Genomic DNA, 105,294 nt, shown 5'->3' with positions numbered 1-105,294 from the left:
AGCTTCGTCGTAAATTTAAGTAGACAATAAAAATCCTAGCCTCATACCATTTACCCATGTGTCTAATGGAAGGTTATTGTTGGGAATGGTTCTAAACTATTCCGCCCGACTAACGTTACAATCTTTATGAACTTTTAAATAAACTATAATTTACTTATCTAAATAAGAGGGTGTGTTTTTGATAAAAACACACCCTCTTTGTGTTATTTACCCTGTGATTTCGATTGCGATTTTAAGTGCTATTTTACAATTCGCACTCCAAAAGTAAAACTGTTAATAATTATGTTGCTATTTTAGGTTTACAATATAAAACTAAAATGATAGAATAAAACTGTATTAGGTGTACTATATATAATAATACAGTTAATACAAAGGAGGGTGAATATGTTTGAACTAGATTTAAGAAGTAGGCTTCCTATTTACGAGCAATTGGTAGATAAGTTTAAGGAACTTATAATAAGTGAAGTTTTAAAAGCTGACGAACAACTTCCATCAGTTAGAACCTTAGCGCAAGAGTTAACTATAAACCCAAATACTATTCAAAAGGCTTATAGAGAACTAGAAAGACAGGGATATATATACTCATTAAAAGGAAAAGGAAACTTTGTGAATAGGTCCATACAAAATGTTAACTCAGAAAAGTTAAATAAGTTAAAAGAAGAACTAAAAAAGATACTATCAGAAGCAATTTATCTTGGTATGAAAAAAGAAGAAATAGCAGACATAGTTTGCGAAGTAGACAAAATGGTAAAAGGGGGGGAAATCCATGATTTTGATGAAGAATGTAAGTAAAGCTTATGAAAATGTATATGCTTTAAATGATGTTAATTTAAGTATAGATAAAGGGTCAATTTATGGTCTTATAGGATCAAATGGAGCAGGGAAGACTACTCTTTTAAAAATTATGAGTGGTATTTATAAGCAAGATAGGGGAAGTGCATTAGTAGAGAGTGAACCTGTGTTTGAAAATGTAGATATAAAGTCAAAACTTATATTTATTCCAGATAATCCTTATTTTTTTCCACAATATACAATAGATGATATGGCAAAGTTTTATATGAACGTTTATGAAAGCTTTAGCAGTGAAAGATATAAAAAGCTAAAAGATGTTTTTAAAATTGGAACTAATAAAAAAATATCGAGCTTATCTAAGGGGATGAAAAGACAGGTTGCATTTTGGCTAGCTTTATCTATAATGCCAGAGATTTTAGTTTTGGATGAACCTCTTGATGGACTTGATCCAGTTATGAGACAAAAGGTTAAAAATCTAGTTATTCAAGATGTAGCAGATAGAGAAATGACTGTAGTAATATCTTCCCATAACTTAAGAGAGCTCGAGGATATGTGTGATCACATAGGTATATTACATAAAGGTAATGTTATAGTTGAAAAAGATATAGATGATTTAAAATCTGATGTTCACAAAATACAGGTTGCATTTAAAGAAGATATACCAGATGAGTTTTATAATAATTTAAATATTGTTTATAAAGAAGAAAGATCAAGTGTAAGAATTTTTGTTGTTAAGGGATATAAGGATGAGATAATAAAACATTTTAAACAATATAATCCTTTAGTTTTAGATATATTGCCTTTGACTTTAGAGGAAATATTTATATATGAAATGGGGGATGTGGGATATGAAGCCAAAAACATCATTTTTTAGTAAAGGGATATTTATCAACTCTATAAAGCGATTTTCTTGGATAGGAATAGTATACTTTATAGCTTTGTTTTTAGCAGTTCCTATGAAGATTTTAATGCGATACGATAAGGATTTTAAGCATATTGATAGATCTATTAATAATATTTTTAGCTTCAATCCAGAAATACAGGCATTGTTAATATTAACTGTACCAGTTTTAATGGCTATAGCATTATTTACATATCTTCATAGTAAAAAGTTGGGAGATTTAATTCATTCTCTTCCTATAAAAAGGGAAAAAATTTATGATAATTATATAGCTATAGGGATAATGTTTTTAATAATTCCTTTAATTATTAATGGGATAATTAGCATAATACTGAATTTAAGCTTGAACTTAGATAAGTACTATACTATAAACGATGTACTAGTATGGATTTTAATAGCAGGTATTATTAATATCACAGTTTTTTTAGTAAGTGTTTTTGTAGCTATGATTACAGGCACTTCAATAGCACAAGGAATATTAACCTGTATAATTTTATTTTTACCTTTTGGCTTAACTGCGCTTTTAGTTTACAACATACAATGGTTTTTATATGGATTTAGTTTAGATTATTATTTACAACCAAAGGCAGAACTACTATCCCCTATAATAAGGTCATTTGCACTTTGGCATCAAAAGTATCCAATGACATTTACAGAAGGATTTATATATATATCAATATGTATAGTATTATACTTTTTATCTAAGTATTTATATAAAATTAGAAAAGTAGAAGTTTATTCTAATGTCATTTCATTTCCAGCACTAAAACCTATGTTTAAGTATGGAATAACATTTTGTACTATGCTATTGGGTGGAGCTTATTTTGGTCAAACTCAAGATAGTATAAAGTGGGCATTGTTTGGATATTTTATAGGTTCGTTAATAGGATATTTTGTTTCACAGATAATAATTAAAAAGTCTTTATATGTTTTTAAGGATATAAAAGGATATATTATATATTCTTTTGTAATAATCTTAGTGTTGATCGGCTCTAAAATAGATATAATTGGATATGAAAAATACGTTCCAGCACTTAATGATGTAAAAAATGTGTATTTTAGCGAGTATGGATATCAATATGATGAAAATAATAAAGTAAAATTCTACTCAGATAGAAAAAATATCGAAAATATAAAAGTATTACACAATAAAATTATTAAAAACAAAAACAAAAGCAACAATGAAATAGATAATAAAAGAGATGTTAGGTACATGACATTTGTATATGAGTTAAAAAGTGGAAAAAGGGTAGCTAGAAGTTATGAAATTCCATATAAAAACTATTTTAGTTATCTTAAGCCTATTTATGAATCTAGAGAGTACAAAAAAATTAATTATGAAATTTTAGAAATAGACGGCAAGGATATAGATAAGATTGTAATCAATTCAAATGTAGATCCATCTAAAAATATGAATTTAGTTGATCCTGATGAAATAAAAGATGCTATTGAAAACTTAAAGGCAGACATAAATAATGCAACCTATGAACAAATGGTAGATAATCAAGAGCCTGATGCTCATATTAGTGTTTTATTATCAAATGGAAAAGAAATTTATTTTTCATGGCATAGGAGCTATGAGAAGTTTGAGAATTGGCTAGATAAAAAAGGATATATAGAAAATGTAAAAGTTATGCCAAAGGATATCAGCCACGTTATTGTAGAAAAAAGAAGCAGTGAAGATGTTTATGGTATAGAGGAAAACAAGAGTAGTGATAGTCTAAAAATAACTGATAAGAGTCAAATTGACACTTGTTTAAAAAGCTATACTCAAAGAATCGATGAAGAAACTGAGTATATTATAGGTTTTTATTTAGATAATGGAGGCAGTATTTCAGCTACATTTGATAATAACAATATACCTGATTTCGTTAAACATTATTTTAATAAATAATATATAAAAGGTTCTACTATAGGGGTGGTAGTAGATTAATATATTAATAGATTTTATAAGGGGTGTGAGTTTTGGTTGTTATTTTTTATCATGTACTAATTTTTATTTTAGCTATATGCACTATTTCTGCAGTAATACTAGGGAAATCAACATTTATACTTATAGGGGTTTCAGGAATAGCATTTTGTATAGCTGGTATATTAAAAAGAAATTTAAAAAGAAGTTATAAAATAGTGGATTTTTTATTTGTTATATCATCTTTAGGAATTACATTACCGTTTATATATAGATTTATAAGATAGAATAAGTAAGTGGCCTACTAGAGGTCACTTACTTTTTATGGAAATAGAGGTGTAAGGGAAAACATATACAATATATTAAGTATTCATATTGTATTAAAATAAATAGATTTAAATGCGTTATACATAATATTAGATTTAGTATATAATCAAACTATAATTTACTATTAAAGGCTATAAGAAACTTAGTAATATTCTAATTGTACAACACAGAGTGTTAAGGAGTGAAAGGGGTATTGTATGAAGAAAAATTATATTATTGTGGTTTGTGCATTATTAATATTAGGAAGTATAGCATTATTGGGATTTAATAAGGCAAGTACGCTTAAAGAAGATGTTTCTTTAAGAAATTCAATAGTTGAGGTAGTACAAAAGTCAAATGAAATTGATTTTTCTCAAATTACTAATTTCGAGTGGAATACTATGTATATATTTACATCATATTCAAGTCCTAAAGGTATATTAAAGGAAGATGGAATTACTACTAAAAATAGTAGATTTCGCATTGAACACCTTGATGATATAACTATGATTGGATTTATAGAATCAAATAAATTAGTCGCATTTGTAGAACTTCCAAGAAACTATGGCGAGGTTGATTTAAGCACATATGTTAAGTTTTCTAAAAAAGAAGCCAAATTCAATATACTACAAGATAAAAAAACTATTGTTTTTAAGAGGATTTAGGAATATCTATATATTAAACATTTATATATAAATATTCAAAAGAGGGATGTTTTATGGATATAATATTGATAATGTGCGTAATGATACATTCCTGTAATTTTTATAAATTAGTTACAATAATATAATTCTTTACAAACACTATATATGGTATAATGTATTGTACAAAAAACTATATATAGTGTTTTATTATATTTAAATATGAAATGTACGGTTTGGACTGTTTGATATGAATTATAAAATAATTAGTCTGAGGACTTGTAAAAAATAAATTTTGACAAAATATAATAAATTTATTGACTATAAAAATAATGCTACTATAATAATAGTATCAATAATTATTAGCACTCTCAAACAGTGACTGCTGACAATGAAATTAAGAAAGGGGGTATTATTTATGAATAGAAAACAAACTGGAAATAGTATTTCAACAAAAGCATCAAAGGTGTTAACAAGTAACCAATCATCAGCAATTCAAAAGAAACTTGCTGGTTCAGCGCTATCTCAAAGCAGCACCAAGAAACAAACAAGTAAAGAAATGGAAACAGTAGCATCAAAAGTATTGCAAAGTAACAAATATAATGCAGATACAAAAGCATTAGCTGGAAGTGTTTTATCACAATCAAATAAGAAAAGATAACAGGGGGACAATGAATGACTTTACAACAACAATTTGAAAAATTTAATAAAAATATTAAAATGGACTATGATGAAAATAGTGAATTAGCTTCAAAAAGGGATATATTAGTTAATAAATTAAGGGAAGATGAGAATTTACCAAGTTTTACGGTAATTAATCAAGGTAGTTATGCAATGTATACAGGTGTAGAGCCTTTAGATAATAAAGATTATGACATAGATGTTGGATTAAGATTTAATGTAAATAAAGGTGACTATAAACCATTAGAACTAAAGGAAAAGGTTCATGAAATTCTTAAAGACCATACTGACTATGGAGCAGAAATTAAACAACCTTGTGTTACAGTAACGTATAAGAAGAACGGAGATGCTGGTTATCATGTAGATTTAGTAATATATTCTTATGAAGACAAGAATGATACTAATAGCCAAATATATCTTGCGAGAGGTAAGAGTGGTTCAAGGACAGAAAATAAGAAATGGGAAGAAGCAGACCCAATGGGATTGAAAGATGAAATTATTGGTAAGATTGACAACGAAGATGAAAGAGCTCAGTATAGAAGAATTATTAGATATCTTAAAAGATGGAAAAATATTGAGTTTAATTCTAATGGTAATAGTGAACCCCCGGGAATTGGTATAACCTTATTGGCTTATAAGAAGTTTGAGTCTAAGTATGAAACAGACTTTGTTACCTTATCAAGAACTTATAATGATTTAGAAGCTTTAATTTCATTAGTTAAAGGGATTAAGGGAATGTTTTCATATAAAACATATGAAAATGGAAGGTTATTATATAGGATTAAATTGAATTTACCAGTAACACCAGAAACAGATGTATTCTTTAAGATGACTGATATACAAATGACAGACTTTAAAGATAAAATTGAAGAATTATTAAGCAATTTAGAGGAAGTAAAAAATGAGGCTGAAGTTGTGGATCAATGTGAAAAGTTAAAGGTTATATTTGGAGATGACTTTGAAGTTCCAGAAAAAAAAGCTACTGCTAAAAAACAAGCATATATGTTTGCCCCTAACAGTTCCTCAGGAGGAAGGTAGTTTTATTATGGTTGAAAGAGCGGTAGAAGTATTAAGGACAATAAGTTCAGTTACTGATATAGAAGAAACTAGTGGGGTAAGTGAATTTAGGAACAGGTTATACGAAGGCATAATTAAATTCATCATACAAATAGAAAAACAAAAGGTAGGTATAGTTATGGCTATACCTTCTGATTGGGAAAGAAGTTTAGTTGATATATTTATAGAAAATTATATAAACTTTGAGTTTATACCCCATATGTATAAAGAAGGTCAGATTTGTTTATTTGATTTAGAAGGTATACTAATTAATGCTAACTATGATGGACTTATAATAGAAAGTGTAAATAGGTTAGAAAAAATATTGCTTGAAGGTATTAAAGGAACTAATAAATTTGAATTTATTACAGAGTTTGATGCTTATTGGAACCAACAATCTAACATAGGGATAATTAATTCTTCTGTATTATTGGAAGATAAAATAAAAAAAATAAAATATATTTACAAACATAAATTAAGTGATAAAACGTTTAGCCTATCAATAGCAGATAAAGAAGAAGAATTAGAAAAGTTAGGTAAATATAGCACAATAAAGAATGCTGTCTATGTAAATATAAACGCTAATGATTTTATATATCCTCCAGACTGGAGAAAAAAATTAGATATAACATATATTAATCAATTATTGAATATAGGTCAAATAGAATATCAAAAGGTTAGATCTGTAATTAGAAACATTAGTAATGAGCTGCTATTATTTATTAATATAAATCAACCGAATGGATTTAGTACACCAATAGCTATACTTGTAAAAGATTATAATGAAAATTTAATTAAACATAACAAATACTTTCAATTAAATATAGGATGTAAATGTACACCACTTGGGGTTTGTAGGAATGATTCCGAGTATCTTGTAAGGCGAGGAGGGATATTTACAGATATAAAAGATAAGAAGGTGTTAGTAGTAGGTTGTGGTTCTATTGGAGGATATTTAGTTAGCGAATTAGTTAAAGCAGGGGTCACAAATCTATGCTTAGTAGATAGAGATATTCTATCAGCAGACAATATTTATAGACATTTATTAGGTTTAGAATTTGTAGGTCAATATAAAACAAAAGCTATTATAAAATACTTGGAAAATAATATACCTCATATAAAAATGAAAAGTTTTGAGGAAAATATAGAAAATTTAATTGAAGATTATAAATTAGATTTTGAGGAATTTGACTTAATAATATCAGCTACAGGAAATCATAATGTAAATAGATGGGTTAATAATTATGTTATTTCTAATAATGTAAGCGCTCCTGTAATATATTTATGGAATGAAGTATTGGGAATAGGAAATCATGCTTTATACATAGACCTTAAAAATAAAGGGTGCTTTGAATGTCTAATAGGACAAGATGAGTATGGGCTTTATGATAAAACATCTTATTGCAAGAGAGGGCAGATTTTCACTAAAAAATATAATGGATGCCATTCAACATTTCTACCATTTGGGTCTATACATTCGCTAAAGACTGTAGGTATGGGTGTAGAACTAGCTTTAAAGTATTTTAATGAAGAAATAAAAGAAAATTATCTAATATCTCAAAAAGGAGATGATACTTACATGAAAAAGGAAGGACTATTAACTTCAGATAGGTATAAGTATCAAGAAAAAGATACTTGGAAGTTAAGTGGAACAGCATTTGAAAATAGAGAATGTAGTAGCTGCTGTAAAGAGGAATAATTATGAGTGTAATGATATCAAATGTGGGATATAAAATTAAAATTAAAGATGAGGTTATTGAAATATTGAAATCCTATAGGCAACTTAATATAGATGATTGTGAATCAGGCGGTATGCTTATAGGATATGAAGTCTTAAATGGGGATATTATCATTGAATATGCCACTAAACCCTTTAAAAGAGATAGGAGAAAAAGATTTTCATTTGACAGAGTAGATAAAAAACATAATAAAATACTAAAGTCAATTTGGGAAACTCAAGGGAACATACATGTATATATGGGTGAATGGCATACTCACCCAGAAAATTACCCTAATTATTCTTTCAAGGATAAGGAAAACTGGGTTAAAATTGGAGAAAAAATGAATAAAGAAAAGTTTATTCATTTAATTGTAGGGAATAAATCTATTGGCATATGGGAATATAATCCCTATAATAAAAAAACAATAGCAATAGGAGAAGTAAAATATGCAAAAAATTCAAAGGACTTGGAATAAAATAGCTAAAATAATTGTTAGTATACCTATTAAATCTATAATTATAGCAATGACACTAAGTGGAGTAAGCGCTTTAATGTGTTATATTCCACAAATTGCAGGACACCTAAAAGATACTTCAAATAAATTAGAAAATGATTATATAAGGGGAATAATTACTTTTTTTATAGATATTAATACTTTAACTAATGAGGCTAAAGTACATATAAAAATCATTGAAAATCTAATTTTTTATTTAATGTTATCGATATTTATACTGTGTATAATAATAATTATAATAAAATGTATATATGCTAACAAAGAACTAGTTGATAAATTAATAATTGGTCATTCCAGCATGTCACAATCACAATTTAGTGTAGAAACTGATGGTGAATATAAAGTTGAGTACATAGATTTAATTGATGATATGAAAGATACAACAAGTGGCTATGATAAAATAAAATATGCAGTAAATAAGCAAGATAAATTTGTGGACGCATTTAAACGTAATATAGATGATAAACATGAATATGGGTATATGGGTATAGCTCATACTCCACTGATACTTAGGATGGGAAACCAGATAGGTGATGAAGTTGCAATGAATTTATTTCATAAAAGTAGAACAGAAGGTATTGGTGTATTTGAAGAATTAAATAAAAATGACAATTTCAAGGACTTAACAATTTCAACTGAAGTTTTGGATAAAAATAGCGATGAATTAATAGTTGGGCTATCAACAACATTCACTATCAAATATGATGAACTCAATGTATTTGAGCCAGATGATAAAAATATACTTATATTTAGCAGTGAAGAACTAGGTTATGATGTGATTGAAAGTATAGTACAAGTAAAACATTATGTTAAATATATAATGGATAATGTAAGAAGAGCTGTAAAAGATAAAAACATTACTAAGATTCATATGATCTTATCAACATCATCTGTAATGACATTTGCTTTAGGTCAAGCTATAAGCTTAAATAATGACCCTAATGTTACTATTTATCATTATGATATAAACAATCCAAGAAAATATACTTGGGGAATAGATTTATCTAAAGGTTGCGATGACTGTTTAGTTGTAACTAATAATTTATCTCAAGTTAATGATTAATATAAAAAGATATAAGAATAATAGTTTAATTAACCTATTTTCCTATATCTTTTTTTGATTATAGTTTTAGTTTGCAGAGGCTACTTAATTAATAAATATAAGTTTTTGGCTGTGTTTTAGCATAGTATTGAATTTAATTGTATAGTAAAAGGAGAAGAACTTATTTAAATAGTGTATTAAAATGATTTTGACAGGCTTTTAATCATAAAATAAGTGTATGTATGCTAATCTTTGAAAGCAATATTTATTACTTCACTGTTTGTTTTGTTTTTGTTGAAAGAAGAGGAGGTTTTTTCAAGTTCTCTCAATCTTTTTTGAGCCTCCTCTTTTTGACTTCTCAATAATTCCGTATTAGTTTGTGAGTTAGATAATAATTCTCTTAGTTTTTGATTTTCTTGGATTAATATCTGAGATTCAAAATCCCTAATTTGTAATTTTTCTATTATTGTGTTTAAACTAGCTACTTTTTTCTGCAAGTCCTCTATAATCTTTTCGTTTGGGTTAGCAACAAAGATATCATCAGAAGCTGTTTCGATATAATTCTTTAAGATTTCATTATTGTAGAGTGTTTGCCTTGAAATCTTAGCACCATTTGACACAGATAAAAGATTAGGCTTATTTTTTGTTAAATCTCTAAGTTCGGTTTCAAGATTATTCTTCCTAATTTCTATATCTGTAATAAAAAATTCAATTTTATCTAGATACTTTTTTATTGTAGGTTTTAATTCGTCATAGTTTACATTAATCTTATATAATCTATATTTTATTTTTTCATCTAATTTGCCCATAAATTAGCCTCCTTATAAATCGAATCATAATTGTCTATAACAGATATTATGTTTGGGTGTTCGTTTCTAATTGCTTCTAAACCTTTAGTCTCTAATTGTTCTTTCAATTGTTTAAGTTCTGGAAGGAGTCTATCTTTAACAATAAAGGACAATTTTCTTTTTTCGTGTTCAGCCTGTCTTTTAAAGCCATTAGTTTCATTATGTTTCATTGTTATTAACAAGTTCTGAAATTCTTTATATGTTATATCAATCATCCAGTATAAATGAAAATGATTAGGACAAATGCCGGACGCACAATAAAATTCATCTGTATTGCTGTCTTTACTACAAGGGCGTTTAGGTCCAGATTTTATACAAAGACCACTAGCCTTTAGCTTTATTGGTATCCTTCTTTTTAAAGAGGAAACTATCGAAGCAACATCTTTATCTACGTTATAGTTATTCTTTTCAATAAACTCTTCTATTTTACTCATAAGCTGATTTGTTCCATCGCCTAATGGTTTTACTCCATCTTTTATAATATCTGTTAAGAGTGCAGTAGAGAGTTTATCTTCTTCTTCAGTACGTTCTGGTCTCCTAATGTAGTAATCCGTCACATCTTCTGTTAAGTGACACATATAGTATTGTATTACATCTATAGGTACGTTTTTATAATATAATTCGGTGCATACATGCACCCTAAATTGATGAGGAGTGATGTAGGAAAAATAGTCACTATCTTTTAATTTACTCAATTTAGATTTTTTAGGTATGTTATTCTTTTTATATACACCAATATTAACGCTTTTAAGTTCTGGATAGTCATTTTTTTTGTTAATACAATTAATTTCATTCCTATATTCTAATAGAAAATATTTAAGTCTTTTTTCTACTTGTCTAGTAGACAGAGGAAATTTATTAACTAAATCAGGACAAATTAGCCAATCAATACCCAATTTCTGTCTCTTTTCAGAATATAAATTTGCTAATGTAATAAAGGCATTATGAGTTAAGTCATTAACATAGGTTTTTCCCTCTGAGTAGGAGTTATTTTCTCCTCTTTGGCCAGATTTAGGAGAAATATAGGTCATAAAATAACAAGTTTTAGATCCATCCAATATCTTGATTTCTTGCAGAAAGCTAGTCTTTAATAACACTATTTCAGAGGATCTTAACCCTGTTTGGGAAAGTAGTACTATCATGCAAGCAATAGCTTTATCGTCAGCATTTACCTGATTGTTATTCATAACTCTAATTGCTGTTGACAAAATTTGATTAAAAAGTATTTTAGGAATATCTGGCGTTTTTGAGCCTTCTTTTTCAATTATCATAAGCTCATTATCTACCTTGGTACGGGTAAGTTTTTTTAGTATAGAAGAATAATCTAATTCTTCTATTTTTCTGGAATAAAAAGAGAGAAATTCGAATATCACGTCTTTTTTCGCTTCTACAGTATTTTTCTTTAAAGTTCCTTTCTTCGAAAACTCACCAGATTCTAAAGCTGATACATAATCGTCAATTATTTCAGTTGACAGTGTAGAAAATGAAATAATTAAGTTGCCATACAAGAAAGAACAGAACTGACGCAAGTGCGCTAGATTACCATTACAGGTTTTAATACTTTTATAACCACTTGTAGCTATATCATACATAAAAAACTTTATGACATCTTTAAAATCATCTGGTATTTCAGTGAAATTTAAAATATATTCTCCTCTATTTGATGCATTTACATTAGAGTCGATAAGGGGGGAAAAATCCCACGTATCTGATGAAAAATATATTTCTAAATCAGTGAAAGGCAATCTGTCCATTTCTTTAATTTTATTAAATATATCACTAAGGGTATTTGAAGGGTTATAAATATGTGTATTGTATTCTTGACTATTTAACAACACCGCCTCAGTAGCTAAAAGATTATTAATCATTTTTAAAATTCTCCTTTAATGTATATAATCTTGCAAGATACGCACTAAATAATCTTTTTAATGTGTAAAGGTGCTCTTTTTCATGCTGTATACTTTCTTTAGAAATTTTGCCATCTAATTCCTCAATTTTACTCTCAAAAAAAGGTATTCTATCTAAAGTTACAACAATCCCATCACATAAGAGGCAATTTAACAATGGATGTAGGGCTATACACGTATCTTCTTTACAAAAACCACATCTGTCTTCAACTTCAGAACTCTGATCGAAGGTTGTATTAATTTGATTTAGGATATTCCCTTTAATGTCAACATCTCCGATTATAACACCATGAGTTGCTTCAATAAAAGTTCTAATATCTTTGTCAATATAGTGTTTATTGGTAGTATCTATATTAGCGTGACCTGTTAGAATAGACTCTTGAACACGACTTAGATTATTTTTCTTAACAAATTCTCTAGCTTTTGTCATATGAGTATCTCTTAAATTTCCTGACGAAAAATTTTGAAATCCAAGTTCAGCACACTGCCTTTTAAGAAACCTATTAAAAGCGTTTATGGTTATTATATGAATTTGATTTTTATATTTTCTTCTAGATTGAGTTAGAAAGATACAATCTTTTAACAGTGGGTCGGTGCATTCCGTTCTTAAATTTTCTGTATGTGATATGGCCTTATCTAAAAGTCTTTTAGCATAAGGACTTATATGGTCTTGTTCTATTTCTCCATTACTAAGTTTAGTGTTAGTACAAATCATAAATTGCCCTTCCTTCATTCCTTCTTCTATCTCTGATATTTTTAAGTTTAGTAGTTGGCTAACTCTAATATTAGTTTCAACCAATAAATGAAGCAACACAAAATAAAGGAAATTTTCGAATGATTCATCTACTATATCTAACATCTTAGATTGTAGTGAGAACAAGGCTTTATCTGGAATGCTTTCTCCACCATCATATCTTCTTGGGTTTTTTGTTTTCAAATATTCAAAGCAAAGATTTTGAACTGATAAATAAGATTTATCTTTGCCTAAGGTTAGAAAACCCTTCAAAACAGAATAGTGTTCAGAAAGTGTTTTTGGGGATTTACAATTCAAAAGCAAATTACTTCTCCATGTATAGACATCTGCTGCGACAATTTGATTATACATAACTTCATCTTGAGGATTTTTTATATATATTTTTTTAAAATTACTTATAAAGTTTAATGTTCTTGTCAAATGTGAAGAAACTTGAGAAACGGCTGTTGCTAAATTAGAGTCATGTACCCAAAGATATTCCTTAGCTATTTGGCGATAAAATGCATTTTCAATTCTACTAAAATCTATAGCAAAATATTTGTTTGGTCTCATACGCGTGGATTTATATTCATGACCGTTAGGGCAAATAACCCATTTATCGATAGTGGGACTAGCCTCCATTTTGTTGTATAAAACTAATGTGTGTCCACTAGAATAAAGCTCTGCAAAATCTGTTCTTTGTAACATATTTTTATCAATAGGATCACCTATTTTGAAAATATTTTCGCCATCTGGATAGGTAAGTAGATGTAAATAAAATGTACTTACATACCTTCTACAATATTTACTAATAGGGGAAAAAAATTCAAATTGCTTTTTAAAAATAGAGTAATTAAAATCTGTTATTGAAGTAAAACCTTCAATTTCTTTACAGCTATCAATGAAATGTGTGAAAAATCTTTCGTCGTAAGACTCATTAAAACTATTATTTTCGCAAAACTCACTTAATAGTTTGATAATAAGTTTATTAGAAGTATTTAAAGCTATAAGTTGCCAAACTGTTGAAGGTCCTTGGTCATAGCTATGTATTAAGAAGAGTTGGGATTCCGTAATAAATGTAAGGAAATCAATTACTTTTTCTTGCTTTATAGATTGCTTATTCAATAAAGCATCTATAAATTTAAAATACATCTTACTTAATTTATTACGTACTTCTATATTTTCATAGCTAGTTTTATTGCTAGTAGAATATCTTTTAAACTTAACTAAATAAGCAAAGAACATTCTTAGAGCCTTAATACAACAGTAGTCCTTGCGAGATTTTAACTCAATTCTACATAGCTCTAAGAATTTTTGTGGAGTTAGCTCCAACATAGATAAATTCCTTAAAACTATTAAAAATTTAGGTAAAGAAGTGGAGTTAATCGACAAATTGTTTTGCTCAGCATACTCTAAAAAATCTCTAACTACCATTTGTAATTCTAAGTCTTTAAATTTATTGAGTGAATTTAATATAGGGTCAACTTCTTGGGTAAATGGTTTGGAATTATTAACAGCATCGAAAAAATCAGCCACTTGCTTATAAGGTATAAACTTTTGAAATAGAAGAACATCAAGAAATTCCTCATATTCTTTACGTGAAAATACTTTTTTTATATCTTCTGAATATTCGATAGGATATTTATTAAATTTAACTAAGTAACAAAAAAATAATCTTAGGGCTCTAGCATAAGAACGGCTAGGCGAAGAATTGATTTCTGCTAAACAGAATTCATGAAACTTAGTTAAGTTAAGTTCATTAAATTTAACATACCTTACGTGAACTAAAAATTTCCTTGCACTGGATTTTCCACATGCTAAGGTCTTTTCACTATCAAGATATACCAAAAACTCTTTTGATATTTCTTGCATTATTGGGTCTTCTATTGAATTTAAATAGGTATTGCATAAAGAATCAGTTGTTAAGTTACTCATACATTCTCCCTTCTATTAATCTTGGCAACAAATCAACTAAAGTTTCAGAGAATTTGTTGTGGATTTCAGCAATATCTTCATCAGTAGGATTATAATATATCATTGCAGAAGCAAGTGATGCGTGTCTTAATGCTTTCTCCAATTGTAATGGCTGTATGTTGTGATATTGAACCAAATACATTGCAAATCCATGTCTAAATCTATGATTTAAATTGTTCTTTTTAATATAGGTATCTACAACTATACCAGCTTTTTCAAATATATCCCTGATAATTTTATTCCAAGTAGATATATTTAAAGGCTTTCCTAAACTGTTGATGAAAATATAGTAATTTTCTTTAAAAGGTTCACCATTATTATCAATGAATTTTTCAGGATCGACAATATCGGTAATAGTATATTTTTCATAATTTTTTTCAAATAAACTTTTTGATTTATCAGCTACTTTGTAATAGCTATCATGACTATCGTTGATATACTCATCGATTAAATCAATGAGATTAGTACTTACGAAAGCTTTTTGTACATCTGTTTTATATGCACTTGTTTGATAGGTTCGTCTATTGGTTACTTTAATACGCCTTTTAGCATGTTGATACTTTTTATCAGTAAATCTGTTTCTAATGTAAATGACACCACTATCAAACTCTGCACCGGTTCGTTCATTAATGAGGTGCTCATTCTTAACATCCTCAGCGGTTAATCCTAAAACCTCTCCAATTCTTAAACCACCCTCAAACATCAATCTAACTATACATTCTTCTCTAATGCCATAGTCCCTACGAACAACGTCCATAATCTTATTAAAATCTCTCACGGAAATATAAACTGGCACTTTAGCCTTTTTACGTGTTGGTTCATTCTCCTCATAAGATTTATGAGTTACGGTAGCTCCACTTTGTGCTATGGTTATCTCTGAAACATTTACCGGTGATACATTGAATAGGGGCGAATCATCTATGTTAAGATATTGCATATATTTTCTATATATACTAAGATATAGATTAATAGTTTCTGCTGTTCTATTAGTAGATAACTCAAAAGAAATCATAGCACCTTTAGGAGAAATACCTTTAAGAAATTCTTTAAAACGTCTTATATCAAATTTAGTTAAACTATCTATTTGCAAATCAAACATTTCTAGATAACTATATAAGAGTTTTAAAGCCGATAAGGTTTGAATTATAGTGTTTACTGACTTTGTGAGCAACTCTTCATTTATAAAGCCAAAAGCAGGTGAGATAGGTTGTAATTCACTATCATATAAAAGATAATAATCTCTATTCCTAATCTTTTTGCTAATAGATGTTATACAAATCTCTTTAAGCAAAGAACTTTCACCAGTTTCGTTGTTAACTAAAAAAACTGAATAAGCATTGTTTGCCGAAGAATTTTTCGTAGATTCTTTTATTAGTAACACATTGTCCCTCCTAAATAAAATAAGCTTATATAAGCTTATCATATTGTTTGAATTTAGACAAGTTCTAAAGTAATCATAATGGTTTATATTGAGAAAATTTAATAATAGAACAAAATTTAGGATGTATAATATTGTCTAAATTGGATTAAGATGTAAAAAGGTAGGCGAACGTTGATATATCAATAGGTCAAGATGATTTTAGACAATTACTATATTAATCATAATGGTAGATGAAGCTCATAACCTAGTGGATAGAGCAAGGGAAATGTATTCTTCTACTATAATTCAAGAAAAGTTAATTAAAGTAAAAAAGTTAATAGGCAAAAAAGACAAAAGGTTTACTAGAGCTATTAATGAAGTTAATTCATATTTCAAAGAAAAATTAAAAACACTAAATACATTAGGTGAAAGTCATTTAATAGAAGAGGAACCCCCAAATGATTTATATAATTCCTTAAGTGCCTTTATAAAAACTGCAGATGAATATTTAAGTGATAGTAATGATGATAATGAGGAATTAATGGATTTATATTTTGATATTCATGGATTTTTATCAATATCAGAACTTTACGATGAAAATTACGCAACTGTTTATCAAGATAACTTTGGTACATTGAGCATAAAGCTATATTGTGTAAATCCATCTAAGGTAATAATAGATAAAATGAAAAAAGCAAAATCTACTATAATATTTTCAGCAACTCTTATTCCAATGGATTATTTCAAGGATATGTATGGCTCGGAGGATACCGATTATATTATTAATTTAAGAAGTCCTTTTGATAATAAAAATAGATTACTAATGATAGGAGATAATATAGCTACAACTTATTCAAAGAGAAATGAAACTAGTGATGAAATAGTAGAGTATATAGCAAATTGCATAAAATCTAAAAAAGGAAATTACATGGTTTTCTTCCCATCATATAAGTACATGGAACTTGTATTTGAAAAAATGAGAGAAAACTATCCACATATAAATTCCGTAATACAGGAAAGTAATATGAGTGAAGAAGCTAAGGAAGAGTTTTTATCAATGTTTGATGAAGAAAACAAAGAAACTCATGTAGGATTTTGTGTACTTGGAGGGCATTTTTCAGAAGGAATAGATTTGACAAATGATAAGCTTATAGGGGTTATCATTGTCGGGGTAGGTATGCCACAAATAGGTATAGATAGGGATATAATAAAAGATTATTTAGATAAAGAAAATAAAGGATTTGATTATGCTTATGTTTATCCCGGAATGATAAAAGTACTTCAAGCAGCAGGACGATGTATAAGAAGTGAAGAAGACAAAGGAATAATATTATTGTTGGATAGTAGATATTCTCAAAGAAGATATCAAAGCTTATTCCCTTATGAATGGTTTCCAAATATTAGAGTGAGAAAAAGTGAAGATATTAAAGAAGAATGCGACAAATTCTGGAATAGATAAAAGTAAAGTATAAGCGCATAAAATAAATATATAGACAAATAATAGAGAAAATTAATAAAAATTGAAAACAAAGGGGTGAAAATATGAGTTCTTTTAAAGGATTATATAGTTTATGTAATGTATCGAGTATGTACGATATAGATTTAGATGTTTTAAGGGAAGGTTTAGGAAATAAATTTACTAATAACATAGATGTAAAGAAGTTTGGTGATACTTGGCTTATAACAGAAGAAGCTTTATTAAGAGAATTTGGATTTATACCTTTATTTGATCATGATACACACGAAGGTAGAGGTTTTTTATAAAAATTAAGTAATATAAAAAGAACTAGAGATTTCTCTAGTTCTTTTTTAAATATTTGTATAAAACTCAAATGAACCTCCAGGAACTTGTTTTGAAGCATACATAGCTTTATCGGCAAAATGCAGAAGGGTTTGTATATCAGTTGAATCATCTGGATAAATAGATACTCCTATACTTAAATTTATATTTATTTCTATATCACCTAATTTTAATGGTGATTTAAGATTTTCCATAATTCTTTTTATAAGGACTGTGCAATTTTCGGGGCTATTTATATAAGGTTGAACAATTACAAATTCATCACCACCAAGCCTTGCAATGAAATCTGCCTGCCTAATAGTGTTTTCAATGATATGAGCGGTTTGTTTAAGAGCGAAGTCTCCAACACTATGCCCATATGTATCATTAATTTTCTTAAAGTTATCTATATCAAATAGCATTACTGCAAACTTGAAATTTCTTCTATCTGCATGTTTTAACGTCAAATTAAGATGATTCATAAGATGATTTCTATTTGGTATATCGGTAAGTGAATCGTAGTTTGCAAGGTATATTATTTTTTCTTCTTCTATTTTTCTTTCAGATATATCTCTGACAATATGAATTCTTAATATGTTTTCATCTATTAATACACTTTTTACACTGATTTCAACTGGAAAACTAGTTCCATCTTTTTTTACATGAATGCATTCAAATGTAATTCCATTTTTATCAGCCTTATTCATTTGACCCTCAAACAAGTCGCTAGTTGAAGGATGCATTAAATCTTGTATATTTAATTTAGTTAGTTCACTTAAACAATACTCATATTTTAATACAGCACTCATATTTGCTTCCATTATATTGCCATCAACATCTGCATAAAAAATAACATCTTGTGCATTATCAAATAAAAGTTGATGTTTCTTTGTTATTTCATTTGCTTTTCTTAAATCGGTAATATCTGTAAAGAAAACAATTGCCTTATCCTTTACTAGACTAGAAACACAAATACTAAAGTACTTATCTGAAAGCTCATTATAAAGCTTAAATTCACAAGGTATTCCTAATTCTGAAATGATTTTATAAATATCAATCCAAAACTTGTGTGATTTAGGATTAAAATCTGAAACTGTTTTTCCTATAATATCTTCTCTATTAAATTCTGCCATATCTATGAACGTATTGTTAATTTCTAAAAATTTATAATCAATAATATTACCATCTTTATCGTAGATTAATTCATTAAAGGCAACCCCTTCACATATTGAATTAAAGAAAGACTCTAGGTAGTTATTACAGTTATTTCCGTAAATGAAATCTTTCCACATAATGATAATGTCTCCTCTTAAAAAATATTATATATAATCTTATGACATTAATGTATACCTAATATTATAGTATATTAATCAAATACCATAAATATTCGGTATAGCAATGTGTTTTCAGTAAACAATATTTCATTATACAAAATGAGGACAGTAATGGATATGATAATTGACAACAAATAAAAGATATATTATAATAAATTTACTAAATTAGTAAATTACTAAATTGTTAAAAAAGAAATTAGTTCATAAAATTTGATTATATCTCAGAAGGAGGGAATATAATGGATAAACAAAGACGTAAGGAGTTACTAGAGCAATTTAAGCAGATAAAAACATATATGGGTGTAATCCAGATAAAAAACAATGCAAATGGTAAAATTTATATAGCTGCATTTTCAAATCTTAAAAATAGATGGTTTACAATAAAAGGGCAGCTAGAAATGGGTAGATTTGCAAATTTACAACTACAAAAGGATTGGAAAGAGTTTGGACCTGATTCCTTTACCTACGAGATCTTAGAAGAAAAGGAAACAGATGAAGTTACTGATATGAAATGGGAACTTAAAAAAATGGAAAAACCATGGTTAGAGAAATTACAGCCATATGGAGATAGGGGTTACAATAAGATTCCAAAGGATTAGTATGAAAAAACAAATAGAACTATAAGATATATTTAAGAAGAAAAATATTATTTTATAGTTCTAATTGCCATAAATATACAAAATAGTAAGTTGTTTTCAGTTGATAATCATTCTGAAATACTGTAATATATACAGTATAGACGATGCACATTAAAAACTTAATTATAATATGGGAGCGTAAAGGTTTCGACGGGGAGTTGTACCTTATAGCTGCGAGTCGTGTTACTCTGGGTCACGTAAAAACTGGGGAACAAAAACAAACGCAAACGATAATTTAGCAATAGCAGCCTAATAATGCTGCTCGTTCTACCTATCCAGCCCGTGGGATAGAATAGGGCGTCGACTAAACGGGAAACTATCTTGAGGATGCCTTGACTCAAAGATAGAATAATTAAGGCTAGCATAATATAAAGCTTGCTACTAGGCGTTATATTATGTGAAATTCAAATTAGTAGATACACTCGTAGATGTTATTTGGGAAAGCTTTTCGGACAGGGGTTCGACTCCCCTCGTTTCCACCAATACCAAAAAGGTTGTATCCAAACGGATACAACTTTTTTTATTTATATAGAGAAAAAAGATCCCCTTTTATATAGGAAATACATGGATATGATATAATAAGTTTAACATATAAATTATAGAATAGATTAATGTAAAAGGTTTAAAAGTATATTAATAGCTTGCTTATTAACTAGGGGGGAAATAACTTGAAAGAAAAAATTGAAGAGTTTATTATTAATTATGTATTAGACCATAATAAAGATGATTTTTTTAGAGAACCTTTGATAGGCTTTAGCAGTGCAAAAGATGAAAGATATGAAAATATTAAAGAAATTATTGGCCCTCATCACTTATATCCAATTGAGGTATTACCTTCTTGCAAAACAGTAGTTGCTTTTTTTATCCCTTTTACAAAGAAGGTAGTAGAAAGTAATATTTTAAAAGATAACAAAGAAGTTTCTTACATATGGGCAAAAACCTATTATGAATGTAATAAATTGATAGATAATTTAACTAGAGAGTTAATTGAATATTTAAAGGAGTTTAATGTTAAAGGAGCTACAATACAAGCTACTCAAGGTTTCGATAAAAAATTACTGAAAGCTCCATGGTCTCATAAATCAGCAGCGTATATAGCTGGTCTTGGGGAGTTTGGAGTTAGCTCTTTATTAATTACAGATAAAGGGTGTGCAGGAAGAACTGGGACTGTATTTTTAGATATAGATATAGAACCAAGTAATAAGTTGGCTTTGGATAAATCACGTTGTTTATATTATCTAAATGGCTCTTGTCTAGAGTGTGTAGGTAATTGTCCTACAAATGCTTTATCAATTGATAAGCTAAATAGGTCGGTTTGTTATCAAAAATGTTTGCATACCGATAGTCTTTATACTGATTTAGGAACTTGTGATGCATGTGGAAAATGTTCTTTAGGTCCATGTGCTTACTTTGAATAGTATAACTCTTTATTAAATCTTGGGTATGGTTCTTGCAATTCGTTTCCACTAATACCAAGGGGGTTGTATCCAAAAGGATACAACCTTTTTTAATTACTAAGAAAGTACAATTTTCAACTGCTAGACTTGAGCAATAGACCTGTTTTTCAATGCCGCTTAAGACATGAGCGTAGCGAATTTTTATTTATATTATTAAGATATATTCTAAATTGGCGATAGTAATTTAAGAGAGAGGAAGAATAATAGTTCAAGAATATAGTTTGTTAAAAAAGAAAAAAATATATATATATGAAAAGATTAGTAAGTAAGATAACAGTAATAATATTGTATCAAAGGAAAAGGTATGCTAAAATTTAAATATTACGACAAATTAGAGATCATATCGACAAATATGTGAAAAATTCGATAATATAATACCTAAAATAGATACGTATTTATTCTTATTGCTCCAGGAGGATTTAATATATGTTGAGTCAAGATAATCATAAAGAACCACGGTACATTATTGATTCTAAAAAAAGATGTATTGAATTAGGTATGAAACCAGACGAACCTCGTTTACCTAAAAATGTTATGTCAGAGTTTAAACTGACAGAAAAGAAAGAAGCTTATAAAGAAATTTTAGACGTAGTAAAATTTTTTAGTGAGAAAATAATAAAATCACTAGAAGGTACTCCTATTTTAATAGTTATTTCAGATGAAAAGGGATATCTACTAGATACTCTCGGAGATGAAACTATAAGAACGACAATGGCTCAACTTGGAATAAAACCGGGTATTCAATTTAGTGAAGATGATATGGGTACAAATGTTGTTAGTTTAACACTAAAACAAAACCACCCAGTGCAGTTAATAGGAGGCAATCATTATCATGAGTTTTTACATGATAGTGCTTGTTATGGAGTACCATTTCATTATTCAGATGATAACAATCTATTAGGCAGTATATGTATTATGACTGCTGTTATACTTCATAATCCATTTTTCTTAATGACATTAACTACTGTAGTTGATGCAATTGAACGGGAATTATTGTTAAGAAAACAAAATCGTAAACTAAATATAATGAATCAAATAATGTTAACTAAAACTAGAAATGCAATTATTGTAACCGATGAATACGGAGGAGTAGTAGAGTATAACGAATTTGCTGAAAAAATATCAGGATTTAAGGCGGAAGAAATTAAAGGAAGAAGCATTTATGACTCTCCAATAACAGGTAAGTTTTTTAAGGATGTCTTAATCAACCAAAAATTCTATGAAAACGTTGAGATGAAATTTAAAAACAATAATGGTGAAGATTATGTTTGCCTTGTCGACATGCAGTCTATTCACGATGAAAACTTAAATATGATAGGTGCTTTTGGGCAGTTTAGAGATATTACAGAAAGGTATTTAGCAGAGGAAAAATATAACTATCTGGCATATCACGATGAGTTAACAGGACTTCCAAATAGAAGATATTTTACAGAAGTCCTAAATAGATACATTAACTCTTATTGTAGTGAATCAGCACATATGGCTCTTATATTTTTAGATTTAGATAAGTTAAAGATGATTAATGATACATTTGGTCACTCAAAGGGTGATTTATTAATAAAAGAATCTGCCAAAATAATAAAAGAATGCTTAAATGAAAATGATTATGCATTTAGAATGGGTGGAGATGAATTTGTACTATTGTGCTTTGATATAAGAACTAAAGCACAAGCAGGTGAGTTTGCAAAGAAGATAATAAATGCTTTTAATAAAACAATAGAAATTGACAGTCAACAATTTCATGTAACAACTAGTATGGGCGTTTTATTATATCATGAAAATCCAGTAGATTTTGAAACTTGCTTAATTTACGCTGATAATGCTATGTATAAAGCAAAAGCTAATGGAAGAAATTGCTATGTTATTTATGATCCAATTCTAGAAGAGTTTTATAAAGATAAGATAATTCTAAAAATGGATATTGAAAAAGCATTAGAAAATAACGAGTTTATTTTGTATTACCAACCACAGGTTGACATAAAAAATGGCAATATAGTTGGCGTTGAGGCGCTAATTAGATGGATACATGAAGAAAAAGGAATGATTTCTCCTGATAAATTTATACCTATAGCTGAGGAAACAGGGCTAATTTCTAGAATAGGGGAGTGGGTATTAAGAGAAGCTTGTTCCCAAATGAAGAAATGGCAAAGTATGGATTTACCTCCACTAAAAGTAAGTGTTAACTTATCAGCACAACAGTTTTTGAAAAGGGATTTAACTGAAGTGATAAATAATACTTTAGGTGAAACTGGACTAAATCCAAAATACCTAGAATTAGAGATTACTGAAAGTATGACAATGGATGTGGATTATGCAATAAAAATATTAAAAGAGTTAAATGACCTAGGGGTTAAAATAAGCATTGATGATTTTGGAACCGGGTATAGTTCACTAAATTATTTGAAAAAATTCTCTATTAATTATCTAAAAATAGACAAATCATTTATTAACGATATTACAGATGATGAAAGTGATGCAAATATAGTTGAAACAATTATTTCTATGGCTCATAATCTTGGCTTAAAGGTTGTGGCTGAAGGCGTTGAAGACAAAAAACAATTAAGATTTTTACAAATACGTAATTGTGATCTTGTCCAAGGCTATTATTTTAGTAAGCCAGTGCCACCAAGATTATTTGAAAAGGAATTTTATAATTTACAAAATGCATTTAAAGACAAATATTAACAACATAAGGGGAGAATAAAATTGAAAAGTATAGCATCTATTTTAGTATCTAATTTTAAGAGGTGGGACATTAACCATGTTTTTGGCATACCTGGAAAGCCAATTGTACCATTACTTTTGGAATTAGATAAACAAGGGGTTAATTTCATTCTAAATAAACATGAAGGCGGCAGTGGGTATTGTGCTGCTGGATATGCAATGATGAATAAAAAATTAGGTGTGGCTGTTGCAACTGCAGGTCCTGGTGGAACAAACTTGTTAACTGCCGCCGGACAAGCAAAGGCTTCTCATCTTCCAGTACTATTTATTACTGGTCAACAGCCTATACAGGATACTGGGAAGGCTTTGGGCCAAGATTCTACAATCTTTGGAACTGATTTAGTTAAAATATTTGAACCAGTAACTAAGTTTAGTGCTAGAGTTGAAAGAAGTGATCAATTTAAGAAGTATTTACAACATGCATTGGAAAAGGCGCATAGTGGGGTTAAGGGTCCAGTTCATTTATCAATACCATTTGATATACTTACTGAGGAAATTGAGGAATTTGAACTTGATTTACCAAGTAATATGTGTGGGTTGGTTTCTTCTAGAATAGACGAGTTTATAGAAAAGCTTAATAGTACTAAAAAAGCAGTAATTTTATTAGGCAAAGGTGTTCATTCAAGTGGAGCTTATGAAGAAGTAAAAAAATTAGCTGAGTTGTGGAATATACCAGTAATGACTACTCCAGGAGGAAAAGGGACATTTATAGAAAATCACCCATTATCCCTTGGTGCCTTAGGTTTAGGTGGTACTGAAACTGCAAGTGAATATATTGAAAAAGATGTAGATTTGATGATTGTAATTGGAAGTAAATTATCAGATATGTCTTTGGTTGGTATATCACAGGAAAACTATCCTAAAGAAGTTATTCACTTAGATTATGATCCAACTTTTATAGGAAAATCACTTTTAGTTCCAACACTACCTATTATAGGTGATATTAAAATGAATCTTCAGTTATTACTTGATAAAGTTTCAAATAAATCAAAAAATGAATTTGAATTATTACAAGAAACATATGAGATTACAGCTGATAATAATCCATATATATCAGCTGCAAAAGCAATAGAAATTGCAAGACAAGAACTTCCAGATGATTCAATTATATTTGGCGATGATGGAAGTCATACATTTTATGCAGTAAGATATTTCAATATTAGAAAACCTGGGACATTCTTCTTTGACGATGTATTTGGAGCAATGGGACATGGAATAGGTTACTCTATTGGGGCGCAATTAGCTAGTGATAATTCAAGAATTATTTGTTTAACAGGTGATGGATGTACCTTTATGCAAGGTACTGAAATATCTACAGCAGCAAATTATAATATTCCGGTTACATTTATAATATTTAATAATGGAAGATTAGATATGGTTGATAAAGGAATGTATTACAATGTAGGAAAGTCTGTAGGTTCAAAATATAGTGTACCATTAGATATTGAAAAGTTCGGACAATCTATGGGAGTAAAATCATTAAAATGTAATGATGAGTTTGAGTTAAAAAAGGCTTTAGAAATTTCAAAATCACATAATGAACCAATTATTATAGAGGTTATGGTTGACCCATTAGAAATACCACCAACAATGAAGAGAGGGTAATAATATGAATAAAGATTATGAAAAGGGAATTGAAGTACTAAAATTAATGACAGATGAAAATGGAATGAAGACAATAAAATATTTAGAAGGTATTTTTCCAGACTTTGCAGAGAAAATGGTTGATTTTGGATTTGGACAAATATATTCAAGACCAAATCTGGACCTAAAATTAAGAGAAATTGTAACTATAACTGCACTTATAACACAAGGTGCATTTGAACAACTAGATTTTCATTTAAAAGCAGCACTAAATCTGGGCCTAAAGGAAGAAGAAATATTAGAAATTATTCTTCAGTGTGCAGCATATGTAGGATTTCCAAAAGCATGTAGTGCTTTAGTTGTTGCAGGTGAAATTTTTAAAAATAATACAAAATAGATAAATCCCCCTACTAAGTAGTAGGGGGATTTTTTTATTTCTGTAGAGATTAAATTTGAACTTTAACAGTAGTTTGACCAACTACAAGGAAGCCGTTGATGTAACAGCGGAATTCAACTACTACTTGAGGAGCAGTCCAATTAAAATCAGAGCGTTCAAACTTAAATTGACCAATTTTTGCTTGGTTATAATATCCGTTGTTGCTAGTAAGGGCATTAACACCATTAATATTTGCTGTGTTAAGATCTAAATCAGTAGTATTATATCCTAAAGGAAGATTAACACGAACAGTGAATACACCATTATTTCCTTTAATAACCTTAGATGTTACCTCAATGTTAGCTGGTATATAAACGGTAAATTGTTTTTGGATTGTAGTACTATTACCAGCTGAATCAGTTACGGTGATAACTACGGTATATACACCAGGTTTATCAAGGTTGATGTTTGTACCATTAGAAATTACTTTTCCTATAGTTTCATTTGGTTCGAAAACAACCATATTTTCAATAGAAATACCAGAAAGTCCGTCATTTGCTAAGTAGTTTAATTGTAGCATAGTACCAAGCTTAAATTCATTGAATAACTCCATTGTTATGGTTGGTGCAGTCTTATCTATCTTTACATAAACCGTATTAGCAGATTCAATATTTCCAACAGAATCAATTGAGTAAAATGATACCTTGTGAATTCCTTCATCTTGTATTGTGAAAGAACTACCTTCTAAATAATTAGAGCCATCAATTGAATAGAAGGTTTTAACAACACCAGTTATATCATCTGTTGAAGTTAGATTTATAGTTGCATCATTATTTGTCCAGTTTGTTGGTGCATTTGCACTTGTAACTGGGGGTTTAGTGTCAACAATAAGTTTTGCAATAACAGTATTAGATGGATCAGATTCACCAAATGAATTACTGAATGAAGTAACATAATATTGGTGATTAGCATACGAAAGATCAGTAATTGTGTAAGACAAGTTATTTAGGTTATTTACAAGTAAAACAGGTTTATTGTCTATAATCTCGTATACGTTATAGCCGTTAGCATAAGTGATAAAATCCCAAGTAATTTGTGCACTTGTTTTGTCTATAAGTTTTAAGTTAGCTACTGGAGATTGCATAACTGGATATATAATATTTTCAGATAATTCTTTAGATAAAGCTGATTCTCCGAAGCGATTACTATATGCAGTTATTTGATAACTATGTGTACCTTCTGATAGATTGAAAACTTTATAGCTTAGGGCTGATCCCTTATATATTAACTGTTTTGTGCCATCTATTATTTCGTAAACACGGTACTCGTTTGCCCAATTAACTGACTGCCAAGATAGTGTAATATTATTAACGTTGGAAACAGTTATACTTAAAGTAGGAGGCTGTACTACTGGCCAAGTTAATTTAAGGCTTACTGTGTTTCCTTCATTGGATTCACCAAATCGACTACTATATGAGTGAATTTCATAAATATAATCTCCCTCAGGCATATTGGCGAAGGTTACGCTAGTGCCAGTAACGGTTTGTTTTAGTATCTTTTCTCCGTCTACAATTTGATAAATTTTGTAATTTGTTGCGTATGGTACAACTGCCCATCTTAAGTTTATGTCATTACCATTTAAAGTACTATTAGTTAAATTAGCTGGTGACTGCATAGTTGGGTAAAACAAAGAAAGGTTTGTATTACTTCCGACTTGTGATTCACCAAAACGATTACTGTAAGAGTAAATCTCGTAAGCGTAGTCCCCCTCGGCCATATTTGCGAAGGTTATGCTAGTACCAGTTACAGTTTGTTTTAAGATTTTTTCTCCGTTTATAATTTGATAAATTTTATAAGATGTTGCATAACTAACTGAATTCCACTTCAAGGTAATATCATTTCCATTAGCAATACTATACGTAGAGTTACTTGGTTCAACCATTGTCGGAAAAATAAGTGAAAATGACACTTGGCTTCCATCATACGATTCACCAAAGCGAGTACTTACAGATTTAATAATATAGTCATGGTCACCCTCTAAAACGTTGCTTAGTGTCGTAGATGTTGAAGTTACAGTAGTTTTTAGAACTAATTGCCCGTCGACAATTTCGTATATTTTGTAACTGTTAGCATATGGTACTGCTGACCATATTAATTGGACATCATTACCATTTTGAATTTTATATACTAGGTTACTAGGAGCTTCCATCGTTGGATGAATTAATGAAAAAGTAGTTTCTGCTCCAATTGGAGATTCTCCTAAAAGGTTGGATACTGAGTTAACAATATAGTTATAATCGCCAGCAACCATATTAGAGAACGTTACGCTAGTACCATATACAGTTTGTTTTAAAACTTGTTGGCCATCAATTACATGATAGATTTTATAGCTTGTTGCATATGGAACGGCTGTCCATCTTAAAGTGATGTCGTTACCATTTGAAATACTATAAGTTAGATTTGTTGGCGCCTGCATTGTTTGACCATTTAAGTTAACTGTAATACTACTTCCATTTGCTGATTCACCAAAGCGAGTAGAATAAGAGTAAACTTCAAAAGCGTATTCACCAGGTGACATATTTGTATATGAAACAGTTGTACCAGTTACTGTATTCTTTAGGACTTTTTGTCCATTAACTATTTGATAAATCTTATAACTTGTAGCGTATGGAGATGCATTCCAATTTAAAGTAAAATCAGTAGCATTTTTAATTGTCTGCATTAAATTTGTTGGGGATTGCATAACTGGATGAATTACTGAGAATGAAATAATACTTCCATCATTAGATTCGCCAAAGCGGTCACTGTAAGAATTGATTTCATAAACATAATCACCACTAGGCATATTTGCCAATGTTGTAGATGTCCCAGGTAATGTGCTTTTTAAAACTTTCTGACCATCAATAATCTGATATACTTTATAAGCTGTCGCGTAAGGAACAGCATTCCACTTTAGAGTAATGTCATTTCCATTTGTAATAGTATATGTTAAATTATCTGGCGATTGTATTGTTGGTAGTATTAGAGTCAAGGAAGTTTGGCTTCCATCTTGTGATTCACCAAAGCGATCACTATAGGAATGAACCTCATATATATAATCACCAGCTTGTTTATTAGTATACGTAACAGATGTTCCAGTTAGTGTACTTTTTAAGACTTTTTGACCATCAATGATCTGATATACTTTGTAAGATGTTGCGTAAGGAACAGTATTCCATTTTAAGGTGATGTCGTTTCCATTGGTAATAGTATATGTTAAATTACCTGGTGATTGCATTGTCGGCATAACTAGAGTAAATTTGGTTTGACTTCCATCTAATGATTCACCAAAACGACTACTATAGGAATGAACCTCATAGATATAATCACCAGCCTGTCTATTAGTATAAGTAACTGATGTTCCAGTTAATGTGCTTGCAAGAACTTTTTGACCATCAATAACCTTATATATTTTGTATGATGTTGCATAAGGAACAGCATTCCATTTTAAGGTTATATCATTACCATTGGATAATGAGTATGTGAGGTTACTTGGAGCAGTCATAGTTGGTAAAATCACTTGAACCTGTGTAGAATTTGACACTGAAGATTCACCATAAAGGGAATTTTCCGCAGAAACCGCATAGGTATAATTTCCAGCATCTACATTAGTAAATGTGTAAGTGGGCGCTTTTACCGAGGAAATCAATGTTTTTTGTCCATCTTCATTAATTTGATAGAGGTTGTAGTTTTCAGCATACTGAGATACTGGCCAACTTAGGACGATATCATTGCCATTTTGTATCTTATTGGTTATGGCTATTGGTGCTACCATAGTTGGATAGTCAATATCAACTGAAACAGGAGCACATGGACCTGATTCTCCGTCAGCACTTAATGTTGACACAACATATCTATACGAGCCTTCTGGTAGACTATTAAATGTATAAGATGTTGATGTTGTTGTTCCAAGTAGTTTAAGCTGACTGTCAATAATTCCATACACATTATAACCATTAGCTCCATAAACAGAGTTCCATGAAAGCTTTACATTACTCGGTGTAATGAGTTGTGATGATAGGTTGCTTGGCGGCAGTACGTCATTGTTGGTAGTTAATGCATATGCATTAACCAAAGGAAATCCTAGTTGAAACGCCAATAGTACTACTAAAATTAGAAAACTTCGAAGAAAATTTTTCTTCATGGCATGACCCTACCTTTCTTCGCGAAAAAGGGGAATAGGGAAAAAGATAAACCTTAAATAAGGCTTATAGATAAGAAAACTATATTCCCTGTGGCAACCGGCTACCATCCACGTAAATAAAGGTCGTGGTTCAGGCCCTTGGCTTTGCGTCTCATAGTTTCCTATGATTTGCCTTTTTCACTTATAATATATTTATTTTAGGTATATGAATTTAAAAACTTACTAATTAAAACTAGGAAATCTCTATACTTTTAAAGAATCAAAAAGTGACTACCTAATTATATTGATTAAGTTATTGACCCATATATCTTGTACATAATTTTACTATATTTACCATTAAGAAACAATATAAATCAAAATATATTATTTCTAAGCATATTCTTACGTAATATTTAAATCAATTTATTTTTGCTATATTAAACAAGTTGAGGAATTAAAACAACCTTTAAGATTTTAAGTATAATGACATAAATATATATAATTTAATAAAATTTTAAGTAAAAACATATTATTCTTAAAAAATTATTGATGTATCTTAATTTTGTTTACTAATTTTAGGATTATTTATATAATAAATTAAATTGATTAAGAGGAGATGGCTGAGATATGGATATTATTGATGCAAAGATTCTTGAGTCTATGAAAGAAAACGGCAGAGCCACTGCTTCTGAAATTAGCAAGAAAGTGAATTTATCAATACCTGCCGTTTCAGAAAGAATTAGAAAATTAGAAGAATCAAATATTATTGAACAATATACGATTAAGGTTAACCGCGAGAAAATGGGATATAAACTTTTAGCAATTATATTTGTAAATATTGATGAAACAGCAAATATCCAAAATTTTAGAGAAACAATTGTTCAATTTTCTGAAGTAATCGAATGCCATCATATGGCGGGAGAATATGATTATATGCTAAAGGTTCTTATGAATGATACAGGAGAGTTAGAGGATTTTTTGAGTAATAAAATGAAGTCTATTAAAGGTGTTAGAAAATCTAATACATTGATTGTTTTATCAACATTAAAAGAAGTTGCTAATAGGTAGGAGGCTACTGTATGATTATAAAAGGATTTAGGTTTGGAATATTATTACAGTTAGCAGTAGGACCTATATGTTTATTTATTTTTCAGACTGCGGCTTCATCTGGATTTTTTGCAGCAGAGACTGGGGTATTAGGGGTAACAATTATTGATTGTTTATATATAATTGCCGCAATACTTGGTATGGGAACTGTACTAAATAAATATGAAAAAGGACAAAGGTTAATAAAATATTTTGGGGCTATTGTACTTATTGTTTTTGGATTAAGTAATATTGTAGGATCTTTTGGAATTAAAATCCTACCCAGTTTGAATTTTGCATCAAATCAAAGTGGAGAAAATGTATTTTTAAAAACAATGCTATTAACTATATCAAATCCATTGACAATACTGTTTTGGGCAGGGGTTTTTTCTACGAAGATCTCCCAAGAAAATATGGATAAAAAGAATATGTATTTATTTGGACTTGGAGCAGTGTTGTCAACTGTATTATTCTTAACACTTATTTCAATTTTGGGAAGCTTTATTAATAATTTTTTAGATTCAATATTCATTAATATATTAAATATAATTGTTGGATTGGTATTAGTTGCTTTTGGAATCAATAACGTTTATAATGGATAAAATAGACTATATTAACATATTCTTAAGGAGATTTCAATGATAAAAAGAGAATTTGATGTAAATGATACTGCTTATTTAGCAAAAAGTAGAAGACTTAAAGCCCATATAGATGGTAGTGATACTAACACAAAAACTATATCTTTAAGAGCAGGAGATTCTGTAAAGATATTAGATTATTATGAAATTGATAAATACGGATATTCTTATGAAGCTGAATATAAAAAAGATGGAACTTCATACATTATAAAAAAACACTTAAGTCAGTCAGACTTAAGACCAAAAAAGAATTATTAATTAATAAAGGTTGTATCAAATTTTGATACAACCTTTATTATTAATAATAAAAATATCTAAAATCCTTAATATTTGAATAAAATTCAAAAGTACTTCCAGACGTTTGCTTTGCAATATACATAGCTTTATCAGAATAAGTAATAAGTGTTTCAATATCACATGAATCATTTGGATAAATAGATATACCTATACTTAAAGCTATAGTTAACTCGGCCTCGTCTACCTTTAATGGGGTCTTAAGCTTTTCTATAATCTTTTGAGCAAGAATAGAAGAATCTTCATAATCTTCAATATAAGGTTGAATTATTACAAATTCATCTCCACCAAGCCTTGCAACAAAATCCACTTCGCTAATGGTGCTTTGAACAACTTGGGCAATTTCTTTAAGAACTATATCTCCAACAGCATGGCCATATACGTCGTTTATTCTTTTGAACTTATCCATATCAAATAACATTAACGCAAATTTGAAGTTTCCTCTACGAGCATTTTCTAATATTAAATTTAGATGTTTCATAAGATAACTTCTATTTGGTATTCCAGTAAGTGAGTCATAATTTGCAAGATAAAGTATTTTTTCTTCAGCAGTTTTTCTTTCAGATATATCCCTTACAATGTGAATTCTCAATCTTTTATCATCAACTAGTACACTTTTAACGCTAACTTCAACAGGAAAGCTGCTTCCATCTTTCTTTACATGTGTACCTTCAAATGTAAGGCCGTTTTTATCAGCTTCTTTCATTTGTTGTTGAAATAGGTTAGTAGTTGAATTGTGTCTTAAATCTAGAACATTTAGCTTAGTTAATTCACTTAAAGAATAACCGTATTTTAATATTGCACTCATATTAGCATCTATTATGTTGCCATTAGTGTCTGCATAAAAAATAATATCTTGTGCATTATCAAATAAAAGTTGGTGTTTTTTCATAAGTTCGTTAGTTTTCTTTAAATCAGTTATATCAGCAAATAAAGCTGTAAAATTATCATTTGTTGAACCAAATGTGTAAACTCTAAAATGCTTATCCAATTCTTCGTTATAAATTTCGAAACTAACAGATATTCCTGATAATAAGATTTTTTCATAAGTATTAATTAAAAATGGATTTAAATCAGGTGTAAAATCTGACACCATTTTTCCAATAATATCTTCTCGAGTCAATCCAGTGATGTCTGTAAAAGCATTGTTTGTTGCTAAAAATTTATAGTCGATAGGGTGGCCATTCTCATTATAAACTATTTTATGAAAGGCAACCCCTTCACTTATTGAATTAAAGAAAGACTCGAGATAGGAATTACAATCCTTACCACAAATACATTCTTTCCACATATAACATTCTCTCCTTAATCAACTATTAAATTTTATTAATATATAATATGAAATTTAAACTAATTAGTGTATTTAAATATAAATTTGCTATTAATTAATATGTGTGTTAGTATATTACTTAGGGAAAGAAACAAAACAATATCGCGGAGTGGAGCAGTTGGCAGCTCGTCGGGCTCATAACCCGAAGGTCGTAGGTTCGAGTCCTGCCTCCGCAACCAATAAAGTATAAAACCAAACTCTTATATCTTTTGATATGAGAGTTTTTTAATTTCCAACTGCTAAACTTGAGCTACGGACCTGTTTTTCAAGGTCGTTGGCGACATGAGCGTAGCGAATTTTTTATTAGATAGTGTTTAATAAAAATAAGAATATAGCAAACTAAAATAAAACATATTTTTAATGGAGGTAATTATGACTATAAAGAAAAAGGTAATTGATAATTTTAACTATAACAACATAAAAAAGACGAATAAGAATTTTATGTATAAAGATTTAAGAAGAAGTAATTGTTACAATTGTGATTTTTCAAGTTCAAACTTTAATTTTGCAAGCTTAAGAGGCGCTCAATTTAAATCATGTGATTTTCATGAATGTACATTTGACTCTGCTGAGTTTGTCGCGACAAATTTGAAAAGAAGTAAATTTAGAAATGCTAAATTTGAAAATGTAGTATTTGACAGTGCAAATTTAGAAGGGGTAGATTTTAGAGGAGCAGAATTCAAAAATGTCATATTTGTATCTACAGATACATCTAAAGCAGTTAACTTAGACTTATCAAATGCAGATGTAAAAATATTTGAGGAAATGCCAAAATTAGAAGTTAGTGAAGAACTTGAAAATGCTGCTAAAGCTGCAATGACTAATGAATATGTAAAAGCAGCAAGGGTATTAGATACAAAGAGCGGGGAAGTTAGCCCTATAAGTATGATGATATTACTAGAAAATTTCAATGAGAAAACTTTAATAAGAGGATTAAATCTTGTTAAGGAAAATGTAGATAAAGATTTCTGTACATTAAGTTATATTATTAAACTTATAAATAAGTATCAATCAGAAGGTCTTTTATAAAAGAATCCCCGACAGAAATGTCGGGGATTTTATTGTAGTATTATATTTTTTCTTACTCTTCAGTCATGCTCATAGCAGCAGTACCAGTTTTACCTATTTCAGCTAAATCATCTAAAGCATATTCAACTAATGCTTTGAAGTTTTCAACAGAGTGAGTAGCACCAGTTACAACATCGACATCACCTATAAGTTGTTTTTCTACTAATTGTTTTTCTAATTCAGCAGTATATTTTTCTGGATAAGTTTTTGCAACTGCTTCCATCTTAGTTTTATATTCTGCATCTTCAGATTTTAATTTACCATCTTTATTTATGTAATCAAAATTTGCAACTGCTATTTTATGATCTTTTATTTCAAGTTCTACAAAAGGCTTCCAACCTTTATCATCGAAATCATCTGCTTCAACTTTATATGTTCCATCTTCATAAAGAGGTACTATTGCCGCTGTAGTATCTCCAGTTTTCGCTTTCTCTATTGCAGCTGCTGCTAGTTCATTAAAGTTTCTAGATGAATGTGTAGCTCCAGTTACAACATCAACTTTTGCTGCATCTTGAGTTTTAATTAAGTTAGCTCCTAATTTATCAAAACCTTCTCTTGGTGTAAAACCATTAGCTCCTTTAAAGCCATCAATGTACCCTTGAGATTCTGTTCTCATTTCTTTTTTCTCATTTGTATAATCGTAGTATGCTTCTGTTATTTTACCATCTTTAACAGTAACATCAACAAATGCTATCCAGCTTCTAACGTCTTTTCTATCATACTCTGCATGATATTTACCGTCTTTTAATTCAACTACTGGTGCTGCTGTTTCTGTTTCTGTTGTTTCCTGAGTTGATGTACATCCACTAAGTAATGTTACAGCCATTAAACTCGTTAAACCTAATGATAATAATTTTTTCATTTGTATTTCCCCCTTAAAACTGTTTATTAATAACTTAATTACATTATATGGTATGGCAATACCTGTGTCAACGAAAATGTCTAATAAATAACAAAAAATGTAAAAAATTAGTAATAAATTTTAATTATTAAAGTATTTAATAAAAATATTGCAGTAATATACAGGATTCAATGTGGTTGCATGTGATAAAAAATAAGCATAATTATATAAAAATATAGTAAAATTATTAATATAAACAAAATAATAAGGAGAAAAGTGAATGTACAGACCAATTTAATACAAAACAAATTTACAAAGTATTAAAAAATAACCTTTAGGAAGGTTTTTTTGTCATGTAATTTTGGGGGTGTATTAAAAGTGAATAAAAAGGTCAACGTTTACTTAATGTATATTATTGTATTTCTACAGGGGTTTGTTTTTTATGGACCTATAGCTACGTTGTACAGGCAAAATAGAAACTTATCTTTGTCTGATATGTTTTTAATAGAATCTATATCATGGATATTATTGATTATTTTTGAAATACCATGGGGATGGTTTGCAGATAAGTTTGGATATAAGAAAACACTTATTATTTCTAATTTTATATTGTTCATCTCAAAAATAATTTTTTATAAAGCGAATTCTTTTGAAATGTTCTTTTTAGAAAGAGTACTACTATCATTATCTTTAGCAGGAATTTCAGGGTGTGATATTGCTTTAATATATTCATCAATAAAGAAAGAGGAAAGTGAAAAAATATTTGGTGCATATAGTGCATTTTCAACTGGAGGTTATCTAATTGCTTCAGTTATGTATGGGATAATTGTTAAGAATTCAATGGATAGCACTGCATTCTATACAATTATACCTTATGCATTGGCAGCTATATTAACTTTATTTATTAAAGATGTGAATGTACAACAAGAAGAAAGACCTAAATTTAAGCAAAGTTTGCTAACTGCTCTTAAAAACAAAAGTATTATAGTATTGGTAATTTCTTTTGCTTTAATAAATGAAGTAGTTCAAGTAGTAGGAGTATTTTTAAATCAATTACAGTATTTAAGAAGTGGAATTGATATTAAATACTTTGGAATATTAAATGTTGTTATGCAAGTAGTTAGATTAATGTCTATTAAAGCTTATAAAATAAGCTCTAAATTAGGCCATAACAGAAGTATTGAAACTTTATATATTGTCATTGCTATATGTTGCACAGTATTGGTTTTTACATCTACTGCTACATTGACTATACTTTCAATAATAATTATCTTTGGCAGTGCAGCTATAATTGCACCTATAGTTTTAAACATAGAAAATAAAAGTATAACTACTTATGATAGGGCCACCCTTTTATCAATATTTTCTATGTTTGGAAGCTTAGCTGGGGCAGGGTCAAATATTATAATTGGAAAGACAGCAGATATTTCTATATCATCAGCATTTATTACTTGTGTGGTTATGTGTGTTTGTGCATATATATTGTTGTTATTATATAAAAGAAGAAGTTGTAGATAGCCAAAAAGGTTGTATCTTTTTAGATACAACCTTTTTGTAATTTCTTGACCAAAACCTAAATTGTTACTTTTCTATCATAAGGATAGTCTATAGTTGGATGACTGTTAATAGGAAATATCAATTATACGGCCATAATCAATAATGATATAATTAATTCGAGGAATATCGACTAAATATTTTGAAAACTGACGATTTCCTAAGTTTGTAAATATAAATTAAAAATTTAACATATAAGTAGAAATACAAGATAATATTGAATGATTTAGTTATTATGTAGGAGGGATAAGCATGGGTAAAATCATTGACTTTAATTGTACATACGATAATTCGGCAGGAATTAATAAAGAAATAACACAAAATATCGATTTGCAATTTCCTAAAGCTTATAAACACTGGGATAGTATGGCTTTGCTTGCTCAAGAATTAAAAAAATACGATAACGCAACTTTCTGTGAATTACCATTTTGCCATACTGTTGAAGGAGAAGCAATGGGTGGAATTATTAACTTTGGAGATGAGAACATAGGCCCAAGAGCAAAGGATTATATTTGTACATCTGCCCAAGAAATACTAAACTTACCTCAAATAGATTATTCAAGTGGACGTATATCAGAAGTTTTAAAAGCATGTAAGCATCTACGTGAAAATGGAGAAGACGTTGTTTTATATATTTCAGGACCTTTTACAATTATGAATGTTTTAATTGATCCACGCCATATATTTAAAACATTTAGAAAAAATCCAGATATTATGAAAGATATTTTTGATAAATTTCAAAATGAAATACTACGTTTTATTGAAGAAGCTCAAAAGGCAGGAGTTAATATGATTAGCTATGGAGATTCTTCTGGAGGATTAAATATATTAGGACCTAAATTTTCAGAACAAGTTGTAGAAATGTTTACTTATCCATTATTAAAAAGAGTAGAAGAAATTTTAAGTGATGAAACAATTGTGTTACTTTGTCCAAAAACTACATTTGCACTGTTGGGAACAGATAAAGGTGAATGGAGAGACATTAACCTAGGAGAATCTATGAAATATTCAAAAGCCTGTGCAAAGATAATTGGACAAGCGAAATTTGTTGGACAAATGTGCGTCAAAAATAAAGATTTTGAGCTAAAAGATAAAGTAATAAAAACAATTAACTTATTTTAATTATTAAAATTATCATATATGGAGGGAATTATATGCACAAACACGATAAGATGACACCAAATGAAAGACTTGGTGCATTTATGACAGGACAACCAATGGACAGAATGTTAGCTATACCAGTAACTTGCTCTATGTCTGGCCAAGCACTTGGAATAACTCACAAAGAAAAAAGAAGTAGCGCTTTAAATGAAGCAAATGCACAAATTGCTTGTTATGAAAGATTTGGTAATGACTTATTGATTGTTGAATATGGACTACATGGGGTAGGGGCAGCTCTTGGAAGTGAAATGAGTGATCCAGAGGACCAAACACCAGCAATTAATAAACATGTTTTAGATGATATAAATGATGTAGATAAATTAGATGCATCAAAACTTACAATAGAAAATGACAAAGAATTTAAAATGCATGTTGATGCTGCAAAGATATTAGTTGAAAAATTAGGACATGAGGTTCCAACAGGAGTTTTAATAACTGGACCTTTCACTGCTGCTTCAAGTATTTATCCAACGGAAAATTTATTAAGAGCAACTAGAAAGAACCCTGAAAAAGTGCATGAATTAATGAGATTCTGTACTGATGCATTAAAAACGATATATAGAGAGTTTATAAAAGCAGGTTGTCTTATACTTTTCTGTGACCCAATTGCATCAGGAACAATTCTTCATAGAAAACAATATTTAGAGTTTGTTTTACCATACACTAAAGAATTAATGGCAGATATTCACGATGCAAAAGGAATGGTTTGCTATCACATTTGTGGAGATACAACTTCAATTGTAGGAGATATGGTGACATCAGGGTGTGATATGCTTAGCGTAGATAATAGAGTTGACTTAGTACATACAAAAAATGTAGCAGGAAATAAGGTTCCAATTCTTGGAAATGTAGATCCAGTAGAGGTGTTAATTTTAGGAAATACCGATGACGTAGATTTAGCTGTAAAAACTTGTATTCAAAAGGCTTATGACAGTCCTTGTGGATACATTTTAGCATCAGGTTGTGATCTTTCAGGAAGTGTTCCTTTAGAAAATATTGATCAATTTATGGCATCTGCTAGAAAATATGGACAATGGCCATTAGATCCGAAAAACTTCTTATAAAATATAGTTAATTAAAAATGGAGGTAACCAAAATGTCAATTTCAAAAGAAGAACTATTAAAAAAGTTATCAGATAGTGTTGTAGAAATGGAAGAAGAAGATGTAATTGAAACTAGTAATGAATATATAGAAGCGGGATATCCAGCATTTGATGGTATAATGGAAGGCCTTGTAGATGGTATGAACCGTGCAAGTGAGTTATATGAGGAAGAAGAATATATTGTTACAGATGTATTATTATGTTCAGATGCAATGTATGAAGGTTTAAATGTTTTAAGACCTCATCTGTCTTCAGAGGAAGCAAATGCAGCAAAACCAAAGGCTGTAATTGGTGTTGTAGAAGGAGATACTCATGATATAGGAAAGAACTTAGTTAAAATTATGTTAGAAACAGCTGGATTTGAAATGTTTGACTTAGGAAGAGATGTTCCATTACAAAATTTCGTTGATAAGGCTAAAGAGGTTAATGCTTCTCTTATATGTTTGTCAACATTAATGACAACAACAATGGGTGGAATGGGAACAGTTGTAGATTTATTAAAAGAAGCTGGTATAAGAGAACAAGTTAAAGTTATTGTAGGTGGAGGACCAATATCAAAGAAATTTGCTGATAAGATTTATGCAGATGGTTATGCTCCAAATGCAGTTGAGGCAGTTAAATTAGCAAAGAAGTTACTTAATATAGATATAGAAAAAGAAGATGAAGTTAGTGCCTAAGATTTCTATTAAGGATCAAAATAAAATCTTTGAATATGAACCTAACAAAAACTTACTGCAACTTTTATTAGAAAATGACTGCTTTGTTGATAATCCCTGTAATGGAAGGGGATCTTGTGGGAAATGTAAAATTAGACTATTAGAAGGAAAATTACCACCTATATCAGAAACGGAAGAAAAACTTTTAAAAAAAGAAGAAATTAACAGTGGTATAAGGTTATCTTGTTTAGTAGTACCTGGGGAGGATATTGTAATAGAAATACTTCAAAAAGAAAGAAAACATGAGGTACTTACAACGGGATATATTCCACACTTTGAATATAAACCTGCAATTAATAAAAAGGTTTTTGAAATAGAAAAGCCTACATTAGAAAATCAAATTTCACTTGAATATTCTATATGTAATACATTTGGAATTGAAAAGTTTGATTGGAAATTATTACAAAATGCAATTAAAGATGAAAAAGTAACTGGCGTTTTTAACGGTGAAGAGTTAATAGGTATTGAATGTGGAGATACTACTGATCTTCTTTATGGAGTTGCTATTGATATTGGAACTACAACAGTTGTAACTGCATTAATTGATATGAAAACTGGGAATGAAATATCTAAGGCATCAATGATTAATGCTCAAAAGAATTTTGGCCTTGATGTTTTAACTAGAATAACTTATCAATTAGAAAATCCAAATGATTCTAGAGAAAATCTTCAACATGCAATTGTAAACTCTATAAATGAAATGATTGAAGAAATGTGCAATAAATCAAAAATAGATAAGAAAAATATTTATGAGATTTCTGTTGCAGCAAACTGTACAATGATGCATTTTCTTTTAGGAATTGATGCAACATCTATAGGAAAGTCTCCATATGCACCAGTATTTGTGAAAGCAAAAAACATATTAGCTAAAGATATTGGGTTAGAGGCAGCACCTTTTGCAAGACTATATTGTCTTCCATCGGTATCTTCATATATAGGTGCTGATATTGTAGCAGGTGCATATGTTTGCGAATTACATAAGGCTAATGAAAATGTTTTATTTATAGATATTGGAACAAATGGAGAAATCGTTTTATCCAATCATGGCAAGCTATTATCTTGTTCATGTGCTGCAGGACCAGCTTTAGAAGGTATGAATATTAGTTCTGGAATGAGGGCAGCAGATGGAGCAATTGAAGATATAATAATATCTGAAAACGGAATTGAAGTTAAGGTTATTGGAGATGAATCACCTATAGGGCTATGTGGAAGTGGTATATTAGCTGGTGTTAAGGAGTTAATTAGGATAGGACTTGTCAAAAAAGATGGAGGATTCATAAAAAAGGAAAAACTAGATGAATCTGATTATAGATATGACATGATAAGATTAGATGGTAAAAAGAGAGAGTTTGTTTTGCAAAGTAGCCCAGAAGAACTGCTAATTACACAAGCGGATGTTCGTCAGGTACAATTAGCAAAAGGCGCTATTCTTTCTGGTTTTTATGCTTTACTAAAAGAAGCAAATATTGATATGAACCATCTTGATAAGGTAATGATAGCTGGACAATTTGGAGCTCATTTGCCTGCTGATAGTTTGGTAGGAACGGGTATCTTACCAGAAGATATAAAGAATAAGCTAGTATATGTAGGTAATTCTTCTAAAACAGGAGCATATATGGCTCTTATGTCTGTTGATGCAAAAGAACAAATGGAAGAACTAGCACATAAAATGGACTATATGGAACTAGGAGCATCAGAAGGATACGAAAGACTTTTTGCTCAGTGCCTTATGTTTTCAAAATAGAATATAATTATTTATTCCCTCAGAATAATTTCTGGGGGAATTTTTGTTGTATATTAATTTAATAAACGGAGAAACTAATTATGCTAAAAATATAAATAAAAAATAAAAGGAGATAATAAAATGGATAATAATGAAGTAGTATGTAATTGTTTTAGTGTTACTGTACAAGATATAAAAAACGCAATTGAAAATGGAGCAAAGTCATTTGAAGAAGTACAAGATGCTACTAATGTTGGAAATGGCTGCGGTCAATGTATAGAAAGTAATGAAGAATTAGTTGCTAAATTATTAAAAAAATAACATTTATCTCAAATATATAAATAACCTTATAAATTGTAAAACTGTACTCATAAATTTAAAAAGAGTACAGTTTTTTTATATACAATGATAAATAATCCTGATATTGGTGTAATATAATAAGTAACTTACTATTATTAAGTAAGCATGATATAATAGCAATAGGTGGTGATTGGATATGGAAAAATATAATATATGTCCAAAGGTTGAAAATGCTTTTGAACTATTAGGTAAGAGATGGACTGGATTAATTATAAGAACATTATTAAGTGGAGAGAAGCGATTTTCTAATATAGCAGAGGCAATTCCAAATATGAGTGCTCGTATGCTTACAGAAAGATTTAAGGAACTGGAGAAGGAAGGGATTGTTAGTAGAAAGGTTTATCCAGAAATCCCTGTCCGTATAGAGTATGAACTTACAGAAAAAGGACATGGATTACAAGCTGTTATGGATGAAATACAAAAATGGGCAGAAAAGTGGGGCTAAATAAGATAATATAAAGAACTTCCTATTAATATTAGGGAGTTCTTTTTATTTTTATTAAAAAAACTATTGACTAATTTTAATCCACGTGTAATAATTAATTTAAAGTTAGTTACTAAAAGTAACAAGATATAATAAATAATCTAAGTATATATTTGTAATATAATTAAATAACTTCCATATCAAATTAATTAATATTAAAAGTTAAAATTGTAAAGTTAGTTAAAAAGGAGAGGTGTAAAATGTTAAAAAAGATAGATAGCAAAAACATGGGTAGTAGTGATCTTGGATGGTTAAAGAGCAAATTTCACTTTTCTTTTGCTGAATATTACAATCCAGATAATATGAACTTTGGAGTTTTAAGAGTTATAAATGATGATTTAATTGAAGCTGGTACTGGATTCGACACTCACCCTCATAGAGATATGGAGATAATATCCTATGTAGTTAATGGCGAACTTACACATGGAGACAGCATGGGTAATAAAAATACTATAACTCGTGGTCATGTTCAGTACATGAGTGCTGGAACAGGAGTGTATCATAGTGAGCATAACTTTGGAAAAGATATGGTAAGGCTTTTACAAATATGGATCATGCCTAATAAAAAAGGATATGACCCTAACTATGGTGACTATAGATTAAATTGGGATGATAGAAATAATAAATGGCTTCATATGGTTTCAAGTAAAGATGGTAATGCACAAATAAAGATAAATCAGGATATGAATATTTATTCATTAGAACTTGAAAAAGGAAAAGAGATTGATTTTCCAGTTAAGGAAGGAAGACAGGCATATTTAGTTCAAATAGAGGGAAATTCTTTAATTAATGATATTGAGTTAGCTGACAGAGATGGAATGGAAATAGTAGAAGCAGATATTTTAATCAAAGCAAAAGAAACTTCACATGTCTTAATTTTAGAAATGAATAAACAAGATTAACAGTATTAACAATATATAAAAAATAATGGAGGAGATAAAAATGATAAAATCAATAATTTCAAAGCTATTTAAAGGTACAGTTGAAAATAAAGGAGATATTAATAAAGTAGTATGTGGATGTTTTAATGTAACTGAAGAAGATATAAAAAATTCTATCAAAAATGGAGCAAATTCATTTGAAGAAGTGCAAGCTGCTACTAAGGTTGGTACTGGTTGTGGTAAGTGTGTAGGAAGCAATGAAGCTTTAGTAAATGAATTGTTATTAACAAAAAAGATCGATGAGAATCAAGTAGTATGTGGATGTTTTAAAGTTACTGTACAAGATTTAGCAAATGCTATCAAAAATGGAGCAAAGTCATTTGAAGAAGTACAAGCTGCTACTAAAGTTGGAACTGGTTGTGGTGGTTGTGTAGAAGGTAATAAAAAATTAGTTGCTCAATTATTAGCAAGATAATAATTATAAGAAATACTTAACATATAATATAAAACCATCTATTTAGAGGTATAAATTTACCTTTAGGTAGATGGTTTTATTTATTTTTTCAGAATAATAGGTTGAGGAATTTATATTAATTGATTAGTGTAGAATAATAGAAAACAGGTCATATTAAAATCAATACTATCTTTATCAATATATAACTTAAGGGGATGATTAAAATAGACATAAAAAGACCTTTTAAAAAAGTAGGTACTCATAACGGTAGATTCCATGCTGACGAGGTAATGGCAACGGCAATTCTTAATAAACTATTTGAAGTTGAAGTAGTTAGAACTAGAGATACAAAAATACTAGAACAATTAGATATTGTATATGACGTTGGTGGAGGTGAGTTTGACCACCATGGAGTTGAAAAAGAATATAGAGAAAATGGGACGCCTTTTGCAGCTTGCGGCCTAATTTGGGAAAGATACGGTAGAGATATAATATATAGGGAAGATCCATCCTTAACTAAGGATGATATAGAATCTGTTTTTGATTATGTAGATAGATTCTTAATTGAAGGAATTGATGCTCAAGATAATGGCATGAGAACAGGGGAAGAAACTATTCCTACAACGGATATATCAGACATCATAGCAGGATATAATCCACCATGGTATGCAGAAGAGAATGAGGAAGAACTATTTCATGAAGCTGTAAGGGTGTGTGAACCTATTTTAAAAAATACAATCACACGTAAGTTATCAGTAATAAAGGCAAAAGATATAGTTATATCAGCATATAATAACAGGAAAAGATCAGAATTTTTGGTGCTAGATAAATATTGTCCATGGCAAGAAACAATTCAAGATATAGATGAACAAGGAAAAGTTTTGTTTGTAATTTATCCGAACAAAGACAACTATGCAATTCAGACTATTAGAGATAAAGACGGTGAAACTAGAAAATATCTTCCTAAATCTTGGGCAGGTAAAGAAAATGAAGAACTTTCAACTATAACAGGAGTGAAAGATTCTGTATTTTGTCATACTGGAAGGTTCATTGCAGTGGCAGGGAGTCTTGAAGGAATAATGAAAATGGCACAAATTGCAATGGATGGTAATGAAGACTAAGATTTAAACAATTAAAAAAGTATGTATATTGAACTCCTTATAAATAGCAATTGAGGAGTACAATATACATACAATAAATACAATATCCTATTTTTTTATTTTAGATCATAAAGTAATTATTTATTAAGAAACCTATGAAATTCTTTGTCTAAGATATCAACAGCAGAGCGATTTATTGAGTATTCACCACCACTAGTTATAACTAGACGAGCTGATTTTAATATTGATAGGTGATGATGAACTGAAGTTTTGGCTATGTTTAGTTGTACTGAAATCTCCTGTAATGACATCTCTTTTTCATGTAGTAATTTAATTATCTTTAGTCTAGTTTCATCCCCTAATGCCTTAAACTTCAGTATCAAAAATTGATCTGGTATTAATTTATCCTCAGGAGATAAGCTTTCGTTTGAAATAGGATAAAAAAATACTTTTGTCCCCTCAAAATCTGCTTCAACAGTCCATGGTCGGTATATGAAATGAGGTATTAGTAAAACATTAGTCACAGAAGGCTCAGGTGCATATCTTCTGCCTCCAGTAGCCCATTCTACAAAGGCCTCTGAGTCAAGTTGAGAAAGCATTTTATTTTTTGATAAAATATCTCTTTTAAGCAATTTATCATATCTATCACTTTCATTTACAATAATTTCATTATGCCATTTAGTTAATACTGATATTAAATGTTCCTTAAGAAAGGATGGATTTACTTCTACAACATATCTAATATATGTAGAGAAAAATTCATTATCGCTTACATGTTCTAGTATCTTTTCTAGAGCATCAGTATCTCCTTTTGATGCACTTAAACGTAACTGTTGCATTTCTGTACCTAAATATGGAATACAATAAAACTTTAAATTTTCTTCACTAAGACTATTAACGAAGGACTCAAATGAACATAAATCATGATGATCATAATAATAAAGAAGCTGTAAAAGAGATTTCCACGTATTATTTTTAGTAACATAATCTAATTCCTTCTCCAATTCTTTCGAAATTGGGTCAAAATTCTTTTCTGAGAATGGAGACATAAACTCTAAGGTGTGCTTTAGTTTTTCGTTTGTAATTGCTGCAATACCGAGTGCGCTTTCCCATAATAATGAGTATTTCATTTTAATCTCATAAGTTTCTCTTCTTCCCTTTGATAAGTCAATAATTTTCATACTTTTCCCCCTAATAAAATTCTTAATTTAATTCTAATATATTCGAATTTATAATTCAATATAATTTGAATTATAATAAAATAAATCTTATTTACTTGACATATATTCTATAAGATGATACGGTTTTCGTATGACGACAGTGTCGTCGGATTTAATTATAAACGTTCGTTTATGGGAGGAAGTAATTATGAAAATTACATTTTTAACCTTAGGCAGCAGGGGTGATGTTCAGCCATATGTTGCACTTGCCAAAGAACTTATAAAAAGTGGTAATGAGGCAATAGTATGCACAGGGGCATCTTTTAAAAAATTTATAGAAGAAAATGGTGTAGAATTTCATGAAGCAACTGCAGATTTAATGGCTATTTTAGATAGTGAAGAAGGAAAAAAAGTTTTCAATGGTGGGAATTACAATATTTTTAAAATATTGAAGTTTTCTAAGCAAGTAATAACTCCAGCATATAGAAAAAGTATGGATGACTTTTTTGATGCTTCAAAAGAATCAGACCTTATAATATATCACCCAAAGGCACTTGGGGCTGTAGATATTGCAGAGTACTTAAATATACCTTGTATTTGTATGCCTCCAGTTCCAATAATTTATCCAATTACTGAATTCCCTAATTTTGCAATATCTCCAGATAAAAATTTTGGTTCATTTTTAAATAAGCTAACTTATAAAGCTACTTCACTTGGTGAATCATCATATATAAAACACATAAATGATTTTAGAAGTAAGTCACTAAAACTTCCAAATAGAAAAGCAGGAAAGCTAATGTTTAAAGTAAATAGTGAAGAGATTCCAATAATATATCCAATTAGCCCATTTCTTTTTAAGGAAGTTGAAAGTTGGAAAGATAAAGTTTTTCTTTCTGGATTTTTCTTTTTAGATATAGGTGAAGATAAACTAGATGAAGAATTAGAAAATTTTATAGAGAGTGGCAAAAAACCAATAGTTGTATCTTTTAGCAGTATGCCACTTAAGAACCCAACAGAGTTTAAAGAAAAGCTAATCAAAGCGTTAAAAGAAACTGACAATAGAGCTATTATATTAACTGGAACAAGCGGTATGACTTTCGAAAATGAAGATAACATATATGCAGTGCAAAAAGCACCTCATAGATTAGTATTTAAAAAAGCAAAAGGTATAGTTCATCACGGCGGAGTTGGAACAATGTCTGAAGCACTTCTAAGTGGTGTTCCTCAACTTATAATGCCATTTACAGTAGATCAGCCATTTTGGGCACATAGACTTTTCAATCAAGGATATTCTATAAGCCCACTTAGAGAAAAAAATCTACTAACATCTGATTTAGTTAATGCATTTAATGAAATGGAAAATGAAAAATATATTAAAAATGCCAAAGAAATTAAAGAAATTATTGAGTCTGAAAATGGTCTTGAAAATACTGTTAAATATATAGAAAAATTGTATAGGAGTTGATTTTTTGCCAAAACAAACATTTTTCAATTTACCAAAGGAAAAGCAAGATCAAATTATTAGTGCGGCAATAAGTGAATTCTCTGAGTCTTCTTTTAAAGAAGTTAAAATTTCAGATATTATATCTAAAGCAAAAATCCCAAGAACGAGTTTTTATGATTACTTTGAAGATAAAAAGGATTTATATAAGCACATAATTCTTATTATAAAAGAAGAAAAAATTAAGTTTATGACTCCGATTTTAAAAAAACAACAAGATAATTTTTTTGAAAGACTAAGAGAACTTTTTAAAGCTGGGGCAAAATTTGCATGTACAAGACCTGAATATGAAAAGCTTAGCAGTAGAATGTATGAAGATATAGATCTTATAAAGGAGATTTTAGGTGTAGATGACGTTAATGTTTCAAGTTTTTATGAGTCTATGATATTAGAAGGCATAAAATCTGGAGATGTAAGAAGTGATATTGATGTTAAGTTTGTAGCAAGATCAATATATATTTTATCCTCTAATATTATGACTGAAGGCTTTGAAGAAAGAAAAGGAAACCTAAATGAATTTATTGAAGATATCTCTGATAAAATTATAGATTTTATAAAACATGGAATGTACAAATAATTATAGATGGGAGATATGCCAATTGGTATATCTCCCATTAATAATATAAAGATATTATAATATCCAACCTATAAACTTGAGCAACGGAATTTTTATATTAACTAAAATATATAAGTCTTATTACATCTTTTGGACGTCTATTATTCCAAAGAAGATCTAAATCAATTTCTCGGCGCTCGCCATAGGTTGATACTGAAATATAGTGTTTGTTATCATTAGGGTTTACATATAAGCGAGTTATAGTCATCCAATGCCAAGTATAATCATTTAATTCCTTTATAGGATGTTTAAGAATTAAAATGGCAACAGGTAACCTTTGGGATAAAGCTTGAGAAATAAAGTTTATGGCTTCACTCATAGTAACTTTTTCATCTAGGATATTAGGTACTAATGATACTCCCTTGGTTTTAGAAAAAGATAACACATTGTTTGAAAACTGGTCAACTGAGGTAAGACCAAACATTCCAGGTTTTACGTATTTACGAATTTCAACCATATGTTCTATAAAGTCGCTCTTATTTATATTTCCCTTGTGAGGATATAATTTATAAAATTTATCCGGAAAGTTTTGGGATAAATATGCAGTTATTGTAGCTGCAGCAATAGGGCCACATCCACTAAGCTGGTGAAGCTTACTTGGGAACCAGCGCTGATCTCCTCCATAATATATAACTTCAGAGTCATGTATTGAAAGACTAATTTCCTCCAAATTTATCACTTCCTTATATGATTTTCCAATAGTTCTAGATTAATTTTAATTGTCACTATAATATACCATATTTTTATTTGCTAGAACTAGTAGTTTAGAAGAAGTTTTATATATTACGAAAAGATAGGCAGCCCATTATAGAGATAATTCTTCTTCGTGACTGTATAGGATGTTGTGAATATCATAAGCATTATATTGTCCGTTAGTAGATTTTAGAAAATTTTTATATCTTTTTTATTCGAAATTTATAAAATTATTATAAAATAAGAGTATAGAAAGTACTAATAAAAACACTTCAAATAAAAGTAAAACAATTAAGTACGGATTAATAAAAGAATGAGGTGATATAATACAACTGTAGCTAAATTAAGAATACAAATATTGGATATACTATGTAAAGAATTAGGAATACATAGAAATATAATAAGGTTTGGTGGTAAATATGTCCTTTAAAAAAAGATTGATATTGTCTTATATTATAATGTTTATAGCCCCTATAGTACTTACTGCAATAGCTTCTTTTATAATAATAGATATTAATGCTAGATCTGTAGTTGGATCTCATGGCTTTAATAATGGCAACATCCCGCCAATTTTTCAAAATCCACAAAGGTTTAGGTTATATATGGGAATTGCAGTTTTGTTAATTTTAGTATCTACAAATGGTATACTTACATATTTTGTATCTAAAAGTGTATTAAGACCTATACAAACTTTAAAAGATGCTGCAAATCATATAAAAGAAGGAAATTTAGAGTTTGAAGTTAAATCTACTTCAAATGATGAAATAGGAGAGTTGTGTATTGCTTTTGAAAAAATGAGAGAAAAATTAAAAGAATCTATTGATGTTCAGATACAGTATGAAAACAATAGAAAAGAACTTATTTCAAATATTTCACATGACCTAAAAACCCCAGTAACTGCTATTAAGGGGTATGTGGAAGGAATTATAGATGGAGTAGCAGATAGTCCAGAAAAAATGGATAGATATATAAAAACAATATATACAAAAGCATCTGACCTAGATAAGCTAATAGACGAATTATTTTTGTTTTCTAAACTAGATTTAAATAAATTGCCTTTTGATTTTCAAGAGATAAATATAAAAACATACCTAGAAGATTGTGTAGAAGAGCTTAGTTTAGATTTAGAAGAAAACAATATATCCTTAAGCTTAAAAACAGAAGTTATTAATAACCCAATAGTGCTTGTAGATATAGAAAAACTAAAAAGAGTTATTATAAATATTGTACAAAATTCATCAAAATATATGGACAAAGAAAAAGGAAAAATAGATATAATCCTTTATGAAGAAGAAAGTGAAGTAATAATAGAAATAAAAGATAACGGACAAGGAATCTCTGGCAAAGATATTCCTTATATCTTTGATAGATTTTATAGAACAGATATTTCAAGAAATAGCTCTACAGGTGGTAGTGGGTTAGGGCTTGCAATTGTAAAAAGAATAATAGAAGGACATGAAGGTAGAATTTGGGCAAAAAGTAAAGAAGGTATAGGTACTAGTATAATTTTTACCTTAAAAAGAATAAGAAGGCAGGTATAAAATGAAAAAAATACTTATTATAGAAGATGAAAACAGTATTGCAGAACTTGAAAGAGATTACCTTGAAATAAATTCATTTTCAGTAGATGTTGAAAACAGTGGTGACACTGGGTTGAGAAAGGCAAAAAGTGAAGATTATGATTTAATAATACTAGATTTAATGCTTCCTAAAGTTGATGGTTTTGAAATATGCAAACAGATTAGAAAAGAAAGTAATGTTCCAATTATTATGGTTTCTGCAAAAAAAGAAGATATAGATAAAATTAGAGGCCTTGGTCTTGGTGCTGATGACTATATTACAAAACCATTTAGTCCAAGTGAACTTGTAGCAAGGGTAAAAGCCCATCTTGCAAGGTATGAGAGATTAATAGGAAGTAAAGAACCAAAAAATGATGAAATAAACATAAGAGGTCTACGTATTGATAAGATGTCAAGAAGAGTGTTTGTAAATGATAAAGAGGTTATATTTACTACAAAAGAGTTTGATTTACTTTCATTCTTAGCAGAGAATCCTAACAGAGTTTTTAGTAAAGATGATCTATTTGAAAGAATTTGGGGTATAGACTCTTTTGGAGATATAGCCACTGTTACAGTTCATATAGGAAAGCTTCGTGAGAAAATAGAAGCAAATCCTTCAAAGCCTCAGTATATAGAAACTGTTTGGGGTGCTGGATATAGATTTAAAGTATAGAAAGGAGAATTAAACTGTAATCTATATAAAGGACAATACAAAAAAAGACAGCTTAAGCTGTCTCTTTTAATATAAATCCGAATTTTTTATAAATAAAGTTTAAAACAAAATAATCAACAGTTGTTAATAAAACACCAACCATTAAAATCGCTGGTCCTACTATAAATATATTAAGATTTTTAAATACATATAATACGTTAAATCCCATAGTTAATTCTAATATTATATTTAATATTGTAAAGGATATTATAAAACTAATAGTTCCAATTGATAAAACATTTAAAAATCTCTTTTTGTTTTTTATCCCATATCCTATTACAACTCCTGGTATTATCCCAGCCATTAAAATAATTAAAGCAAATTTTAAAAAACCACTCATAGTTATGATTAAAAATGTTGTTATAGCTGATAATCCCCCATATTTAAGTCCACATCTTATAGTGATTAAAGAAAAGAAAAAAGGTACTATAACTGGGGTTATAAAATCTATAAGATTTATATAAGCTATGAATGTTAATATAAAAGCAGATATAGTTGTTAAAATAGAAGCTTCTGCTAATAATTTTGTTTTACTCATAAAAACCCCCCAATTTTCAAATATATTACATTATGCTCCATAAATACTCACTTCTTTAATTATTTGTTGTATTTTTCTTTTTCCAAGGTTTTAATATAGATATTATAATTAAAAATATTGATAATACAATTTGTAAAATTACAACATATTGCCGTATAGTATGATTTTGTATAAAAATAGGATTACTTAGAGCTAGAGCTTTTTGTGATTCAAGAATGGCCATATTTGCAACCATAAATTTATCAACAACAAATATCCCAATAAACGTTTGTGCAATCCATACAACCCATTTTACAGCTATCCACCTATGTTTAAAGAATCCCCAATTTGTAAACACACCATATATTATGCCTATTAACAAAGTTCCTTGGGCTCCATATTTTATTACATTATCACTTATAATTATTGAACTTTTATAGGTTGCGTATGCCTTTTCATATGTGGATATATCAAGAGCAGCGTTTATAGCTACAGTACTAATTATTCCCCCTAGAAATAATATTATTAAAAGTATATGTGCTATTTTCAGCCACTTCAAACCTTTTGAACCAATTTTTTTCATATAAATCCTCCTTAGTTATACATTAATATTTAACAGCATCAATCATATGATTGAACAATAAAATTGGATGTTTCAATATCATTTTTAATCCAGTAATTTTCATTACAAATCGAATTTTATTACGCATTTGGCTTTCGTAACAATGAATTGTACATTTAGCGCATACGGGCTTATTTGCCCCAAATTTACAACTATGGAGTCTATTAGTTGCATATGATATTAATTGTGCACATTCATTACAGGGAATATTTCCATCATGTTTAGAATTTTTACAATATAGTTTAATCATACTCATCAAGGTTTCTTCTTCTCTTTTTAATCTTTGTTTCATATGTTAAATACTCCTCTCTTGCACCCTGGGTCTTAGAGTCTGAAATATACTCATTTTACAAATTAAACTTTGTGACACAGTATAGTAAGTAATAAGATAGTATCCATTGACTTGCAAAAACCAATGGATACTATCTTATTAACTAATTGTATAGTATTACCTTTGAGTAAGAATAGCTCTTTTATGCATATAATCTTCATCTGATATCTCACCATTTACATATTTCTCATCTAACATTTTTAAGGCGTTACTTCTTCCACCTCCATGCTTTTTATATTGTTTTATAAAGAAAGTAACAATTGCTACAAATATCAATATTCTTATAGTTGCTATAGCAGCAACACCTGCTAAACCTAAAAAATTAAACATAAAATCATCTCCTTAAATTTATTTTGTCTTGGCTATGTGATTATTATAAATAAGAACAATAAAATATCTTTAAAGTAAATCTAAAAATTTTATAAAATTGTATAAAAACTTTATTTTGAATTTACAGTATTAATTTCAATAAATAAACAAAATTATAAGATAGGACTATTTGTAACATTCAGTGCAAATTCAACGTCATTATAATTGTAATATCTTGCTAGGAAAGGAGAAATTTGACATGATAGAAGACGAAAAAAGCATAGAACAATTATGCAGTGCTACTTGGGAAACTATATACAAATATGTTTATTTCAAAGTTCAAAACAAAGAAGAAGCTGAAGATATAACTCAAGAAACATATATCAAGGCTATTTCATATATACAAAAGAATGATGTAAAAATAAATAAATTTGTAAGTTTTTTAAAAACTGTTTCATCAAACGTTATAAAAGATAGGTGGAGAAAAGATAAAAAACAGGGACCTGTTGTTAATATTGATGATATAAACCCAAAAGTAATATCAATAGAAGATCACACACAAACTATGGCTCAACGTGAAATTATACAAAATGCACTAGAACTATTAAATGAAGAACAACGTAAAGTTATAGATTTAAGAATATTAAAGGGGTATTCAGTAGCTGATACTGCCAAACAAATGGATAAAAGTGAAGGAAATGTTAGAGTTTTGCAACATAGAGCATTGCAAAACCTTACAAAAATACTCAAAGGTGATATATAAATAGTGGAGGGATATATATGAGCGATAAGGAGAAGAAAATATCAGACTACATTGATACTTTAAATGAAGAAAAGAAACCTATTGAGCACGGTAGTGAAATAGAGACACAAGAAATGGAAGAAATTTTTGAAACTATAAGAATGGTAAAAAGTCTAAAAGAACCAAGTCTTCCAGATGGAGGTTATGATAAAAAACTAGCTGATAGTATTAAGAGTGAGTTAAATTACAAGCGTTCAAATAAATCAAGGAAAAAATGGTTCCTAGGAGGAGCTTCTATTGCAGCAGCTGCTGCAATAATAATTACATTAAATATAATGCAGCCCTTTGGTAGAAATAATGTAGTATATGCTATGGAAGAGGCTTTTAAAGATGTAAAAGCATATCATGGAGTTCTTGAAATTGCAGAAAAAAATGCTGAGGGGAAATCTACACTCCAATCAAAAGTAGAGGTATGGGCAGATAAAGAAGGTCGTTATTATGTTAAGGGGATAGAAGGATCTCAAAAGGATTTAATTACTGCAAATAATGGCAAAAAGAAATGGCAAGTTCAACCTAATGAAAAAGAAGTAGATGTGTTTTCAGCTTTTCCAGACCCTTATAGCTTTACATTTGAAATTGGAAAGGAAATACAGGATGTAAAATCTGCACTTAAAACTGAGGTTGTAGGTGCTGGTACAGTTGCAGGAAGAGCTGCCACAGTAGTAAAAGTAACTCCAAAAGGAGGAACCCCTTATAAAATATGGATAGATAAAGAAACTAATATGCCACTACAAAGGCAATCTTCTATGGACTACTCAATTCAGTATACTGTAAGATATGATAGTATTGATTTTATAGAAGCTGTTCCAAAAGATCTTTTAGTATATAGTCTACCAAAAGGATACAAGGAAGTTAATACAAATCCAGAACAAGTTGTAAATAATATAGAAGAAGCTGAAGGAATTGTAGGATTTACACCAAAGGTACCTCAAAGTATGTCGCCATCATTTACTGTGGAAAATATAATGGTTGAAAATAAAAATAAGGTTGCTAAAATTAACTATGTTTCTAATGATAACAAAAAGAAGGTTTCAGTTATTCAGAAAAAAGCCTTAAATAAGTTTAATCCAGAATCTACAGCAGTTTTAGGAAAGATAAATGATAATATAGCTGAAATTAAAGAAGGCGTAGACGTAAACTCTGTTAGGTGGCAACAAGATGGATTTGAATATACTGTAGTTGGAAATACTACATTAGAAGAATTAAGCTTATTTATAAAAGACTTAGGCAATGGAACCTTATATTTATCAGAAGAATCTTTTGACAAGCCACAAGTTGAGGTTATAGTTGACTTAAAAGCAGAAGAAGGAGATCAAAAAAGTGTTGATGCAGGACATTCACCGTGGAAACTAGATCCAGCATTTGTAGCCCAAGTTTTTGTAAGTCTAAAGATATCTCCTGAAGGCATAGTTGGAGATTATCCAATTGATTATGAAGAGTTTAAAATAGTTCAAAACAACGGAAAAGAAGCAGTTGTAGAAGTAAATTCAGATAAGTCACCTGTAAGTAAGGTATATTTAAAAAGACTTATAAGACAAGACAATACAGGAATATGGACTGTAGTTGGATACGATAAAAAATAATAAAATTATGTAACCTAGCTAGGATGAAAATTTATCCTAGCTTTTTTGAGCAAGGTCCCTGATTTTTATGACTATTTTGTAATAAAACTAATTAATATATTTTATATACCGATAGTTAGTCTATAATATAAATAAAGTAAAAAAGGAGATAAATATGACAAAAGTACTTATAGTAGAAGATGATAGCACAATAGCATTTGGAGTAAAATACGCCCTAGAACAAGAGGGGCTTAATGTTGATATAGCAAAAGACTTAGAAACTTCAAGGGATAAACTAAGTAATAATGATTATAATTTAATTTTATTAGATGTATCTCTCCCTGATGGAAATGGATATGAACTATGTAGGGAAATTAGAAGTTCATCAGATATTCCTATAATATTTTTAACAGCTTGCGATGAAGAAGTAAATGTCGTTATGGGGCTAGATATTGGTGGAGATGATTATATAACTAAGCCATTTAGGGTTAGAGAGCTTATTTCTAGAATAAAAGCTGTTCTAAGAAGAAAAAGCGGTATAGAAGATAATAAAAAAATATTAAGATTTGGCGATTTGAGTGTACATACTCTCGAAGCAAGTGTCTACAAAGGAGGTAAAGAAGTATTTTTAACTTCAGTTGAATATAAGCTTCTGTTAATACTTATACAAAATAAAAATATAGCACTTAGTAGAAATCAAATATTAGAAAAACTTTGGGATGTTGCCTATGAATTCGTCAACGATAATACTCTTACTGTTTATATAAAGCGATTAAGGGAAAAAATTGAGGATGACTCATCTAATCCTAAGCTTATAACAACTATTAGGGGTATTGGATATAAGTGGACAGGATGTGATGAAAATGTACATATCTAATCCAGAGGTTAAAAGTTTTTTAAGAAAGTACTCGGCCTTTTTTATTTTATCTATAGTAATAAGCATTATATCTAGCTTGCTAACTTTAAATATAATTAAGGATAAAGTTGTAGAAAACAACCAAGCTATAATAGGAAAAATAGTAATAGATAATCCAGAACTAGAAAGAACTATAGTTGATGTAATAACACAAGGGGATTCTAGTAATATAGAAACTGGTGAGAAAATTTTAAGTAAATACAACTACGACAAAGGTATAAGATTAGATACAGAGCCTATAATTAATGAAAGCTTAACTAATATAATAGGTCTAAACATACTAATACTTATTACTTTATTTTCTATTATATTATTTTTGATTTTAACTTATTTTAGAAGGATTTATAACGACATAAATGAGATGAAAGACTATGTATATCATAGTTCAGAAGGTAGAAATTTTAATATGAGAAATACAAACGAAGAAGGCCAAATTGGGCTTTTAAAAGTAGAACTTATAAAGATGACAAATATACTAAAGGAAAAAGTAGAGCTTTTAAATAAAGAAAAGATATTTTTAAATGATACAATTTCTGATATATCACATCAACTGAAAACCCCAATGACATCTCTTATTATATTAAATGATTTAATGTATGGGGATATAGACAAAGAAGTTAAAATTGACTTTTTAGATAAAATTAAAACTCAGTTAAATAGAATGGATTGGCTGATAAAAAGTATGTTAAAGCTATCTAAGGTAGAAGCAAAAGTAATAAATTTCAAGAAAGAAAAAATAAAAATAAAAGAACTTATTCATAAATCTATTCAGCCCATATTAATACCTATGGAAATAAAAAATATAGTATTAGAAATAGAGGAAGATACAGAAGCTTCATATATTGGAGATATTGATTGGTCAACTGAAGCATTGGTGAATATAATAAAAAACTGTGTAGAGCACACAGATGAAGGCGGCAAACTAAGTATAAGTTATAAAGAAAATCCATTATTTTCAGAAATAGTAATAAAAGACAGTGGAGAAGGAATTGACAAAGTTGATATTCCAAATATATTTAAAAGGTTTTATAGAGGTAAAAGCTCTTCAAAAGAAAATAGTGTAGGCATAGGCCTTGCCATGGCAAAGTCAATAATAGAAAGCCAGAATGGAGATATATTCGTTAGAAGTGAAAAAAACAAAGGAACAGAGTTTCACATAACCTTCCATAAAAACTATAGTGACTAATCTGTCACTTTAAAATTCACTTTATAGTAATGTGTACATTGTAGAATACAATTATAAAGTTAATAAAATATGGAGGTTATTATGGAGATTCTAAAAGTAGAAAATTTAACTAAAAGCTATGGAAAAGGCGAAACAAAAGTAGATGCACTAAAAGAAATAAATTTATCTATAAATAAAGGGGAGTTTGTTGCAATAGTAGGGCCTAGTGGAAGCGGAAAAAGTACTTTACTTCATTTATTAGGTGGAGTTGATAAACCAACAAGTGGAAAGGTTCATATAAATAATGTAGATATTTATAACTTAAAAACTAAGGATTTAGCAATATTTAGAAGAAGGAATATAGGAATTGTATATCAATTCTATAATTTAATACCTATATTAAGTGCAAAGGAAAACATACTTTTACCATCAGAATTAGATAATCGAAAAATAGATGATAACTATTTAAACGATTTATTAAATACACTTGGACTAAAGGAAAGAGAAAATCATCTGCCAAATGAATTATCAGGCGGACAACAACAAAGAACATCAATAGGACGAGCATTAATAAATAGACCAGCTATAGTTCTTGCAGATGAACCTACTGGAAATTTAGATACTAAAAATTCAAAGGAAATAATAGAACTACTAAAATTATCAGTTAAAAAATATAATCAAACTTTGATAATGATAACACATGATAACAATATAGCTCTTCAAGCAGATAGAGTTATAACAATAGAAGACGGAATCATAAAAAGTGACGAGGTGATATAAATGAATTTATATACATCCTTAACTTTGAGATATTTAATTCAAAATAAAAAAAGAACTATAGTTACTATAATAGGTATTATATTATCCACTGCATTAATATGCGGTATAGGAAATATATACGAAAGTTATATGGACTATCAAATAAGAGAGACGATAAAAGGTAGAGGAAGTTTTCATGCGACTTTTTATGACGTTAATAAAGAAAATTTAGATTATATAACTAAATCTTCAGAAGTGGTGTCAGCAGGACTTAGTGATAATTTGGGTCATGCAAAATTAAGTGATAAAAACTTAAATTTATTACAATTAAAAGAGTATGATAGTAATGCATTTGAAGGTTATAAAATCTCATTAATAAAAGGAAAACTTCCTAAAAGTAACAATGAAATAGTAATTAGTGAAGAATCACTTTCATTTATGGATAAAGATTATAAAATAGGTGATGAAATAACCTTAAATATAGGAGAGAGGGTTAATCCAAATGGAGATAAACCAAGTGATTATAGTGTGTCTGATAAGGAATATATAAAAGACCCTATAGGAAAAACATTTAAACTTGTAGGTATAATTGATAAACCTGGATTTGAATTTGGAAATTCAGTTACAACAGGAATAACATATCTTGATGTTTCTAAAGTAACAAGTGATAAAAATATTAATGTATCAATTAGTGTAAAAGATATTAAAGATATATACAATACTGTACCTAAAATAGCACAAAATTCAAATATTAAGCTAGAAAATATACAATATAATGAAAGTTTGCTAAGACTTCAAGGGGCAAGTAAACACGAAAATATAAATAACACTATGACAAGGATAATAATACTTGTTACATCTTTAGTTATAGTATGTACAATAGCTACAGTATACAACGCATTTAGTATATCAATAAGCGAGCGTAAAAAGCAATTTGGAATACTTAATTCAATAGGGGCAACTAGTAGCCAGGTTATCAAACTAGTATTTATAGAAGGATTCATAGTAAGTATAATAGGAATACCTTTAGGATTACTATCTGGAACATTTGCTATAGCTATGGTATTTAAATTAATACAACGTTTATTTAGTAAATCATTTATAGGAGATATGGATTTAAGGGTGGTATACAGTCCAGAAATTATATTAATTAGTTCTATTATAGTAATAATAACTATATTTATATCTGTAATTTTACCTGCAATTACTGCAGCTAAAGTATCACCATTAGATGCAATAAGAAATACTGGAGATTATAAAATAGGAAAAGTTAAAGATTCAAAATTAGTTAGGACAATTTTTAAAACTGAAGGAGTAATTGCTTATAAAAACTTAAGAAGGAATAAAAAGAAATTTAGAATAACATTATTTTCATTAATAATAAGTGTAGTAATATTTATATCTTTTTCTGGTTTTATGAAAATGATGTTAAAGGCGGAAACTATAAGAAGTGGGCAAATAACAAATGATATTAGTATTTACAATCAAAACCAAGTAAACGGTGAAATAGGAAAAAAGGTAGTAGATGAAATAAAAAATATTCCTGGGATAAATAATTTTAATGCCGTAAATTACAATGATTTAAATATATCTATCAAAATTTATGAAAGCAAAATAAATAAAGATAATAAAGAAGTAATAGAAAAGTATTATGAAAAAGAAAAAGTAGGTAATGAGCATTTATATGAATTTATAAATAATTCAATAAAATTCCCGGGAGATGTGGCAATAAGCAAATTAAAGTTAAAAGAAGGAAGTTTTGGTAAAGAAAAAGCAATAGATGAAGTTGGAGTAATATTTGTAGATAGAAGTTATTATGAAGAAGATGGGAAAAAAGCTGAGTTAACTTTAGCTAAATACAAGGTTGGAGATACAATAGATGCAAATTTAATTGACTATGACGAAGAAACAAGTGAAGAAATTGTAAAGCCTATAAAATTTAAAATAATGGCTATTACAGATGATTTACTTCCAGGAGACTATGGTTATAGAACAATGGGACTAGAGTTTATAACTTATGATGAAGTAGGAGAGAATTTAGGATATGAAATAGAAAAAGGACAGATATATATAGATTCTGATAAAAAAGAAACTACTAAAGAAGCAATAAAAAAAGTTGCAGATAAGTATAATTATAACTTTGTAGATGAAACTGAAGAATCATTAAAACTTAGACAAAGTTATATGGCAATGGAGATATTTGTATATGGGTTTGTTGCTGTTATATCACTAGTAAGTATAACTAATATAGTTAATACAATAAGCACAAATATAAATCTAAGAAAAAGAGAACTTGCTATAATTAGGTCAATAGGTGTTACTCCTAGTGGATTTAACCAAATGATATATCTAGAAAGTTTCTTATATGGATTATTATCATTAATTTACGGAGTACCTATAGGAATTGGACTTAATTTATTAATGAATAAAATTCTTATGGATGTAATAGAGTTTGAATCTGTTTTACCATGGGAAGCTATTGCTATATCAGTAGTAGGAATATTTGTTATAACATTTGTATCTTCATATATACCTATAAGAAAACTAAATAAAGAAAATATAATAGACAACATACGTCAAGAGAGTATATAATGTATTCTAATAAGGTAAATGCAAATAATAAGGTTGTATCCAAAGGATACAACCTTATTATTTATTAACATAAAACTTACATAAATTTTACCAGATAAATTGTATTATAGAAATTTAAAAAACCTTGGGAATGCTTTGGAGGAATAATTATGAAAATCGTTATTATTGGTAGCGGAAAAGTTGGAAGTACTATGATAGAACACCTAGAAAATGAAGGGCACAATATTGTAGTTATAGATAAGAATTTAGAAAAAGTCGAAGAAGTAGTTAATAATTATGATGTCATGGGGATTTGCGGCAATGGTGCACTTTATGATATTCAAATGGAAGCAGGAGTTAATAAATGTGATTTATTTATTGCAGTAACATCATCTGATGAAGTTAATTTAATTTGTTGTATGGTAGCCAAAAAAATAGGAGCAAAGCATACTATAGCTCGTGTAAGAGATACAGAGTATTCATCTCAGCTAGAATTTATGAAAGAAAGTATGGGCCTGAGTATGATGATCAATCCAGAAAGATCATCTGCAAACGAAATTGCTCGTATACTAAGATTCCCATCAGCACTAAAAGTTGAAACATTTGCAAAGGGCCGGGTAGACTTAGCAGAGGTAAAGGTAAGGCCAAAAAGCAAATTAATAGGTGTATCAATAAGTAATTTGAGCAAAAAATTTAAAGCTCAGGTATTAATTTGTGCACTTCAAAGAGGAGATGAAGTATATATTCCTAATGGTGATTTTATTTTAGAAGAAGGAGATAAAATACACATTACAGCTTCTCATAGAAACTTAGAAAGATTTATGATATCCGCAGGAATTTTTGAAAGAAAAATTAAATCTGTAATGATTATAGGTGGAAGTAGAATTGCTTACTATCTATCTAAACAATTAACTGAGCTAGGTATAGAAGTTAAGATTATAGATCATGATATGGAAACTTGTCGTTATTTAAGTCAATACTTACCAAGTGCTGAAATTATACACGCAGATGGTACGGAACAATCAATATTATTAGAAGAAGGAATAGAAGATGTTGATGCATGTATCTCTATGACAGGGATAGATGAAGAAAATGTTATAATTTCAATGTATGCATTGTCTTGCGGTGTATCTAAGGTAATAACTAAGGTAAATCGCCCATCTATTATGAATATGTTAGAATCTATAGGTTTAGATACTTTTATTTCACCTAAGGATATAACTGCAAATAAAATAGTTAGATATGTTCGTGCTAAGGGAAATAAAGTTGAAGCTGGGGTTGAAACACTTTATAAAATTATTGACAGACAGGTTGAAGCATTAGAGTTTATTGCTAGTAAAAATACAAGTTTTATTGGAGTACCATTAAAAAAACTTGAAACAAAACCAAACTTATTAATTGCAGGAATAATGCGTAAAAATAAATTAATTGTTCCTAATGGAGATGACTTCATTGAGGCTAAGGATATTGTAATTGTTGTAACTACAAATCAAAGTTTAACAAATTTAGAAGATATACTAGTATAGGAGGAATTTTTTATGAATACTAGAATGGTATTAAGAACAACTGGTAAAATCCTTCTATTTGAAGCTATCATGATGGTATTGCCATTAATAACATCGTTAATATACAAAGAAAGTACATGGACTTTCTTTCTGGTATCAATTGCCATTATTCTTACAGTTGGAGGCATTATGGCAAAAACCCCAATTAAAGATACTAGAATTTATGCAAAGGAAGGTTTTATTATTGTTGCTATGGCTTGGATTTTAGTTTCATTCTTTGGTGCATTGCCTTTTTACATAAGTGGAGAAATTCCAAGCTTAGTTGATGCATTTTTTGAAACTGTTTCAGGTTTCACAACTACAGGAGCTACAATTTTATCAGATATTGAAGCTTTAAGTAATGGAATGCTTTTTTGGCGTAGTTTTACTCACTGGATTGGTGGTATGGGAGTTCTTGTATTTGTTTTAGCCTTTTTACCTAAATCAGAGGGGCAACATATGTATCTAATGCGTGCTGAAGTTCCAGGTCCGGTAGTAGGAAAGTTAGTTTCAACAGTTAGAAAAACGGCTAGAATACTTTATGGAATTTATGCATTATTAACTTTAATTGAAGTTATTCTATTATTATTAGGTGGAATGCCTTTCTTCGATAGTTTACTTAATAGTTTTTCAACTGCTGGTACTGGAGGATTTGGAATCAAAAATACAAGTATAGCTTATTATGATAGTGCATACGCTGATACTGTTATTACTATTTTTATGATAATTTTTGGAATTAACTTTAACATATTTTATTTAATCGTTTTAGGAAACGTAAAAGAGGCATTGAAAAGTGAAGAATTAAGATGGTATCTTGGAATTATTGCAGCTTTTATTATTGTAATTACAATTAATATAATGCCTAGTTATAAAAATATGTTAGAAGCTTTTAGATATGCATCATTCCAGGTAGGTTCAATTATAACTACAACAGGATTTATAACAGCTGACTTTTCGTTATGGCCAGTTTTATCTCAAGTTCTACTTGTACTGTTAATGCTTATAGGAGCTAGTGCAGGGTCCACAGGTGGAGGAATAAAAGTAGGACGTATAATAATATTATTTAAAAGTTCTTTAAGAGATTTAAAACAATTAATTCATCATCGTTCTGTTTATACAGTAAAACTTGATGGAAAAAATATGGAAGAACAAACTATTAAAGCAGCACATTCATACTTCTTACTTTATATGATTATTTTAACAATTTCAGTAATTATTTTATGTTTTGACTCCTTAGATATAGTTTCAATAGTAACGGCTGTTATTACATGTTTAGGGAATGTAGGGCCAGGGCTTGGGGCTATTGTTGGACCTGTTGGAAACTTTTCATCATTATCAGATTTATCCAAGCTTGTTTTAAGTTTTGATATGTTGGCAGGGCGTCTAGAAATATTCCCATTGATTATGATATTCGGTTACTTTAAAATAAAGAGAAAGGTTAAATTCAAAGAATATTAAATCACTTGGGGGATTTATGATGAATAATAAGTATATTTTAGAGGAAATGCTAGCATAGGGGGCGCTTATGAATACTAGAATGGTATTAAGAACAACTGGTAGAATTCTTCTATTTGAAGCAATTATGCTTGTATTACCTCTAATAACCTCTTTAATTTACAAGGAAAATACATGGAATTATTTTTTTGCATCAATTTTAGTTATTCTTGTATTTGGAGGTTTTATGGCGACAACGCCAATAAAAGATAAAAAAATTTATGCGAAAGAAGCTTTTGCTATTGTTGCTTTAGGCTGGATTCTCGTTTCATTTTTTGGAGCTATGCCATTTTATTTTAGCGGAGAAATTCCAAATTTTGTGGATGCATTTTTTGAATCAGTTTCAGGGTTTACAACAACTGGAGGAACTATTTTAGTAGATATTGAAAAATTAAGTAATGGGATGCAATTTTGGCGCCATTTTAGTCACTGGATTGGTGGTATGGGGGTTCTTGTACTTTTCTTAGCCTTCTTACCTAAATCAGAGGGGCAAAATATGTATTTGATGCGTGCAGAGATTCCAGGTCCTGTAGTAGGGAAATTAGTTTCAAAAATTGGAAGTACAGCTAGAATTCTTTATGGAATTTACGCTTTATTAACTTTTATTGTAGTTATTTTATTATTAGTAGGTGGAATGCCATTATTTGATAGTTTAGTGACTAGTTTTTCAACTACTGGTACTGGCGGATTTGCAATGAAAAATGCAAGTATAGGACATTATAATAGTTTATATATTGATATTGTTATTACGATATTTATGATAATTTGTGGAATTAACTTCAACTTATTTTATTTAATTGTTCTAGGCGATGTAAAAGAGGCTTTTAAAAGTGAAGAGTTAAAATGGTATATTGTAGTTATTGTAGTTTTTACTATTCTAATCACAATTAATACAACTCCTATATATTCAAATATATGGGAAGCACTTAGATATTCATCATTTCAAGTAGGATCAATAATAACAACAACCGGGTTTGCGACGGCTGATTATACATTATGGCCAATTTTGTCTCAAATTCTTATTATGTTATTAATGTTTATAGGAGCTTGTTCAGGGTCTACAGGTGGAGGAATGAAAATAGGTAGACTTATTATTTTGGTTAAAAGCTCTTTAAGAGATATAAAACAATTAATTCATCATCGATCTGTGTATACAGTTAAACTTAATGGAAAAAATCTTGAACAACAAACTATCAATGCAGCACATTCATATTTCTTTCTTTATATGCTTATTTTAGCAATTTCGATAATTATTTTGTGCTTTGACTCTTTGGATATAGTTACACTAGTAACAGCTGCTATGGCATGTTTAAGTAATGTAGGTCCAGGACTGGGTGCAGTTGGACCTATAGGAAATTTCTCAGAGCTATCCGATTTATCAAAGCTTGTATTGAGTTTTAATATGTTGGCAGGTCGTTTGGAATTATTTCCTATGATTATGATTTTTGGATATTTTAAAATAAAGAAAAAGGTTAGATACAATAAGGATTATTAAATAAAAGCTGCACCTAATGCTAAGTGCAGCTTTTTACTATTCTTAATATTTTGCAAAATATTTATTTACCTTTATGTACTTTTTGTTCTATAGGTTTAAATGTCCATTCATAAGCTCCCTGTGCAGTCATAGTTAATACAATAGCATTAACAACAGTGAGGAATAATTTAGATACATCAAATGTATTTGACATAATTTGATAACTTAGAATAGTTAATAGGGAATATAAGAATACTATATATTTTGTAGGCAAACCTTTAGTATATCTTCCAATTAAATCTTTTGTAAACTCGGTAATGAGCACAACTACAGTAACCATACCTCCAAATGTCGAAAGAAAATCTAGCGTAATAAAATTATCCATAATAACCCTCCTTATTAATTCTACTTAAGTATATTAATTTTACCTAGGCTTTATAACCTTTAATATATATTGAAAATATATAAACGTGAACAAAACGAATTTTTTGTAAAAAAGAGTTTGAATTAATAGGATATATATAATAATATTGTTGTATAGAAAATTGACTTAAAAATAAAAAGATAAGGGTGTTTAAATGGAAGAGTTAAAAAAAGCAATTGATGAAATAACAGAACAAGACATTGTAAAAGTAGTTATTAGCAACAAAATGAACAAAGATGTTGAATATAATAAGATAACATTTGTATTAAAAGAAAAGAACAAAAAAGAATATTATCAAATAGAAAAATTCACTGATAAGCAAGTATTTCATGAAAATATTGATATAGATAGTCTAGGAGAAAAAATTCTAGAATATGTATCATCTAGCTATAAGCAAGTTGCAGCTTGGTCAACTACAACTACATTTGATCTGAAAATATCTAAAAAAGGAAAGATTTTTTTAGGTAAGAAAAAAACTGACAATACAATTCAAGTTAATAAAAGCCACAACAAAGAAAAAAACTACATTCTTAAAGAAGGAATGATAATTGAACCTCTAATAGATTTAGGTGTTTTTACAAAAGAGGGCAAAGTAGTTAACTCAAAGTACGACAAATATAAGCAAATAAATAGATTTGTAGAAATTATTGATGATGAAATTAAGAAAAATGATTTTGAAGAACTTACAATATTGGATTTCGGATGCGGAAAATCTTATTTAACATTTGTATTATATTACTATTTTGTAGAAATTAAAAAAATAAATGTAAAAATGATAGGGTTAGACCTTAAAGAAGATGTTATAAAAAAATGTAATGATATAGCTAAAAGATATAACTATGATAATCTGCATTTTGAGCTTGGAGATATAAATGGATTCAAATACAACAATAAAGTTGATATGGTAATTACGCTGCATGCATGTGATACAGCTACTGATTATGCTTTATATAATGCAATAAAATGGAATAGCAAAATGATTTTCTCTGTTCCTTGTTGCCAACATGAATTTAACCATCAAATGAAGGCAGAATCTCTATCTATATTAACAAAGTACGGAATAATACAGGAGAGAGTTGCAGCACTTATGACAGATAGTGTTAGAGCCAACTTATTAGAATGTGTAGGATATAAAACGCAACTTTTAGAATTTATAGACATAGCACATTCTCCAAAAAACTTATTAATTAGGGCATCAAAGGCAAATATATCTAATGATAAAAAAGAAAAGTCTTTAGAAGAAGTTAAAGACTTAATGGATCAATTTAACTTTAATCCAACATTATATAATTTATTAAAAGATGATAATTTAATATAAAATAAATAAATGCTGTACTACTTAAGTACAGCATTTATTTATTCCCTTTTCTTAGTTTGATTTTGGTTCTGAATCTTTTTCTCTACAGGCCTAAATGCACATTCATATCCACCCATTGCTGTCATAGTCAACATCATTGCATTGATAATAGTTACGAATATTTTAGATATATCGAATGTACCAGCAGTAATTTCATAACCTACAATAGTTATTAGAGAATATATAAAAACTACATACTTTGTAGGCAATCCTTTAGTGAATTTGTCAACTAACTCTTTCGTAAATTGGGTAATGAGTACTATTATAGTAACCATACCTCCAAATGTTGAAAGATAATCTAAAGTAATGAAACTATCCGAAATCGCACTTTCCATAATAACCCTCCATGGTGATTATAAATTTTTATGACATAGTTATTTTTATATATTATGCAAGTATATATGGAATTGTTTCTAATTTATAAGCATTATTGATACATTTTGATCTATTGAATCAACCTGCCACTGCATATTTTAGAACCAATTTGATAATAAGTACATATTATATATAGATTATAAAATCAAGGAGGGATAATTTTGATTGATTATAATCTATATATCAACGATTTAGATACAATGGAAAGACAATCACTTCCAAATCAAATAGCACTAAGAGCAAATAATGGACAATTTGTAGTAGCAGAAGGTGGAGGAGGAGGTCTTGTTAATGCAAACAGAAATCAAATAGGACCTTGGGAAACATTTAGAGTAGTAAATAGAGGAAGAAATCAAATAGCACTAAGAGCAGATAATGGACAATATTTATCAGCAGAAGGTGGAGGGGGAAGAGAGGTAGTAGCAAATAGAAACCAAATAGGGCCTTGGGAAACTTTCACCGTAGTAGACAGAGGAAGAAATCAAATAGCACTAAGAGCAAATAATGGACAATTTGTAGTAGCAGAAGGTGGAGGCGGAGGTCCTGTTAATGCAAACAGAAATCAAATAGGACCATGGGAAACTTTCACAGTAGTAGATAGAACCCAGTCACAACCACAACCTCCAAGTCAAGGAAGAAATATTGCACTAAGAGCTAACAATGAAAGATTTGTATCAGCAGAAGGTGGAGGAGGAAGAGAGCTAGTAGCAAATAGAAGAGAAAGAGGACCGTGGGAAACTTTTAGATTAATAGATAGAGGAAGAAATCAAGTTGCATTACAAGCAAATAATGGTCAATTTGTATCCGCAGAAGGTGGAGGAGGAAGACCATTAGTAGCAAATAGAACCCAAATAGGACCATGGGAAACTTTTACACTAGTAAACTTTCCAGGAGGAGTAATAGCATTAAGGGCAAATAATGGACAATATGTAAGGGTAAGACGTAATGATAATGTGTTAGTAGCTGACTTTACAGCTCAACCTCCAAATGTTTCTACAAGTATATTCTTTGAAATAGTAAATGTAAGATAATAGTGTTATAACAAAAAAAACTAATATAGAGACTTATAATATGTATAATAATAAAAACTCCAATAACTTAATTTATTGGAGTTTTTATTATTAACGTACTTTTTCACCACTCCTTTTAATTATTTAAAAATTAATAGTGATTGTCCATTAATTAAGAATAACCTTGTAACTTACAGTATAGTAAGTACAAAGTTATTTTTTAAGAAAATTGTTTGAATTGACTTAGAAAGTATATTAATATAATAAGAAATAACCACATCTAAAAACAAGCGAAAGAAAGGGATGTTATGAAAGAGTCAAAACTTATTGAAATGATAAAGAATAATCCTAATATTATAGCAACTATAGATAATCCTACAGATGAGATGAAGTTATTGGCTATTAAGAAAAATGGGCTTTTATTAGAGTATATAGACAATCCAACTAAAGAGATGCAAGAATTAGCCATAGAAAATAATCCTAGGGCAATTAAGTTTATAAATAGCCCTACAGAAGATATGATGATAAAAGCTGTAAATAATGGATGGATTAATCTAGAATATATTAAAAGTCCAACTAATAACGTAATTAAATTAGCCATAAATCAATCTGGATGGGCTATTAAATATATTAAAAATCCAAATGAGGAATTACAGCTATTAGCGGTAAGAAAAAATTATGATTCGATAAGGTATATAAAAGAGCCTTATGAAAGTGTGCAAGAAGAAGCCGTAAAAATAAGTTATGATGCATTAAGATATATAAATTCACCTACATATAACACAGAACTTATAGCTATAAAAAACAATGAATCCGCTATTAATTTTATAAATGGTTTAGATAAGAATAAAATGTTAGAGTTTTTAAAGGTAAATATTTTGGTAATTAAATATATTATGAGAGAAATATCTAAAGATGAACTAGAAGAAGTATTAAAACAAGTATTATCAAAAGAAGATGTTGAAGAAAAATACATTAGGGATTTCTTAAATTGTAGTACTATAGATAGAAATAGTGATATTATGCCAATTGACAAAATAATGTTTACTTATAAATATGGAAGTAAAAAGGCAAAAAAAATAGTTGTAGACGAAAAGTTAAAGATGATATAGGAGATGACAAAATGAATTTTATAGATACATTAAAAAGTGTTGACTTAGTATTATCTACTGGGGAAGTACCTTTAGTAGTTGGTGAAAGTGGAATAGGAAAAACAGCTTTAGCAAAACAACTTTCTAAAGAAAATAATTGGAGCTTAATTGTTATTGATGGAAATCTCCTAAAAGAAGGTGAAATAGGTGGTCTTCCAACAATAGAAAATAGAACTACAATATATGCAGTTCATAACAAGTTAAGGCAAATTGATGAAGAAATATCTAAAGGAAAAACAGTTCTTTTATTTATAGATGAGATGAATCGTTGTGAGCATACAGTACAACAGGAACTTATGAATTTAATATTAAATAGGGAAATAAATGGATATAAGCTACATAATGGTGTAAAAATCTTAGCAGCAATGAATCCTTCAAGTAAATACGGTTCGGATTTTGATTATCAGGTTGTAGATATGGATGCTGCCCAAGAAAACAGATTTGTATGGTTAAATATGGAGCCTGATTATATACAGTGGTTAAATTGGGCAATAGATGAAGGAATTGAACAAAAGGTTATAGATTTTATATCCACCTTCCCAGAATATTTACATAAAATAAACGAAGATGATATAAGGGCAACTCCAAGAAGTTATGAAAGAGTTTCTAAGATTTATAAAAATTATAAAGAGAAAAAAGACTCAATACCTAAATCAGTACTTTTAAATGTTATAAAAGGAAACGTAGGAAATGTTATTGCACAAGAGTTTATGAGCTTTGTTGAATCTGATTATAGTCCGTTAATATCTTATGAAGATATTTTTTTAGGCAATACCCTTTCTGAATCTGTTATAGAAAAAGTAAAAAATGAAAGTCATACAAGACTTTATTTATCAGCAATGAACATTCTAAAAACCTTAGAATCAAATATAAAAAATGATGATTTTAACTCAAGTTATTATATTAATAGATTTGTTGAATTTATGAGAATATATCCAATTGATCTAATGGTGGGGATTATGAAGGATATAAAAAATAGTTATACCAAAGTTTACAAAGAAGCAATAGACAATGAAAATTTTGTTGAGTCTTACTTTGAATCGTATAGTTTAATAAGAGGGTAGTTATGGAAACTTATTTTGATAAACAAGCAAAAGAGCTTTATGAAAAAGCAAATAAAGTTATAGATACTTTGACTTTATTAAGATTAAAAAATAAAGGTGAAGAATTTGAGATAAATATACATCAAGATTTTAAAAATGAGTTTTTTAGTCTTGTAGATAAAGTTAATTTAAGTCTTATAGAAGAAAAAGATAATTTCTATGGTTATTTTTTGTTTCAAATGGAAAGGGAAATAAGATTTGATATAAGTAGTCCTACTGCTGTTAATTTTAAAGGGGCTAAATACGTTATATATTTTAATCCAATAATTTTTTTAAGTCTTAATATAAAACAAATGGAAAGTACAATTAAGCACGAAATTTTACACATATTGTCTATGCATTTAGTAAGGGCAAAAAAGCTAAAAAATAAATACAGTACATTGGCAATTAATATGGCAATGGATATAGTAGTAAATAAACATTTAAATTATCTACCCCCATATGCTATGACTTTGGAGTGGGTAAATTTGAATTATTCTTTGAATCTTAAGTCATATGAACCTTTTGAATACTATGTAGAAAAAATTCAAAATGAGCTAGACCTTCAAGAAGAAAATGAAGATGGGGAAGAAGATGATACCAAAGGTGAAAATATAGAAACAGATTACGACCCTGAGAAAACCCACGATATTTGGGAAGATTCCAGTGATATAGATGAAAAAACTCTTAGGGAATTTACTGAAAAGTTTATTGATAATGCTCTAAAAGGCCAAATTCCATCATATTTAGAAAGTATCATATCATCACTTAAAAATAGCAAAGGTGAATTACCTTGGAACTTGTATCTTAATAGGTTAATGGGAACTGTTGAAAGTAATAAAAAGAAGACTATAACAAGAAGAAATAGAAGACAACCTGATAGATTAGACATAAGGGGTCAACTTAGAAGTCATAAAGCAGAAATAGCTGTTGCAATTGATATAAGTGGAAGTATTAGCGATGAAGAATTTAAGCAAGCAATTAAAGAAGTACTTAGTATAGTAAAAAATTATAATCATGAAATTACAATTATAGAATGTGATAGCGAAATTAGACGTGTCTATAAAGTTAAATCAATAAAGGATATAAAAGATAGAATTAATACAAGAAGGGGAACAAAATTTACTCCAGTTTTTGACTATGTTAATAATAAAAAGGTTAATTTGTTGGTGTATTTTACTGATGGCAAAGGTGAGGATAAGCTAGAAGTAATACCTAGGGGGTATAAAGTTTTGTGGGTTATTTCTGGAAGAGGAGATAAGTTATCTCTAAAAGAACCTTATGGAGCAGTTAAAAAACTTAGTCAAGTTGAAGTAAGAGATGATATATTGGATACGAGTAATATTAGTCATGATGGATATTCAATGAATAACCAAGAATCAATTTTAAAAGTATTGTCGTAGGTGTTTATAAAACTACATAAGTTGTCTTAAACTGAGTGATATTTTATCATATAAATATGATAAAATGAATACATAAGTATATAAATAAATATAAGAAGGAGAATTATTTATGAAAAATAAAACAAAATTAATCAGTGTGGAAGGCTCTGCGCAAAGACTGTAATAAACATACAGAATAAATTTTTGTTCAGAGCCGGATTTTATAAAATTAAATTCGGTTAAATTGTTTTGTGCAGTCTTTGCCTCATTATCTAATAATTAAAATAGTAGATAGGAGCAAGGGTTATGAAATACGAAAAAGCACAAAATATATTGCCAGAAGATATTATTGAATTAATTCAAAAATATATAGACGGTGGATATTTATATATACCTAGAAAATCAGACAACAAAAAAAGTTGGGGTGAAAGTAGTGGTACAAAAGTTGAGTTAAAGAAAAGAAATATAGAAATCTTTAATAAATATAGGCAAGGGCTATCTGTTAAAGAACTTGCTAAACACTACTACCTTACTGAGAATAGTATTAGAAGAATAATTAGAAGTGAAAGAGAAATAATATAAATATAATAGTCGATACTTGATATAATCAGGTATCGATTTTTTATGGTCAACTTTATTACAGAGTTGTATATAAACTTGAGATATACTTATATTAAATGTATTATTTAAATAGGAAACCTTTTGATTTTGAATAAGGAGTTGTAATATGAATAACTTAAATGTTTTAGAAATAAAATTTGATTTTAACGGTGAAATTAACGCTATACATCCGGTTATACTAAGTGATAAGGCAGAAATGATTTTAATTGACTGTGGATATCCTAATTTTTTGCCATTAATAAAAGAATCTGCAAAAAATCAAGGTATCGATATTACCAAATTAACAAAAATAATAATTACACATCATGATTTTGACCATATGGGGTCTTTGGCAGAATTTAAAAGAGAATATCCAAATATAAAAATATTATCATCGTGTGACGATGAAAAATATATTAGTGGAAATGAAAAATCTTTGAGACTACAACAAGCAGAAGCTATATATGATAAAATTCCAGACGATCAAAAGCAATATGCAATGCAATTTCATAAACTCTTAGAATCAATAGAATCTGCAAATGTAGATATATGTTTAAAAGATAAGGATTACTTAAATATGTGTGGAGGAATAGAGATAATCTCAACTCCAGGTCATATGCCAGGGCACATATCTATATATATAAAAGAAAGTAATACCCTAATAGCAGGAGATGCATTAGTAGTAGAAAATGGAGACTTAGAAATTGCAAATCCTCAGTACACATTAGATATGGATAAGGCAAAAGAATCTATTAAAAAGCTATTAAACTACGATATAGATAAAATAATATGTTATCATGGTGGTATATATAGTAAAGGCATTAAAGAATCTTTACAAAAAATATATAAATAAACAAAAAGGAGATATTTTTATGAAAAAAAATTATTATTTAGAGGCTGTAGTTAGACTTAATAAATAAGGAGTCTAACAAAATAGAGCATTCCTTATTTATTAAGTCATAAGTGAAAAGACTTATATAAATAAAGGAGAGGTAAAATGAATAACAATACATTTGAAAAATTACAAATAAACGAACTTAAAGAATTAGTAAAGGTACACTGTGTAAGTTCACTTGGAAAAGAACTTATAGATAAGTTGATTCCTAGTAAGAATATAGATGTTGTAAAAAGAAGACTAAAAGAAAACGAAGAAGCTAAAAAAATATTAGAAAATAGCAATCACATACCATTAGAGGGGTTGTTTAATATAACTCCAATTATAGATAAAGTTGAAAAGGGAATAATACTAGATCCTAATGAGCTTGTAAAAATGGAAGACTTTTTAAGAGGCTGTAGGAAAATAAAGTCCTTTATGAAAGATAAGGAGTTTTATTCACCTAGTTTAAGTTCATATGCACTAAACATAACTGAATGTGAAAATATAGAAAGTGAAATAAAATACTCTATAAAAAACAACAAAGTAGATTCACAAGCTAGTAAGGAACTTAAGAAAATTAGAAGAAATATAGAAATAACAGAAGGTAAAATAAAAGAAAGACTAAACAAATTTTTAACATCAACTGTTAATAAAAAGTATATTCAAGAGTTTATAGTAAGTAAAAGAGATGATAGATATGTAGTACCTATTAAATCATCTTACAAAAATGAAGTTGATGGAATAGTTCTCGATACATCAGCAAAGGGAAATACTGTTTTTATTGAACCAAGTAGTGTATCAAAGTTTAGTCTAGAACTTATAAGCTTAAAATCTGATGAATCTATAGAAGAATATAAAATACTATCTTATTTAACAGACCTTATATTTGAAAAAATAAGTCAAATAAAGTTAAATATAGAAATAATAGCAGAGTATGATATGGTATTTGCAAAAACTAAGTACAGCCAAAATACTAGAGGAATTACTCCAAAGATAAACGATAGAGGATATATAAAAATAGTTAAGGGAAAACACCCACTTTTAAAAGGAGATGTAATACCCCTTGATATTGAAATAGGAAAAGACTATAGAAGTTTAATAATAACAGGGCCTAATGCAGGAGGAAAAACTGTTTCCATAAAAACAGTTGGACTTTTGACTTTAATGGTTCAATGTGGACTTGATATATGTGCAAGTGAAGGTACTGAAATTAGTGTATTTGAAAACATATTTGTAGATGTTGGAGACAACCAAAGTATAGAAAATGCCCTTAGTACATTTTCTTCACATATAAAAAATATTGCAGATATTATGAATGCATCAAATAATTCTACTTTGGTATTACTTGATGAAATAGGAAGTGGGACAGAACCTAATGAAGGAGCTGGTCTTGCAATAGCAATACTTGAGGAATTTTATCAAATGGGATGTATAAGTATAGCATCTACTCATTATGGTGAAATAAAGAAGTTTGCAAGTCTTCATCCTGAATTTGAAAATGCAGGAATGATGTTTGATAAAGATACTCTAGAGCCCTTATATAAACTAACTATAGGAAAATCAGAAGATAGTAATGCTCTTTTTATATCTAAGAAAATGGGAATAAGAGATAAAATACTAAAAAGAGCTAGTGATTATATAAACGACAAAAACTACAACTTAGAATTAGTTAAAAGAAGTAAAATCAGTTCATCAAAGGTAGAAAAGGTAGTAGAAGAAGTATTAAAAGAAATACCTTTATATGAAGTTGGAGACAAAGTAAAATTACTAGATAAAGATGATTTTGGAATAATATATAAACCTATTAATAAATTCAATAATGTAGAAGTTTTATATAATAATGAATTTATAGAGGTTAATGTAAAAAGAATAGAACTTAGCATTAAAGCTACAGAATTATATCCAGAGAATTATGATCTAAATAGCTTATTTACAAGTTATAAAGAGAGAAAATTAGAAAGAGATATTGAAAGAGGATCTAAGAAAGCTTTGAAAAAAATCCAAAAGGAAATAAAGCAAAACAAACAACAGAACTTAAAAAACATTGACAATATTTAATAAATAAGTTAACATAAACACATAATTAATGGAAAAGGAGTGGTATTTTATGAAAAAGTTATTATCTATATTTACAAAACATAAAATATGTAGCGCTCCAATATATAAACATTAGACTATTTAACATAATAAATAGTTTTATTGTTAGATTATTTACTAAAGTATATTTAACCTTGGAGCATACCTATGTTTCAAGGTTTTTTTATATTCTAAAGTTTAGCTACATAAACAAAGCTAATTTAAAGGAGGGTTACGTATGTTGATTTATGGAGGAATAGCCTCTGTTAGATTAAGAGGATAGGGCACGGGTTGTGGCTATCCATAAAGACCAGTTCTTATAAAAAAGTCATAACTCCGTGCTATTAGATAATCAAAATAGCAAATAAAAGGAGAATAAGAACATGGAAAACAAAATAAATAAAAATTGGAAAAGAGTATTTTACACTATTTCAGCAGGCCAGGCATTTTCAATACTGGGAAGTAGTATGGTTCAATTTGCCATAATATGGTGGTTAACATTAGAAACTAAATCAGCAACAGTATTAACTATGGCATCTCTTGTGGGATTTTTACCACAGGCAATATTAGGACCATTTATAGGAACTATTGTAGATAAATTTAAACGTAAGTATATAATGATTTTTGCGGATATTGGTATAGCAATAGCTACTTTAGTATTAATGATATTTTTCTTTATGGGAAAAGAATCACTATATTTAATATATATTGTTTTGGCTATAAGGTCATTAGGTAGTGCATTTCATATGCCAGCACTTCAGGCATCAATTCCAATGATTGTTCCTGAAGCTAAATTGACATTATCAGCAAGTGTAACTCAGTTTATTCAATCAGCATCAAATATATTTGGGCCAGCTTTAGCTGCTTTTATGTTAGGATTATACTCAATTGAGTATGTTATGGTTGTAGATATAATAGGAGCTTTAATAGCTTTTTTAACAGTTGCATTTGTAGAAATACCAAATCCTAAAAGAAGTATGGATGATACTAAAAGTGAAAATATGTTCAGTGAAATGACATATGCTTTTAAAAAACTTAGACAATACAAAGGATTATATATTCTTACAATTATAATGTCTATTAATGCAGTAATATTTATACGGGTAGGGTCTTTATTCCCACTTATGGTAACACAGCACTTAAAAGGGGGAGCCTTCCATGCAAGTTTTGTAGAAGTTACATTTGCAGGGGGACTTCTTTTAGGTTCAGTATTATTAGGTGTTATAGGTGAAAAGTATAAAAAGAGCAATATAATTTCCTTTTCATTAGTAGGATTAGGTATAGCACTAGCTATTTCAGGATTAGTCCCAACTAATGGATTTATATTGTTTTCAATAATGTCAGCTATGATGGGACTAACTGGACCATTATTTAGTGGATCATATTATGTATTACTTCAAAATAAAATTGATCCAAGTGTTCTTGGTAGAGTAATGGGAATTGTAGGTAGTATGATGCTTTTTGCAACTCCAGTAGGTCTTTTAATTGCAGGACCAACTTCACAAAAAATAGGGGTTGCATCATGGTTTTTAATATCTGGAATTTTAACTATAATATTAGGTATTGTGTGTAAGTGTAATTCTCATATAAGTAAAATAGAAAAATAATATACTAACTTGAATATTAATATGGAGGTAAAGCAAATGAATAGAGGACCTGTTTATTTCATTAGATTAAGAGGATAGCCCACGGATTGTGGCTGTCCTAAATATGATATAGTCATAATCCCGTGCTATTTGAACTTAAATAGTGAAAGGTGATTATGATATGAAAAAAATTGAAAAAGCAAAATTATTATTTGATAAAAATATAGAAGTATTTAAATGTCCTATTTGCAAAGGTGATATGAAAACAAATGATAAAAACAGTTTAGTATGTAATAATAGTCACTGTTTTGATATTTCAAAAAAGGGCTATATTAACTTACTAAACAACAGTAATAACAAGATATATGATAAAGATTTATTTGAATCTAGAAACAAAACATATAACTCAAATCTTTATGATATGTTGACTAGAGAAATAGGATATGTGATTAATGAATATACATTAAACAAAAACAAAAATTATATATTAGATGCTGGTTGTGGAGAAGGCTACTATCTAAATCAATTATCTAAGAGTAAAAACCTTAAAAACTGTGAGTTTGTTGGAATTGATATATCAAAAGAGGGAATAAACATTGCAACAAGAGAAGGAAATGATATAATTTGGTGTATTTCAGATTTATCAAACTTGCCATTTAAAGATGAAAAGTTTGATGTAATATTAAATATACTATCTCCAGCAAACTATAAGGAGTTTAATAGAGTTTTAAATAAAGATGGCGTAGTAATTAAAGTTATTCCAGAATCAGAATATCTAAAAGAAATAAGATATGCAATAAAAGGTGAAATGAAAAATAATAATTACTCTAACCAAAACGTCGTTGATGTTTTTAAAGAGCACTTAGACATAGTAACTCAAAGTAATGTTAACTATAAATGGAGTATTGATAAGGCTAATTTAAAAGATTTAATAAAAATGACTCCATTGACATCAAGTTTAAGTGAAGAACAAATAGAACAATTAATAAAACATGATATATCTAATATAACTATAGATTTAAGAATTATAGTAGGTAGATGTAAAAAATAGATACTATAAATAAAAATTGGAGGTGTTTGCTGTGAATATGAGAGGACCAGTTTATTACATTAGAATCAGAGAATAGCGCACGGATTGTGGCTGTCTTAAGTATTTAATCAATAAATATAGTCATAATCCCGTGCTATTTAAATATTAAATAGTAAATTAAGGAGATTATGAACATGAAAAAAAGAGGAATTTTAGTAGGTATTAATATAAATAATAAAAACGGTTTTGAAGAATCCATAGTTGAACTAGAAAATCTATGCTCGGCTTGTGATATTACATCTGTAGGAGTAATAGTGCAAAATGCAAAGGAAGTTAATTCAAGACATTATATCGGAAGTGGAAAATTAGAAGAGTTAATAAATTTAATTTCTGAACAAAATGCAGATATAGTGGTTTTTAATAATGAACTATCTGGATCACAGTTAAAAAATATTGGTGAAAAAACAAATTGTACTGTTATAGATAGAACAGCTTTAATATTAGATATCTTTGCCCAGAGAGCAAAGACTAGGGAAGCTAAATTACAAGTTGAGGTAGCTAGACTTCAATACGAATTACCTAGGTTAATAGGATCAAATGAAAACCTTGGACGTCAAAGTGGTGGAGTTGGAACCAAGAATAGAGGATCGGGAGAGAAAAAACTAGAGCTTGACCGTAGAAAAATAGAAGATAAAATAGCAGATTTAAATAAAGAATTGGAATTACTAAAGCAACAAAGATATACTCAAAGGAATAAGAGAAAGAAATCAAACATTCCAAATATAGCTTTAGTTGGATATACAAATGCAGGTAAATCATCAGTTATGAATGAGATGGTAGATAGATTTAAACATAGTGAAGACAAAAAGGTTTTTGAAAAAGATATGTTATTTGCAACGTTAGAGACTTCTGTTAGAAATATAAAGCTTCATAGTAATAAATCTATTTTACTTTCAGATACAGTTGGATTTGTAAGTAATTTACCACATAATTTAGTCAAAGCATTTCGCTCTACACTAGAAGAAGTATGTGAAGCAGACTTATTAATTCATGTAGTGGATATTTCAAATCCACATTTTGAAAATCATATTGATGTAACAAATGAAACTCTAAAACAAATAGGGGCAGATAATATACCTGTTATTTATGCTTATAATAAAATTGATTTAGTGAATTCATATTTACCTGATGATAAAGGGGTATATATATCAGCTAAGAAAAAAATAGGGATAGATGAATTAATAGATAGAATATGTCAAAAGGTATTTATAGGTTATATCAAGTGTAAGTTATTAATCCCTTATACTGAAGGCAAGTTAGTTTCTTATATAACCCAAAATTCAAGTATCATTGACAGTGAATACGTAGCTGAAGGTACTATTTTTAACATTGAATGTAGTAAATTAGATTACGATAGATATGAAAACTATATAATATCATAATAAATATTATGATGTGGCATCAGAGTGGCAAAATTATTACTATAGAATATCTTAATATCAAGAAGATATTTTAGGTGGTGATTTTATTTATAAACGTCAATTAATATATGACCTCCCAGAGACTTGTCTAGATAATAGAGTTTCTATGGGTAGGACACTTAATGCCATACCTGAATCGGGTCCAATAGATATATATGTAAATGATATTCCTTTTATATTAGATATAGAATATAAAGAACTTACTACTTATCGTCCTGCGTTGATAGTTATAGGGGATGTAAAGTATTATTATACTGGTAATAGAGTTGACATCATACTAGAAATTAAAGATTTTCCTCTAATAGGAGGTCAATTAATGACTTTTGCATTTGTTGATTTTCCAAGTGGTTTTAAAGTTTTGCCAATAATTGATGATATTAATGAAAAAGTGGAACCAGATAAAACAAAAGTTAGAATTTATAATTTAGATGCCTCAAACTTACTATTTACCTTAGGAGAACTATCGAGTACGTTATCTCCAGGAACTGGAACGGAATATTTTGATATAAATCCAGGTAGACATAAATTAGAAGTTGAAACAACTACCCAAAAATCTATAAATATAAATCTTAAACCAGGTAGAATATACACAATATATATTGTTGGAAGTATGAGTATTAAATCCCCAGGTTATTCCACAGGCAATATTCCTCAAATTATATTAGCCGTTGATGGCAATACTATATTAGATAAATGCGAATAGCTTTTATCTTAAGTAATCTAATTTTAAGACCAAGTGTTGTTTTTATATAAGTAACAAAAAACGAGTCTGTAAATAGATTTGTGTAAACTTCAAATAAATACTTGATTTTTGAGTGGTGATTGATAGGATTTTTAGGAGCTGAGTAGCAATAATACTCGCTCCTTTTTTACTATTATTTCCATTTTTACAAAAAACAATACCTCTTTAAGGTAAATTCCTTAGTTTTTTGAAAGAATTTACATTATTACAGATGTTAATCTATCTTCAAAATATATACTTAATTGATCTAATATCTGAGGCCAATTTCTAATCTTTTGAGTCCATTTATCTGAAATGTCAGCGGTAGCTAAATAAAGAGATTTATTAAGAGACTCATCCGAAGGGAAAATACTCTTAGACTTAGTAACCTTTCTAAGCATTCTATTATAGCTCTCCATGGAATTTGTTGTATAAATTATAGTTCTTATTTCTTGAGGATACTTAAAGTATGAAGAGAGTTCACTCCAGTTATTCCTCCAACTTCTAATGGCTACGTCATACTTATTACCCCATTTCTCATCAAGTAAATCAAGGTTAGCTAGAGCAGTTTCCTCATTTATAGCTGTATAAACTGTTTTTAAATCCCTTGCAAATTCTTTTTTATCTTTATATGATAGATAGTTTAGTGTATTTCTTATTTGATGAACTACACACCTTTGAACCTCAGTGTTAGGAAATACTGCTTTTATAGCTTCGCTAAATCCATTCAATCCATCGACAGATGCAATTAGAATATCCTTAACCCCTCTGTTTCTAATATCATTTATTACTTTTAACCAATATTTAGATGACTCATTTTCACCAATCCATATGCCTAAAACTTCCTTGAATCCTTCCATATTTATGCCTATGGCAATATATGCAGCCTTGCTTACAACTCTACCTTCGGTTCTTACTTTGTAATGGATTGCATCCATAAATACAATTGGATATACCGAGTCTAAAGGTCGATTCTGCCACTCATTAGCCACAGGAAGTATCCTATCGGTAATTTTAGAAACTAATGTATGGGATATTTCTATGTTGTATATACTTTTGATATGAGAAGATATATCTCTGATAGACATGCCTTTAGCATACATTCCAAGAACTTGGTCTTCTATGCCAGATATGTCATTTTCATAATTTCTTATCACTTGAGGTTCAAATGTTCCCTGGCGGTCCCTTGGAATACTTATTTGGACCTCTCCAAAATCTGATCTTACTTTCTTAGTTCTAATTCCATTTCTACTATTTTTAACTTCTTTATTTTTGTAATCATACTTTGAATAACCTAGATGATCTTCCATTTCTGCATCTAACATTTCTTGTATAGTTCCTGCGAATAAATCTTTTAACATGTTTTGAACGTCATTTGAATTTTTTACATCGTACTCCTGAATTAAAAATCTTAATATATCACTTTTGTTGTTTAAATACATAAAGTGTGTACCCTCCTTAATTGGTAATGATATTTAAATTATCACCACTTTTTGGAAGTTTACACACTTTATTTTTCAGACCCCAAAAACAAAAAATTAATGAAATAATAAAAGAGATATCCATGTGATATCTCTTTTATTTTGAAATTAGCTTATTTTAACCTCAAAAAATCATTAGTGATAATTGCACCTTATATACTGACAACATTAACACACCAAAATTCATCCACCCATAAACCAACTACTTCAACTGGAAGATCCCATGATTTTACTATATCTATCGACGCTAATATGTCATGAAAATGTTCGCACTCATTAACAGGATTTGCAGCACAATCATAATGTCCTACTATAGCAACTATATTGGAGTTATGAGCTGTTACTGAAATTATAACTTTGTCTCTTAATCTTTCATTTTCGATCCATTGACCTTGAGATAATGCCTTATCCATTCCAGGCTCCGTAATTGAATCTACATAATCCACATCAAAGTTTTCTTGTAACCACTTAATTGCAGGAATTTGAGTCCTACCATCAATACAGTTTAGAATTGTTCCAAATTTTTTTTTCATGGCACACCCTCAACTAATTTTTTACTAATAAAATATGAAGGTATTCTAGAATTTGTGCATAGTTTTTGTGTTAGTTATTACACAAACAATCAATATATAATCTAATATTACAAAAAGGCTATGTAATATTTAAGTATATATATACACATTTAACTGTAGAAATTAAGTCTGTTCTGAAGAAACTTAGTACGGATTTTTTGTTTTTGTAGATTTAAAAACCAAATATACGAAATTTAGAAAATTTAAGGAAATATTAGGGAACGCAAGTACAAGTAGAGTTAAACTACTTTTTAACAAATAACACAATTAATTTATATCGTGAATAGACTGTATTAAACAAATCAATATTCACAAAAATGTGAATATTAAAAAAATAAATTTGTATTTGCAAATTAAAATTTATATAAAAATTATAGGGGGGTATAAAAATGGAAGCAAGAGAATATGTAATAAATCTAATAGAAAAGGCACGTATAGCTCAAAAAGAATTTGAAAAATATTCTCAAGAACAAGTAGATGAAGCAGTACGCGCAATAGGTAAGGCAGTATATGATAATGGTGAGTTATTAGCTCGTATGGCAGTTGATGAAACTGGGATGGGAGTTTATGAAGATAAAATAGTTAAAAATAAAGGCAAATCAAAAGCAGTTTGGAACAAACTTAAAGGAGTTAAAAGCAGAGGAATAATCCGATACATAGCGGAGGAAGGATTGGTTGAAGTTGCAAAACCAATAGGAGTTATAGGAGCTGTAACGCCAACGACTAATCCTACTATGACACCAATGCAAAATGCAATGATAGCATTAAAGGGTGGAAATGCATTAATTATATGCCCACATCCACGTGGGAAAATATGCGGAAAGAAAACTGTAGATTTAATGAATGAAGCTTTAGCAAAATTAGGAGTACCCGAAAATTTAATACAAATAATTGAAGAGCCAACAGTAGAGATGTCTAGTTTGATAATGCAATTATCAGATGCATGTATATCTACAGGTGGTCCAGGAATGGTAAAGGTTGCTTATAGCAGTGGAAAGCCTGCTTTTGGCGTTGGTGCAGGAAACGTTCAATGTCTAGTAGATTATGATGCTGATATAGAAGAAGTCGTGCCTAAAATAGTTAAAGGTAGAACTTACGATAATGGTATACTGTGTACTTGTGAACAAAGTGCAATACTTCCAACTGAAAAATATGAGTCCTATATAGATGAATTAGTTAAACACGGCGCTTATTATATTGAAAAAGATGAAGAAGTAGATGCTTTGAGAAAATCATTATTCCCAGATGGATCAATAAATAGGGATTGTGTTGGTGCATCTCCTGTGAATATAGCTAAAATGGCAGGGATAGTTGTACCTGAAGATACAAAGTTATTAGTTGTAAAGGTTAAAGGTTCTGGAGAAGAAGATTATTTTGCAAAGGAAAAAATGTGTCCAGTATTATCAGCCTATAGTTATGATACATGGGAAGAAGCTGTTGCTATAGCAAATGCTAACTTAATACATGAAGGTCAAGGACATAGTGCTGTTATACATTCATATACAAAAGAAAATATAGAATATGCTGCACAAATACTTCCAGTTTCTCGTTTTGCAGTTAATCAAATAGGATCAAGCGGACTTGGTGGAGCTTTTACAAATGGTCTAAATCCTACAGCAACACTTGGTTGCGGTTCTTGGGGAAATAATAGTATAAGTGAAAACCTTTGGTTTAATCATTTAATTAATATAAGTAGAATAGCATATGAAATTCCAGGAAGATGTGTTCCAACAGATGAGGAGATCTGGAATTAATCATTAGTATATTTTAAATACGAGATTCTCAATCACTTCAAACAGTAAATATATAACCTTTTGTTTGAAGTGATGAAGAATCTCAAAATAAAGGAGATATAAAAATGATAAGAAGTTTCAAAGAATTAATAGAACAGGTTAAAGCAGGTGGGCCTCAAACAATATCTGTGGCAGCTGCCCAAGACAAGGATGTATTATCTGCAGTAAACAACGCATATAAAATGGGAATTGCCAATGCAATTTTAGTTGGAGATAAAGAAAAAATTGAAGAAATAGCCTCAGAAATAAAAATGGATATAAATAATTTTGAAATTATAGATATAAAGGACAAAAAAGAAGCTTGTAAGTACGCTGTAAAATTAGTGAGGGACGGAAAGGCTTCACTTCCAATGAAGGGATTTGTTGAAACATCGGATATATTAAAGGCAGTATTAGACTCAGAGACCGGTCTTAAAACAGGTAATCTAATAAGCCATGTTGGTGTATTAGAAGTTTCAGGATACGATAGGTTATTTATTTTAAGTGATTCAGCTATGACAATTGCACCTACGTTGGAAAACAAAGTAGATATAATTAACAGCAGTGTAAGTATTGCTCGTGCTTTGGGGAATGATGAACCAAAAGTTGCTGTAATTTGTGCAGTTGAAAAAGTAAGTCCTAAAATGCCTGCTACATTAGATGCAGCAGAACTTACAAAAATGAACGAAGAAGGTATTATTAAAGGTTGTTTAGTAAAAGGACCATTAGCAATAGATAATGCTGTATCACCTGAGGCAGCAAGACATAAAGGTATAGACCATCCTGTTGCAGGAAACGCTGATATATTAATCGCACCTGATATAGAAGCTGGTAATATTTTAAATAAATCAATGGAGTATTTTGCAAGAGCTGAAAAAGCTGGAGTTATTATGGGGGCGAAAACACCAATAATTTTAACTTCTAGAGCAAGCTCAGATATATCAAAGATGCACTCTATTGCACTTGGTGTATTAGTTGTCCAACAACTAGGAAAGGGGTAGTAACATGGAAAAAACATATACTTTTTTAGTAATAAATCCTGGGTCGACTTCAACTAAAGTATCAATCTTTGAAAATGATAAAGAGATAATGACAGAAACAATTCGTCATTCATCTGAAGAAATAAATACTTATGTAGAAATATACGATCAGTTTGATTTTCGTAGAGAGATAATTATGAAAATGCTTGCTGAGAAAAACGTAGATTTATCAATATTCTCTGCGGTTATAGGGCGTGGTGGTAATATGAAACCTGTTGTAGGTGGCACTTACCAAGTAAATGAAGAAATGTTAAGAGACTTAAAAATAGGAGTCATGGGGCAACATGCTTCTAATTTAGGAGGCGGTCTTGCTTACTCAATAGCTCAAGAGTTAGGGTTAAATGCATATGTTGTTGATCCTGTTGTTGTAGATGAATTTGAACCATTGGCTAGAATATCAGGAACACCACTTATGCCAAGAAAATCTAAAGATCATCCACTAAATCAAAGAGCAGTAGCAAGAGCTGCAGCTGCTGAGGTGGGTGGTAAATATGAAGATTTTAACTTTATAATTGCACACTTAGGCGGAGGCATATCTGTTGGTACTCATAAAAAAGGAAGAATGATAGATGTAAATAATGCACTAGATGGTGATGGACCAATGTCACCTGAAAGATGTGGAGGAATACCTTTTGGAACACTAATGGATCTGTGTTTCTCAGGAGAATATACAAAACAAGAACTTCGCAAGAAATTAGTTGGAGGTGGTGGTTTAGTAGGTTATCTTGGAACAAATGATGGTCGTGAAGTGGTTAAACGCATTAAAGAAGGTGATGAATATGCAAAGCTTATATATGAAGCAATGGCATATCAAATTTCAAAAGAAATAGGTTCAGCTTCAGCAGTACTAAAAGGAAATGTAGATGCTATTCTTTTAACTGGAGGCCTTGCATACGATAAAATGCTAATGGAATGGATTGAAGACAGAGTAGGATTTATAGCTCCAGTAAAGGTATTTCCAGGAGAACATGAAATGGAAGCTTTAGCTTCAGGAGTATTACGTGTATTAGAGAACAAGGAGTCTCTACAAAATTATCCGAATATTCAGTGATTTTCGAAGCAGTAGAGATAAAATTTTAAAGTAATGAAAGGGGTGAACTTTAAAAATGACACTATCACATTATATTGGTGCCATAATAGTTCTTATTATAATTACAGGTGTTGGTGTATATTCAGGAAAGCGTGTAAGCTCAGCTGGTGATTTTGCAACAGGTGGAAGAAAAGCTGGAGTCGGAATTGTAGCGGGAACTATAATTGGAACTCTGGTTGGTGGCTCTTCAACTATAGGAACAGCTCAACTTGCTTTTAATTATGGATTCTCAGCTTGGTGGTTTACATTAGGTGGAGGTATTGCCTGCCTTATATTAGCTTTTGGTTTTGTAAAGCCTCTTTATAACAGTGAAATAAGCACATTACCACAGGTTTTTTCAAGAGAATATGGCGATAAATCAAGTACGGTTGCAACTGTTTTATCTTCTATAGGAACTTTATTCGCTATTATTGCACAACTATTATCTGGAATGGCATTGGTTACATCTGTAAGTCATATTGGTCCTGCTGCAGCAACTATATTGATTATCACATTAATGCTTGTATATGTAATATTTGGAGGTGTTTGGGGGTCAGGTCTTGTAGGTATTGCAAAGACAATATTAATGTATAGTGCAGTACTGATTTGTGGAGTTATAGCAATTAATCTTGGAGGAGGAATCTCTAATTTTAGAGTAGCGTTGCCAGATGCACAATACTTTAATCTGGTTGCAAGAGGTCCTTTTGTAGATCTTGGAGCAGGTGTTTCTCTTATCCTAGGAGTAATTACAACTCAAACATATATTCAAGCTGTTATCTCTGCTAAAAGTCTTAAGATATCAAAAGCTGGTGCGTTAGTTAGTGCTGCATTAATACCTATTATCGGTATCGCTGGAATATTTGTTGGTATGTACATGAAATTAAATTCTCCTGATTTATCTCCAGCTAAAGCATTACCTACATTTGTAATGCAAAATACACCACCTATTTTCGCAGGAGCCATTATGGCAATATTACTTGTTGCTTTGGTAGGTACAGGAGCAGGTTTGGCACTTGGTATGAGCTCTATGATAAGTAATGATATATATAAAGTGTATTTTAATAAAAATGCAAGTGATAAGACTTTACTCAAAGCAACACGTATTATAATTGCATTAATACTTGGATCAGCCGCTTTATTTACAACTGGAAATATGGGATCTTTAATACTAGGATGGAGTTTCATGTCAATGGGTCTTCGTGGAGCTGTAGGATTTGCACCACTTTGTTGCTCGTTGTTCTTACCAGGGAAAATAGACAAAAAATTTGCCTTATGTGCTATGATTGCAGGACCTCTTTTGGTACTAATTGGAAAATTTACTTTACCATCATTTATAGACCCATTATTTTTAGGTGTTGGAGCTTCAATTATAATAATGTTGGTAGGTTATTTTGCAAGGGGAAAAAAATATAACATAACATAATTAATACTGGATTATTCATAATTTATCTCTACTATTGTTTATATAACAGAGTTGGCGTTACAAATGATAATTGTAACAAGATGTTAAAAACATAGTAATATTTGTAGTCCTATAATATAAGGGGAGGGTATTTTATGGAAGATAAGAAACTTGACAAGGTACTGAATAATAAAGACGTTTTAGCTCTTGCATTTGGAGCAATGATAGGATGGGGTTGGGTAATTTTAGCAGGCATGTGGATTCAAGATGCAGGTTCCTTAGGAGCAATGGCTGCATTTGGACTTGGCGGGATAATGATAGTATTTGTAGGTTTAGTTTATGCAGAACTTACATCTGCGCTACCTCAGTCTGGTGGTGCACAAGTATTTAGTCATAGGGCACTTGGTGCAAATGCATCCTTTATATGTACTTGGTCACTAATATTAGGGTATGTAGGTGTTGTTGCCTTTGAAGCATGTGCACTTCCTAATGTTGTAGAATATTTATTCCCTAACTTTTTACAAGGTCATATGTATACAATAGCTGGATTTGATGTATATGCTAGCTGGGTTGGAGTAGGTGTTGTAAGCTCTATCATAATAACAGCAATAAACTACCGTGGAACTAAAGATGCAGCTTTTTTACAAAAAATTCTAACAGTAATTATAGCAGTAGCTGGAATTGGATTAATGATTAGTGCCCCAATTAGTGGTAGTGTATCTAATGCAGAACCTTTTTTTAAAGATGGAATGAGTGGAATCTTAGCTGTTGCTATTGCAACACCATTTATGTATATAGGTTTTGATGTAATTCCTCAAACAGCAGCCGAGATAAATATGCCTTTTAAGAAGATTGGTAAAATATTAATATTATCTATAGTTATGGCAGTTGCATTTTATGTATTAGTTATCTTTGCAGTTTCTCTTTTAATGACTGAAGATCAAATGGCTTCATCTGTACTAGTAACAGCAGATGCAATGAAAATAGGATTTGGAAATAGTGATATGGCAGCTAAGGTTTTAATTATTGCAGGGCTAGCAGGTATTATTTCAAGTTGGAACGCTTTCCTTATGGGAGGAAGCCGTGCAATGTATGCATTAGCTCAAGCTAAAATGCTTCCAGCGTTTTTCGGAAAAATACATCCAAAATACAATACTCCATCGAATGCAATTCTTTTAATAGGTGGATTGTCTGTTATAGCACCTTTATTTGGAAAGAGTATGATGGGATGGCTAGTTAATGCAGGTAGTTTTGGAATTGTTATTGCATATGCAATGGTATCTATATCATTTATTGTTTTAAGAAAGAAAGAGCCTAATTTAGAAAGACCATATGAAATAAAGAATTATAAGTTTGTAGGATATATGGCTATAGTTTTATCTATATTAATGCTTTTACTTTATATACCTGGTATGATATTTGCTGAATGGATGATCGTAGGAGGTTGGGTATTAGTAGGTATAATGTTCTATGTTACTGCAAAGAAAAAGTATGTTGATTTTGGGAAAATGGAAGAATAAGTAAATCGATATGTTGTTAGCTGTTTAGTTAATTATAATATATTTTCAGGGGGTATTTAAATGAAATTAAGAGATTATAATTTAAGTAAAGAAGAAGTTAAGGCACTAACAAACAAATATATGATTGAAACTTATGAAAGATTTAATTTCATTGCAGAAAGAGCAGAAGGAATGTATCTGTATGATGAAGAAGGAAATGCATATTTAGATTTTTATGGAGGCGTTGCTGTAAATAGTGCTGGTAGCCGTAATGAGAAAGTTGTAGCTGCTATTCATGATCAAGTTGAACATATTATACACACTTTTAACTACCCATATACAGTACCTCAAACATTACTAGCAGAACTAATTTGCGAAACAATTGGAATGGATAAAATATTCTACCAAAATTCAGGTACTGAAGCAAATGAAGCTATGATTAAAATGGCAAGAAAATATGGAACAGAAAAATATGGTCCTAATAAATATCACATTATTACAGCTAAAAGTAGTTTCCATGGTAGAACTTATGGGGCAATGTCAGCAACAGGGCAACCCGATAATGCATGTCAAGTAGGGTTTAAACCAGTATTGCCAGGATTTTCATATGCTGATTTTAATGATGTAGAATCATTTAGAGAGTTAGTAACTGATGATACAATTGCAATTATGATTGAATTAGTTCAAGGTGAAGGTGGAGTTAGACCTGCAACTCAGGAATTCGTCAATGGTATTAAAGAGCTTTGTAAAGAGAAAGGATTATTACTACTTCTTGATGAAATTCAAACTGGCTGGTGTAGAACTGGTAAAGTAATGGCATATATGGATTACGATGTTATGCCTGATATAGTATCAATGGCAAAAGCAATGGGTGGAGGAATGCCAATTTCTGCAGTATGTGCGAGTAATGAAGTTGCAAGAGCATTTACAATGGGTTCACATGGAAGCACTTATGGTGGAAATGCAGTATGTTGTGCAGCAGCTTATGCTCAAATAAATGAATTGCTTGATAGAAATTTAGCAGAGAATGCAGCAGAAATGGGATCTTACTTTATGGATAAATTAAAAGAACTACCTCATGTAAAAGAAGTTAGAGGTAAAGGTTTATTAGTGGGTGTTGAATTTGATGCACCTGTAGGATTAGATATTAAACACAATTGTATTGATAGAAAGCTTCTTGTTACATTAATAGGAACAAGTATAATAAGAATGGTTCCTCCATTAATACTAACAAAAGAAGATTGTGATAAAGCATTTGAAATATTGAAGGAATCAGTTGAAGAAGCTTATGCAAAATAAGGGTATTGAATAATTAGATAATTAAATAATTAGTTAAATAAATATCAAATAAAAAGTTGTATCTAAAAGATACAACTTTTTATTTTAAGTAGTATTAGTTTAGTATATAGTATTTGTATAAGCAATATAGAAATATTTAACTAATGCAAAAAGGGGGATGGCAATATGATTAGCATAAAGGTTGTTAGAAAAGAAGAACAAAATAAAAGTAATTGGTCAGGGGGGACTACAACTCAACTGGCTATATATCCAGAAGATGCAGTATATAGTGAAGGAAATTTCAAGTGGAGAATAAGCTCTGCAAAAGTTGATATAGATCAATCTACATTTACACGTCTTCCAGGAATATCTAGAGTTATTATGATTGTTGACGGCAAATTAAAATTAGAGCACGAGGGACATCATACAGTGGAATTAAATCCTTTTGAACAAGATAGCTTTAGTGGTGAGTGGAATACTAAAAGCTACGGGAAGGTGACTGATTTTAACTTGATGATGAATTCTGAGTGTGAAGGAAGTTTAGAAGCTATATTAGTTAATAAAAAACAATTCACTAATATAACTCTTGAAGATAATAAAGGATTTGATAACATTAGTAATAGTTTTTACTGTGTAAATGGAGAAGGGTGTATTTTAGCAAACTATAATAAAATTGATTTACATAAAGGTGATTTTGTATTAATTAACAGAAACTTAGATGACGATTTAATCTCTATTGAAATTTCTAATAATAATGATGAACAACTCAAAATTATCAAGGCAAATGTATGTTATTAATAAACTAATGTAGATATCAAATTGATTTCTACATTAGCTTATTATATAGTTGTATAAAATCTTGCAACAATCTATATTAGATGACTTAATGATATTAGGGGGTGGGTTTATGTCTACTGAACTTGGGGTTCAAATAATAAGCCTTGGATTTCAAATATTAAACACTGCAATAATAATAGGAATTCCTATTGTTATATATAAGGTAATAAAAAGTCATAGATTAAGAAAAACATCAGTTGATGATAGAATATCTAATCTAGAAAATAAGGTCAAAGAATTAGAAAATAAATAGCAATTTTAAATACTATTCAGTCCACAATGTTTATATATTACGCAGTTGTAGAAAACTGTGAAATAAGTTAACAGTTATTAAAAACTTACTAGAAACAAAGGGGATATTCTAAATTATGAAGACGATGAATGAAATACAGAGCAAAGTTACAATATGTGCTATTATAATGTTGGCAGTATCCATTTTCTTGTTTGTTAAATTTGAAGGCAATAACACATATTATTTTGCAAGTTTTTTACTAACGGGTGCTATAGTATTAATTATATGGGTAGAAAGTTTTTCAAATATAAAATCCTTGAAATTAAGTATTATTTTAACGTCTATAACTGTCTGTGTTACGATATTAAGTATGTACATTGCACATAAATTTAAAGATGGTTCAAATGCTATAATAGGAATTATTACATCTCAAGTTGTTGCAGGTATTTTAAATAAAAACTTAAACACAATTGAAAAAGTATTTGATAAATATTTTGTAAAGTAATGTACAACTAAATAAAATATTTTCATAAAGTGAATACGCAGTTTTTATATATTGCGAAGGGGGGAAGGAATATATGTCTAATTTTATTAACAACAGTCCATTTGAAATGGTATTAATTATCTTTCCATTGACTACTTTAATGATATCTTTGATTGGACAAATTTTAATTAAGAGGAAAGTAATTATTTTAAGCATTGTTTTTATAGGTTATTTAGTTGCCACATTTACTTTATTCAATTCATCTTTTTTAATATGGTGTTTTGTTTATACAGGTATATCATTAGTTGGAACACTTATTGCAGATTTAATTCTTAAATATAAGAAAAACCTTACGACATAATCTTCATAAATTGCACATTTTATAAAATAAATAATTAAGAGGAGATTGAAACCTAGTGAGAAAAATAAGAGATGTCTTTTATATAAATGCAAATTTTAATGAAAATTATTTTGTATATTATGGAATGGAATTTAAAGAATTTATCAAATATAGTCCAATAAAGCTAGAAAACATTTTAGTAACTGATGGGAATTATATTACTAATAATTTTAATATGAGTTGGTTCTTAGAAACTGCCAATGGGGAAAATGATATTTTGGAGTTATCAAAACAAGATATTTACGGGTTAGGTAATTTCCATTGGATAGACTATAATTATGAAGCTGATTTAAATACCTGCACCCCTGAAGAAAAGGCAGAAGTATTATATTTATCACATTTTTGCAAACCTATAAAATCCTCATTCTTCCCTAGAATAAATAATAATTTTGTTTACCTTGCTCACGATGATGGATGGTTTTGCAAACTATATTGCAAAGATATGTTGGTGTTTAAAGAAATAATTGCAAATAAGATTATAGAAAGTTTTTCTACAAATAAAAGAAGAAAAATATATCCTATGGCTGAAGATATAAAAAATGAAATATTTGAATTAACCAAGAAAGGGCTTTTGATAGACTTTTCCAATATATATAGAGACAATAAGTGTATTAGTTTAAATTATTATGCGGTTGGTCATTATGAGAATATGGATGAGATGTATAATAACCTTGAACGAAACAAGTATAGAGCAGATATTAAGGGAGTAATTGAACATAAAAATAAAACATGGAAAATATATACTTGGGATAAATAATATAAAAGTTTAATTTGTAGTATTTATAAAATATGAACCAGTACTAATTAATGGAGACGAGCTTATGAAAAAAATAGTAATAGCAGAAGTAAGATGGATATCAAGAGAATTAGGTGGTCGTACAGTATTACATCCCATAGGTGGTAAGTATTATCCAATAATAAGATTTGGTGATATATCTAATAGTAAAGATGATTGGAGTGCAGAGATAATCTGTAATTCTATAGATAAAAATTTCAAATCTATTATCGAACTCTCATATTTAATGGACGAAGCACCTTTTGAGAATTTAAAATTAGGAAATACTTTTGAACTTTATGAAGGAGCAAAATTGGTAGCTTAAGGAAAAATAATAATAGATAAGTAATACACATTATTAATATACTATGAAGTAAAAGGAGGAGAAATATTTTACCTCCTTTTACTATTTTTAAAGCTTTGCTAAAAGACAGCCTTATTATTATATATATTTCACAGCTGTGCCATACACTATCATTTCTGCACTGCCTTGCATAATTGAACTACTTGCAAATCTTATATTTACTATAGCATCGGCGCCTAGTTCTTCAGCGCTTTTAATCATTCTAGTTGTTGCTACATCTCTAGCTTCATCTAACATCTTTGTGTATTCTTTAATTTCTCCTCCTACTATTGTTTTAAGACCAGACAATAAATCAGAGCCTATATTTTTAGAAGTTACAACAGAACCCCTAACAAGTCCTAGTGGTTTATAATCTTTTCCTCTAATATTCTCAGTATTTACTATTAACATGTTAATTTCTCCTTTATATATTATTAAATTTGTAGTGTTTTGGAAGTATTGATTTTAGTTGTTTATCTATTATTATAAGATAAGGATGCCAATCTTTAACACAATCTAGAGTTTTAGCCAAAAGAACAAGAAGGTTTTCTGCCCAAGAAATAGATTGATTTTTATTATTAACTTCATTTCTCATATATACTAACCAATTATCTATTAAAATTGATGCTTGAGCATTAGGATTTTCAACTTCACTTAAATTGATAATGAAATCAGTAATTAGTTTGTCAATTATATCTGCCACATAAGAAGCATAATTATGTCCATCTCCTTGTTGCAAAGAAAGTCGTTCAACCACTGGTTTAAAATCCATGTTTAATATCACTAAAAGGCTCCTTCCTATAAATTACTATTATAATAATTTTATGTAAGTGTAAATAATTATATAACAAATTTTAGTAAATAACTACTTACATCAACGTATATCAAAATAGTATTTGAAAATTAAAATATAGTTGTTTTATTTCTTGAAGTCATATAATAAAATTATTATAGAGGCTTTATAGGAGGGATATAATGTCGGAACAAGATATATATAAAAGAAAATGGATAATATTATCCGTAGTAGTTATTATGACTTTTATGGGATGCCTTGATAGTAGTATAGTAAATATAGCACTTCCTACTATGTCAAAAAATCTTAATGTCAACATGGGATCTATAGAGTGGGTTGTTACAAGTTACTTAATTGTTATATCAGCTAGTATACTATTCTGGGGAAGACTAGGAGATATAATAGGAAAAGTGAGAGTGTTTCAGGCTGGTCTTGTGATTTTTACAATAGGTTCATTGCTTTGTGGATTATCTACAAATATAACTTTTTTAATAATATCAAGATGTATTCAGGCTATAGGTGCTGCTGGGTATATGGCTACAAACCAAGGTATAATAACTCATGTATTTCCACCAAACGAAAGGGGAAGAGCCCTTGGGACAGTAGGAACATTTGTAGCTTTAGGAACTTTGGTAGGACCTGCTCTTGGAGGATTTATTGTATCAGTACTTAGTTGGAAATATATATTTCTTATAAATATACCTATAGGGATTGTGACATTTTTTCTATCTATTAAGGTAATGCCAAAGAATAATGAGATAAAAGAGATAAAACTAGATTTAAGAGGAACAATATTGTTTGCTATATCAGTAATATCTTTTTATTTTACATTTACCTATGGAGACCGTCTAGGATATATAAATCCAATAATAATATCAACATCGATAATTACAGTAGCATCAATAATATACTTTATAAAACTTGAAAAGAAAATAGAAAATCCACTTTTAGATTTATCTATATTTAAAAATTCACTGTTTTCTATAAGTATAATTTGTGCACTTATATCATTTTTAACTATAGGATCAAACAATATAATACAACCATTTTATCTTCAAGATGTATTAGGCCTTTCTCCTGATGTTTCTGGATTATATATGATGATATATCCAATAATATTAGCAATAGTAGCGCCATTAAGCGGGTACTTATCAGATAAAATAGGATCAGAAATTCTTACACTAATAGGCCTTATTTTAATGATGATAGGTATAGGAGGAATGGCAACTATTACAGAAAATACAGCAATAGTGTATTATATAACCTTTATTGCGATAATGTCTTTAGGCAATGGATTATTTCAATCTCCAAACAATTCATTAGTAATGTCCACGGTATCTAAGGATAAACTTGGAATAGCAGGTAGTGTAAACGCATTAGTTAGAAATATTGGTATAGTATTAGGTGTTTCACTAGCTACTACAACTTTATACAATAGAATGAGTTACAAAGTAGCATCTAGAGTTGAAAATTATATACCAGGAAGACCTGATGTATTTATATATGGAATGCATTATGTATATATAATAGCTTTTGCCATTTGTAGTGTAGGTGTTGTAATAACTGCAATTAGACTTATAAAGAAAAAAAGGGCCTCAAAAATTAAAATAGAACAAAATAATTAGTTTGAAATCCTATAAAGTAAACATGGAGCTTTATAGGATTTTATTATTAGGTAATAAGTCCATATTAAAAGACTCAACAATTTGTCTATATATTAAATCTGCTAGGTCATCTGGAGGTATATCCTTTCCATTTCTTATCCACTGGCTCAATATACTTATAAAAATACCAGACTGAAGTGAAATAAAATAATCCCAATGATTTTTAATTGCACTACTTTTAGAAGAAATTAAGGGTTCAAAGGCATCTACTATTTTAATGGCAGAAGAGTTTATAATATCAAGTTTGTTTGCTTTTAGTAATAGCTCCATAATATCTGAATTTAAATACCAAAATCTTAAAAGTGGCTTTATAAACAATGTTTTATCAGAAATATCATTTTCATTATAATAATCTAAAATATACTTATATAAATTATCAAAAGTCTCATCACATTTCATTCTCAAAACATCGTCAATAGTATCGAAATTTCTATAAAACGTAGTTCTGCCAATCTTTGCTCTTTCAACTATTTCTGTAACTTTTATATCTTCATAGTTTTTTTCTTTTATAAGCTCTGATAATGCTTCATAAATCCATTGGCCAGATTGAATTGAACGCTTATCATTTTTAATATGATACATTTATTCACCCCCTGTTTCATATCTTTTTAGAATATTGATTTATTATATTAAAAATTATATACTTACATAGTATATGATACAAGTGTATCGTAAAAATATAGATTGTGTCAATTGGAGGTGAAATTATGAACAATAAATACATTGAATTTCGCGATGTAAAAAAAGTGTACAAAATGGGAGAAGTAGATATCAACGCACTTGATGGAGTTGATTTCTCAATAGATAAAGGCGAATTCGTTATAGTTGTAGGTGCTAGTGGTGCAGGTAAAAGTACAATACTTAATATACTAGGAGGAATGGATAGTCCAACTAGTGGTAGCGTGCATGTAGATGGAAATGAGGTAAGTTCATACAACAAAAAACAATTAATTTCATATAGAAGAGATGATATTGGATTTGTATTTCAATTTTATAACTTAGTACAAAATCTTACTGCTATTGAAAACATAGAACTTGCAACTCAAATATGCAAAGAACCACTTAGTCCACAACAAATAATAGAAGCAGTGGGTCTAGATAAAAGAAGAAACAACTTCCCAGCACAATTATCAGGTGGAGAACAACAAAGGATAGCAATTGCTCGTGCACTTGCTAAAAACCCAAAGTTACTTTTATGTGATGAGCCAACTGGAGCACTTGATTACAACACAGGTAAGGCTATATTAAAGCTTCTACAAGATACTAGTAGAAATATGAATATGACAACAATTGTTATAACTCACAATATGGCAATAGCTCCAATGGGAGATAAGATAATAACTGTTAGAAACGGTAAAGTAGATAAAATTGTTAAAAACGACAACCCAATCCCTGTAGAAAGGATTGAGTGGTAATATGAAAAATATACTATTAAAGGATGCTCTTGTAGAAATAAAAAATTCATTAGGAAGATTTATGTCTATATTTGCAATTATAATTCTTGGAGTTGCCTTTTTTGCAGGAATAAAAATATCTGCACCAAATATGGAAATAACCGCAGATAAATATTATGATGACTATAACTTAATGGATATAAATATAATGTCAACTTTAGGACTTACAGATGATGATGTTGATGAAATATCAAAAATATCTGAGATAGATGGAATATATCCTACCTATTCTAAGGAAGTGCTTCTTAGAAAAGATGGAACTGAGAGAGTTTTAAAGGTTCATGGAATACCTTTAGATAAGGTAAACAGTGATGATAAAGATTATATGAATAGACCTAGGATTATTGATGGAAGACTTCCAGAAAAGTCTGGAGAATGTGTTATAGAAAATTCCAAGTTAAAAAGCTTAGGAATAGGTATTGGTTCAAAACTGAAGTTGTATTCAGGAAATGAAGATCCATTAAGTGATTCTATAAAAAATAGTGAACATACTGTAGTTGGATTAGTTGAAAGTCCATATTATGTATCACATGAAAAGGGAAGTAGTTCTATAGGCGATGGAAAACTTAGTAGCTATATTATGATTCCTGAAGAAGACTTTACTATGGATGTATACACTGAAATATATTTAACTGTAGATAATGCAAAAGGCCTTATGTCTTATGATGAAGAATACGAAGATAAGATAAAAGTAGTTGTAGATAAGTTAGAAGATATAGGACTTAAAAGAGCAGATATAAGATATGATGAAGTAATGACTGAGGCTAGAACTAAATTAGATGATGCAAAAAAAGAATACCAAGAAGAGAAAACAAAAGCTGAAAATAAACTAAAAGATGCAGCAAATAAAATAGAAAAATCTAAAAAAGATTTGGCTAATGGTGAAAAAGAATTAAACAAAAAAGAAAAAGAGTTTTATAATACAATTGCTACATCAGAACAACAATTAAAAGATGGTGAACAAAAGCTAATAAATGGTGAAAAAGAGCTAAATACTCAATATGAAGCTTTTTTACAAAATAAGAAAAATGCAGAAGCTGAGTTTGTAAAAGCTGATGAACAAATAAAAAATGGTGAAACTGGGCTTAAAGATCTTCAAGGTATTATAGCTAATATAAAAACTACTTTAGAAGATTCAAATACACCAAAAGAACAAAAAGATATATTAGAAACTCAATTAAAATCTTTACAAGAACAATATAATACTAGTAAATCTAAACTAGAAGCATCTAAAATAGAGTTACAAAATAACAAAACTGCATTAATACAAGGTGAAGCTAAGTTAGAAGCTGGTAAAAAAGAAATTGAAAAATCTAAACAGGAATTAGAAGTTAATAAAAAGCAATTAGAGTCTGGAAAAATAGAAGCAATAGCTCAGTTTAAAAAAGCCAGAGAAGATATAAAAGATGGTAAATCTAAGTTGCAAGATGGAATAAAAGAATATGAAGAAGGAAAAGCAAAGGCTGATGAAGAGTTTGCAAAAGCTGAGATAAAAATAGACGATGCTGAAGAAAAGATAAATGAAATAAAAGAGCCTAAGTGGTATGTTCTTGATAGAAATGCAAACTATGGTTTTGTAGATTATGGATCATCTGCTAAGAGTATAGATGCTATATCAAAGGTATTCCCTATATTTTTCTTCTTAGTTGCGGCCTTAATATGTTTAACTACTATGACTAGAATGGTAGATGAACAAAGGGTAAATATAGGAACTATGAAGGCCTTAGGATATGGTGAAAGTTCTATAATGTTTAAGTATTTATTCTATGCTGCTCTTGCTAGCATATTAGGTAGTGTAGTTGGTGTAGCTATTGGATTTACATTGTTCCCAACTATTATATTTGATGCATATACAAGTATGACATACAGCTTACCACCTCTTATTAAGACGTTTAATGTTGGGTATTTTGTTATGGCAACTTTAGCTGCTGTTTTAACAACAACACTTGCTGTATTCTTTGCTTGTCATAAGGAACTAAAAGAAGTTCCTGCATCGCTTATGAGACCTAAGGCTCCAAAAGAAGGTAAAAGAATATTACTTGAGAGAATTCCTTTTATATGGAACAACTTAAACTTTACTCAAAAGGTAACTTCAAGAAATATATTTAGATATAAAAAGCGTTTCTTAATGACTGTTATTGGTATTTCAGGTTGTACTGCACTACTTGTTACTGGATTTGGACTTAGAGATTCTATTAGTGCAATTGTAGAAAAACAGTATACTGACGTATTTAAATACAATGGAATACTAAATTACAAGTCAGAAGTTGGAATTGATGAAGAAAATAAAGCCGCAAATAAAATATCTAAAGATGATAGAATAACTGACTACAAAAATATTAAAACAATAAGTGTAGATGCTTTTAATAAAGATATTAAAAAGCCAGTTACGGTATTTGTTCCAGAAAATTTAGATAAACTAAACGACTTTATAAGTTTACAAAGTCGTACAACTGATGAAAAGTTTAGCTTAAACGATGATGGAGTTATTATTAATGAAAAACTAGCTAAGATGTTAGATGTAAAAATAGGAGATACAATACATTTAGACAATGAAGATGACGAAAAGTTCCCTGTTAAAATAAATGGCATTGTAGAAAACTACGTTGGACAGTATGTATATATGACTCCTAAATATTATAAAAACTTATATAATGAAGATATTAAATTTAACCAAATGCTGATTAAGATTAAAGATACTTCATCAAAATCAGAAGATAAGTTGGCTAAGGATTTAATGAGAGTTAGCAACATTAGTGCTGTTAGTTTTAATACTAAGGCAAAAGGTAGCTTTGAAGCTATGATATCTAATTTAAATCAAGTAATTTTACTTATAATAGTTTCTGCTGGTGCTCTTGCATTTGTAGTTTTATACAACCTTACTAATGTAAATGTAAGTGAAAGAATTAGAGAAATAGCAACATTAAAGGTATTAGGTTTTTATGATAATGAAGTCTCTTCATATGTATTTAGAGAAAACTTTATACTTACATCAATTGGTGCAGTTGGGGGATTAGGACTTGGAGTATTGCTACACAGTTTTATAATGACAACAGTTGAACCAGACAATATTATGTTTGGAAGAAATATAGAATTTATGAGTTTTGTATATTCTGCAATTCTTACTATTATATTTGCTGTTATGGTAAATATATTTATGTATTATAAACTTAAAAAAATCCATATGGTAGAATCATTAAAATCTGTTGATTAATAATTAGTCCTTGACCTTTTGGTCAAGGACTTTATTTAATTTCCAACATATAGACTTGAGCAAGGTTCCATCTGGTCATTGGCGACATGAGCGTAGCGAATTTTGTATATTTAAACTAACTAAACGTAATGGTATAATAATTTTACGGAAGTTTGATATGTAAAGACTTTTGATAAAGGAGAATATAAATGAAGTCTACAACTATGATAAACCTTTTGGACGATATTAATATGCATAATATTATTGCAATAAGGAAGTTTCAACCTGAAGAAATTATTTTTTTATATGAATATACAAAAGAAAACGACGAAGCTTTTAATGAACTTAGGGAATTTATAATAAAAAACAGTAAAGTTATTAATATAAAAGGAATGTCTTTTAAAAAGTTCAACAACTTAGAGGTTGAAGATTGGATAATTAACAATACAGAGAAAGAAACCATTATAAATATTTCTGGAGGAAATAAATTCAAAAGTTTAATGCTATATCAAATTGCTCAAAAACATAATTTTAAAACAATATTTGTAGATTTAGAATCAGAAAAAATATATGAATTTGATAAGAATGATATAAAAGAAATAATTAAAGAAGAATTCTCACTAGAAATAGACAGCTATATAGGGAGTAGAGGAGGCGAGATAATAACTGAATCTACTCGTATTTATAGCAATGAAAATATAGAAGAGATATTAGCATTTTTGATGGAGAATTATGCAATGTGGCATAGCGTAAAGAAAATACTTAAAAATCAAGAGCATGTCAAAAAGACAAATTATATGATGCCGGAAGAAATGATAATTAGAACTAATGGTATAGATTATAAGCAGAAAGATAATATTATGAAATTGATGTATAAATTAAAAGAACTAAAACACATAAATATGAAATGGATAAATGAACAAGAACTTTTTATTAAATTTAAAGAAAGCTATATCAAAAATTTTATATTCACTACAGGCTCATGGTTGGAAGCAATAACGTATAAGGTCATAAAAGAAATAGCAGATATTAGTGATGTAAAAGCAGGGGTAATGTTTTTATGGGATAAAAATGTACATTTAGTAAGAAATGAACTAGATGTATTAGCAAGTTTTGATGGATTTTTATTGTGTATATCATGTAAGGATACAAATAGATATGATGAGGCCACACTAAATGAATTACAAGTATATTCCGAACGGTTAGCAGGTAACAATGTAAAAAAATTATTGATATCAACTCAAATACCTTTAAAACAAACAATTATTGAAAGAGCAGATGAAATGAATATAAAAATAATAATATTTGATGGAAATATAGAGAAATTTAAAAATGAATTATATCTAACAATACAAAAATTTAGAAATGAGAATTTAGAGTTAGCGTATAAATAATATAATAACGTAGAAGAAAAAGGAGATAAGGGGTATATTATAAAATTTATAATATATGGTAATAATCATAAGATAATTATTATTAAGGGGTTGATAAAAATGGCAGTAGAAGAAGTTCAAAAATACTTTAGCGAAAAACGGATAGATAGAGAAATAATGTTTTTAGATGAAAGCAGTGCAACAGTACCACTAGCAGCTAAGGCAATAGGAGTAAAAGAAGAACAAATTGCAAAGACGTTGGCATTTAACTTAAAAGGTGAGAGTATAGTAATAGTTACTTGTGGAACAGCAAAAATAGATAACAAAAAATTCAAAGATCAGTTTGAATGTAAAGCTAAGATGATGTCTTTTGAAGAGACATTAGAAAAAACAAATCATCCTGTTGGAGGCGTATGTCCTTTTGGATTACCATCAGATGTTTCAATATATGTGGATAAAAGTTTAGAAAACTTTGATGTTGTATATCCTGCAGCTGGGGGAACGAACACAGCTATTAAAGTTACTCCTGATGAGATGGTTAATTGGACAGGAGCTCAGTGGGTAGATGTATGTAAATTTTAGTTTAAAATAAGTCCTAGAATAATCTGTATTCTAGGACTTATTTTTGCGCAAATTTGACATGAATTAATATAAATAATATAATGAATACATATTCATTTAAGATGAATTTGCATTCATAAACAGGAAAAAGGGGAGTTTATATGGGCGGAAGCACTGCAAACACATGAAATAATAAAAAAAGTAAGGTGGAGGTTTAACATGCCTAAAATAATAAATAATTTAGAGGAAATAATATTTGAAAAATCAAAGGAATTATTTTGCAGTAGTGGATATGACAATATAGATATGAAAGCTATAGCAAAATCTTGCAATATAGCAGTGGGCACTTTGTATAATTACTATCCAAATAAAAAAAGCATATATATGGGAGTTCTTAAAAAAAGTTGGAATGAAACCTTTGAAAAAATCAAAACTCTAGATTACTATGATAAGGAAATATCTTTAAAAAAATTAATAGATATACTATATGATGATATATTACATAGGAAAGGTCTTACAAAAGATATTGGAATATTGTCACAACGAGGAGATGAAGATTTTATAGAGTTTGAAAAATATATCTTAAAGGTTATTCAAACTTGTATTTATAGAATTAAGGGAAGTTATAATTATGAATATGAGACTATGGATATAAAGTTATCTGTGCTATTTTTAAATTCTTTAGTTACCTTGGCTCATAATTATTATAATGATGGAGATGAAAACAAAGATATTATATATAAAATGATAAGTATGATTATTAAAGAACACTAAAATATTTTAAAAAACAACTTCATATATTATATAAAATAAATATTAAATAAGGAATGATGGGATGAATAAACAAAAAAATATAGTACTAAATATTAGTAAAGTTTTTTTTATGATGTTAGGTGCAACACTTGCATCAATTGGGCTTGAAATTTTTTTAATACCTAATAATGTAATAGATGGTGGAATAGTAGGGATTTCCATAATAGCTAGTTATTTTTCTAAACTTCCTCTTGGTTTATTTACATTTATACTTAATATACCTTTCTTTGTAATAGGATATAAGCAAATAGGAAAAACATTTGCTATTTCCACTTTATTTTCTGTAATATGTTTTTCAATAGGAGTGTCTATACTACATCCAATTCCAGGTATAACTGGCGATATATTCTTAGCAACTGTTTTTGGAGGTATTATATTAGGTATAGGAGTAGGCCTTATAATTCGTAATGGTGGATCTATAGATGGAACTGAAATTGTTGCTATAATGTTAGATAGGAAACTACCTTTTTCTATAGGGGAAATCGTAATGTTTTTTAACGTATTTATATTAGGTGGATCTGGATTTGTTTTCGGATGGGATAGAGCTATGTACTCACTTATAGCATATTTTATTGCCTATAAGGCTATAGACGTTACTGTCGAAGGATTAGATGAGTCAAAGGCTGTATTTGTAGTTTCAGAAAAATATATTGATATTGCATCAGCTATATCATCGAGACTTGGAAGGGGAGTAACCCTACTTGATGGTAAAGGAGCTTACAGAGGTGAATTAACAAAGGTAATTTATATCGTTATATCAAGACTTGAAATTGCTAAATTAAAGTCTATAATACATGGATTTGATGATGATGCGTTGATAACCATAGGAAGTGTAGAAGCATCAGGAAAGAGATATGGAAAAAAGGCAATACATTAATACATAAAGGAACCACGGGATTATCCGTGGTTTATTTTGATTAGTGTTTAGTAGTCCTAGGTAATAAAAACACTGCAGCTTCAATAGCAGAATTTATTAAATTTTCTCTTTCTGGAGTTATATCTATATTTGCATCATACAAAACAGTTCTAACAAATTGAACTGCCTTTTCTTTTCTCTCTCCTTCAGAAATTTGCCCTGCTATATAAATTTGTTCTGAATATTTTACTGCTTGTTCTGCTGATAAAATTATTAAATCTAAAACTTTTTTACTTTGAGCATCATTATTCATTGAGTTATTTATAGTTTTGACTATAGATGCTAATTCATCTATATTATCTAGAATATCTTCTGTAGGAACTAGCTCACCTTTTAGGAATGACACTAGTATAGGGGCACCAACTAAAATAATCCCTACAGCTAGTATGCTTATAAATATAGTTAATAAATTACTATCCATAAATTTCACCTCCTTTTTTTATAATATTCAAGAAGGTTATATAAGGTTTTAATAATTTTATATAAATCTTTATTGGGATTATTATTTGATTGGACGAATATATATTTATATAAAAACAAAACAGGGGGATGAGCATGGATATAAAGGAATACGACAAGTGGGTTGATTATGTTAATAATAACGGATTTAAGTTGCCGGATATAATAATAGATATATTAAGAGATTATAAT

The 105,294-nt window shown here is 29.2% G+C and carries 97 protein-coding genes, 1 tRNA gene, 1 other RNA gene and 1 riboswitch; of the genes, 77 read left to right on the top strand and 22 right to left on the bottom strand.

The window, feature by feature from the left end:
- Positions 1 to 384 precede the first annotated feature (384 nt).
- The 10 genes from BS62_RS04875 (at position 385) to BS62_RS04830 (ending at position 9,584) form a co-directional block, all read left to right on the top strand.
- Positions 385 to 792 carry a GntR family transcriptional regulator gene (locus tag BS62_RS04875; protein ID WP_496490130.1) on the top strand — a complete coding sequence of 136 codons (408 nt, stop codon included), beginning with the start codon at positions 385 to 387 and terminating at the stop codon, positions 790 to 792.
- The gene (locus BS62_RS04870) at positions 767 to 1,666 is read left to right on the top strand and encodes an ABC transporter ATP-binding protein (protein WP_496490129.1); all 900 of its coding nucleotides are present in this window, start codon (positions 767 to 769) and stop codon (positions 1,664 to 1,666) included. The genes BS62_RS04875 and BS62_RS04870 overlap by 26 nt, the downstream gene beginning before the upstream one ends.
- Positions 1,641 to 3,587 carry a DUF6449 domain-containing protein gene (locus tag BS62_RS04865; RefSeq protein WP_496490128.1) on the top strand — a complete coding sequence of 649 codons (1,947 nt, stop codon included), beginning with the start codon at positions 1,641 to 1,643 and terminating at the stop codon, positions 3,585 to 3,587. The genes BS62_RS04870 and BS62_RS04865 overlap by 26 nt, the downstream gene beginning before the upstream one ends.
- A 71-nt stretch (positions 3,588 to 3,658) precedes the next feature.
- Positions 3,659 to 3,889: a hypothetical protein gene (locus BS62_RS04860; protein ID WP_496490127.1), complete on the top strand. Its 231-nt coding sequence runs from the start codon at positions 3,659 to 3,661 to the stop codon at positions 3,887 to 3,889.
- Positions 3,890 to 4,126: 237 nt separating this feature from the next.
- Positions 4,127 to 4,573 carry a hypothetical protein gene (locus tag BS62_RS04855; protein ID WP_496490126.1) on the top strand — a complete coding sequence of 149 codons (447 nt, stop codon included), beginning with the start codon at positions 4,127 to 4,129 and terminating at the stop codon, positions 4,571 to 4,573.
- 394 nt (positions 4,574 to 4,967) lie between these two features.
- On the top strand, positions 4,968 to 5,210 hold the full coding sequence (locus BS62_RS04850) for a hypothetical protein (protein ID WP_496490125.1): 243 nt from the start codon (positions 4,968 to 4,970) through the stop codon (positions 5,208 to 5,210).
- Between the two features lie 14 nt (positions 5,211 to 5,224).
- Positions 5,225 to 6,268 carry a nucleotidyltransferase domain-containing protein gene (locus tag BS62_RS04845; RefSeq protein WP_496490124.1) on the top strand — a complete coding sequence of 348 codons (1,044 nt, stop codon included), beginning with the start codon at positions 5,225 to 5,227 and terminating at the stop codon, positions 6,266 to 6,268.
- Positions 6,269 to 6,275: 7 nt separating this feature from the next.
- Positions 6,276 to 7,985, top strand: coding sequence for a ThiF family adenylyltransferase (locus BS62_RS04840; protein ID WP_496490123.1), 1,710 nt, complete (start codon positions 6,276 to 6,278; stop codon positions 7,983 to 7,985).
- 2 nt (positions 7,986 to 7,987) lie between these two features.
- Complete coding sequence (locus tag BS62_RS04835) at positions 7,988 to 8,482, top strand: Mov34/MPN/PAD-1 family protein (protein ID WP_496490122.1); 495 nt, start codon at positions 7,988 to 7,990, stop codon at positions 8,480 to 8,482.
- The gene (locus BS62_RS04830; RefSeq protein ID WP_496490121.1) at positions 8,454 to 9,584 is read left to right on the top strand and encodes an SAVED domain-containing protein; all 1,131 of its coding nucleotides are present in this window, start codon (positions 8,454 to 8,456) and stop codon (positions 9,582 to 9,584) included. The genes BS62_RS04835 and BS62_RS04830 overlap by 29 nt, the downstream gene beginning before the upstream one ends.
- A gap of 224 nt (positions 9,585 to 9,808) precedes the next feature.
- On the opposite strand, the gene BS62_RS04825 is transcribed toward BS62_RS04830, so the two are convergent.
- Genes BS62_RS04825 through BS62_RS04810 form a run of 4 tightly spaced genes read right to left on the bottom strand, consistent with a single transcriptional unit; the run spans position 9,809 to position 16,406 of the window.
- A complete protein-coding gene (locus tag BS62_RS04825) occupies positions 9,809 to 10,372 on the bottom strand; it encodes a hypothetical protein (RefSeq protein ID WP_496490120.1) in 564 nt (187 codons plus the stop codon).
- Positions 10,360 to 12,279 (bottom strand): site-specific integrase, encoded by a 1,920-nt coding sequence (locus tag BS62_RS04820; RefSeq protein WP_496490119.1) that lies wholly within the window; start codon positions 12,277 to 12,279, stop codon positions 10,360 to 10,362. The genes BS62_RS04825 and BS62_RS04820 overlap by 13 nt, the downstream gene beginning before the upstream one ends.
- Positions 12,272 to 14,986: a tyrosine-type recombinase/integrase gene (locus BS62_RS04815; protein WP_496490118.1), complete on the bottom strand. Its 2,715-nt coding sequence runs from the start codon at positions 14,984 to 14,986 to the stop codon at positions 12,272 to 12,274. The genes BS62_RS04820 and BS62_RS04815 overlap by 8 nt, the downstream gene beginning before the upstream one ends.
- Positions 14,979 to 16,406: a tyrosine-type recombinase/integrase gene (locus tag BS62_RS04810; RefSeq protein ID WP_496490117.1), complete on the bottom strand. Its 1,428-nt coding sequence runs from the start codon at positions 16,404 to 16,406 to the stop codon at positions 14,979 to 14,981. Before BS62_RS04810 ends, BS62_RS04815 begins: the two co-directional genes overlap by 8 nt.
- A 247-nt stretch (positions 16,407 to 16,653) precedes the next feature.
- On the opposite strand from BS62_RS04810, the gene BS62_RS04805 reads away from it, so the two are divergent.
- Complete coding sequence (locus BS62_RS04805) at positions 16,654 to 17,844, top strand: ATP-dependent DNA helicase (protein WP_496490116.1); 1,191 nt, start codon at positions 16,654 to 16,656, stop codon at positions 17,842 to 17,844.
- Positions 17,845 to 17,927: 83 nt separating this feature from the next.
- Positions 17,928 to 18,149, top strand: coding sequence for a hypothetical protein (locus tag BS62_RS04800; protein WP_496490115.1), 222 nt, complete (start codon positions 17,928 to 17,930; stop codon positions 18,147 to 18,149).
- A gap of 45 nt (positions 18,150 to 18,194) precedes the next feature.
- Here the strand turns inward: BS62_RS04800 and BS62_RS04795 are convergent, their stop codons facing one another.
- Positions 18,195 to 19,457, bottom strand: coding sequence for a PAS domain-containing protein (locus BS62_RS04795; RefSeq protein ID WP_496490114.1), 1,263 nt, complete (start codon positions 19,455 to 19,457; stop codon positions 18,195 to 18,197).
- Positions 19,458 to 19,738: 281 nt separating this feature from the next.
- On the opposite strand from BS62_RS04795, the gene BS62_RS04790 reads away from it, so the two are divergent.
- From BS62_RS04790 to BS62_RS04765, 6 genes are all read left to right on the top strand, one after another.
- Complete coding sequence (locus tag BS62_RS04790; RefSeq protein ID WP_496490113.1) at positions 19,739 to 20,098, top strand: GIY-YIG nuclease family protein; 360 nt, start codon at positions 19,739 to 19,741, stop codon at positions 20,096 to 20,098.
- 171 nt (positions 20,099 to 20,269) lie between these two features.
- Positions 20,270 to 20,619, top strand: a transfer-messenger RNA (tmRNA) gene (gene ssrA / locus BS62_RS04785).
- 186 nt (positions 20,620 to 20,805) lie between these two features.
- Complete coding sequence (locus tag BS62_RS04780; RefSeq protein WP_496490112.1) at positions 20,806 to 21,555, top strand: hypothetical protein; 750 nt, start codon at positions 20,806 to 20,808, stop codon at positions 21,553 to 21,555.
- A 465-nt stretch (positions 21,556 to 22,020) separates the two neighbouring features.
- Positions 22,021 to 24,279 carry an EAL domain-containing protein gene (locus tag BS62_RS04775; RefSeq protein ID WP_496490111.1) on the top strand — a complete coding sequence of 753 codons (2,259 nt, stop codon included), beginning with the start codon at positions 22,021 to 22,023 and terminating at the stop codon, positions 24,277 to 24,279.
- Between the two features lie 21 nt (positions 24,280 to 24,300).
- Positions 24,301 to 25,923 (top strand): thiamine pyrophosphate-binding protein, encoded by a 1,623-nt coding sequence (locus BS62_RS04770; protein ID WP_496490110.1) that lies wholly within the window; start codon positions 24,301 to 24,303, stop codon positions 25,921 to 25,923.
- A 4-nt stretch (positions 25,924 to 25,927) separates the two neighbouring features.
- Positions 25,928 to 26,299, top strand: a complete 372-nt coding sequence (locus BS62_RS04765) for a carboxymuconolactone decarboxylase family protein (RefSeq protein ID WP_496490109.1) — start codon at positions 25,928 to 25,930, stop codon at positions 26,297 to 26,299.
- 49 nt (positions 26,300 to 26,348) lie between these two features.
- On the opposite strand, the gene BS62_RS04760 is transcribed toward BS62_RS04765, so the two are convergent.
- Positions 26,349 to 30,461, bottom strand: coding sequence for an OmpL47-type beta-barrel domain-containing protein (locus BS62_RS04760; RefSeq protein ID WP_496490108.1), 4,113 nt, complete (start codon positions 30,459 to 30,461; stop codon positions 26,349 to 26,351).
- An 89-nt stretch (positions 30,462 to 30,550) separates the two neighbouring features.
- Positions 30,551 to 30,644: riboswitch (cyclic di-GMP riboswitch) on the bottom strand.
- A gap of 423 nt (positions 30,645 to 31,067) precedes the next feature.
- Here BS62_RS04760 and BS62_RS04755 point away from each other — a divergent pair.
- The 3 genes from BS62_RS04755 to BS62_RS04745 are packed head-to-tail and all read left to right on the top strand — an operon-like array spanning position 31,068 to position 32,422.
- Positions 31,068 to 31,508, top strand: coding sequence for an Lrp/AsnC family transcriptional regulator (locus BS62_RS04755; protein ID WP_496490107.1), 441 nt, complete (start codon positions 31,068 to 31,070; stop codon positions 31,506 to 31,508).
- Between the two features lie 11 nt (positions 31,509 to 31,519).
- A complete protein-coding gene (locus BS62_RS04750; protein WP_496490106.1) occupies positions 31,520 to 32,128 on the top strand; it encodes a LysE family translocator in 609 nt (202 codons plus the stop codon).
- A gap of 36 nt (positions 32,129 to 32,164) precedes the next feature.
- Positions 32,165 to 32,422: a hypothetical protein gene (locus BS62_RS04745; protein ID WP_496490105.1), complete on the top strand. Its 258-nt coding sequence runs from the start codon at positions 32,165 to 32,167 to the stop codon at positions 32,420 to 32,422.
- 40 nt (positions 32,423 to 32,462) lie between these two features.
- Here the strand turns inward: BS62_RS04745 and BS62_RS04740 are convergent, their stop codons facing one another.
- Entirely contained in the window at positions 32,463 to 33,749 is a 1,287-nt protein-coding gene (locus BS62_RS04740) for a PAS domain-containing protein (RefSeq protein WP_496490104.1), read from the bottom strand.
- A 142-nt stretch (positions 33,750 to 33,891) separates the two neighbouring features.
- Between BS62_RS04740 and BS62_RS04735 the strand changes: the two genes are divergently transcribed.
- Both BS62_RS04735 and BS62_RS04730 read left to right on the top strand, forming a co-directional pair.
- A tRNA-Met gene (locus tag BS62_RS04735) sits at positions 33,892 to 33,967 on the top strand.
- Positions 33,968 to 34,160: 193 nt separating this feature from the next.
- Positions 34,161 to 34,817: a pentapeptide repeat-containing protein gene (locus BS62_RS04730; RefSeq protein WP_496490103.1), complete on the top strand. Its 657-nt coding sequence runs from the start codon at positions 34,161 to 34,163 to the stop codon at positions 34,815 to 34,817.
- 52 nt (positions 34,818 to 34,869) lie between these two features.
- Here BS62_RS04730 and BS62_RS04725 read toward each other — a convergent pair whose 3' ends face one another.
- Positions 34,870 to 35,718 carry an FMN-binding protein gene (locus BS62_RS04725; RefSeq protein WP_496490102.1) on the bottom strand — a complete coding sequence of 283 codons (849 nt, stop codon included), beginning with the start codon at positions 35,716 to 35,718 and terminating at the stop codon, positions 34,870 to 34,872.
- A 357-nt stretch (positions 35,719 to 36,075) separates the two neighbouring features.
- On the opposite strand from BS62_RS04725, the gene BS62_RS04720 reads away from it, so the two are divergent.
- The 10 genes from BS62_RS04720 to BS62_RS04675 all read left to right on the top strand — a co-directional run bounded on the left by BS62_RS04720 (position 36,076) and on the right by BS62_RS04675 (position 45,254).
- Positions 36,076 to 37,215: an MFS transporter gene (locus BS62_RS04720; protein ID WP_496490101.1), complete on the top strand. Its 1,140-nt coding sequence runs from the start codon at positions 36,076 to 36,078 to the stop codon at positions 37,213 to 37,215.
- 288 nt (positions 37,216 to 37,503) lie between these two features.
- Positions 37,504 to 38,373 (top strand): uroporphyrinogen decarboxylase family protein, encoded by an 870-nt coding sequence (locus BS62_RS04715; protein ID WP_496490100.1) that lies wholly within the window; start codon positions 37,504 to 37,506, stop codon positions 38,371 to 38,373.
- 32 nt (positions 38,374 to 38,405) lie between these two features.
- Entirely contained in the window at positions 38,406 to 39,476 is a 1,071-nt protein-coding gene (locus BS62_RS04710; RefSeq protein WP_496490099.1) for a uroporphyrinogen decarboxylase family protein, read from the top strand.
- Positions 39,477 to 39,508: 32 nt separating this feature from the next.
- Positions 39,509 to 40,192: a corrinoid protein gene (locus BS62_RS04705; RefSeq protein WP_496490098.1), complete on the top strand. Its 684-nt coding sequence runs from the start codon at positions 39,509 to 39,511 to the stop codon at positions 40,190 to 40,192.
- Positions 40,185 to 41,975 (top strand): ASKHA domain-containing protein, encoded by a 1,791-nt coding sequence (locus tag BS62_RS04700; protein ID WP_496490097.1) that lies wholly within the window; start codon positions 40,185 to 40,187, stop codon positions 41,973 to 41,975. Before BS62_RS04705 ends, BS62_RS04700 begins: the two co-directional genes overlap by 8 nt.
- Positions 41,976 to 42,095: 120 nt before the next feature.
- Positions 42,096 to 42,275: a (2Fe-2S)-binding protein gene (locus BS62_RS04695; RefSeq protein ID WP_496490096.1), complete on the top strand. Its 180-nt coding sequence runs from the start codon at positions 42,096 to 42,098 to the stop codon at positions 42,273 to 42,275.
- A 175-nt stretch (positions 42,276 to 42,450) separates the two neighbouring features.
- Positions 42,451 to 42,759, top strand: coding sequence for a winged helix-turn-helix transcriptional regulator (locus BS62_RS04690; RefSeq protein WP_496490095.1), 309 nt, complete (start codon positions 42,451 to 42,453; stop codon positions 42,757 to 42,759).
- Between the two features lie 239 nt (positions 42,760 to 42,998).
- Positions 42,999 to 43,700, top strand: a complete 702-nt coding sequence (locus tag BS62_RS04685) for a pirin family protein (protein WP_496490094.1) — start codon at positions 42,999 to 43,001, stop codon at positions 43,698 to 43,700.
- A gap of 40 nt (positions 43,701 to 43,740) precedes the next feature.
- Positions 43,741 to 44,154 (top strand): (2Fe-2S)-binding protein, encoded by a 414-nt coding sequence (locus tag BS62_RS04680; RefSeq protein WP_496490093.1) that lies wholly within the window; start codon positions 43,741 to 43,743, stop codon positions 44,152 to 44,154.
- A 194-nt stretch (positions 44,155 to 44,348) separates the two neighbouring features.
- Positions 44,349 to 45,254 (top strand): MYG1 family protein, encoded by a 906-nt coding sequence (locus BS62_RS04675; RefSeq protein ID WP_496490092.1) that lies wholly within the window; start codon positions 44,349 to 44,351, stop codon positions 45,252 to 45,254.
- 116 nt (positions 45,255 to 45,370) lie between these two features.
- Here the strand turns inward: BS62_RS04675 and BS62_RS04670 are convergent, their stop codons facing one another.
- Entirely contained in the window at positions 45,371 to 46,414 is a 1,044-nt protein-coding gene (locus BS62_RS04670; protein WP_496490091.1) for an ArsR/SmtB family transcription factor, read from the bottom strand.
- A gap of 187 nt (positions 46,415 to 46,601) precedes the next feature.
- On the opposite strand from BS62_RS04670, the gene BS62_RS04665 reads away from it, so the two are divergent.
- Positions 46,602 to 47,858 (top strand): glycosyltransferase, encoded by a 1,257-nt coding sequence (locus BS62_RS04665; RefSeq protein ID WP_496490090.1) that lies wholly within the window; start codon positions 46,602 to 46,604, stop codon positions 47,856 to 47,858.
- Between the two features lie 4 nt (positions 47,859 to 47,862).
- Positions 47,863 to 48,471, top strand: coding sequence for a TetR/AcrR family transcriptional regulator (locus BS62_RS04660; protein ID WP_496490089.1), 609 nt, complete (start codon positions 47,863 to 47,865; stop codon positions 48,469 to 48,471).
- A gap of 97 nt (positions 48,472 to 48,568) precedes the next feature.
- Here the strand turns inward: BS62_RS04660 and BS62_RS04655 are convergent, their stop codons facing one another.
- Complete coding sequence (locus BS62_RS04655; RefSeq protein ID WP_496490088.1) at positions 48,569 to 49,180, bottom strand: hypothetical protein; 612 nt, start codon at positions 49,178 to 49,180, stop codon at positions 48,569 to 48,571.
- Positions 49,181 to 49,622: 442 nt separating this feature from the next.
- On the opposite strand from BS62_RS04655, the gene BS62_RS04650 reads away from it, so the two are divergent.
- Together BS62_RS04650 and BS62_RS04645 are read left to right on the top strand one after the other, a co-directional pair.
- Positions 49,623 to 50,744, top strand: a complete 1,122-nt coding sequence (locus tag BS62_RS04650) for a sensor histidine kinase (protein WP_496490087.1) — start codon at positions 49,623 to 49,625, stop codon at positions 50,742 to 50,744.
- A gap of 1 nt (position 50,745) precedes the next feature.
- Positions 50,746 to 51,435, top strand: coding sequence for a response regulator transcription factor (locus tag BS62_RS04645; protein WP_496490086.1), 690 nt, complete (start codon positions 50,746 to 50,748; stop codon positions 51,433 to 51,435).
- Between the two features lie 52 nt (positions 51,436 to 51,487).
- Here BS62_RS04645 and BS62_RS04640 read toward each other — a convergent pair whose 3' ends face one another.
- From BS62_RS04640 to BS62_RS04625, 4 genes are all read right to left on the bottom strand, one after another.
- Positions 51,488 to 52,012 carry a DUF2232 domain-containing protein gene (locus tag BS62_RS04640; RefSeq protein WP_496490085.1) on the bottom strand — a complete coding sequence of 175 codons (525 nt, stop codon included), beginning with the start codon at positions 52,010 to 52,012 and terminating at the stop codon, positions 51,488 to 51,490.
- Positions 52,013 to 52,067: 55 nt separating this feature from the next.
- Positions 52,068 to 52,574, bottom strand: coding sequence for a hypothetical protein (locus BS62_RS04635; protein ID WP_496490084.1), 507 nt, complete (start codon positions 52,572 to 52,574; stop codon positions 52,068 to 52,070).
- Between the two features lie 22 nt (positions 52,575 to 52,596).
- Complete coding sequence (locus BS62_RS04630) at positions 52,597 to 52,905, bottom strand: nitrous oxide-stimulated promoter family protein (RefSeq protein ID WP_496490083.1); 309 nt, start codon at positions 52,903 to 52,905, stop codon at positions 52,597 to 52,599.
- Positions 52,906 to 53,061: 156 nt separating this feature from the next.
- Positions 53,062 to 53,274 carry an SHOCT domain-containing protein gene (locus BS62_RS04625; RefSeq protein ID WP_496490082.1) on the bottom strand — a complete coding sequence of 71 codons (213 nt, stop codon included), beginning with the start codon at positions 53,272 to 53,274 and terminating at the stop codon, positions 53,062 to 53,064.
- A gap of 238 nt (positions 53,275 to 53,512) precedes the next feature.
- Here BS62_RS04625 and BS62_RS04620 point away from each other — a divergent pair, with 238 nt between their 5' ends.
- The 9 genes from BS62_RS04620 (at position 53,513) to BS62_RS04580 (ending at position 65,561) form a co-directional block, all read left to right on the top strand.
- A complete protein-coding gene (locus tag BS62_RS04620) occupies positions 53,513 to 54,016 on the top strand; it encodes an RNA polymerase sigma factor (RefSeq protein WP_496490081.1) in 504 nt (167 codons plus the stop codon).
- A gap of 17 nt (positions 54,017 to 54,033) precedes the next feature.
- Complete coding sequence (locus BS62_RS04615) at positions 54,034 to 55,638, top strand: LolA family protein (protein WP_496490080.1); 1,605 nt, start codon at positions 54,034 to 54,036, stop codon at positions 55,636 to 55,638.
- A gap of 154 nt (positions 55,639 to 55,792) precedes the next feature.
- Entirely contained in the window at positions 55,793 to 56,494 is a 702-nt protein-coding gene (locus BS62_RS04610; RefSeq protein WP_496490079.1) for a response regulator transcription factor, read from the top strand.
- A complete protein-coding gene (locus tag BS62_RS04605) occupies positions 56,481 to 57,719 on the top strand; it encodes a sensor histidine kinase (protein ID WP_496490078.1) in 1,239 nt (412 codons plus the stop codon). The genes BS62_RS04610 and BS62_RS04605 overlap by 14 nt, the downstream gene beginning before the upstream one ends.
- Before the next feature lie 81 nt (positions 57,720 to 57,800).
- Entirely contained in the window at positions 57,801 to 58,478 is a 678-nt protein-coding gene (locus tag BS62_RS04600) for an ABC transporter ATP-binding protein (protein ID WP_496490077.1), read from the top strand.
- On the top strand, positions 58,479 to 61,049 hold the full coding sequence (locus tag BS62_RS04595; RefSeq protein ID WP_496490076.1) for an ABC transporter permease: 2,571 nt from the start codon (positions 58,479 to 58,481) through the stop codon (positions 61,047 to 61,049).
- A 149-nt stretch (positions 61,050 to 61,198) separates the two neighbouring features.
- Entirely contained in the window at positions 61,199 to 62,554 is a 1,356-nt protein-coding gene (gene trkA / locus BS62_RS04590; protein WP_496490075.1) for a Trk system potassium transporter TrkA, read from the top strand.
- Positions 62,555 to 62,566: 12 nt separating this feature from the next.
- Positions 62,567 to 64,030: a TrkH family potassium uptake protein gene (locus BS62_RS04585; protein WP_496490074.1), complete on the top strand. Its 1,464-nt coding sequence runs from the start codon at positions 62,567 to 62,569 to the stop codon at positions 64,028 to 64,030.
- Positions 64,031 to 64,097: 67 nt separating this feature from the next.
- Entirely contained in the window at positions 64,098 to 65,561 is a 1,464-nt protein-coding gene (locus tag BS62_RS04580; protein ID WP_496490073.1) for a TrkH family potassium uptake protein, read from the top strand.
- Positions 65,562 to 65,622: 61 nt separating this feature from the next.
- On the opposite strand, the gene BS62_RS04575 is transcribed toward BS62_RS04580, so the two are convergent.
- Complete coding sequence (locus BS62_RS04575; protein WP_496490072.1) at positions 65,623 to 65,925, bottom strand: hypothetical protein; 303 nt, start codon at positions 65,923 to 65,925, stop codon at positions 65,623 to 65,625.
- Positions 65,926 to 66,118: 193 nt separating this feature from the next.
- On the opposite strand from BS62_RS04575, the gene BS62_RS04570 reads away from it, so the two are divergent.
- On the top strand, positions 66,119 to 67,282 hold the full coding sequence (locus BS62_RS04570; protein WP_496490071.1) for a class I SAM-dependent methyltransferase: 1,164 nt from the start codon (positions 66,119 to 66,121) through the stop codon (positions 67,280 to 67,282).
- Between the two features lie 38 nt (positions 67,283 to 67,320).
- On the opposite strand, the gene BS62_RS04565 is transcribed toward BS62_RS04570, so the two are convergent.
- The gene (locus BS62_RS04565; protein WP_496490070.1) at positions 67,321 to 67,656 is read right to left on the bottom strand and encodes a hypothetical protein; all 336 of its coding nucleotides are present in this window, start codon (positions 67,654 to 67,656) and stop codon (positions 67,321 to 67,323) included.
- 201 nt (positions 67,657 to 67,857) lie between these two features.
- Here BS62_RS04565 and BS62_RS04560 point away from each other — a divergent pair, with 201 nt between their 5' ends.
- From BS62_RS04560 to BS62_RS04510, 11 genes are all read left to right on the top strand, one after another.
- Positions 67,858 to 68,727, top strand: a complete 870-nt coding sequence (locus tag BS62_RS04560) for a fascin domain-containing protein (RefSeq protein ID WP_496490069.1) — start codon at positions 67,858 to 67,860, stop codon at positions 68,725 to 68,727.
- Between the two features lie 287 nt (positions 68,728 to 69,014).
- Positions 69,015 to 69,818 (top strand): hypothetical protein, encoded by an 804-nt coding sequence (locus tag BS62_RS04555; protein ID WP_496490068.1) that lies wholly within the window; start codon positions 69,015 to 69,017, stop codon positions 69,816 to 69,818.
- 11 nt (positions 69,819 to 69,829) lie between these two features.
- Positions 69,830 to 70,921 (top strand): ATP-binding protein, encoded by a 1,092-nt coding sequence (locus tag BS62_RS04550; RefSeq protein WP_496490067.1) that lies wholly within the window; start codon positions 69,830 to 69,832, stop codon positions 70,919 to 70,921.
- Positions 70,922 to 70,923: 2 nt separating this feature from the next.
- Positions 70,924 to 72,342 (top strand): vWA domain-containing protein, encoded by a 1,419-nt coding sequence (locus BS62_RS04545; RefSeq protein ID WP_496490066.1) that lies wholly within the window; start codon positions 70,924 to 70,926, stop codon positions 72,340 to 72,342.
- A 285-nt stretch (positions 72,343 to 72,627) separates the two neighbouring features.
- Positions 72,628 to 72,903 (top strand): CD3324 family protein, encoded by a 276-nt coding sequence (locus tag BS62_RS04540; RefSeq protein ID WP_496490065.1) that lies wholly within the window; start codon positions 72,628 to 72,630, stop codon positions 72,901 to 72,903.
- A gap of 145 nt (positions 72,904 to 73,048) precedes the next feature.
- Positions 73,049 to 73,774: an MBL fold metallo-hydrolase gene (locus BS62_RS04535; RefSeq protein WP_496490064.1), complete on the top strand. Its 726-nt coding sequence runs from the start codon at positions 73,049 to 73,051 to the stop codon at positions 73,772 to 73,774.
- Positions 73,775 to 73,918: 144 nt separating this feature from the next.
- Positions 73,919 to 75,856: an endonuclease MutS2 gene (locus BS62_RS04530; protein WP_496490063.1), complete on the top strand. Its 1,938-nt coding sequence runs from the start codon at positions 73,919 to 73,921 to the stop codon at positions 75,854 to 75,856.
- Between the two features lie 401 nt (positions 75,857 to 76,257).
- Positions 76,258 to 77,481 carry an MFS transporter gene (locus BS62_RS04525; RefSeq protein WP_496490062.1) on the top strand — a complete coding sequence of 408 codons (1,224 nt, stop codon included), beginning with the start codon at positions 76,258 to 76,260 and terminating at the stop codon, positions 77,479 to 77,481.
- Between the two features lie 160 nt (positions 77,482 to 77,641).
- The gene (locus tag BS62_RS04520; RefSeq protein ID WP_496490061.1) at positions 77,642 to 78,511 is read left to right on the top strand and encodes a methyltransferase domain-containing protein; all 870 of its coding nucleotides are present in this window, start codon (positions 77,642 to 77,644) and stop codon (positions 78,509 to 78,511) included.
- Between the two features lie 173 nt (positions 78,512 to 78,684).
- Complete coding sequence (gene hflX, locus BS62_RS04515; protein WP_496490060.1) at positions 78,685 to 79,932, top strand: GTPase HflX; 1,248 nt, start codon at positions 78,685 to 78,687, stop codon at positions 79,930 to 79,932.
- Positions 79,933 to 80,077: 145 nt separating this feature from the next.
- A complete protein-coding gene (locus BS62_RS04510) occupies positions 80,078 to 80,674 on the top strand; it encodes a DUF4397 domain-containing protein (RefSeq protein WP_496490059.1) in 597 nt (198 codons plus the stop codon).
- 236 nt (positions 80,675 to 80,910) lie between these two features.
- On the opposite strand, the gene BS62_RS04505 is transcribed toward BS62_RS04510, so the two are convergent.
- Complete coding sequence (locus BS62_RS04505; protein ID WP_496490058.1) at positions 80,911 to 82,134, bottom strand: IS256 family transposase; 1,224 nt, start codon at positions 82,132 to 82,134, stop codon at positions 80,911 to 80,913.
- Between the two features lie 191 nt (positions 82,135 to 82,325).
- Positions 82,326 to 82,706 carry a carbonic anhydrase gene (locus BS62_RS04500; RefSeq protein WP_496490057.1) on the bottom strand — a complete coding sequence of 127 codons (381 nt, stop codon included), beginning with the start codon at positions 82,704 to 82,706 and terminating at the stop codon, positions 82,326 to 82,328.
- A 428-nt stretch (positions 82,707 to 83,134) separates the two neighbouring features.
- On the opposite strand from BS62_RS04500, the gene BS62_RS04495 reads away from it, so the two are divergent.
- The 12 genes from BS62_RS04495 (at position 83,135) to BS62_RS04440 (ending at position 93,858) form a co-directional block, all read left to right on the top strand.
- Positions 83,135 to 84,499 carry an aldehyde dehydrogenase family protein gene (locus tag BS62_RS04495; RefSeq protein ID WP_496490056.1) on the top strand — a complete coding sequence of 455 codons (1,365 nt, stop codon included), beginning with the start codon at positions 83,135 to 83,137 and terminating at the stop codon, positions 84,497 to 84,499.
- 104 nt (positions 84,500 to 84,603) lie between these two features.
- Complete coding sequence (locus tag BS62_RS04490) at positions 84,604 to 85,518, top strand: phosphate butyryltransferase (protein WP_496490055.1); 915 nt, start codon at positions 84,604 to 84,606, stop codon at positions 85,516 to 85,518.
- Between the two features lie 4 nt (positions 85,519 to 85,522).
- Complete coding sequence (buk, locus tag BS62_RS04485; protein WP_496490054.1) at positions 85,523 to 86,608, top strand: butyrate kinase; 1,086 nt, start codon at positions 85,523 to 85,525, stop codon at positions 86,606 to 86,608.
- Between the two features lie 55 nt (positions 86,609 to 86,663).
- A complete protein-coding gene (locus tag BS62_RS04480; protein WP_496490053.1) occupies positions 86,664 to 88,049 on the top strand; it encodes a sodium:solute symporter family protein in 1,386 nt (461 codons plus the stop codon).
- 134 nt (positions 88,050 to 88,183) lie between these two features.
- A complete protein-coding gene (locus BS62_RS04475; protein ID WP_496490052.1) occupies positions 88,184 to 89,548 on the top strand; it encodes an APC family permease in 1,365 nt (454 codons plus the stop codon).
- A gap of 60 nt (positions 89,549 to 89,608) precedes the next feature.
- Positions 89,609 to 90,826, top strand: coding sequence for an aspartate aminotransferase family protein (locus tag BS62_RS04470; protein ID WP_496490051.1), 1,218 nt, complete (start codon positions 89,609 to 89,611; stop codon positions 90,824 to 90,826).
- A gap of 165 nt (positions 90,827 to 90,991) precedes the next feature.
- Positions 90,992 to 91,603, top strand: a complete 612-nt coding sequence (locus BS62_RS04465) for a HutD/Ves family protein (protein WP_496490050.1) — start codon at positions 90,992 to 90,994, stop codon at positions 91,601 to 91,603.
- Positions 91,604 to 91,712: 109 nt separating this feature from the next.
- Positions 91,713 to 91,895, top strand: a complete 183-nt coding sequence (locus tag BS62_RS04460; RefSeq protein ID WP_496490049.1) for a hypothetical protein — start codon at positions 91,713 to 91,715, stop codon at positions 91,893 to 91,895.
- Positions 91,896 to 92,010: 115 nt separating this feature from the next.
- Positions 92,011 to 92,379 carry a hypothetical protein gene (locus BS62_RS04455; protein ID WP_496490048.1) on the top strand — a complete coding sequence of 123 codons (369 nt, stop codon included), beginning with the start codon at positions 92,011 to 92,013 and terminating at the stop codon, positions 92,377 to 92,379.
- A gap of 73 nt (positions 92,380 to 92,452) precedes the next feature.
- A complete protein-coding gene (locus BS62_RS04450) occupies positions 92,453 to 92,719 on the top strand; it encodes a DUF2651 family protein (protein ID WP_496490047.1) in 267 nt (88 codons plus the stop codon).
- Between the two features lie 55 nt (positions 92,720 to 92,774).
- Positions 92,775 to 93,515: a hypothetical protein gene (locus tag BS62_RS04445; protein ID WP_496490046.1), complete on the top strand. Its 741-nt coding sequence runs from the start codon at positions 92,775 to 92,777 to the stop codon at positions 93,513 to 93,515.
- A 64-nt stretch (positions 93,516 to 93,579) separates the two neighbouring features.
- Positions 93,580 to 93,858: a hypothetical protein gene (locus BS62_RS04440; RefSeq protein WP_496490045.1), complete on the top strand. Its 279-nt coding sequence runs from the start codon at positions 93,580 to 93,582 to the stop codon at positions 93,856 to 93,858.
- A gap of 117 nt (positions 93,859 to 93,975) precedes the next feature.
- Here BS62_RS04440 and BS62_RS04435 read toward each other — a convergent pair whose 3' ends face one another.
- Both BS62_RS04435 and BS62_RS04430 read right to left on the bottom strand, forming a co-directional pair.
- Complete coding sequence (locus BS62_RS04435) at positions 93,976 to 94,287, bottom strand: heavy metal-binding domain-containing protein (protein WP_496490044.1); 312 nt, start codon at positions 94,285 to 94,287, stop codon at positions 93,976 to 93,978.
- Positions 94,288 to 94,300: 13 nt separating this feature from the next.
- A complete protein-coding gene (locus BS62_RS04430; RefSeq protein WP_496490043.1) occupies positions 94,301 to 94,660 on the bottom strand; it encodes a hypothetical protein in 360 nt (119 codons plus the stop codon).
- Positions 94,661 to 94,851: 191 nt separating this feature from the next.
- On the opposite strand from BS62_RS04430, the gene BS62_RS04425 reads away from it, so the two are divergent.
- Positions 94,852 to 96,294, top strand: a complete 1,443-nt coding sequence (locus BS62_RS04425; RefSeq protein ID WP_496490042.1) for an MFS transporter — start codon at positions 94,852 to 94,854, stop codon at positions 96,292 to 96,294.
- A 30-nt stretch (positions 96,295 to 96,324) separates the two neighbouring features.
- Here the strand turns inward: BS62_RS04425 and BS62_RS04420 are convergent, their stop codons facing one another.
- Positions 96,325 to 96,915 (bottom strand): TetR/AcrR family transcriptional regulator, encoded by a 591-nt coding sequence (locus BS62_RS04420; RefSeq protein WP_496490041.1) that lies wholly within the window; start codon positions 96,913 to 96,915, stop codon positions 96,325 to 96,327.
- Between the two features lie 125 nt (positions 96,916 to 97,040).
- Here BS62_RS04420 and BS62_RS04415 point away from each other — a divergent pair, with 125 nt between their 5' ends.
- From BS62_RS04415 to BS62_RS04390, 6 genes are all read left to right on the top strand, one after another.
- Positions 97,041 to 97,748: an ABC transporter ATP-binding protein gene (locus BS62_RS04415; RefSeq protein ID WP_496490040.1), complete on the top strand. Its 708-nt coding sequence runs from the start codon at positions 97,041 to 97,043 to the stop codon at positions 97,746 to 97,748.
- Between the two features lies 1 nt (position 97,749).
- Positions 97,750 to 101,001, top strand: a complete 3,252-nt coding sequence (locus BS62_RS04410) for an ABC transporter permease (protein WP_496490039.1) — start codon at positions 97,750 to 97,752, stop codon at positions 100,999 to 101,001.
- 188 nt (positions 101,002 to 101,189) lie between these two features.
- Positions 101,190 to 102,374: a Card1-like endonuclease domain-containing protein gene (locus tag BS62_RS04405; RefSeq protein ID WP_496490038.1), complete on the top strand. Its 1,185-nt coding sequence runs from the start codon at positions 101,190 to 101,192 to the stop codon at positions 102,372 to 102,374.
- A 99-nt stretch (positions 102,375 to 102,473) separates the two neighbouring features.
- Positions 102,474 to 102,935, top strand: coding sequence for a YbaK/EbsC family protein (locus BS62_RS04400; RefSeq protein WP_496490037.1), 462 nt, complete (start codon positions 102,474 to 102,476; stop codon positions 102,933 to 102,935).
- A 198-nt stretch (positions 102,936 to 103,133) separates the two neighbouring features.
- A complete protein-coding gene (locus BS62_RS04395; protein WP_496490036.1) occupies positions 103,134 to 103,688 on the top strand; it encodes a TetR/AcrR family transcriptional regulator in 555 nt (184 codons plus the stop codon).
- Positions 103,689 to 103,749: 61 nt separating this feature from the next.
- A complete protein-coding gene (locus BS62_RS04390; protein ID WP_496490035.1) occupies positions 103,750 to 104,604 on the top strand; it encodes a YitT family protein in 855 nt (284 codons plus the stop codon).
- A gap of 40 nt (positions 104,605 to 104,644) precedes the next feature.
- Here the strand turns inward: BS62_RS04390 and BS62_RS04385 are convergent, their stop codons facing one another.
- Positions 104,645 to 105,064 (bottom strand): hypothetical protein, encoded by a 420-nt coding sequence (locus tag BS62_RS04385; protein ID WP_496490034.1) that lies wholly within the window; start codon positions 105,062 to 105,064, stop codon positions 104,645 to 104,647.
- Positions 105,065 to 105,294 lie beyond the last annotated feature (230 nt).

Source organism: Sporacetigenium mesophilum DSM 16796, assembly GCF_059569055.1.
Note: the sequence above shows the minus strand (reverse complement) of the source record. Positions and strands in the feature narration are given on the sequence as shown.

Bases quoted from the DNA above. Each gene is read 5' to 3' on its own strand.
- BS62_RS04875 (WP_496490130.1), top strand. From the start codon at position 385: ATGTTTGAACTAGATTTAAGAAGTAGGCTTCCTATTTACGAGCAATTG.
- BS62_RS04870 (WP_496490129.1), top strand. From the start codon at position 767: ATGATTTTGATGAAGAATGTAAGTAAAGCTTATGAAAATGTATATGCT.
- BS62_RS04865 (WP_496490128.1), top strand. From the start codon at position 1,641: ATGAAGCCAAAAACATCATTTTTTAGTAAAGGGATATTTATCAACTCT.
- BS62_RS04855 (WP_496490126.1), top strand. From the start codon at position 4,127: ATGAAGAAAAATTATATTATTGTGGTTTGTGCATTATTAATATTAGGA.
- BS62_RS04850 (WP_496490125.1), top strand. From the start codon at position 4,968: ATGAATAGAAAACAAACTGGAAATAGTATTTCAACAAAAGCATCAAAG.
- BS62_RS04845 (WP_496490124.1), top strand. From the start codon at position 5,225: ATGACTTTACAACAACAATTTGAAAAATTTAATAAAAATATTAAAATG.
- BS62_RS04840 (WP_496490123.1), top strand. From the start codon at position 6,276: ATGGTTGAAAGAGCGGTAGAAGTATTAAGGACAATAAGTTCAGTTACT.
- BS62_RS04835 (WP_496490122.1), top strand. From the start codon at position 7,988: ATGAGTGTAATGATATCAAATGTGGGATATAAAATTAAAATTAAAGAT.
- BS62_RS04830 (WP_496490121.1), top strand. From the start codon at position 8,454: ATGCAAAAAATTCAAAGGACTTGGAATAAAATAGCTAAAATAATTGTT.
- BS62_RS04825 (WP_496490120.1), bottom strand. From the start codon at position 10,372: ATGGGCAAATTAGATGAAAAAATAAAATATAGATTATATAAGATTAAT.
- BS62_RS04820 (WP_496490119.1), bottom strand. From the start codon at position 12,279: ATGATTAATAATCTTTTAGCTACTGAGGCGGTGTTGTTAAATAGTCAA.
- BS62_RS04815 (WP_496490118.1), bottom strand. From the start codon at position 14,986: ATGAGTAACTTAACAACTGATTCTTTATGCAATACCTATTTAAATTCA.
- BS62_RS04800 (WP_496490115.1), top strand. From the start codon at position 17,928: ATGAGTTCTTTTAAAGGATTATATAGTTTATGTAATGTATCGAGTATG.
- BS62_RS04795 (WP_496490114.1), bottom strand. From the start codon at position 19,457: ATGTGGAAAGATTTCATTTACGGAAATAACTGTAATAACTACCTAGAG.
- BS62_RS04790 (WP_496490113.1), top strand. From the start codon at position 19,739: ATGGATAAACAAAGACGTAAGGAGTTACTAGAGCAATTTAAGCAGATA.
- BS62_RS04775 (WP_496490111.1), top strand. From the start codon at position 22,021: ATGTTGAGTCAAGATAATCATAAAGAACCACGGTACATTATTGATTCT.
- BS62_RS04765 (WP_496490109.1), top strand. From the start codon at position 25,928: ATGAATAAAGATTATGAAAAGGGAATTGAAGTACTAAAATTAATGACA.
- BS62_RS04760 (WP_496490108.1), bottom strand. From the start codon at position 30,461: ATGAAGAAAAATTTTCTTCGAAGTTTTCTAATTTTAGTAGTACTATTG.
- BS62_RS04755 (WP_496490107.1), top strand. From the start codon at position 31,068: ATGGATATTATTGATGCAAAGATTCTTGAGTCTATGAAAGAAAACGGC.
- BS62_RS04750 (WP_496490106.1), top strand. From the start codon at position 31,520: ATGATTATAAAAGGATTTAGGTTTGGAATATTATTACAGTTAGCAGTA.
- BS62_RS04745 (WP_496490105.1), top strand. From the start codon at position 32,165: ATGATAAAAAGAGAATTTGATGTAAATGATACTGCTTATTTAGCAAAA.
- BS62_RS04740 (WP_496490104.1), bottom strand. From the start codon at position 33,749: ATGTGGAAAGAATGTATTTGTGGTAAGGATTGTAATTCCTATCTCGAG.
- BS62_RS04730 (WP_496490103.1), top strand. From the start codon at position 34,161: ATGACTATAAAGAAAAAGGTAATTGATAATTTTAACTATAACAACATA.
- BS62_RS04725 (WP_496490102.1), bottom strand. From the start codon at position 35,718: ATGAAAAAATTATTATCATTAGGTTTAACGAGTTTAATGGCTGTAACA.
- BS62_RS04715 (WP_496490100.1), top strand. From the start codon at position 37,504: ATGGGTAAAATCATTGACTTTAATTGTACATACGATAATTCGGCAGGA.
- BS62_RS04710 (WP_496490099.1), top strand. From the start codon at position 38,406: ATGCACAAACACGATAAGATGACACCAAATGAAAGACTTGGTGCATTT.
- BS62_RS04705 (WP_496490098.1), top strand. From the start codon at position 39,509: ATGTCAATTTCAAAAGAAGAACTATTAAAAAAGTTATCAGATAGTGTT.
- BS62_RS04695 (WP_496490096.1), top strand. From the start codon at position 42,096: ATGGATAATAATGAAGTAGTATGTAATTGTTTTAGTGTTACTGTACAA.
- BS62_RS04690 (WP_496490095.1), top strand. From the start codon at position 42,451: ATGGAAAAATATAATATATGTCCAAAGGTTGAAAATGCTTTTGAACTA.
- BS62_RS04685 (WP_496490094.1), top strand. From the start codon at position 42,999: ATGTTAAAAAAGATAGATAGCAAAAACATGGGTAGTAGTGATCTTGGA.
- BS62_RS04680 (WP_496490093.1), top strand. From the start codon at position 43,741: ATGATAAAATCAATAATTTCAAAGCTATTTAAAGGTACAGTTGAAAAT.
- BS62_RS04675 (WP_496490092.1), top strand. From the start codon at position 44,349: ATGATTAAAATAGACATAAAAAGACCTTTTAAAAAAGTAGGTACTCAT.
- BS62_RS04670 (WP_496490091.1), bottom strand. From the start codon at position 46,414: ATGAAAATTATTGACTTATCAAAGGGAAGAAGAGAAACTTATGAGATT.
- BS62_RS04665 (WP_496490090.1), top strand. From the start codon at position 46,602: ATGAAAATTACATTTTTAACCTTAGGCAGCAGGGGTGATGTTCAGCCA.
- BS62_RS04650 (WP_496490087.1), top strand. From the start codon at position 49,623: ATGTCCTTTAAAAAAAGATTGATATTGTCTTATATTATAATGTTTATA.
- BS62_RS04645 (WP_496490086.1), top strand. From the start codon at position 50,746: ATGAAAAAAATACTTATTATAGAAGATGAAAACAGTATTGCAGAACTT.
- BS62_RS04640 (WP_496490085.1), bottom strand. From the start codon at position 52,012: ATGAGTAAAACAAAATTATTAGCAGAAGCTTCTATTTTAACAACTATA.
- BS62_RS04635 (WP_496490084.1), bottom strand. From the start codon at position 52,574: ATGAAAAAAATTGGTTCAAAAGGTTTGAAGTGGCTGAAAATAGCACAT.
- BS62_RS04630 (WP_496490083.1), bottom strand. From the start codon at position 52,905: ATGAAACAAAGATTAAAAAGAGAAGAAGAAACCTTGATGAGTATGATT.
- BS62_RS04625 (WP_496490082.1), bottom strand. From the start codon at position 53,274: ATGTTTAATTTTTTAGGTTTAGCAGGTGTTGCTGCTATAGCAACTATA.
- BS62_RS04620 (WP_496490081.1), top strand. From the start codon at position 53,513: ATGATAGAAGACGAAAAAAGCATAGAACAATTATGCAGTGCTACTTGG.
- BS62_RS04615 (WP_496490080.1), top strand. From the start codon at position 54,034: ATGAGCGATAAGGAGAAGAAAATATCAGACTACATTGATACTTTAAAT.
- BS62_RS04610 (WP_496490079.1), top strand. From the start codon at position 55,793: ATGACAAAAGTACTTATAGTAGAAGATGATAGCACAATAGCATTTGGA.
- BS62_RS04605 (WP_496490078.1), top strand. From the start codon at position 56,481: ATGTACATATCTAATCCAGAGGTTAAAAGTTTTTTAAGAAAGTACTCG.
- BS62_RS04600 (WP_496490077.1), top strand. From the start codon at position 57,801: ATGGAGATTCTAAAAGTAGAAAATTTAACTAAAAGCTATGGAAAAGGC.
- BS62_RS04595 (WP_496490076.1), top strand. From the start codon at position 58,479: ATGAATTTATATACATCCTTAACTTTGAGATATTTAATTCAAAATAAA.
- trkA (WP_496490075.1), top strand. From the start codon at position 61,199: ATGAAAATCGTTATTATTGGTAGCGGAAAAGTTGGAAGTACTATGATA.
- BS62_RS04585 (WP_496490074.1), top strand. From the start codon at position 62,567: ATGAATACTAGAATGGTATTAAGAACAACTGGTAAAATCCTTCTATTT.
- BS62_RS04580 (WP_496490073.1), top strand. From the start codon at position 64,098: ATGAATACTAGAATGGTATTAAGAACAACTGGTAGAATTCTTCTATTT.
- BS62_RS04575 (WP_496490072.1), bottom strand. From the start codon at position 65,925: ATGGATAATTTTATTACGCTAGATTTTCTTTCGACATTTGGAGGTATG.
- BS62_RS04570 (WP_496490071.1), top strand. From the start codon at position 66,119: ATGGAAGAGTTAAAAAAAGCAATTGATGAAATAACAGAACAAGACATT.
- BS62_RS04565 (WP_496490070.1), bottom strand. From the start codon at position 67,656: ATGGAAAGTGCGATTTCGGATAGTTTCATTACTTTAGATTATCTTTCA.
- BS62_RS04555 (WP_496490068.1), top strand. From the start codon at position 69,015: ATGAAAGAGTCAAAACTTATTGAAATGATAAAGAATAATCCTAATATT.
- BS62_RS04550 (WP_496490067.1), top strand. From the start codon at position 69,830: ATGAATTTTATAGATACATTAAAAAGTGTTGACTTAGTATTATCTACT.
- BS62_RS04545 (WP_496490066.1), top strand. From the start codon at position 70,924: ATGGAAACTTATTTTGATAAACAAGCAAAAGAGCTTTATGAAAAAGCA.
- BS62_RS04540 (WP_496490065.1), top strand. From the start codon at position 72,628: ATGAAATACGAAAAAGCACAAAATATATTGCCAGAAGATATTATTGAA.
- BS62_RS04535 (WP_496490064.1), top strand. From the start codon at position 73,049: ATGAATAACTTAAATGTTTTAGAAATAAAATTTGATTTTAACGGTGAA.
- BS62_RS04530 (WP_496490063.1), top strand. From the start codon at position 73,919: ATGAATAACAATACATTTGAAAAATTACAAATAAACGAACTTAAAGAA.
- BS62_RS04525 (WP_496490062.1), top strand. From the start codon at position 76,258: ATGGAAAACAAAATAAATAAAAATTGGAAAAGAGTATTTTACACTATT.
- BS62_RS04520 (WP_496490061.1), top strand. From the start codon at position 77,642: ATGAAAAAAATTGAAAAAGCAAAATTATTATTTGATAAAAATATAGAA.
- hflX (WP_496490060.1), top strand. From the start codon at position 78,685: ATGAAAAAAAGAGGAATTTTAGTAGGTATTAATATAAATAATAAAAAC.
- BS62_RS04510 (WP_496490059.1), top strand. From the start codon at position 80,078: ATGGGTAGGACACTTAATGCCATACCTGAATCGGGTCCAATAGATATA.
- BS62_RS04505 (WP_496490058.1), bottom strand. From the start codon at position 82,134: ATGTATTTAAACAACAAAAGTGATATATTAAGATTTTTAATTCAGGAG.
- BS62_RS04500 (WP_496490057.1), bottom strand. From the start codon at position 82,706: ATGAAAAAAAAATTTGGAACAATTCTAAACTGTATTGATGGTAGGACT.
- BS62_RS04495 (WP_496490056.1), top strand. From the start codon at position 83,135: ATGGAAGCAAGAGAATATGTAATAAATCTAATAGAAAAGGCACGTATA.
- BS62_RS04490 (WP_496490055.1), top strand. From the start codon at position 84,604: ATGATAAGAAGTTTCAAAGAATTAATAGAACAGGTTAAAGCAGGTGGG.
- buk (WP_496490054.1), top strand. From the start codon at position 85,523: ATGGAAAAAACATATACTTTTTTAGTAATAAATCCTGGGTCGACTTCA.
- BS62_RS04480 (WP_496490053.1), top strand. From the start codon at position 86,664: ATGACACTATCACATTATATTGGTGCCATAATAGTTCTTATTATAATT.
- BS62_RS04475 (WP_496490052.1), top strand. From the start codon at position 88,184: ATGGAAGATAAGAAACTTGACAAGGTACTGAATAATAAAGACGTTTTA.
- BS62_RS04470 (WP_496490051.1), top strand. From the start codon at position 89,609: ATGAAATTAAGAGATTATAATTTAAGTAAAGAAGAAGTTAAGGCACTA.
- BS62_RS04465 (WP_496490050.1), top strand. From the start codon at position 90,992: ATGATTAGCATAAAGGTTGTTAGAAAAGAAGAACAAAATAAAAGTAAT.
- BS62_RS04460 (WP_496490049.1), top strand. From the start codon at position 91,713: ATGTCTACTGAACTTGGGGTTCAAATAATAAGCCTTGGATTTCAAATA.
- BS62_RS04455 (WP_496490048.1), top strand. From the start codon at position 92,011: ATGAAGACGATGAATGAAATACAGAGCAAAGTTACAATATGTGCTATT.
- BS62_RS04450 (WP_496490047.1), top strand. From the start codon at position 92,453: ATGTCTAATTTTATTAACAACAGTCCATTTGAAATGGTATTAATTATC.
- BS62_RS04440 (WP_496490045.1), top strand. From the start codon at position 93,580: ATGAAAAAAATAGTAATAGCAGAAGTAAGATGGATATCAAGAGAATTA.
- BS62_RS04435 (WP_496490044.1), bottom strand. From the start codon at position 94,287: ATGTTAATAGTAAATACTGAGAATATTAGAGGAAAAGATTATAAACCA.
- BS62_RS04425 (WP_496490042.1), top strand. From the start codon at position 94,852: ATGTCGGAACAAGATATATATAAAAGAAAATGGATAATATTATCCGTA.
- BS62_RS04420 (WP_496490041.1), bottom strand. From the start codon at position 96,915: ATGTATCATATTAAAAATGATAAGCGTTCAATTCAATCTGGCCAATGG.
- BS62_RS04415 (WP_496490040.1), top strand. From the start codon at position 97,041: ATGAACAATAAATACATTGAATTTCGCGATGTAAAAAAAGTGTACAAA.
- BS62_RS04410 (WP_496490039.1), top strand. From the start codon at position 97,750: ATGAAAAATATACTATTAAAGGATGCTCTTGTAGAAATAAAAAATTCA.
- BS62_RS04405 (WP_496490038.1), top strand. From the start codon at position 101,190: ATGAAGTCTACAACTATGATAAACCTTTTGGACGATATTAATATGCAT.
- BS62_RS04400 (WP_496490037.1), top strand. From the start codon at position 102,474: ATGGCAGTAGAAGAAGTTCAAAAATACTTTAGCGAAAAACGGATAGAT.
- BS62_RS04395 (WP_496490036.1), top strand. From the start codon at position 103,134: ATGCCTAAAATAATAAATAATTTAGAGGAAATAATATTTGAAAAATCA.
- BS62_RS04390 (WP_496490035.1), top strand. From the start codon at position 103,750: ATGAATAAACAAAAAAATATAGTACTAAATATTAGTAAAGTTTTTTTT.
- BS62_RS04385 (WP_496490034.1), bottom strand. From the start codon at position 105,064: ATGGATAGTAATTTATTAACTATATTTATAAGCATACTAGCTGTAGGG.